This is a genomic window from Parabacteroides sp. HGS0025 (assembly GCF_000969845.1).
Taxonomy (GTDB): domain Bacteria; phylum Bacteroidota; class Bacteroidia; order Bacteroidales; family Tannerellaceae; genus Parabacteroides; species Parabacteroides gordonii.
This window is the reverse complement of sequence record NZ_KQ033902.1, coordinates 2,510,396-2,625,738: the sequence shown is the minus strand read 5'-3', so window position 1 is coordinate 2,625,738 and position 115,343 is coordinate 2,510,396. Positions and strand designations below refer to the sequence as shown.

The window sequence follows — 115,343 nt, the reverse complement described above, 5'->3', positions numbered from 1 at the left end:
GGGCGATATAAGGATCTTTTACGATTTCCGTCAGTTCAGCTGCCAGCTTATCCTGATCGAACAAAGGACGTTTTGATTTAGCTGAAGGATTAACTACATACCAGACATTTCCGTTACCGGTCTTGTATTCATACCAGAAGCAGTTGCCGGCCTTAAACCAATGCGGATCCACCGAAGTAGAGAACAGCATAGTCGGTAATTTGTCCCCGGCAAAGCGTTGAGCTTGTGTATAGCCCGGCAGCGGATCTGACGCTGAATTTGTTTGCGCACTTGCACCAAAACAAAGAAGAAGTCCTGACGCCAATAAGAGTAGATGTTTTTTCATGTTCTATAAATTATGTTATATTGCTTGCTTTCATACAAAAGTATATAAATATTTTGTTTCTCAAATGAAAGAATAAAAAATCCCCTGCTCTATCGGCTGATAAAGCAGGGGATTAAGATATTGTTAACTACTTACTATTATACCGGAAGAGTACCACCGATCAGGATGACAACCAGCAAAGCGAGGATTGCATACAATTCGGGGAATACGGCCATTACCATTGTTGCACCGAAAACGTTATGACCGGCACCAACGCCAGCGATACCATTCGCACAGACTTCTGCCTGGCGGATAGAAGAAAGCAAACCTGCAAATCCTAATACCAGACCGGCACCGAATACGGCTGTTGCATTCAACATCGTGATGTCTGCAACCAGGAATTTCTGCATCATGAAATAACCTACGAATCCGTACAAACCCTGTGAAGAAGGCAACGCACTTAATGCGATGTAAGTACCCAGTGCATCCGGGTTCTTCTTCATTGCTCCTACTACTGCGTTACCGCAGATTGTTACACCATAACTACTGCCGATAAAGGTTAAACCTGTCATCAACGCAATACCTAGATAAGCTAATAAAATTGGTTCCATAATGAAATTTGTTTGTTTAATTATTCTTTTGTTATTATTTTAAATCACGTTTTGTTTATGCTTTCTTAAAAGGTTCGTACGCCTTACCGCCGCCTTCAAACTCTGCATTCTTATAATACTCTACGAAGATCAGACGAAGCGGGTGAACCAGCGAACTGATGGTACACAGACCGATGTTGATCGCATGGCCGACCAAAAGGATCAGCAACATACAAATCACACGCAATACGATGTTCATTCCTTCTGTCATATCCACAGCCAGCGAGTTGAACACGCCACCCAGGATTGCACCGGTCAAACCGATCGCGAACAGACGGATATAAGACAAAGTATCACCCAACAGTCCGGAAGCCATATTGTAAGTATTCCACAGACCTGTACCGAAGTTCAGGAAGATATTCTTGCCCGGCGTATTGTAAAGGAAAGCAACCAGCAATCCAAGCCCGGCGATTACAAGGAATACATTTTTCACCATTTCGGGCAGTTGTACATCCAGCATCGGCAAGCCGAATACAAGACACAACGCCAGGATAATAAATACCCATGCCAACGGTGCAATACCATATTTCTTTCCTTTCTGCGACATGATCTTCAGCGCAGCGATCGTCTTTCCGAAGAGGATCTGCACCAATCCGATTATGATAGAGAACGTCATCAGGTTGTCGCTCGATACAAAGTAGTCTTTTACCGAAGCAAAAGCAGGTATGTCGACCAAAGCGATACCGAAGAACGAACCTGTACACGTACCGACGATCAGCGCCGCCAATCCGAGATACTGGAACAGACTCAGGAACGGCTTGAAGTCCGGATTGACTTTCCGTTTCAGGATCGTACAGGCTATCATTACCAGTAACCCGTATCCGCCGTCACCGAAACAAAGTCCGAAGAACAGCATAAAGAACGGGGCAAAGAATGGTGTCGGGTCGAACTCGCCGTAGTTAGGCAAAGAGAACATCCGGGTGATCGGTTCGTATAGCTTGGCAAACTTTCCGTTCTTCAACAGGATAGGCACCTTGTCGCCTTCTTCTATCTCCTGCGCCTGGTAGAAATAATTATCCTTTTCCAGCGCTTCTTCCATTGCCCGGGCTTTCTCGGTCGGAACCCAGCCTTCCAGCAACATCAGCTTTTCCCCTGCCTGACGGTCTGTCTGCACCAATACATTCGACAGGTTGAACTCATTTTGCAGGTTCTTATCGAACAGGTCGAGGGTATTATAATCAGTTGCCGCCAGTTTTTTCATTTCAGCATCCAACGCTTTCATTTCCTGCAGCAACAGATCGAGACGCGCATTCAGTTTCTGCAAACCTCTGTCCGGCATCTTCGGACGCTCCGCATCTATATCGATATGTGTACCTTCCTTTGTTATTGTAACAAAATAAGTTACCGACTGGAAGTTATTGATCAACACAGCATTATACTCGTCTCCCCATTTCGGTTCATACTTAGCGGTCGGACAAGTCCAGAACGTGATATCATATCCAGCCTTCTTCAAACGATTGAAGTTAGCCCAACTGAAATCACCCCAGATCTCCATATAGGCAATATCCTTTTCAAGAGATGCCTTAACAGACTGGAGCTGCACTTTCTTATCCTGCAATCCTTCTATTTTCTGTACCAGCTTCATTCCGGCTTTCTTGTCCAGTTCACGGGCAGGTGCCAACAGAACATCTTTCGACTGACTATTTAGGTTCTTAAAGAAACGCATTAACAGATTGACACGCTTCCGTATAGCCAGAATATCCTGAAGTTCCGCATTATCGAGAATAGACTTGTTTTCCTTCACGTGCACAACACCCAGTTCGCGCAGTTGTGCCAGAAACGTATCATATTCCCTATGATATACCATAAAGGCATATTTGCTCATCTTTACTATCATACGCCAGCCTCCTCTTTATGTTCTTCTTTCGCTTTACGCTTTTCCTGGTTAGCCCGCATGATCTTCTGTGACGACTTGGAGAGGCTCTCTTCGTCCTCCATAAACCGTTTCACTTTCCGGATCGCATCTTTATAGCCGGGGATCTGTACCTTCTCAAAAAGGTTCACTTTCTGAGTAGTCTTTTTCCTGGCATGCTCCAACAACTCCAGCTTCATTCCCGAAAACTCGGCTTCTATCCCGGTACGTGCCAACTTCTTCAGCAGCTCGACACCATCGGTAAACCAGGCAGGGGAATTAAAGAGACTGTAATGTCCGATCTCGAAGACAATATCATCGAGGACGGGAACGATTACACCGGCAATCTTCTTTGTGGAAAGCGTTACATCCTTCACTGCGATCAGTTCGGGAGAAAACTCGTTCCATAAAGCCACCATGTTCTCGTAGCTTTGTATCTCCTGTTCCAGCTGAAGTTCCAATTTCGTCACTTCATCCTTGGTACGCTTCACTTCGATACGCAACGCACTTTCCTTGCTCTTGATCGTAGGCAGGGAACGCTCGCGCATCTTCAGTTGCTTTTCCAGTTGCTGAAGAGAGGTTTTATTATATTGAAACTTTATTGCCATAATTATTTCTTCCAGTATTTGTCTACCAACTCTTGCTTGATATTCACTTCAGCCGGCTTGAAGTATTCGCCGAACAAGCCCCATGCCACGTCGAGCATTTCGGTCGTGTCGAGGTTTACGTCGATAGCCAGCAGCTTTTCTGAATAATCCTTTGCAAATGAAAGCGTACGGTTGTCGTAGTCTGTCAGGTCGAAACCGTTCTCCATCTTTGTCTTTGCGTTGGCAGCATCGGCATACAGACGGACGGCGGCGTTCATCACCTGCGGGTGATCTTCGCGTGTCTTCTTTCCTGTTACCAGCTGTTTCAAACGTGACAAGCTTCGGAACGGGTCAACGATAACCTTACCGACATCACTATCGCGGCGCAGGTATAACTGACCTTCGGTGATATAACCGGTATTATCAGGCACAGCGTGCGTAATATCGCCACCCGACAGGGTTGTTACCGCAATAATGGTGATAGAACCACCGGCAGGGAACTGTACTGCTTTTTCGTAGATCTTTGCCAAATCGGAATACAACGAACCCGGCATAGAGTCCTTCGAAGGAATCTGATCCATACGGTTCGATACGATTGCCAGAGCATCCGCATAGTTGGTCATGTCGGTCAACAGTACCAATACCTTTTCGTTCTTCTGTACAGCGAAGTATTCAGCCGCACAAAGTGCCATATCCGGAATAAGGATACGTTCCACGGACGGGTCTTCGGTTGTATTGATAAAGCTCACGATACGGTCGAGTGCACCGGCGTTGCTAAATGTATTTTTAAAGAACAGGTAGTCATCGTTGGTCATACCCATACCACCGAGGATGATCTTATCCGATTGGGCACGCAGGGCTACCATTGCCATTACCTGATTGAAAGGCTGGTCAGGGTCGGCGAAGAACGGGATCTTCTGACCGGTTACCAACGTGTTGTTCAGGTCAATACCAGCGATACCCGTAGCGATCAGTTCAGACGGCTGTTTACGACGTACCGGGTTTACCGACGGACCGCCGATCTCCACTTCCGTTCCTTCAGGGATAGGGCCACCGTCGATCGGATCACCATACGCATTGAAGAAACGTCCGGCCAACTGGTCACCTACTTTCAGCGTAGGCGCCTTGCCCATGAATACTACTTCGGCATTCGTACGGATACCTTCCGTACCGGAGAACACCTGCAACGTAACTTCGTCGCCGATGATCTTCACCACCTGTGCCAGCTTGCCGTCTACGGAAGCCAGCTCGTCATACCCAACTCCCGTTGCTTTCAGCGAACAGGTAGCTTTCGTGATCTGGGTAATCTTCGTATATATTTTTTGAAATGCTTTTGTTGCCATACGTTCTGTTATTTTTCCATGCGCTCTGCGAGCAGGGCGTCAAGTTGATCGTTGAACTTCTTAAACTGGTCGCTTTCGTATTCGGAATAGTTCATCTGCTTGAAGACGTTGATCATCTGTTTGAAATATTCCATTACTTCAAGGAAGGTGTCGAAACGGAATTCCGCATGACAGATCTTCACCACCTTATCCAGCATAAACTCCTGACGAGCCAGCGGTGTCACGGCATCGATCGCGTCGAAAGCGTCCTGTTGCAGGATCACGAAGTCGATCAATTCTGACTTCCAGAAAGTAACATGGTATTCCACCGGTACACCGTCATCACCCAGGATGTTGATCTGTTCGGCGATTTCCTTACCACGCAACATACGGGTCTTGATCTCGTTTACCTTGTCGATCCATTCCGGAGAGATATGTTTGGCGATATATTCCTGGAATTCGGGATATTCCAGATATTTCGAATAACTGTCGATCGGGTTCACAGCCGGATAACGTTTACGGTCGGCACGTTCCTGCTCCAATGCGTAGAAACAGCGGGCTACCTTCTTCGTATTTTCTGTTACCGGTTCCTTCAGGTTACCACCGGCCGGGGATACCGTACCGATAAAGGTTACCGAACCTGTCTTTCCATTGTTCAATTCAACGAAACCTGCACGGGCATAGAAGTTTGCCACGATAGCAGACAAGTCCATCGGGAACGCATCCGGTCCGGGAAGTTCTTCCAGACGGTTGGACATCTCACGCAACGCCTGTGCCCAACGGGAAGTGGAGTCGGCCATCAGCAACACTTTCAATCCCATGCTACGATAATATTCAGCCAGTGTCATGGCGGTATATACAGATGCTTCACGGGCAGCCACAGGCATGTTTGAAGTATTAGCGATAATGATGGTACGTTCCATCAGCTTACGTCCTGTATGCGGGTCGATCAGTTCGGGGAACTCGGTGAAGATTTCCACAACCTCATTCGCACGTTCACCGCAGGCAGCGATAATAACGATATCGGCTTCGGCCTGTTTGGAGATAGCGTGCTGAAGCACGGTCTTACCCGTACCGAACGGACCGGGGATAAATCCCGTACCGCCTTCTACGATCGGGTTTACCGTATCGATCGTACGAACACCTGTTTCCAACAGTTTGTAAGGACGCGGTTTTTCTTTGTAACAGGTAACAGCCCTTTTCACAGGCCAACGCTGTATCATATTCACATCAATATCCTTACCTTCTTCGTCAGTCAGAACGGCGATCGTCTGATTGATGGTATATTGTCCGGCTTCCGCCAGGCTCTTTACGGTATAAGTTCCTTTAAACGTGAAAGGCACCATGATCTTGTGCGGCTGGAAGTTTTCATCCACTTCGCCCAACCAGTCACCTGCGGCCACCTGATCACCCACTTTTGCCAGCGGTTTGTAGTCCCACAGTTTATCGTTATCCAGTGCAAATGTATATTCACCACGTTTCAGGAACACGCCGTCCATTTTATCCAGGTCATTCTGCAAACCGTCGTAGTTACGCGACAGCATACCCGGCCCCAATGTTACTTCAAGCATGTGCCCTTCAAACTCGGCTTCGTCACCTACACGCATCCCACGTGTACTTTCAAATACCTGAACAAAGGCATCCTTACCTATTACTTTAATAACCTCCGCCATCAGCTTCACGCCTCCTACGGAAATGTAACAGATTTCATTTTGAGAAACCGGCCCATCCACCTCTACGGTTACCAGGTTGGATACGATTCCTTTTACAATTCCTTTCGTAGCCATAATTATTTATTATTGTTTCTTTTAAATTCTTCCAACGCATTCTCACTACCGTGCTTCATTGCTCCTACTATTTCGCGGAAGGTCTTTTCGCCCGTCACCTTATCCAGTGTAACCCAGCGTTCGATCATTTCCAGCTTCAGCAAGTAGGCGAACACACTTTCTATATCGAAAGTCTTGAAGAACGTATTATCGTCCAGCCATTTCCATTTCAGCAAATCCACTTTCTTTTCACGAGCCATCAGATCCGGCTCTTCGGCAATGCGTTGCAGGTCGGGCAGATAGTCCACCGTATCTCCCAAGCCAAAATCACGGGCATTGGAAGTACGGATAGCTTCGGCTACCTCGTTGTTTCCCACTATATATTCTGATTTATCAAATCCATACTTACGGCAGGTAATAGCGGTCAGCATGTTATTGATATTGAGGTTCAGTTCAAACCAGCTGCGGATAAAACCGTTGCTGCATTTCATCGCATAGTCGTAATAAAGGGCTGCCAGACGGTCTTCCCAGGAGATCGTTTGCTTTTCCTCTTTTTGCTGACTATCCAGGTATAGTTTAAAGAACTCGATGAAGTAAGGGGGTATCTGTTTATTCTTAGGCGGTTTCTCACCATCTTTCAGAGCATCAAACAGACTTTTGTACTCGTCGTATGTAATACATCCCTTCTCGTCCGGGTCATAGTCCGGATATTTGGAGAAAGCCAGCAGGTTCTTATTGTCAAATTTGAGGAAAAACAAGTCTACCAGCTTCTTATCACGGGACGTAAGAATGCCGTCCAGTTCCTTCCTGAATTCAGAAACGGAATAGGTCAGCTTGCTATCATCCAATGATATATTTGGGAGTCCGGCTATCAGACAGTAGTATTTACTCATATCAGAACAACATTTCTACCAGTCCGGGACGCAGGAATTCTTTGAAGAATGCAACAAATTCGTCTTCCCCGAAGCTTACTTTATAGGAACCGTCGGCAGGAACAATAGTAAAGCCGGCATTCTTTCCGCTTACTTTCTCGATCTTCACGCCGCCGTCCAGCAATGATTTGGCATTTGCCTCGAAATATTTGGTTAATGCGTCCGCATCGGCAGTCTGGATCGTGATCGCTTCTTTCTTAGCCCATTCTTTAGCCATTTCCAGAATAACTTTCTGCATGAAAGCGGTGTCAGAAACGATCGCTTTTACATTCGAGGAAGTAATCTTTCCGGTTATGAGGTTCACAACTTCGCTCTTCAGCGCTTCTACGGCCTGGGTTGCGAACAGCTTCAATTCGGCTTCTGTATTCTTTTTCAGCTCGGCAGCTTGTTTCTGTGCCGCTGCAACAATACGTTTTGCTTCTGCTTCCGCTTCGCTAACAATCGCTTGTTTCTGAGCATTTGCATCGGCAATGATCCGTCCGGCTTCTTCGTTCCCTTTCTCTACACCTTCTTTGTAGATCTTGTCGGTCAGTTCCTGAATCTTTGTATCCATTTCTATATAATTTATTAAATTGTATTTTCCCAGATATTAAACGCCCACAAAGTTATTCTTTTTCGTGAATAATCATTGAAATAAATGTAAAATCAATCTAAAAAATGAAACACTATAAATTAATTTTTAATTTTGTTGGTCTAAAAATCGCATTATATGTTCTCAATTAGAAAAGCTACTACAGATGATTGTCTGTTAATCAGAAACTTGGCTTCCAAAATATGGGAGCCGACCTATGGTTCTATCCTCTCCCGTGAGCAACTCGACTATATGTTTGAGATGATGTATGCCCCGGAAAGTATTCTTAATCAAATGGATAAACTTCATCATGAGTTCTTTATCATTTACAAGGACGGAGAACCTTCCGGATACCTGTCTATCGAAACAGTTGAGAAAGATTTGTATGAGTTCCAAAAAATCTATTCGCTTCCTTCTTTACATGGTTCTGGCATCGGACGTTTTATCATCGAACAGGGAGTTGCTTACCTGAAGACGATCCACCCGGGACCGTTTACCGTCGAACTGAATGTGAACCGCGAGAACCCGGCTGTCGGTTTCTATAAACACATGGGATTCCATGAACATGCGACACGCGATTTTCACATTGGGAACGGTTATTATATGAATGATTATATTATGCGGATGGAAGTGACAAACTAAAGAAGAACCTACTTAATAAGTAGCCTCCAACCTACTCGATAAGTAGACCCTAGGGTTACTTACTAAGTAGACAGAGGCTTACTCGATAAGTAGATCGGAACTTACTTAGTGAGTAAACTTTCATATGCTTTACGAATAATCATCTTATTGCTTTAAAGTCTGATGTAATTTTTCAACCCATTGGTACAGTTCCATACGGATACTCTCTATTTTATCAGGATATTTTTTACTGTCCGCTATCAATTGATATAATTTAAACAATGCCTGCACCGTCATCGCACAGTACGAATATTCCTGATAAGTATAGTTGAGTTCCAATTCCTTAAATTTATCTTGTAAAAATCTGATCAGCACCCGGGTATCTATTTCCTTTAACTCCATTACGGCTTCCACACCTTTCCGGCAAGCCAATATAGTATGAACGATACGCAGCTCATCTCCCAGATGTTTAATCCGTTCAGGTTCACCAATATGATCATCATATACCTTCTGACATAAAGCCAAAGTATTTTCAATATCCTTCGTCTCATTCGTTTTCAATGTTCTATGAAGTTCATCGATCAGTCTGTTAGCCCTACTGATAACTAAATCATCGTCTTCAACATCAAATATTCCCAAATGAACATTCACCTTCATGTCGTATCTTACATACCGTTCTATAATATTGATCTGCCTATTGGTAGGTTTTCCTTTATTCTTGAATGTTTCAATCAGATTTTTCACACAACGAAGCAACCTGCCACACGCCTCATAATCACCTTCTTTCATCACTTTTTTTACTTCGTCAAGTATATCTTCCACATTCTGTTCTGTAGTGGGCAAAATTAGTTTCACAGCACTACAGTTCTTATAATTTTCAATAACTGTATCGATATCTTCTATTCTCGATTCGTCAAAGTTCTGGTGATGCGTCACATGCCATCCTGCACAAAACGGGCAATAATAACTCCGGCATGGGGCATAACGATTGTTTTCTTCAATTTCAGATTTGTTAAACTCAATAAAGTTGTCAGCCTTCTTCTGGCTCTCAAACAACATTTTGGGGCGTTTACATTGTGGGCAGAATATACGGTTCCTGGTAGGTTTCATGGAATTATCTTTTTGTATACTAGTGAATAGAATGCGACCGATGCGCATGCGTTAATGATTAACAGACAAAAGTAGGTAAAAAAAGATAAATTTTCATCCTTATCTGTTATGTTTTTACACTTCAAAAGCATTGGAAAATGAAAAAATAACTTCCTGAAAAAAAGCATAGGACTTTACAAATGTTAAGACAGGACCTTTAACTTTAAAATAAGGGACTTTTAAAATCAAAAGTCCTATCTTTTTTCAAGGGGAATAATTGTGTGTTAAATTCAAAATAGTTATCTTTGGAATATGCTAAATTATAATTAGTTACAAATCATATTTACATTACAATTTAATACTTGAATTCCATGAAACACTTCATCACGATCGCATGCCTTTTGATTTGTATAACAACTAACGGCATTTTTGCACAAACAAATGTAAACAGGCTGGACAGTATCCTTCCTGTCAGAGGATTGGCAATAGCAGCCCCGTCTGTGCAAAAAATGGATGTTTTCCTGAAGTTTATCGAAGAAGAACTCGCTCCCGGACATTTCAACCTGCTCATTCTCCGGGTTGACTGGAATTATGCTTACGAGTCTCATCCGGAACTGCGTGATCCTAATCCGCTTACCCTTCAGGATGTAAAACGAATCGTTGCCACCTGCCGGAAACATAACATACGGATAGCACCGCAGATAAACCTGCTCGGTCATCAGTCATGGGCAGAAACAACTTATGCCCTGCTCCGCGAATATCCGGAATTTGATGAAACACCGCATGTAGATACGAAAAACTATACCGGATGGCCTAACCCGGACGGTTTATACTGCAAAAGTTACTGCCCTCTTCACCCCGATGTGCATAAAGTTGTATTCGCTTTGGTCGACGAACTGACGGACGCATTTGAAACCGATCTGTTTCATGCCGGTATGGATGAAGTATTCTATATCGGAGATGATAAATGTCCTCGTTGCAGCGGACGCGATAAAGCAGAATTATATGCCGGAGAGGTAACCAAAATACAAAATCACTTAGCTCAACAGGGAAAACGGTTAATGATATGGGGCGATCGCCTGATAGATGGCAAAACAACCGGTATCGGAGCCTGGGAAGCTAGTATGAACAATACGTATCGTGCCATCGACCTTATCCCGAAAGAAGTTTTCATTTGCGACTGGCATTACGAACGTCCGGAACAAACGGCTGTCTATTTTGCAATGAAAGGATTTGACGTCGCCACTTGTCCCTGGCGAAAACCGGAAGTTGCCCTCAAACAATTGGATGATATGAAACGTTTCCGCCAGCAATCCGGATCTCAAATGAGCAACCGTTTCCAGGGTATTATCGAGACTGTATGGTCAGGCGCCGACGGTTTTCTGGAAAACTATTACAAACCGGAAAGTGAGCAGCAGGAGGTATCGGATGTGGTCACTATCAAAAAACTGATTGGCGCCTATAAGTCGATGAGCAAATAAAAGAAATCCTCATAGAAAATAAATATCCGTGTACTGAGCATTCTCACATACACGGATATTCTTTATTTTATAATACTCTTATAACAGATCCGAAGCCAACTCAGACAACTGGCTACGTTCACCCTTGATCAGGTTGATATGGGCAAACAACTCCTGCCCTTTCATCTTGTCGACCATATAGGCCAGACCATTACTCTGGGCATCCAGATACGGCGAGTCGATCTGCTGTATATCACCTGTAAATACCATCTTTGTTCCTTCTCCGGCACGGGTGATGATCGTCTTGATCTCATGCGGAGTCAGATTCTGGGCTTCATCAATGATACAGAAAGTTTCCGACAAACTACGTCCGCGAATAAAGGCCAACGCCTCGATGACCAACTGATTATTCTTTTGTAAATCATCTATTTTACGGACATCCTGGCTTCCGGGAGCGAACTGGTTCTTTATCACATTCAGATTATCGAACAGAGGCTGCATATAAGGAGCGACTTTCTGTTTTTCGTCTCCCGGCAGGAATCCGATATCCTTATTTGCCAACGCCACAATCGGACGTGCCAGCAGGATTTGCTTATAAAGTCCGGCTTGTTTAAGTGCGGCAGCCAGTGCCAGCAAGGTCTTACCTGTCCCGGCTTTACCCGTCAGTCCAACCAGTTTCACGTCCGGATCATTCAAAATTTCAAAAGCAAAACTTTGTTCCGCATTACGGGGTTGAATACCATAATTAGAACTCTTTTCCACCTTCTTTATCTTTCCTGTAAACGGATTATAACGAGCTAAAACAGAAGCCCGTATACTCTTCAATATAAAGCATTCGTTCGGTTCGAGTTTAGATTTGAATTCAAACAAATCCGCATCCAGTCCGTCAGGGGTTGAATAGATCTTATCGATCAGATCAGGATCTATATTTTCATAGGTATCCTGAGCACGTTCAAAGATATCGACATTGATTACCTTATCCGTGATGTAGTCTTCCACCTGAATACCCAATGCACGGGCTTTCATACGCAGGTTGACATCCTTCGTAACCAGGATAGTCTGCATCTTAGGCGTCTTTTCCGCAACGGAAAGCGTGCAGGATAAGATACGGTGGTCAGGCGTCCTATCCGGGAAAGACAAAGCTATCTTTTCCTGGTATTTGTCACCTGTTACGACATGTAATGTTCCCAAACCCGGTCCCAACGAGGCACCTTTCAAAAAGAGATCGTTACTGGTCATCAGATCCAGCTCGCGCACAAATTCACGGGCATTATAATTAATCTGGTCGCTCCCCTTTTTAAATTTATCCAACTCTTCCAACACGACGATAGGAAGATAGATATCATTCTCCTGAAAATTTTCGATACACTTGTAGTCATGCAAAATAACGTTGGTATCCAATACAAAATTCTTCTTTGCTCCCATGATCTTTCGATTTAAAGATTATCGCTTCTAAGTTAAAAACATTTTTGGAACTTGTTTGGTTTAAAACGGAAAATAAATGCGCCGGACCAATTTATTCTAGTTTTGTGCGAATTTCATAATCGGTTAAAAATCAGGAGTTAAACAAAATGCCTGAAGGCTGTCACGTCTTACACACTCATATTCAACACCTTACACCACATCCTGCCTGAAGGCTGTCAATTCCCTACATTATATATAAGAATAAATAAAAAGGATTTTATTTTTTTGCAACCTTCCGGCTCTGAAAAAACAATTGTATTCAAACACAAAAACAATTGTATTTGCATTCAAAAACAGTTGTATTTGTAACTGAAAACAATTGTTTTTTTGAATAAAAGAAAAAAGTGCCTGTATGTGCCCATTGAGTCCCGTTGGGAGCCATTGAGTTCTTTTATAAAATAAGCTTGCCTATCTTTGCATCGTATTCATTGGTAACGAAAAGTTCATAAGATGCCGGGATAATTAATCTCGTTATGTATCTTTGTACCGAAGATCTGATTTTTTAATAACAAAATAACCTAAGATGTATGATTTTTAATACTAAGAAACTCAAAATTACGTCATTACTGCTATTAGCGGCGACACTTTCTTTCGGACAGAGCAATACTTCGGCTTTATTGCCTCTGCCTAATCGAATCGAACAGATGACAGGTAAAAAGAATTTCGTCCTTACTCCCCGGACAACCGTTAAAACCAATCTGCCCAAACAAGCATTTTGTTTATTTGAACTACAGCGTATTCTGGGCGAACGAACCGGACAGGTTGCCGATATCGGTGCTCCTTCCACATCCGGTAATTCTGTTATCGAGATAGAGCTCGACCCTTCAATAAAAGGGAAAGAACACTACATGCTGGATATTTCAGAAAAGAAACTATCGATCAAAGGAAGCAGCCACGCCGCCCTCTTCTACGGACTGAAAACACTGGATCAGATATTGCTGGGAGATGTATGTAACACAGCGAACAATCAAATCGCTCCTATCCGTATCGACGACGAACCCCGCTATGGTTACCGGGCATTGATGCTTGACCCTGCCCGCCACTTTCTTCCTGTAGAAGATGTAAAATTCTATATCAACCAGATGGCAAAATACAAATACAATGTTTTGCAGTTACATCTGACTGACGATCAGGGATGGCGTGTTGAAATCAAAAAACACCCCAAACTAACAGAGATCGGGGCATTCCGCAATCCGAAAACCGGCTCCAACGGGCCCGACAATGGTTTCTATACACAAGAACAACTGAAAGACCTCATCAAATACGCAGCCGACAGAAACGTTGAAATCATTCCCGAACTGGATATCCCCGGTCACACGGTGGCAGTTTTGGCTACTTATCCGGAACTGGGATGTACACACACCGATACGATTCAGAAAATAATGGGGCAAACAGTCGATCTGATGCTTTGTGCCAATAATGACAAAGTGTATACCGTTTATGACGATATCATCAAAGAAATAGCCGATATATTCCCTTCCTCCAAAATCCATTTAGGAGGAGACGAAGCTGTTATCGAAAAGAACTGGACCAAATGCACTCACTGCCAGGATTTAATGAAACAACTGGGTTACACCAAAGAATCGCAGTTAATGAATTATTTCTTCGATAAAATACTGGCCTCTGTCCGCAAATACGGAAAAGAACCGATGTTATGGTGCGAGCTGGATAATGTCCGTATGCCGGCCAATGAATACCTGTTCGATTATCCTAAAGACGCCACACTGATCACCTGGCGTGCCGGATTAACTCCCAGATGTATCGAACTAACTGCAAAACATGGTAATCCGTTAATCATGGCTCCGGGTGAATATACTTATCTGGACTATCCGCAACTAAAAGGCGACCTTCCAGAGTTTAAGAACTGGGGAATGCCTGTCACCACGCTGGAAACCAGTTACCGCTTCGACCCCGGATACGGACTTCCTACCGCACAACAGGCGCATATTTCAGGCATCACCGGCACATTATGGGGAGAAGCGATGCAGGATATTAACCGTGTGACTTATATGACCTATCCACGTGGCCTTGCTTTGGCTGAAGCCGGATGGACACAGATGGAACACCGGAGCTGGGATTCCTTTAAGGAACGAATGTATCCGAATCTGATGAATTTGATGAAACATGGTGTATTTGTCAGGGTTCCGTTCGAGATCGTTCCGAGATAGAACAAAAAGCGTAGGCCGGTTATTGATTTCGGCCTATGCTTTTTATTTTTCAAATCTGTATTTCCTTAAATATCATTTTCCACCTCTTTATAAATCACTTCCAGAACAGTTTGACCAACAGCTTTCAAGGTCGTCTGGTCTATGTTATCCAGATTATCATCATGTGTATGCCAGTAAGTACCAAAGCGGTGTGAACTTTCCGGGTCATAGTTTATAATATCGATACAGGGTATATTTCGTCCTCTGATAACAAAGGTATGGTCGTCAAGCACACCGCCTCCCGGTTCATTAAAGAAGAACTTGCCATAGCCGAGATTGCGCGCAGCCTCCCAAACCTTCTCCACAACCTGAGAAGCATATTCCATGGAAGTAGCTTCCTTGAAGAAGATTGCATTACGACTCCCCACCATATCAAGTAATATCCCATAATCCGCCCGATAATTAGTCACATGGGGATTGGCAGACCAATACTGTGAACCAAGACACCAACTCTCTTCCGGACTGTTTTCAGTTATAAAACGGGGAGTACCATAATCTTCTGCATCGAAAAATATAACATCGATACCGATATTCGGATTCTGACCGCCTAACTGACGACATATTTCCAGCAGGACACCTACTCCACTGGCCCCATCATCCGCACCGTCAATGGGAACACGCCATTTGTCAGGATTTGGGTCATGGTCGGCATAGGGACGCGTATCCCAATGCGCAAAAAGCAGAATTCGCCGGGGATTATCCGGATTATATGACCCGATAATATTACGTGCATTCAAACGATCACCGTTATAAGCTGTAAGTATTGCTTCCTGTACCTGCACCGCTGCCCCAAAACGTTTCAGACCTGCAATCAGATAATCACTGCAATGACGATGTGCCTCCGTATTCGGTACACGTGGTCCGAAAGCAATTTGTTCGACAATATAGGAATAAGCACTATCTGCATTGAAATCGGGAACAGAGACCGCCAATCCGGACTTTTCCTCTCCCTCTGAAACATTTCCAGTATTCTTATTTTTACATGAGAACCCACCGATAATAATGAGCAGAAAGAGAGAGGCCACTAAGCTGTTTATTCGCATAATTTTAAAGGATTAAGCTTGTTTGACCACAAAGCTATAAATTATATCCCAAAATCAAAATCATAACTTACAAAACAACGATATCAATAGCGGAACGCTAATCTCCAGGATGATTCCATGAATAATAGCAATGGGGACAATCCCTTTTCCCGAATACCTGCTGATAACGGGCAGACAGACATCCATCGAGTTGATGCCGGCAACAGATACCGGAGCAAACTTCCCGAATAAAGAGGCATAAACCGGCGCACCGAATAAAGCCATCATCTCCCGGATAATATTAGCCAGTAAAGCAATAGTTCCCAACTGTGTGGCAATCTCTATTCCGGCAGAAGCCTCCTTGAACTGTACAATCAGCAACGACGATAAAGAATAGTAAGCAAATCCACTTCCAACCGCCATACAATCATATACATTCCAGGTCTTCAGCAGCACACTTGCTATCGCTGAGAAAAGCAATGTGCCTAATATCGTAAACAATGGCAGTAAAAGACTGGACAACCGTACGCTCCGCAGCATGGCTCCCATCTCTCCGTTAGAACCTATATTCAATCCGACCTGGATAATAAGCGCATACAATAACCATGTCGGTAATTTTGTACAATAGGCAGCCAGTTCCTCCCCCCCGAACATTCCACAAAGTATCCCTGCAAAAAAGCAACATATAACAATCAGATTACTTTTCATCACCGTCTCCTTTCTCTGATAAAAATTTATATGCAATATAAGAGGCCAACAGGCTTCCCAGTACACCGCAACCAGCCAGCAACGCCGCCTGCAAACCAAAATCACCAATATTATCCACTAAGGTTTTGTTTGCCCCGATAGTAATGCCGAAAACAAATAACATGGCGAATATGGTATAAGAGATTGTATTTTCCAATTTCCTTAAACTATGAGCACGACGGAACAGATAGCCCGCACCTGTCCCTATGCATAACAGGCATAAAACTATAAACATATGTATAATCAATTTAACACGGACGAATAAGGATTCTCCCGCGATACGTTATTAATAAAAATGAATGGTTATAAAAACTCCGGAAAGCTGATGCCGGAGAAGAAAGGAAATATTATTTAGATAAAACCACTGAACCAATGGACATGCACAACAGGAATACCACACGTCACGAGGGCATTCTGTTTCTTTATATCATTTATTGTATAAATTTTATTCATATTCAAATGCTTTGTCCAATTCGGGCGCAAAGATAAAAACAAAATTTCAATATACCAAATTGATACCCACAGCAGGTCTATAAAGCAGATTCTCATGTATCCGGCTATCAAAATGACAGGCCGGACACATGAGATTTTAGAATGAACAGGACTACCGATATTATTTTCCAAACCGGGAAGTATCCACCTTATCATGCTCTTTGCTCTTATACCCCCCGAATTTCCAGATGAAGGAAACAGTCAGGCAACGAGTATCGTCAATCTTAGTCAGGCGGCTGTATTGGTTTGCCTGATTAATTTCGATTTTATTAGGAAGATTGCTCCGGAAAATATTGTCACATTTCAGAAGAACCGTTGCCTTGTCATTGGCAAACTGCCATTTCAAACCGGCTGAAACATTATAGACAGAACCCAAATCGTAGATTCCCTGCACGGCTCCGGTGATATAATAACCGTTCAAATCCAGTTTCAGATTCGGACGTGACTTTGACAAAGTAAATGTATTATTCAGGAAGAACTGCCCTAGGTATTTACTATTATCAAAAGAAATATCATTAAAATGGTCCAGCTTCTGTTGCATCCGGATGCCCTGTGCCGTAAACTGGCTGTTCATGAATTCACCGATGCGGAACGGGATAACAGATCCTACTCCTGCAACCAGGTTATAATCCATATTCTCGTAACGGAACACATTCTTCAGTTCCGTTGAACTCTGATAAGGCAACTGGGCAAAATAATCCGGTTCATACTGGGCAAAAACCATGAAAGTATATTTTTGCTTCAGGATATAAAGCAACTGCCCCTGATAGGAACGGTAAGGCTTCAAAGCCGGATTACCCATTACTACGGAATAAGAGTTTAGAGGGGTAGCCTGCGGTGTAATCTCCCAATAAGACGGATATGTCTTATTGCTGTTCACGTTCAGCTGCAAAATATGCTGCGGTGTAAACAGATAACTCAACGAGGCATTCGGGAAGAAGGTCCAATCATTCCAAAGTGTCGATTTCTTGCCATTGGAAGTATAGTCCGATTTAAAATATTCTCCTTTCAAAGAAGCTGTTGCCGAGAAATGTTCTCCGAAATTTTTGGATACTTCGGCAAAGACATTGGCTGTATATTCTTTCTGCAAATTGTTTTCCAGTAAATCCGGGTCCGGTTCGTAACCATTCCCTTTATTATACAAATAATCGATATAGGTCTTTGAGGAAGTGTAACCACCGTGGACACCGTAATTCAGTGTCCACCCGGTGGCAAAAGTGTGTGTATGGTTGGCAAATAACGCCCATTGTGAAATATCCTGTTTGGAATTGTTCTGCATATCAGTCAGCGTTTCCTCTCCACGATTTTCCAGGAAATTCTGGAAAGAAGGCGAATGGTAGTTGGTAAAATCCATTCCGGCTGTAACACCGCTATGACCGTCATATTGTAAGCGGATATTGTGCAGAGTAATCTCATCTTCTCCGGTAGTCCGACTGAAACGCTCTTCTTCCGGGACAGAGTTTTCAGGTATAGAAAAGGAGGTATTGGCTGTCCGGTTCTTTTTCACCCTATTGCCTCCTAAGGAATAGGCTGCCGACAACTTATCTTCATTTTTGAATTTATAGTCCAGCCCCAATCGGATATCTCCGCTGTTTATATAACCGTTTCCTCGTCCGAATTGATGGATTTCCGTCACTCCTGTTTCCAAGGTATGCCTTGCCATAATATCTTCCCCCTCAAAATAACGTCCTTTATTACCATTCACCAGAAAGTCTATGGTCAGGTCAGGAGTCGAATACAACAAATTGGCATGTGCCTTGCCCGAAGCATAATGCTTTTGGAGATAATCGACACCAACTTCTCCCTGTAAGGCTGTGCCGTCAGTTGCCCCCTTGTCCAGAATCACATTGATTACTGCGCCTCTGATATTATATTTAGCGGGAGCGTTGTACATCACTTCTACATTTTTCACCCGTGAAGAAGGGATACTTTTCAGCATGGTTATCAGCTGGTCTACCGACATAGTTGTCAACTGCCCGTTCAGAATGATTTGCGGGGAACCGACTCCCAGTAACTGTATCTCATCCGAGCCGCCGATAATACCCGGCAATTGTTTTACAACTTCAAAAGCATTACTGACCGATTTATCTTTCATCAATTGGGGAACATCATATTTCAAAGCCCCGTTCTCTACTTTCACCTGCGGACGCTCCGCCTTAACAACCACGCCATCCAGCTCATAGTTTTTAGAAGTCAGCCGGACAGTTCCGGCATCTTCCCCGGATATCTCCAACTGAAATGGTTCATATAATAGATGTTGAAATAAAAGCCGGCATGTCTGTTCCCCCGCATGGTCCAGGTTAAAACTACCCAGACTGTCCGTTACCACCGCATCCACATAAACCGAATCCAATGTCTGGAGAACAACGGCTACGCCGTCAACCGGATTATTCTCCATATCCGTCACTCTCCCATGAATCAAACCATTCTGAGCCATCATCATCCCGTTACCACCAATCAGGATAAGTATCACATAGTAAAGTATTCTTTTCATATCCGTTTGCTTTATCAGTTCCTATACTGCAAAGAAAAGAGGTTATGTCAAGAAACTATGTTATCGTTGGCTTATGAAGTGTTATTTAGTCTTATCGCCCACTATCCCAACAAAGAAAAATCAGATAATAACACAGGTAACAGACTAATCTATAATTATTAAGGTATTCCCTGTTTTCTTTTAAAAGAAGGCTATTTATGGTAACCTTTAGTACAATCTATTGGTTAACTTTGTACCTGAATAATAAGATATTTATGAAAATCAATGCTGAAACAAAATATTGCCAGACGTGTGGAATACCTTTAGATATAGATTATACAAATCTTGAGGCAAACCAAAATGTGGAATATTGCGACTATTGTTTGCATAACGGGGTTAAACTCTATGATTTCTCAATGGATTATCTCATTTATCTTTGGGGGCTTTTCCCCGAAGAATATTATAAAGAGACAGGAGTTAATCTCACGTCGGAAGAGTTGAGAGCGGAAATGTCAAAACGACTTCCAAATATCAAAAGGTGGAAACAAAAGATCAATACGGCTCATGTGCAATATGATTTGATTATAAGAGTTCAGGAGTATATCAACCGCCATTTGTTTGATGACCTTGATTCCGACAAACTATCTCATGTTGCAGGTATCTCCAAATATTATTTTCGCAGGCTTTTCAAGGCAGTTTGTGGCGAAAATATTGGAATGTACATTCAACGACTGAGATTAGAGTACATTGCATTTAAGCTAATAACAACTGACGTAAGTGTCCCGGAACTTCTCGGTCAAATCAATTATCAGAACAAACATACATTTTCGAGGGCATTCAAGAGTTATTTTAATTGTTCCATTCCGGAATTTCGTAAAAAGCATTCAAAGGTCAATCCCGAAAGGAAGAATCCTATACGAATTGAGCCAAGTATTGAAAAAGTACCAGGTATTCGAATCGCATACTTAAAATTGGAAAGAACAAATAATGTCATCCATAGTTTCTCTGTTTTGTGGAAGCAGTTGCTACAATTTTCCGAAAAATATGAATTATCTTCAAAAGGATGTAAATACGTGAGTTTGACTCTCGATTATCCGTATATCACGCCAGAAGAACAAAACCGTTTTATGATTGGGGTAACATTGCCGCAATCATTTGAAGCTCCGAAAGGCTTTGGCGTTTATGAAATTCATACGGGAGAATATGCAATCTTTCGTTTCAAAGGGTTTTATCATGAATTAAATAAGGTATACCGCCATATTTACCTTGACTGGTTGCCGACAAGCGATTATACCCTGCGGGAACAATTCACCTTTGAGACTTACATCAACACTCCCGAAAAAACTCCGGCTTCGGAGCTTATAACAGATATTTATATCCCTATTACAAAAAAAGAGACATGCAATACTTAAACCAAGAGATAGAAAACAAATTAAAAAATCAAGGAGCAACACTGATACGCTTTGTCAATATATCGCATTTAGACGAAAAGCAAAACAGGCAACTCCCGACCGCCATTGTTTTTGCGCTCCCGCTAACCGCAGAATATGCTAAAATGGTATTTAATATTCCCGACTACGTACAAGCACGAATAGCGGATAATTACAATTTCGACGATGATGAATATTCGCAAACCGAACATAAAGCCGGAGAAATAGCAGACGAATTGGCCAAGTTCATCACCGGGAAGGGCTATAAAGCCATTTCGCAATCCGATACGGGATTATTAGCCGACGGCGTATTCGATTATGAAACAAAAGAATCAGTATTGCCCCATAAAACCGTTGCACTACTTGGCGGATTAGGATGGATTGGGAAAAACAATCTGCTAATTACTCCTGAATATGGCGCTGCACAATGTCTCGGTACCGTTTTAACTGATGCTCCACTGGAAACAGAATTGCATGAACCTCTATCTCCCAAATGCGGTAATTGCATTACCTGCGTCAATATCTGCGAGAGAAAAGTTCTTAAAGGTAAAGTTTGGAGTAGATCGGTTTCAAGAGATGAAATCGTTAACATACATGGATGTAGTACCTGTTTGAAATGCCTTGTGCATTGTCCCAGAACACAAACATATATAAAGAGGAATATTGTCTGAATCTCCACAAGCAACAAACGAGAGCTCACAAAAATAAAAACGGAAGAGAAATCAATCCCTTCCGTTTTTATTCTTATATTTTTCCATAACCAATAATCGGAAAATCTAAATCTTCCGAATTACTCTGGCGGGATTACCTGCCACAATCGTGTTCGGTTCTACATCGCTGGTCACAACACTACCCGCTCCTACAACACTATTCTCACCGATTATAACTCCCGGAAGGATCGTAGCCCCTGCTCCTATCCATGCCCTTCTACAAATATGTATCGGCTTACAAGTAATAATCGAGCGATTGTCAAGATCATGATTATTCGATATCAGTTGTACGTTGGCGGCTATCTGAGCATCATCATCAATCGTAATACCACCGGCAGACATCATCAGGCAACCATTCATTATAACGACATGGCGGCCAATCTTCACCTCATGGGGACGAACGACAGTAAGCGGAGTATTCACACGACTGCCTTCCCCCATATTCGGGAAAAGACGATGAAGCAGCTCATCATATTCGTCCGTCATCGGCATAGTATGGTTCAGGCGGAATACCAATTGTGCCTGTTCTTTTGCCAAAGCAAGTTCCGCCTCACTCTGGTGTGCGCAGTCTATTCTTATTTCTTTCATATATAATGCTACTCCTTATTTCAATCTCTTACCATCCGAAAAGGCATTGCCAACCTTTTTACCCACTTCCAGGTAATCGTTATTGAACGGGTCGAATATAATAGGAGACACTTTGGATACATCTACTTTTCCGTTTTCGTCGAGAACACGTTCGTCTACACTTACGTTTATTATCTCACCACGCAAAATACAGGTTTCAGGATTATAATCCTTCAATTTACATTCCAGCACAACGGATAATTCGTCGATCAACGGTGCATCCACAAACTCCGAACGAGTCGCATGGAAACCTGCACGAGCAAATTTATCCGAAACCTTATTACCGGAAACAATACCCACATAATCACAGGCTATCACCTGTCCGACCTCTGCCATACTCACGGTAAAAGCCTTACGCTTCAGTATATTGGCTGTCGTTTTATGTCCCTCACTAATACAAATACTAATTTCATGCATCTCGCTGATACCACCCCAAGCCGCATTCATAGCGTTGGGAGTACCGTTTTCATCATAAGCAGCGATAATAAACACCGGCTGCGAATAAGTAAAGGGCTTTGCCCCAAAATTCTTTCTCATAATAATTTATTTTTTAGTCCATTTCTTAATATCTTCCTTCGTCGCACCATTCAAAAGGCGGCCCTTTTGCCATTTCATATCAGGATAGGTTTCCTGCAACTCTTTTTCCGCATTAGAAATACTGCTGCTCCCCGATGTTGCAAACGGAATAATCACTTTGCCTGCAAAATCACCGCTTTCAATAAAAGTATTGATGATTCTCGGAGTTGAATTCCACCAAATAGGGAAACCTATATAAATGGTATCGTAATCTGCAAGATTTTCCGGTTTAGATTTTAATGCAGGACGTGATTTAGCATCTGACATCTCCACACTGCTACGTGAAGATTTATCATGCCAATCCAAATCAGCAGTGACGTATTCTTTTTCAGGTTGTATCTCGTAGAGCGTTCCACCTGTAACTTCTACAATCAACTTTGCTGCTTTCTCCGTTGTTCCTGTTGCCGAAAAATAAGCGACCAATGTCTTATCACTTTGCGTCTGTGCATTTATGGGGATACATAACATCATGATCACTACCATAATCATACCTTTAACCTTCATTACTGTCATATGTAATTCTTATTTTTATTGTTATGACACAAAATTACAGAATAGTATCCAATATAAAAGTATATAAATCACTGATTATCTAACCCAAATTACAGATCGTAAGCCGCCAGCATATACGATTGTATTATTATTTATTTTTCAATAGCTCTTCACCCTCCGCAAAAGTCAACTATAGTCATCTTCCCAGCCAACACCAGCACCTCTTCATAGGCAATCTCTCCTTTGCCGATATGCCCGGCCAGCGTACCGATCTTTCCGCAAATCTGAAAACAGATCAGAACAGACATTGCAATATGATTTATAGAGGTTTGCGCAGTCCGTTCAACGACTTCTGTCAAATGCAGCATACGGATAAACAAGACAGGAAAACGAAGGGGACAACGCAGACAGGCCATGACTGTTCTTTGTTGCATAAAGTCAACATAGGATTGACGATCATGGACGATGATCTCTTCAATAAATTCCTGATGTTTTTTAGGTAGAGTAGACCATACGGTAAATGCTAATTTGTAAATCTTTTCACGTAAACGGTTACGGCCTTCCTTCGACATTTTGTCAAGGCTACGGTTAAAATCCTTCGCATCAGGCACTTTCCCGTTGGGGAATAAAGCCTCTAATTTATTTTGTCTCTTCATGATATATCCAATAGGCGTTAATAATAATTGAGGGGAATTGAAAAAACAGAAGCAAGTGGAGACACATAATAGCTAAAAACATCTGTGTCTCCACCTGCTTTCTATTTGGATGAATTCAAATCCCTAAGTAAAAACTTTCCGGGTTTGAACTTGACACTCGTACGTGCCGGTATTGCACAAGAGATACCAGTATGGGGATTACGGCCGATACGCTCTTTTTGAGACCACGGAGTAAAAGTTCCGAAACCTTGAAGCATAACAGGATTATCCTGTTTCATTGCTTCTGTTAACACTACCTGAAAGGCTTTCATAAATTCACGTGACTGCTGCTGCGAAATATTCATCTCCACAGCCAGTTTGCTGATAAAATCTGCTTTGTTCATAATTACATCTATTTTTATGGATTAACTTAAAGTCTTCTATTTTTCACGAACGCAACGAACAGGATATAGATTTTTATCTCCAGTTGTACCACTGGTATTAAATTTACCTGTTTGAAAATAGATTACCGAACGTACACTAAAATAAGGCTTTCCAACCGAACTACTCCAATAAGGAACCACCACATTTTGTGCATTTCTAACTCCCATTCCATCCCCAAATGTATATGTCGCTGCTTCATCGTCAGTTGCATCAAAGTTACTTCCCCTGCATATATCCCATATTGCATATAACTCAATCATTGTCGGAATACGCCAACCCTCTCCCTTATCTGTACAAACTTTTATTGCAGCAGCAGTGTACATATTAAGACTTTTACTCTGTGTTGCTTCAACCTCTATAGTATAAGAAGCATCTACCTGATAAGTATCAGAATTACCTTTGTAGTCCCCTCCATAGGAACCATTCACATCATAATTACCTCCATCATAATAAAAAGGAGGTGCTCTCACACCTGCATTATAATTATCGTAATATTTTTTATATGAATCTGCAACCGCCTGATCTATCGTTATCGTATTCAACCCACTGGCTTGTTTAACCGTCACCGTATCTGAATGATTCCCCCCTGTTACAGCAATGATAAAATCCGCTGAACGTTCTCCGCCTTCGTTTGCCAGGGCACTAAATGTTACGGTGTGGGAAGTACTTGTTAATTCTCCGCTAGTTGCCACAGTAGTTATAGCTTCATCTCCCGTTTTTGCTCTCGTTAATTCCCATGATAAGCCTAATGTTCCTATGATTGTCGCTTCAGCGGAAGAGGCAGTATTTGGTAATTCAATCGTTCGCGGTTCCACCTTAAACGTCGAAGCATTCTGTAATACCGACGTCTTCTTTGCCATGTTTCCGGCTACTACTGATATCTGCCCCTCTCGTATTTCCTTATTTTTATTCACGCTATTAGTTTTATATTCAAAGGTTTGTTTTGTTCCAGTTACCGAACCAGCTGTTTCACCGGTAAAAGTCAGCCAATTCGGATAAGTAACAGTGTAGGAAAGGCCTTTCGTTGCCGTAAAAGCGACAGAACCCGAAGCCTCCGCTGTCGGCTCCAAGGATGTGGAAATTTCTTCAACCACTAATGAAGAGGCTTTCTGGTTCACGGTTATATTACCCGTCGGCCCTTTGGATTCATCTCCCACACGGACTGTTATTGTACCCGTACGTTCCTTGGAATTGGGATTGACAGGAACATTAAAAACAACATTTTGAGGATTTGTCGTCGTCTGACCCGTCGTTTGACCAGTCAGACCAAGCCAGTTATCAGCTTCCGACACTGCTATTTTCCACGGTAAATAAGGAGTTGCTGTAAACTGTAAAGATGCATCGGTCGCTCCCTCCGCACTTACCTCTATCGGTTGGGTGGGACAAGTGACCGTGGAAGCAGCCTGGGATACGGATATTTCTTTTTTCAGATCGTTATATGTTGAACTGCCGACCGATTGACCTCCTTCTACCGTTATGCAGCCCGTGCGTACTGCTGCATACGGGTTACTGGAAGATGCTTTGACTATTAAACTTTGGGTTTCCCCTGTGGCTTCAACACCGCTGGTTGCCGGATTGCCTGAAGCCCAACTCAGCCAACCGTCGGATAAAACAGCGCGCCAGTTCAACCCTTTTGTGACAGTAAATGAAGATTGACCTTCCGAACCGGAAGCAGCATCCAACGAAATGGCGTTACCCACCTCCAATGTCGATCCTTCCTGTACGATCTCGATATTTTGTTCCTTACCGGTTACGTCCATCTTAAAAGGAAATGATCGCGGCTCGGCTGTCGGATTGGCTGTTTCTGCCTTGAAAACAATCTTTGCAGGACCCTGATGATCTATCCTGGCTCCATATCCAGCCTGGATTGTGTTATCGATCAGTGCCGACAACCAATCCGGCAGTTTGATGCTCCACTGCTCTCCCGGGCGGGCAGTGATCTGCAACTCGGTCGTGCCGCCTTTACCCGCAGGCATCGGTTGCAAGCCACCGGTATCGATCGGCGGGATTGTCCCCACCGTGATGCGTTGGTCGGTGACGTCTATTCCCTTCAACGTCACACTTATAGTATAATAATGGTTGCGTTTGATATTGTAATCATTCATATCCTTACTGCCCGGAAAGAAACGGAAGGTGACGTTTTCGTAAGTGACACCGCCCTGTACAGCCATTCCCGTCAGTTCTATGCAAGTGGCATTGCTTACTCCCCAGCCTGTTTTCTCCTTTTCCGACGTGGAGGCATTTTCACCGGTTACTTCCCCTGCCCTGTTTTCAGGAAGATACCAGTGCATCGTCGCACCGTTGGCATCAGCTTCTCCGGTATATTCCCCATACATTACATCGGTTAATTGAGTTGTCATTTCTTCCATGCGCATTTTATCCGGCACTGATTTCAACTTTACTGAGGAAGGCTTGAAACTAAAACCGTCTCCACCGATCAAATAGCTAAACGAAATCTTTGCCACCGTCCGGATCATATCGACACCTATGCTCTCCACACCGTTATCCCGGATCACACCCGACCACATTCCCGTCATACCGCACAAACGATTCTCTGGTAATCCTTCTGCGGTCGAAGCATACGTAAATACATGCTCTTTCAATGCCGTTTCCGTAGCGATCTCACCCAAATCGTCGCAATTGGCAACAAACCAGACATGGTGCGTGGCTCCTCCACTCTCTTTCAGTTTCAGGTTCACCGTCATTCCGACCATAGGCGAAATGTAATGGCTGAATACCCGATTACCTGATGCATCATACTGCCCGACCCATAGTTGGGAGATCATACTCTCATCCCCTTCTGTCAAGGCGGTTGGCGATTTGGTTGCGACCGAATCCGTCATACCGGGCGCAACCGAGTCGATTTCGAACGTTCCTTCCGGGGTAAAAGTGATGCTGCGTGTTTGCAGGGAGCGGTTAGCCAGCACGTTCAGGTTAAAAACGGCTTCCACCTCTTTCGCCGGATGAGGCGGCAAATCTTTTTCCTCCACCTCCGTCCGCGTACAACTCACCGCCAGCAGCAACCACACCCACAATCCGGTTTTACTGATTCGTTTCATTACTTTTCGTTTTAATTGTTTCAATTATTATCCTCCTCCGACATCCGCATCGCTCCACTCTATTTTTGTCCATTTCGCCACCGTGATCGTCGTTCCGATCCCCTCCTGGATATCCGGGTCGGGATAAGAACCGCCGGGGGGAGCACCTACCTCGCCGTCGGAAAAGGAAATGGCATTCCAGGCTATTATTTTCAGATTCAGACAGCTCTCGTCATTCTTTACTTCCAGGGTGAATACATACCGCTTACCCGCATCGAAAGTGATCGATTTATCTATGGTCGCTTTCAGGGAGGCTGTTTCATGATTCCTTTGTACATTGATTTCCACTCCGAAAGGACGCTCGTTTTTGGGTAGGACGATGCCCGTCGTTTTATTCAAGCCCATACCATCCGGATCGGAACCCGCTTCCACTGCGAAAAATTCCCAGCTTTCAAACACTACGGTCGCCTCCGCTTTATTCTCTCCACCCGTCGGAAAGATTCCCGTATCCTCCCCCGCTATCAAACTCGCACCGGATACGGAGATATGACTCAGTTCCAGCCTGGTTCCGTATAGCTCATCGAATGGAAGCGCATTCTTCGGTGAAGGGGCGACATTGAACACCAAAAGGGCGCATTGCCTGCGGAAAGTTTCCAGCGTGACCACACGCGAAGAACGCGAAACGGTCACCCCACGGGCAAAAGAGGTCATCACATCCTCCTTATGCGGGATTGCCGTCACCACATACCTCCCTTCCGCATCTTTTACCAGCCGACGCGCCGGTGAGACGACATAGAAATCGTAAACGCCTCCACGCACCACCGGATCGGCGGCATCTCCCGGCTGACGCACTCCCGCATCATCCACCAGACAAGGCGACAAAGAACCGTCCTTTTCCACCACATAGATCGCTTCAAACGATGGTTGCGCAGTAGAGAAAGAAACCTCGGCTGTTGCCGTCCCCTCCTCACCGCGCAGGTAACCGTAGATGCGTACCGTAGCCCCTTCGGGCAGCGGGGTTGCAGATGCCGCAGGAACGGCAGCCTCCTCCCCCGCACGGCTCAGAAGGATCGGGGTTCCCAGGTCCGGTTTACTGAAACGAAGTTCCACCAGACGGCTCTCTTCCCGCACGACATCTTCCACAGTCCCTGCCGTGCATCCGGCCAGCAAACCACCGACCAGCAGAACAATCAGATATAACTGTATTCGATCCCGTTTCATTTCGATTTCCTTTGTGTTCTAATTCTTTGTTTCAATAAGTGACAAGACTCACTCCATCGGTACGTCATACGCCCCGCCGTCGTTCCAGGCCGCCACTTTCACTTCTGCCAACTCTATGCCCTGCGGCTGCATGCGGAGGTTGTAGGTATAGTTGTATCCCTTTTTCCAGTCGGCTGTAAAGGTGCCGGGGCCTTCACCCGTTCCGGACGGTTTCATCGTAAAAGTACGGCCGTCGTCGAACGTCAGTTCCAATGTCACATTCACGCCACTGACCGGGATCACCAACCCGAAGGCCTGCACCGGGACGTTCGTCGTCGTCTCTCCCGACTCCCCGCCTACTGCACGCGTATCGCCTCCGGCGCTAAAGACCAGTTGGTCGATGGCTGTCAGCGTCCCTTCCACCTCACCCGTTGCCAGGTTCAGCTTGGCGGACGTGCATTTTTTTAACTCCCCATTACTTTTGAGCACCACCTTTTCAACATAGCAACCGGCAAAAGCCGAGCCCTCTTCCAGTACCCGGAAGCTCACCTTCGAGAGCGCATGCTGCATCTCGAGCGATACTTCCGGATGCCAACGGTCTACCTGCGCCACGGCCGTGCAATACAGGTAATCCTCCTGGTCGATTTCCCACTGCACATCGGTGACGGCATTCACAAGAGTACTACCGTCATTGAAGTAGAATTTCTGTTTATCCAACACCTTTACCCCACTCATCAAAGGAGCTTTCGGAGTGCCCGTGAGTGAAACACTCTTTTCGGCAGGCACATAGCCGTAGACCGTTCCTTTTTCCGTATACAGTAGGAGCGATTCCTCCCCTTCCGCAGGTTCCCACAAAGGGATGCCCGCAACCGCATTCCAGACAAATTGCTGGCTACGGATACTGCTGTTGTACAAACTTACCGTACCGCTGCCGCTCTCTTTCGTGACACATACCCCTACAGCAGTCAACGGGTTCGGATTTCTATCCCCCTCTCCCGGACCGCCCGTGACGATGCTTCTCGATTCCACCTCTATCCACATGCCCAGGTTCTTCACACGAAAAGGAACACCCTCTTCCGCTTCGCCACCACCAGGCCCCGGCGAAACGATATCCGCCTCTGTGCAGGCAGCACACAGGAACAAAAACACAGGTACTAAACGGTATAAGAATGGTTTCATGGGATTTGTCTTTTTAATTAATGAATTACAATGAAATATCCGGTTGTTCGTCTTCCACCCAATCTTCCACCGTTACATCCATCACCGTCAGTTTATTACGGCCGGCAGAGAAGGTATAGATGCAGTTAGTGCCTGCAATCCATTCATGAGCCGGCAGGGTGACAGTATATTCAACTGCCGTATTTACACCTTCCTGAAGAGTGATGACCACATCTATTTCGTCTTCTCCGAAACTGGTGACCGGATAAACCATGGTACTGACCTTTTTGGATACCAACTGTCCGTTGACGGTCGATTTATTCTCGATAAAGGCTTTATCACTTTGTTCTCCTTCTTTGATCTGTTTCATCAAGATGTAGTTTGTGATACTACGGGTCAGGGTACCGGTTGTCGTGTTTTCGCTTATTGTTCCGTCTGACAGCAACATCTTGCCATTTCCGGTCTTGATGTAATTATTGGAACTCCCATCATGATTCTTTATCACGAACTTTGTAAATTTCACATCATTACTACTCAGATTACCGCCGTCGTACACGCGGAAGGAAACCATCGCCATCGCATGCTTCATATCCAGGTTGATCAGATAACCGGGATTATTGGCATCGGTATTTTTCGGACCTTGCTCCGGATCAAAAGGTGTCTGATTTTTGGCACGACCGTTATTGACATAACGGCCGCCTCCTTCAGCCGCAAAATACAGGTAATCTTTTTCGCCCACATCAGACAGGTTTATCGCCTTGTTTGCCGCGCTATTCGTACCCCATGAGTTATTACTACTACTCCAGATTTTATTCGCATTATTTGTCGCAGCATCTATACTACCGCTAGCCAATACGCTTACCGGGATTTTAAGACTGCCTTCACCCGAAATATTTAATAGGCTACTTAGTGCATTTTCATCAAACGGATAATAGGCATACACCTTTCCTACCATTTCCGTCAGATAGTAAGGTTTTTCATTTTTGGGGTCATAACCGCTACCTTTGCTTTCGATCGAAATCCAGTTAGCCCCTTTAGCATCTCCTATATACCATACATGATGACCCGTATAGCCCGAGCTCGATGCATCGGGAGAATACCAGCCGGTTGCATCCGAGTTGGTCACCACTACTCCCAGACCGGGAGCCGTGTTATAATCCGTATAGGTAATCGTACTGCCGCTCACCACCGATTTCGTTGTCGATTTCATTCCGGCATCCACCTTCAGATTGGGGTTGATACCCAGTGCCACCTGGCCGTCACCGCCACCCGGTTCTGGCTCTATTCCTGTCTCTGTTTCCGAACAGCTCACCGCTGTCACAAGGGCTATCAACATGGCCCACTTTGTCGTGATCGTTTTCATTTTCATTCGTTTTAAAAGTTTTATTTCCTGTTTATTTATTCGTATTTTATCATATCGGCATCTCCCCTTGTTCATCCTCCATCCACGCTTCCACACTGACATGCGTGGTTTGTATGTTGCTTGCTCCGATAAAAAAGAGTGAGACGATATGGCTTTTGCCGATTTCAAAACCGCCCTCTATACGGACAAAGACGTTCGAGAGGGTTTCTTTCAGGTTGCCATTGCCGTCTTTCGTTGTCGTGATCCGAAGATGAAGCGGATGATCCGCCGTCCCGTCCTCCGGGAATGCCGGAAGAAGGAGATAGCCTTGTGCCTCGGGAGGCGATCCGTCGGACGCTACCTGCGGGATTAGCAGACCGGCAATATCCTGCACCGGGAGATTCTTTATATCTTCCGCCACAGATATATCCGCCAGACGGGGCGGTTCCGCTGACAAATCCAGTTCCTGACGGGTATGTACATCTGCTGCTTCGATCGTTTGTATCGTTCCCCATGCATCGGCTCGGTCACTGTAACAGACCAAGCGGACCTGAGTCAGCAAATGACGGAACGTACAGGTCGTCACCGGAACATAGCCGTTTCCCTCGAGGATTCCCGTTGCCATGATATCCGTCGTTCCGTCTATGCGGAAGATTACTTTGTCCGTTCCTGCATCGGTTGTCGGCTCCCCCTCCGCCGGATAATAACCGTGCAGGCGGATATGACGGCCATCCGCCGGGTACGACTGCGACTGGGCAAATACAATCGGACGGTTCCCCCTTCCACCCTGACGCACAGCCTCGTGTACAGCCCACCCACTGTATGCACCCATTGAAACCGCCGATTCATCCTGACGGGCAAAGCTAACCTTCAGATCCTGTTCATAGCCCGAGCCGATTATCCCGCGCGTCGACGCTCCGATCGAACCTTCCAGGCAAACCGCCGTTTCGGGGAGCAACTCCGGAACAGGATCGCTGTCTGAACAGGCGGCGAGGCCCGGAAGGATAGCGACTGATGCTAATACTATGACTTTAAGGTTATTCATCTCTGAAAATTACTCTCCGGGGGTTACTATTGTACTGCCGCCATTACCCGGCTGCCACGGGGCGATACCGGATTCTACCGCTATTTTACCGTCCTCCGTAAAGGTGAGTGTGATCAGATGCGAATAGCCTGCTTTCACTCCTTCACCGATATTCGAGACTGTGACATTCAGGGTTTTCGCATTCCCATCATATGTTCCTTTCACTTCCAGAGAGACAGGCAGACTCTCCGTTCCCATATTGGCCGTCGGGTAAAGCAGCAGATAACCGGTTGGCGGAGTTTCGGCATCTAAAGCAGAGATCATAGAAGGACAGTTCTTAACTGTCAGTGTCTGGTCGGCCGTACCCGTGGCCGTTAGTTTAGCTCCGCTTGTTTTATCCAGCGACAGTTTCAATCCCGTGGCTACATTTTTTACTTTAATGGAAGCGACCGCCGTCCATTTGCTGATCGCACCGGCTGAACCCACGCACTTGAACTGCAACTGGGTTAGCAGGTGGCTGAAAGTAAAAGCCTCGAACTTATCGACCAACGAACCGGTCTGCACACCTGTCGCCATGATGTCCTCGTCGCCCGTTATAGTGTAAGTGACGCTGGCGGGGTTGACGGTTCCGCTCGGTTCCTTGCGGGGATAATAACCAATCAGGACAGACTCTCCCTCTTCCGCCAGATAGGTTTGTTCCGGCTCAAAAGTCAGCGCCGTATTACCCGTACCACCTGTACGGACTGCGTCGATAGAGGTCCACGCAGCACCCGTTGCACCGGGGTTATCCAAACGGGCAAACGATACTTCCAGGTCATTCGTATAACCACCGCCGATCACCGCACGGGTAGCCTCAGCTATTCCGGCATTCACCTCTATTGCTTCAGCCGCTCCATCCGTCACCGGCTCTTCCATGTCGGTGCAACCTCCTACCAGAATAGCCACCGACAGACTCATAATAAATAATTTCCATCTTTCCATATTATACCAGTGTTTTATCATTACTATTGTTTTCATTTCGTTTCAGGGAGTAACCACACCCGAACCGCCGCTGCCCGGTTTCCACTCCTTCAGCATGATCGTCAAACCGGACATTTCATCATAGCGGACAACCAGGTCTAGTATCACATGTGTCGTAACTCCGACGGTGAATGCCTCTTTCACCTCCTCGGTGATATCCGTGGATGAAGTGATTTCCTTTCCGTCTGCCAGTGTCATCGTTAGGATCAGGTCGACCATTTCACCGCTTTCCTCACCCGAAGACAATCCAAACAGGTTCAAGGTAGATGTATAAATGCCAGGTCCGGTCTCTTCCGGCTCGAACGTCATAAAGGCCCGCGTATCGAACAGCGGCTTGCCCGAAGGTATATGAACCCGTGACGAAACACCGGTCAACCTTCCCGACAAGACCGCCGGAACGACATCTCCCTTTTCCCCTCCTGTGACTTTTATATTCATTTCTAATGTACGGACAAGTTTTACCGCAAACAATTCCTTTGCCACAACTTCTCTGCCGCCCACCTCGATCAGGTCTAAACCTGCCCCGTACAGATTACCCGGACAGGCTATCTGCACCGATGAAGATTTTAAGGAAGAAAGCCGCTGCGCTCTTCCGCAGGCTTCCTTATAACCCTTCTCCATTTCAAGCGTGACACCCGTACACCCCCTGTTACAGACAGCTACCCGGTAACAACCCGAAGGCAATGTACCTTCATACCCCGAAACGTCCCCCGTACGGATAATCGGACTATCCGAACCTTCCGGATAGAAATACCACGTCATATTCTCCGGGCAACCACTGTCAGGGCGACGAAGCAGTAAACGTACTTTTCCGTTCTTCTCCCAATCCTCGTCCGTCATACGGTATGCGCAAGACAAGACCGCCACAATCCATACGGCATATATCATCCAACCCACCAGTTGCTTTATACGATATTTCTTATTTCTTTTATTCCTTTCCATCTTCCTATCTGATTTGAAAACAGTACGACAAACTGATCCGAAGTCCCAACATAAATCCCGTCGAGGCAAAACGGGTTTCCAAATAATTCCGGTCATCCGGCGCGTCATAACGGTATTTCTTCCCGTCGAAGACCGAACGGTAACCGGCACGTACACTCAGCCCCATCCCCAAACCTCCGGCCAGGGAGAAACGATACCCCATCGACAGGCCTGCCGACCAGAAACAGCCCGTCCGGCCGTAAAGTATATCCTCAGACCTATCGATCGCGTTGCCACGTACATCGAAGTCACCATACTCGGCAAACACCCCGGTATGCAGGCCGGTAAACCTTCCCGAAGGGGACAGCCAGACTCTTGATTCAAGGGATATTTCAGAGACAGACCAGCTATCGCGCGTCTTGTCTTTATAGGCAAAGTCGGAATACATGCCCGACAAAACCAGTGACCAACGACCGGCAAAGCTGCACTCCACTTCCAGATTAGGCATGAATGCGCCTGTTTCTATTTTCGTCTCACCCGTTCCCAGACGGATTGAAGGAACTACGCTAAACCAGGGAAGAAGATTTGTTTCAATGGCCAGATATACAGGGCTGTGCTCGACCGGAATTGTTTTCCCCGGATCAACAATCTTCCCGGCTCTCTCTTCATGCTTTGTAACTACCCGTACCGTTTCCTTTGTTGTAACGGTCGTTGCCAGATTGACAGCCGGAAGTTCCGGTTCACCTCTCCTCTTTCTCAAAGTATCTACCACCGATGCCAGCCGGTAATCTTCCAGTTCCGTCCGGTCGAAAAGCGGATCGTCTATACGGTACACTTCACGATCGTAGCCGCCTGTCTCTCCACGACGGTACAGGTCGACATAAGGTACGGCACCATATCGGTCGATCGCCGCTTTTATCGCAACCGGATAACGACTCTCACTGTAATGGATCGAGGTATTGGCAAACCACGGAAGCGGTTTATACACCTCATACACATGCACCCGGTCACGATAACTACCGCTACGGTCAATATAAAAAGCAACACATTCATGAGGGATATCGAAACGGGTTTTCAGGTAGGAACGGATACGGTTCGCACGAAGGGAAGCTTCGTTGATCACCTGCTCTTCTTCACCACTATAGGCATCCACATGCGAAATGATTAAAAGGTGGGAGTTACCTTTCTGCAGACGGTTACGGGAGGCATCCAGGAGTCGTCCCATCCGCTCCAGCTGGTAGGCATTATCGCCATAATCTGCCAAGAACATATCGCTGTTCTCTTTAAAAGAAAATAAAAAGGACTCCGCCTTATGATAAGTCGTTGTCTGCGCAGTCACACCTGTTTTTAGCAAACAGTAAACCAGCAACAAAAAAATTCCTTTCAATGGGAAGTGGCAATATGGTATTTTTATCCTATACATATTATATCAATACTAGCTTCTGATTATCAGATCAACCTATAAAAAACACCTTATTTATATAATAAGGGGAAAGGATAAAAAGCACCTCGGTTTTAAGGGGGATTTAATGAGTTTTGCCCCTGGGATATTTTGGATTGATGTCTTATTTCAATATTTTGTGGAGTAAAAACATGTAAAAATGATAACAGTTTTTTTCAAACGGATATTAATAAGACAGCAGTCTTCACCCGCCTTATGTCTTATTCTTTGAAAATTATGATTTAAAGGTCACAAGCAGGAAACTAGGTTAATTAATACAAATTCTATATGTTTTTTTTAGGATTTTACCCAAAAGCTTTGTTTTTCCATAAGATTCTTCCTATGTTTGCAGAGCATTCAAACTCTTTTGCGAAATCCACAAGTTGTAAAGGCTTGGATATGAAACAAAAAGAGAGGAAATTACCTTATTATATAAATAAGGATAATTTATGCAGCCATCAGTTCCTTCACACCTTCAGAAACCCTTTTATTTGCTTCTCCTACCTTACCTGCATCAAATGCAGACAAGTAAATGCGAGTCATTTTTTCGGAAGAATGCCCCAGGGCTTGGCTGATGATAGCAATCGGTATCCCCAGATGATAAGCCGCAGATGCCCAGCTATGGCGGAAAACATAGGTCGTCAACTTTGCAGATAAACCCAATAGGACCTGCACATCTGCCAGATATTGATTTTCCAGTGCCAGACATTGTTTATACTGTTCATGCGTAGCTCCCTCCTGTAACACAGGAAAAAGATATTTGGAATCCGGCCGCCTGTAACGATTAATCAGTAACTGCATAGGCTCCGAAACTTCCATCTCGATCAGTGCACCTGTTTTTTGCCGGCGATACGACAACACTTTTCCTTCTTCAACCAAGTTCTCCCCACTCAGACGAACGATATCCGCAAAAGGCATACCGCAGGCAAAAAAAGAAAACAAGGCCATATCCACTGCCAGCTTTTTCTCCGGCTCCTCTTTCAGATCGAGTGCAGCCATCTGCTTGATCACTTCCACCGGGACTGCCCGTTTAACAGTCTCCTCCCGTTGCAACTGCATCCCCTCGAACGGCCGTTCCTCAGGCCGTCCTTTCCACCCCCGGCAGGCACGGTTGTACATCGCCCGCAAGTTACTAATATAACTATTCACCGAATTCACGCGCAGTTTCTTTCCTTTCAGATACCGAATAAACTCCTGCACAACATCCTGCGTCACATCTCCCAGCAATCTGCTCTTTCCTCTCTCACGAACGAATGCGGCAAAATGATTACGGCTGGCACGATACAGGTCGGCCGTACTTTCATCCCCGTTACTGCGCTTCTGCTTTTCCTGCTCAAGCATCAGTATGCAAAAATCTTTATTTCTCATAACTTTTTCCTTCTTTATCGTTATTAATCAAAAAGATAAAGATAAACATTCCCGGCTTGCAGATTGTTCGGTTTTCGCTATTTTCGCTAACGGCACTGTCTCTAAAAAAGTATGTTTCAGAAAGAAAAGTTCCATTTTCACCCTCATTTTCGACCTTCATTACGCCCCTTATCCAAATTCATCACAATGATTCTTCCCTATCATTGTAATGCTCCGACCAAGTCATCACAATGACTTCATGCACTCATCACAATGAACCGGACCAGTCATTACAATGATTTTTTTAACATTACAGAATATCAGGAAATATTCTTCGAGATTACCTCATAAAAAGGGGATAATAGACCTTTCATAAGGCTGGAAGCTCTTTCCGCACAGATCGTTTTCAGATGACAGATTGTAACAGGTTTTGTCTTATTTCTGCCACTAGCTCTAAAATCATTGCGATGATTTTATTATTACCTACTTAAATGTACATTTTATCTTCTACAAATATCTTTACGTCAAACCTTAACTCCTGCAGAAACACAAAAAAATATCCCCTACATTCCCGTTTCCAAATAGAGCCGGGAATGTAAGGGATAATTATCAAAATGACAATTTTCTATTTTGCGAATAACGATAATCGAAACTCTCTAAAAAATTATCGTCATTTCGTTAATTATTGCTAGCAATCCGAATAAAATCAGAACCTATAAAGAATTAGTAATGTTTAATTTATACACCCAGTCGAATCTATTTGGCAATTGATTTTTTTTATTCAACCTGTATTAATATTAAATGTATATATGTATGGAAACATTCACAAAACAGTCGTCCGTGAAACTATTGGATTCAGAAACCTGTATAGATAACAAGGTAGTTATATATAAATCCAGAAGTAAGGCCATTCTATTTATTTTAGTTAGTTTGCTACTGGCAATTGCCGGTAAACTTTTCCTTCACCATCCCGATTATTATGTGGTGGGATGGAGTTTTATTATCTTGTCCGTTCTATGTCTGATTTTCGGTATCGGCACTTACTTCGACAGAAAACCTTACATTATTCTGACAGAAAACGGTATCACGGAAATGTCCGATATACGTGAAGAAATCGAATGGGACGCAATCCTCAGAGCAGATGAATTCTATTACAGGGGACAATATTTTATACGTCTTCTGATAGACAGGGATTATAAACCGGCCACCGTCCGTCCCACGTGGTTTTGGCGCTTTGACAAACTGTATGAGAAAAACGGAATCAAAGCTATATTTATACGCATAGGCTTTTATGAAGTCAGTGCTATAAAACTAACCGGATTTATAAAGAAGATGATCAGAGCCAATGCAGAAAAAAGAGAGGAATTGTTGAACGAAAAACATTTATAACAGTTAATATTCAGACCTTAAACAGAACTTTCCACTTATCTGTTCTGTTTTATAAAAACTAGTATTAATTAAATACCAATTAAACAAATGAGAAAGTTAGTTTTAGCAGCAATAGCAGGCACAGTCGTCCTGCTATTAGCGTCCTGCGGTAACAAGACAACCCAGGATAAAGTAAATCACAAAGTAGAAAATGCCAAAGAATCGGTCGACCATGCGATGGACAAAGCAGCGGACAAGATCGACAAAGGGGCTGACAAAGTGAAAGATGCTTGGAACGACACCAAAGAAGATGTCAAAGAAAATGCACAAGAGGCGAAAAAGAATATCAAGGAGGGTTACGACAAAACCAAAAAGGATATAAAAGAAAAACTCGACTGATCTCGTCGGATTACCAAAGTAAAGGGGGAAGAAAACTTAATTTCTTCCCCCTTTTTGTGTGATCCCCATAACAGATCAAATTCAAGTGAGTACCCCTAAAAAAGTGCTTAATTTGCAAGAGGTCTCTGATTAATCGAGGTACTCCCTTTTTCAGAGTAGGTTACGGTTTAGAGATATACGATTATTCAACATACAGCCTTCTTTTTCCTGAGCATAAGAAATCTGCATGACGCCTAAAAGCGCCATAGATATAATTATTTTATTCATAACTTTTTCTATTTGTTTAAAACGATAGTTGTCTTCTTACTAGAAACGGTATCCCCAACCAAATGCGATAACGGAGTTGTTATCTTTGCCGAATACATATTTATACTCGACATTCAGAAAGTTGCGTTTATCTAAATTATAGGTAAGGCCGGCACCCAGGTTAAACCCGAAATTGGTAGAACTATGTGAATCGAGCGTAGTTTCTTTACCATCATCCCCCTTGATGGTTTGTTTGCCCTGGAAATTATTCTGTAGATTAAAACCGGCTAACGGATAAAGCGACAAGTTATCTTCATGCAAGTTGAAGACATAATGAGCGTTCACATCGATATCGAACCCTGTCACCTTATTCTTCGGAAAGAAAAACATCAGGTCGGGGGCCAGACGTACATGGTTCGTCAGGTTATAGCGCCCCTGGGCTCCGATCATAACACGTTTGAAATCGGTTTGATAACCGAAATTTCCCAATAATGAGAAATCTCCCTTTTGCGCAAATGAACTTAATGAGATTGTCAATAAGACAACTAAACCTATAAACTTTTTCATGATCATTCAATTTAATTAAAAAACTTATTCCTATAAAAGATCACCCTGGTACATACCGCCAGCTACCTTATGACAACCGATAGATGAAATCCAGGGTAATCGGATTCTAAACATGTTCAGACTTCCTAGTTGGAATGTTTATTCGTTTTAGAATTCTTCTTCATGTTTCCGTCAGGCTGATAATGGCTCCACTGCATATCCTTTGCCGGAGTTTTGGAAAGAATCATTTTCTTCCGTTCCTTGGCAAGTTTCTCATCCTTCTCTTTTACCATCTCTTCAGTCCGGTCGGTTCCTTTAGGAGTTACATTAGTCAACCCGTCGGTGGAAGTAACATATTCCTGGGGCTTATCGATATATTGCCACTCCTCTTTCAACTGGGTACTACTTCCTTCATTCCACGGTCCGCGTGCTTCTTCCTCCTTCGACATATCGAAATACAGATTGCTATATTTCGGGTTAGTCTGAAAAATACCCGGCGGGAAATTGGGTTTAATAGAATCCAAAGCTGCTTCGAATTGCTGATAATGGGCAACTTCACGGGTCATCAGGAAATCGAGAGTTTCCTTCACATACGGATCATCCGTAAACGGAATAAGATATTCATACATGATCTTTGCACGAGACTCAGCTGCCAGATTCGACCGTAAATCGACCGTCGGTTCGGCATTGGCTGTGACGTAAGTGGCACTCCAGGGATTCCCGTTACTGTCGGTCAGCGCCGGGCTACCGGGGGCCAAAACCAGGAAATGAGGATTTGTATAAGCCTGGTGAATAAAATCTTCTTTTGCTGCTCTACCATTCATCATCTTATTAATTTCCATATTCTCGACCACATCTTTCATCTCACCGTTGACCGGTCCCAGCAACATCTGGATGGTTGCACCTACAATCTCCAAATGACCCAACTCTTCAGTCGCAATATCCATCAGCATATCGTACTTTTCCGGGAAAGGATTACGGCAACTGAATGCCTGTACAAAATACTGCATAGCGGCTTTCAACTCACCATTCGACCCGCCGAACTGCTCTAATAACAAACGTGCAAAACGTGGATCGGGGGCAGATACTCTGGCGTTATATTGCAAATCTTTTACATGATAAAACATAACTCAATATTTTAAATTACACATTATCATTTCTTCGCATTATCTGCAAAAGCATGTACTTTATTCTTCACCTCATCGGCTTTTTCCGCAAGATTAAAAGTACCGTCGGCTACCTTATCCGCTACTTTTGTTCCGGTTTGCAATGCTTTGTCTTTTGCTTCATCCACTAATTCTTCGGCGTTATCACCGGCCTTATGAAAGGCATGACGTACTTTTTCTTTCAGTTGTTTGCCTCTTGAAGAGCAAGAGAAATGATAGACAACTGCACCGATAATCGAGCCCAAACCCAGGCCCATCCAAAATTTTGAATGATTAGTTTCCATAAATCTGATAAGTTTAAAACGATTAATACTAGAACGATAAATTAAATATCTGCTTTGTGAGGTTTCCTGAAGAAAGAAACGATCCACAGCAGTAAGACAGCCCCTATAACAGAAGTAATAAGACTGCCCAGAATACCGGCAGTTGCAATACCTAACAGGCCGAATACCCAACCTCCTAATACGCCACCGATGATTCCCACCAACAAATTAATGAGGAGCCCGAAACCTCCACCATTCATGATCTTTCCGGCAAGAAATCCGGAAACGATCCCAATAATAATATACCAAATAAAATTCATAATATAAAATTTAGGATGTAAATAAAATAATTAAATAAATCACCGAGTAGAAGCGTCAGGCCTGACAAAAACTCTACTTATCACCATACACGAGAAAAAACAGGATCTGTAAAAATATGGTTCGGAAAGAGCCATGTTAATTAACGACTTTTTCGAAAGTAGAAACATATATACCTTTATTAGTCTAAAATTGTATATAGCTGTCAATACATCTGCAACAAACCCGATAATCAGATGCTTCAAGATTATCGTTATTTGACTGAACATAATATAGTACTAGTAAAAAGCAGACTGTAAGGTATAATTCGGGACTAAGCCCAACTAAAATTACCTTAATAAATCTTTTTATTTTCATAAATACTCCTTTTCGAACCGGACATTTTAATCTTTCAATTGTTTTTAAAAAGTCGAGGGAATAAGTAGATTCTATTCAGCTAAAACAGTATAGTTTAGGCAGTATTAATATTAAATTTATATATATGGAGACTTTAACAGATCATCCGTCTACGGAACGATTGGATTCGTATGACAAGTATCCGTCTTATTATGGGAGTGACCTGGAACTGGTTTATACACCCGAACAATCTGTTTTCACTTTATGGGCACCGTCTGCAGACCGTGTCCGGCTGAACCTGTATGCGTCCGGTGAGGGAGGCGGCCCGGAAGAACAGGTAGAAATGGAAAAAGCTGGCTATGGAACCTGGCGAATCCATATCGACCGTGACCTGAAAGGTTCTTTCTACACCTTTCAGATAGAGAAAAACGGAAAATGGTTGAACGAAACACCCGGTATCTGGGCAAAAGCCGTCGGTATCAATGGGAACCGGGCCGCTGTGATCGATTGGAATGAAACGAATCCGGAAGGTTGGGAATCGGACCGGTCACCAGAACTGAAAATGTATTCCGACATTATTCTTTACGAGTTGCATCACCGGGATTTCAGTATTGCGCCTGATTCAGGAATAGAGAATAAAGGGAAGTTTCTGGCTCTGACGGAGACAGGGACAAAGACTCCCGAAGGAGAAGCTACCGGTTTGGATCATTTGAAAGAGCTCGGTGTAACTCATATCCATATCCTGCCTTCGTTCGATTTTGCCACTGTAGATGAAACAAGACTGGACGAGAATCATTACAACTGGGGATATGACCCTAAGAATTACAATGTTCCCGACGGAAGTTATTCTACAGATCCGGCTAATCCGGTCGTCCGTATCCGCGAATTTAAAGAGATGGTGAAAAGCCTACATCAAAACGGTTTCCGCATTGTACTCGATGTGGTCTATAACCACACGGCATCGACCGACCATTCGAATTTCGACCTGACTGTCCCTGGATATTTTTACCGGCAAAACGCCGACGGTTCTTATTCCAACGCTTCCGGTTGCGGAAACGAGACGGCCTCGGAACGCGAAATGGTGAGGCATTATATCATCGAATCGGTCAAATTCTGGGCCAGGGAATATCATATCGACGGCTTCCGTTTCGACCTGATGGGCATACATGATATCGAGACGATGAACCGCTTGAGAAGTGAACTCCTGGAGATCGATCCGACCATCTTCGTATACGGCGAAGGCTGGGTAGCAGCCGACTCGCCCCTCCCCTTCGAACAACGGGCAGTAAAAGAAAATGTCGGGCAGATGGAAGGTATCGGCGTATTCAACGATGAATTTCGTGACGGGTTGAAAGGCAGTACCTTCGACGAACAGGAGCCCGGTTATGCTTCCGGAAATATCAACGGTCATTTCGAACCGGTCAAGTATGGTATCGTCGGTGGAACCGATCATCCGCAAATCGACTATGACGGATTGCTCTATTGCAATGCTCCTTATGCAGGTGCTCCTTCGCAAATGATCAATTTCGTCTCCTGCCACGACGGTTATACGCTGGTCGACAAGCTGAAATTATCCGTTCAAGGCGACCATGCGGCGGATGAACTCATCCCGATCGACAAACTAGTGCATACCGTGTTGCTGACAGCACAGGGAATCCCTTTCATCCGCAGCGGTGAAGAGATCATGCAGGATAAACAAGGGGAACCGAACAGTTATAAATCACCCGATTCCATCAACCGGATCGACTGGTCGTTAAAAGCTAAAAACCGGGAGGTATTCGACTTTATCAGAGGGTTGATCACACTCCGTAAGGCACACCCGGCTTTCCGCATTCCCACAGTCGAAGGTCTGCAACAATGGCTTCGTTTTATGGACACCGGTGATTCGGGAGTAATAGCCTATACGCTGGGCGAATATGCCAATAACGATGAATGGAAAGAAATCCTTGTCGCTTACAATGGCAATCGCCATGAAGCAGAGATCGGCATTCCCGAAGGCGAATGGAATGTTGTTTGCCGCAACGGACAGATCGACCCGGAGGGCAAGGATCGTTTACCGGGAGGAAGTGTAAAGATCGCAGCTTCATCGGCTCTTATACTCTATCGGCAATAAACGATTCATAGAATTTTATCAAATCAATTAAATTACAAAACAAATAAAAAAAGTAAGATTATGGAAAATGGTGTAATGATGCAGTATTTTGAATGGAATCTCCCCAATGACGGGAAACTGTGGAAACAATTAAAGGAAGAGGCTTCGCACTTGCATGATATTGGTGTGACAGCTGTATGGATTCCACCGGCATACAAAGCAGACGAACAACAGGATGAAGGCTATGCTACCTATGACTTATACGATTTGGGGGAATTTGAACAGAAAGGGACCGTACGAACAAAATACGGCACGAAAGACGAACTGAAAGAAATGATCGACGAACTGCATAAAAATCATATTTCAGTCTACCTCGATGTGGTATTGAACCATAAAGCAGGCGGCGACTTCACCGAAAAGTTCATGGTTGTGGAAGTCGACCCAAACCAAAGGAACAAAGCATTGGGCGAACCGTTCGAGATACAGGGGTGGACCGGTTACAGTTTTCATGGTCGTAAAGATAAATATTCCGATTTCAAATGGCATTGGTATCATTTCTCCGGTACAGGCTTCGACGATGCACAGAAGCGTAGCGGCATCTTCCAGATTCAGGGTGAAGGGAAAGCATGGAGCGACGGAGTAGACGGCGAGAATGGTAATTACGATTTCCTGCTGTGCAACGACCTCGACCTCGACCATCCGGAAGTGATCGCCGAATTGAACCGATGGGGAAAATGGGTCTCCAACGAACTGAACCTCGACGGTATGCGTCTGGATGCTATCAAACATATGAAAGATCAATTTATCGCCCAGTTCCTCGATGCCGTACGAGGCGAGAAAGGCAATGACTTCTACGCTGTCGGCGAATACTGGAACGGGGATATGGAAACGCTGGACAACTATGTGGAAGCTGTCGGTCATAAAGTCAACTTGTTCGATGTGCCCCTACATTATAATATGTTTCAGGCATCACAGGAAGGAAAAGATTACGACCTGCAGAATATTCTCAAAAATACTTTGGTCGAACATCATTGTGAATTAGCCGTCACTTTCGTAGATAACCATGATTCGCAACACGGAAGTTCTCTGGAATCACAGATCGAGGATTGGTTCAAACCGTTAGCTTACGGACTGATCTTCCTGATGAAAGACGGCTATCCATGCCTGTTCTACGGTGACTACTACGGTATTAAAGGCGAGAAATCCCCTCATACCCGAATCATCGACATCCTGTTGGATGCAAGACGTAAATACGCCTACGGCGATCAGATCGACTATTTCGACCATCCGTCGACCGTTGGTTTTATCCGCACAGGCGATGAAGAACATCCCGGCTCCGGCCTGGTATTCCTAATGTCGAACGATGAAGCCGGTAGTAAAACAATGAACCTAGGGAAAGAGCATCAGGGTGAAGTATGGCATGAAATAACCGGAAGCATCCCGGAAGAAGTTACGCTGGATGAAGAAGGTAACGGAGAGTTTTCTGTTGCTGCCCGCAATATTGCGGTCTGGATAAAGAAATAAATAAGAGATGGTTAAGATGTTAAACTAAAAACAAAACAAGAATATGTTAGAATATGAATTATGGGGGAATACGCTGGAAAGCTGGGGTATCTCCATCCTTATTATTGTAGGAGCTGTTGTAGTTGTCAAGCTGATCTCGTTGTTCAGCAGGAAAGTGCTTAAGCCTTTCATCACCCGTACGCCAAACCATCTGGATAATGTTATTTATTACTCCCTCGAATCACCCATAAAGTTTGCCGTTATGCTGTTGGGAATCTGGATCGCGATCCACCGGCTGGTTTATCCGGACAATTTCGTGAAGGCGATCGACAATGCTTACCGGATCCTGATCGTTCTGGATATCACCTGGGTCTTTGCCCGCCTGATTGGTGGCCTGCTTGAGATCTATCTGGGAAAAGAATCGACCGGACAGACCCACAAAATGATGCCGATCATCAAACGAACAGCACTTGTTCTCGTCTGGATCATCGGTATTGTGATGGCATTGAGTAATATCGGGGTGAATATCAGTGCTCTGTTAGGTACGTTGGGTATCGGTGGTATTGCATTCGCCCTGGCAGCACAGGATACGGTGAAAAATATTTTCGGCGCTTTCACTATTTTTACAGACAAGCCGTTCAACATAGGTGATACGATCCGTGTAGACAATTTCGAAGGGACTGTGATCGATGTGGGTGCCCGAAGTACGAAGATTATGGACTATGACAAACGTATCATCACTTTTCCGAATTATAAGATCACCGATGCCAACATCATCAATATATCTTCCGAACCGATGCGCCGCGTAGTTTTAAATCTCGGACTGACATACGACACGACACCTGAAAAAATGAAAGAGGCATTGGATATATTGAAAGCCATTCCCGGAAGAGTCGAAAACGTATCTTCCAACCCTTCGGATACAACTGCTGTTTTCACAAATTATGCGGATTCGGCATTGGTTATTATGTATATTTATTTTATTGAAAAGCAGGGAGACATATTAGGTGTAACTTCCAATATGAACATGGAAATACTGTCTTCCTTCAATAAAGCCGGCCTCGAATTTGCCTTCCCGACCCAAACGGTTTATATACAGAAAGATGAAATTGAATGAACTCAAAGTGGGTGCAAGATACTCTTAAATATCTTGCACCTAAAAATATATCTGTTCAGGATAAATTATGAATAGCAAGACTTCCTGAAACAAATTATCTGCATTCTGTTTGTCTATATGAATTATTGTGTATATGTTTGCTACTAAATACATAATACTTATACGTCATGAAAAAGCTCATCTTTGCGGCAATTCTCTGTTTTTGCTTTTCACTCCAGCAGCAACAAGCTTGTACCTCTGTTATTATCTCAGGGAAAGCGACACCCGACGGACGTCCTTTGATGTGGAAACATCGGGACACCGAAGCTCCTTACAACCATATCGCCTATATCGATGAAGGCGGTTACCGTTTCCTGGGACTGGTAAACAGTGACGATCCGAACGGAGCCGTCTGGACAGGCAGCAACGAAGCCGGCTTCTCCATTATGAATACAGCTTCGTTCAATCTAAAGGATGATGATGTAAAAGAGATGGATCACGAAGGACTGTTGATGCGGCAGGCACTGAAAACATGTAAGACCCTACAGGACTTCGAACATCTGCTTGATACTTTACAGCGTCCTTTACGGGTGGAAGCCAACTTCGGAGTGATCGATGCGTATGGTGGTGCGGCATATTACGAAACGAACAACGAACGTTACTATAAAAAAGATGTCAACGATACCGGTTTAGCTCCTGACGGTTACCTCGTCTATACGAACTTTTCTTTCGAAGGCCGTAGAGATGAAGGTTTGGGGTATATCCGTTACGATAGTGCACGGAAAATATTCAAACAAATGGAAAAGAAAGGATTTACACCGGAACGCATCTTTCAGGAAGCCTCACGCTCATTCTATAATAGTTTACTGGATATAGACCTGAAAAATCCGGATGAAAGCCCGAACAAACATTCCGGTTGGTTCGTAGAACAGGATTTCATTCCCCGTTCAGAAAGTACGGCTTCTATCGTAATACAGGGAGTAAAACCGGGCATGTCGCCGGAACATACGGTTATGTGGACTATGCTAGGATATCCGCCGACCTCTATCGCTTTGCCGTTATGGGTAAAAATGGGGAAAGACCAGCCTTCCTTCATACAGTACGATGCCGCTTTACAGACTGCCCCGCTCTGCTATTATGCCTCCCGCCTGAAAGACAAGGTTTACTCCATACACCGCGGTAACGGACAGAAATATCTCCATTGGCAACTTCTATGGAATGATGAAAACACCGGCTATATCCAACAATTGCAGGATGCGGAAACTCAGATCTTCCGGTTATTTGAAACAATATCTTCTACTAACGACAAACAGTTTCCGGATACGGAAAAAATAAAAGCATCCTACAAACAGGCTGAATCCATTATCACGACTACCTACCGGCAACTGGATGCTTTGTAAGAAGCTATCCGCAAAGGATCAGTTAGAAAGTAATTGAAAACAGCATTTCCGCCTGGAACTTGCCATAATCGATCGGTTGTATCAAACGCACTCCGGTGGTAAGCGGGAACGTCATACGAAGAACATTCCAGTCAAAGATCAGGTCTGTTCCACATGAACTTTGTGTTGTCCACCCACCCTGTTCACGAGCTTGGTTGCGGGTCAGATCGTAAAAAAGATTGGCTCTCAGGCGACGGATATAAGCGAACTGACCGATGCTGAGATCCGGGGAAATGATTGAAAAAGCATAATCGGCCTTGAACGCCCACTGCTGATGGGTCTGATACAAATAATCATACCCTCTTGTTTCATCCAGCAGACGCTTGGGAAGATATAGTGCTTTTCCATTCAGATTCTGATACTGATAACCGGCACGAAGCATCAAACTATGGTTACGGATAATTCCCGGCCAGTAGGTTGTCAGGCGAGCCGCATACAAATCCCCGTAGTTTTCGCCATTGAACGGTGAGTTCAGATATTGCAGGCGAACCTGATACCCCCAGCGTGGCAAAATATCACGTTGGGCAAGCTGCCTGTAATTATAAAATCGTACTTCCGGTAAAATATACTGGAAATTGCGATACTTCCTGCTATCGTACTGCTGATACTTATCATTCGTAAAATAATAAGTCAGAGACGGCTGAATACCCCGTACATAATGATTCCTCGTCAGGTTGAAAGGCAAATAAACACGTACATCCGCTTTCAACAAGTTTCGGTCGGTATAGCGTAACTGGGAAATTTCTTTTCCTTCCTCATTCTTCTCCCAACTCATATCGAACGCTTTCTCCCCATAATCCACAGCCAGGTCAATCACCGGGAACCATCCCTTATAAGTAAAGGCCATCCTACCATGATGATATCCTTTTTTGTAATACCAGCCGGCTTGCATAATAGCCGTGTTCAGCGAATTCTGCGATAAGACCATGACACCCGGTTTGACAATCGTAGCTAAATCATCGGCTCCACTGCTCATCGCTTCCGCCACATCGTAATAGAAAGGAGCCCAGCTATGTATTTTAAAGGTATGCAATCCTTTCCGGTATGGAACAGGATTGAATGCAACCGAGTCCAACGGGGCAACATCCAGATTAAACTGCTCCTGGGCCGCCAATGTTTCAGCTAACGGGAAACGATATGGTTCTCCCAGATCCGTAACCTGTTCCAACAAACTATCTGTCGGCAGGGAAGCCACCCGGTATCCTTTAGCCTGATAATCGGAAAAATAAAGTCTGTCTCCTTGTGAAGAAAAGGCCGGGTCGAAAGCACCGAACCGGGAAGAGGTCAGCCGGTAAGCAACAGTATCCGGTAAATTTAGCGTATAGATATTATTGGTACCCGAAGCGCCGGATTCAAAGAATAAACGTCCCTTGTACCAGATCGGTGAAGTTATATTGGCCGTCGTATTTAATATCTCATTCCAATTACCGGTCAGTAAATCCAACTGCAAAAGACTTATTCCGCCATCATTAACGGCTACGGCAACCACCGCATCATTCCCGGCAAATGTCAATTCCTTAATAAAAGCGTTCTCCGGAACATCAAACCCGATCTGTTCTTTCCCGGTTTCCAGGTCGACCAGCACCAACTGATTTTTACCATCGATGGCAAAACGGGAAACAGCCGCCCTCTTTTCCTGCTCATCGATTGCAGGAGCCAGATAACGTTGGCGGGGAGTAAGTGTTGTAATGCGTTTTTCCTCCGGATCATACCGCTTCAGCACCGAATAGTTTTCATGTGTCCAACGAATTCCCGGAACGATCTCCGTCCAGTACACATGCCCGTTACGGATATGCAAACGGCTATTGATCCGGCCGATATAAGTCAAACGTTTTTCCTTCCCGTCCGTCAGCAGGACAAGATTATTCAAATCGTCCAGACTCGATTTGACGGCTATGATCGTAGAGTCGTTCAGTAGCTGGGGATATCGGTATGATGTATATTTTTTTACTTTAGGAGAAGAATAAGAAGGAACAACTACACCTGTGTCCTGCTTCTCCCATTCATTTTTAAGATAATCGAACGTCTCTTTGTAATGTTCATTTATACTGACATCCGCATGGTGTTTGAAAGCGGCAGAGAAAAGAAACGGGACGGAAATGTAGCGGCTTGTCGTTTTATCCCATATATCGCTGCCATAACGATACCTGGCATAAGAAGTCATGTCATACCCCAGCGCATAATAATCCCCTGTATAATCTTTATAGGAACCCAATAATAATTTATCGAGCGAAAATAATTCTCCATCCCCGAGCATTTGTGCCCGATACGTCATATTGAATTCCGGCAATCGTCCGCGGCCGGCATTCGACATGGCGGTTTCCGTACTTACTGCATCCCCTTCCAGAAACCAGGATGGCATAAAGAAAGCAGCCACTCCCGCAGCTTGTTCACCTATTATATAGTATAAAGGCCTGAAAATACCATGCATCAGTTTTCCCATCTGAATTACATGGCGCGACTCATGCAGTACCAGGTGTTTATCCCAGCTCTGCGCATCCAGTTTCGACGAGGGTGTCGTAATCAGTTCCATTCGTCGCGGTGCCCACGATACCAATCCGTTGGACGACATGCTGGCCGGATGAAGAATGACCGGAAACTTTTTCTTCATCGGTTCCCCTATCGTCTTTTTGACATGCGGGTAAACATTCTCCAGATACAAAGCATATCGATAAGCCATCGAATCATTTCCCTGAGGATAGATCAGATTGTAGTGCGGCAGTTTCGCCACATTCCATTTGAAACGGGCAGGATCTGTTCCATAATCCAGAAACTGGGCATGTAAATCAGAAGTGATCAGCGAACAGGCTGATAATATGAAAAGGTATCTTAATATCGACATCTGGCTATCTTATAGGAAATAAGGCGCAAAGCTATAAAATAAAATGGACTTTTTATAGCAAAACATATATGCTTTGACAACAAAAGATATATGCTTTGATGACAGAACATATATCTTTTGCTATCCGGGAAGTGTACCTGCTATATCTAAATTCATCGTTTCAACAAGAATCAACCCATTTCGGTTGTTTTCCTCAAATCAACCCAAACAGGTTGTTTTTATTAAATCAACCCAAACAGGTTGTTCTTTTAATAAATATCAGTATATTTGCTTCCGGATAAAAACCTTTCCATAAATATATGAAAATAAAAGGAGTAATTACAGGAGATATCATTCAGTCTACTCACATAAATCCAGCAGACAGAAATCTATTGTTGGATACTATTCAGGGTATTGTACAATACACCCGAAAATGGGGAGAGATCCGTCTGGATATCTATCGCGGCGACAGCTTTCAAATACTAGTGGACAACCCCATACAAGCATTAAGGATTACTCTGTTGATACGAGCCGGATTGCAGGCTAAGTCACCCACCGCTTTCCGCTGGGATGCGCGGGTTGCATTAGGTCTGGGAACAATCGACTTTGAAAAAGAACAAAGTGTAATCGAATCCGATGGAGAAGCTTTCCGTAACTCCGGTTGGGAATTTGATAAATTAGGCCGTTCAAAAAAGATGGCAATCAGAACTCCCTGGGAAAACTTCAATGAAGAATTTATAGTCAGTACCGCTTTGGTCGACGATATTGTTTCGAATTGGACGATCACACAGGCTCAGGCAATATTTTTGTTTCTATCAACCGGCAAAACGCAAAAAGAGATTGCCGATGATTTACGAAAATCATCACAAGCAATCAGCAAACTATTAATTGGGGGAAAAGTAAACTTAATAGAACTTTACCTGAATCGCTATGAACAATTGACAACAACCTTAATACAATAATAATTATGGAATTAACAGACCTGAATCTTTTACTAAAACTATTATTCTCCCATTTGATTGTAGATTTCATTTTACAAACAAATAAAATTGTTAGAAAAAAACGGGAAGGTAAATACCAATATCATATCATCCACAGCCTGACACAAGCCTTGGTTACTTATATTGTTGCAGGACTATGGAATTGTTGGTTCATCATTCCTGTTATTTTCATAACACATTTCGCCATCGACTTATGGAAAATCACTCAGAAAGAGAAACTATATTCATTTATCATAGATCAGGTCTTACACATCCTGGTACTTTGTACGTTATGGGTGGTAATAACCAAACAATATGCAGCTGTCGGAGATATACTTCAAAACATTATGAAATGTGACAAATGTTGGATATATCTGATCGGTTATCTGCTTATACTAAAACCTGCATCTATATTCCTCGGACTGTTCACCAAGCGATGGAGAGAGAAAGGTAACGTATCTGAAAGTCTTCAAAATGCAGGTCAATGGATTGGCTATCTCGAACGAATATTGATTATAACTTTTATATTGATTGGAAAAATTGAAGCAATAGGATTTCTTTTAGCTGCCAAATCTATTTTTCGATTTGGAGAATTGAATAAAAGTAAAGAAATCAAAACCACTGAGTATGTTCTGATCGGGACACTTGCCAGTTTCACCATTGCCATAATTATAGGGCTTATTATGAATTGGCTTTCTACTCATCCGGGAAGTGTTATTTAGTCTTATCATAACCCCGAAACTCCCGAACATATCCATTACTTTTGTCTGAAAGAAGAGGTTTTAGACATGAAAACAAAATTAAGCTTCAAGATTATAGCCGCATTGATCAGTATATCACTGGCGGCACTATTGTTCTCGCAGGGATACTGGCTGAAAGGATTGTATGACTCGACCTGGATGCAAATCAATGGCAACATAGAGGAAGCTATGCGTATGGCTGATTATAAGGAAATATTTATCCGCATCGACGAATTGACCCAAGGAGAAACCCATGGAGAGATAAGTCAAAGTTTTACCTTTTCAAAAGAAGAGGATGAAGAAACTGAAAAAGCAGGAATGATGGATACTTTTGCCGTCCATACGGATAAGAATCCATTCAAAAATAAGGATATATCTAAATCGCTGAATGAATATCTTAGTTTGCTTACCGACCTGGAAGGGCAAATACAACAAGCCCTCCACATGAAAATAGATTCACTCATGCCAGTCAACTATAATAAATACGACAGCCTCCTTTCCATAGAACTCAAACAGCATGATATTTTTGTACCTCACAAGCTGGAAGTCGTACAATTGGTTGACAGCTTGCCGGAGGTAGTAATGAGCATCCAGTCCACCGACTCTGTTATTGCGACAGAGAACTGGGATAAAGCCTCCCTATTCAACTATCCGATCTCTACACAATCGGAGCAATATTACCGATTAACATTAAAGACGCCTTCCCAGTTAGTATTCAAGCAGATATCCGGAATACTCATCTCCTCCCTCCTGCTCGTGATCCTGATCCTGATAGCTTTCATCTATCTGATCCATACTATTCTCCGGCAAAAGACCGTAGAAGAATTGAAAACGGACTTCACCAACAATATGACACACGAACTGAAAACGCCGATATCCGTTGCTTACGCGGCCAACGACGTATTACTCAATTACGACAACAACGCCAACGAGAAACAAAAGAAATACCTCGGAATTATCCGTGAACAACTGACCCAGCTAAGCGGCCTGGTCGAACAGATCCTTACGCTTTCGGTAGAGAATCGTAATACATTCCGTCTGAAACAGGAATCGATTCCTATCACGGATATCATTCCTCCGCTCATTGAACAACACAAGTTGAAGGCCGGTAAGCCTGTCAACTTCACCGTAAATATCCCGGACAACATTGCAGTATTTGCAGACCGTACGCATTTCTATAATATGTTGGGAAACCTGATCGATAATGCCGTGAAATATTCGGGAGATAAACCTTGTGATATCTCCATACAGGCAGAGACACAGGCAAACGGGATCCGTATCTCCGTTACCGACAACGGAATCGGTATCAGTGAAGCCAGCCTGCCACATATATTCGATAAGTTCTACCGGGTACCCAGCGGTAACCTGCATAATGTAAAAGGATTCGGCCTGGGACTTTATTACGTAAAGGACATGATGGCCAAACACGGAGGATCGGTATCCGTAAAAAGCCAACCGGGCAAAGGAACCACATTTACCCTCCATTTTAAAAACTGAAAAAGAGAAGAATATGGCAAAGATAAAAGTATTACTGGTAGAAGACGAACCGACCCTTGCAATGATCATCAAAGATACATTGGATGGTGAAGAGTTCGACATCGTGTTGGCTGCCGACGGCGAAGAAGGCCTGGCTCTTTACAAAGAAGTAAAACCGGATATCATTGTAACAGATATCATGATGCCGAAGATAGACGGTTTCACCCTGATACGTCATATCCGCAAGACCGACAGCCAGATCCCTGTCCTTTTCCTTTCGGCCCGTTCAGCAGCGAATGATGTGGTCGAAGGCTTCGAACTGGGCGGCAACGATTACCTCAAAAAGCCCTTCGGCATGGCCGAGCTGATCATCCGTATCAAAGCCCTGCTGAATAAGATCACCGTCCGTAAAGAAGAAAAGTCGACCTTCAACCTCGGACAATACACATTCGACTCCATCACGCAAACCCTGCAATACTGTGGAGAAAAGCAACTGTTAAGCAACCGCGAGTCGGAAATACTCAAACGTCTTTGCGAAAACAAGGATCATGTATTGCCGATGAAAGATGTCCTGCTCGACCTTTGGGGCGACGACTCTTTCTTTAATGCCCGCAGCCTTCATGTTTTCATTACAAAGCTGCGCCATAAACTATCGGACGATCCCAGTATAAAGATACTGAATGTACGGGGAATCGGTTACAAACTTATTATTGACTGAAAGTGCCATAGGCAATGCACAATTGTGCCAAGGCAGTGGCATAAGTAAGGAATAACTATAAATGAACCATAGAATACGCTAATGAATATGAAAATACTGATAAGCTTGTTACTTCTCTGCTGTACCTCATGGCTAACAGCAAACGACCGGTATGTAATACAAGCACACATAACAGGCGTAAAAGAAGGCTCTGTCTTTTTTCTCAAACAATACGAGAACCAACGGATCATTAACTCGATGCGTATCGAGAAAGGAGAATTCACCATGAAAGGAACCCTGCCCGATATTCCTCAACATTTATGGTTATGCACTACGATAGACGACGAATTCTATTATTGCGACCTGCTTATCGACCGGGACACCTTGTTCATCAAAGGCGACTTATCCGACTTCCCGAACGGATTACATTTCAAAGGAGCCGCCACCCACATGGGATATGCCGTCTATCTGGAAAACACCCACGACCTGAATATAAAAATAGACAGCCTCAGCACCGTCTCCATGTTTTTGCACGACTTGGGTGCCACCGGCAAGAAAAAGGATGACGACAAAAAGAAAAAGACACTCAAGCTATCCTTCGGCGGTGGAAGCCCCAGGCCGGTACGGGGAAGCCAGGAGCTGGAAGTCGATATCGAATTACATGCCGCCCAACAGGAACGCGATTCCATCCGCATTGACTTCATTGAAAGCAATATGGATAAATATGCCGGACAATTCCTCTTGACCCGCATTATGAAGAAACTGTCGCCCGATTCGCTCCGCCAGTTCTACCGCTTGATCCCGGTGGAAATGAAAAAGACGAAGTTTGCCCGTATGATCAGTAACCAGATCAACCCTTATGCGGACAACTGTATAAGACAGGCGGACGATCTGCTCTCGCTGACAGGCGGCCCGATCGAAACAAACAAGTACACCGAAGAAGCATACAAATTATACGAGCAGGGAGTGCGGCTCGACCCGGAACGCACCGACGGCTATATCGCACTGGCCACCATGTACGAACGTCTCCTCCCGATAAAAGGGGCTGAAGCCTACGACATATCCATCTCTTACCTCAATAAATTCATCGAAAGCGACGTCAGGGAAGAAGACCGCGAAGAAGCCCGCAAACGGATCAGGGATATCGAATTCCGGAAATGGTTGTCGACCAATATCAATCCGGAAATGATCGCAGTAAAAGGCAGTACCTTCAAAATGGGATCGACCTATAAGGAAGATAATAACCCGCCTCACGAAGTAACGGTGAAAAGCTTCTCTATCAGCAAATACGAGATCACCAACTTCCAGTTCGCCGCATTCCTCGATACCTACAAAAGTGCTGTGATAAAAGAAGGGCCTGATGCCGGACAACCTTTATATTATGAATGCAACTGGGGAATACGGCAGGGCAAACCCGTACCGGGTTACGAAGCCTATCCGGCCATTTACATCACCTGGTACGGAGCCAATGCATACTGTAAATGGGCGGGCGGACGCCTGCCTACCGAAGAGGAATGGGAATATGCAGCCCGTGGCGGCTTGTACGGCAAACGCGACCATCTGTACAGCGGAGGAATGGAACTCGACAGCCTGGGATGGTATGCCGGCAACTCCGAAGGCAAACCCCATCCGGTCGGAACGAAAAAGCCGAACGAACTGGGAATTCACGATATGAGCGGCAACGTCTGGGAATGGTGTTCCGACAGGTTTACCAAAGAAGACAGGGAGTATGCCGTCGTACGCGGCGGCACCTGGTTCAACGAACGGGCTTCCTGCCGTCCTACCTGCCACTACTACATTTATCCGGGAAGCAAACACTTCAACAATGGATTCAGACTGGTCAAAGACACTTTATAATTTCTTCAATGCCTGGGCCAGCTGATCCGGGCAGGATGTTCCCCGTTCGCGGCAGTCGATACCTTCGAGCCGTTGGATAGCGTCTTGTATTTCCATACCGACCAATAACCTGGACAATCCCTGTGTATTGCCCTGGCAACCGCCTACGATTTGCACATTCGATATAACGTTATCTTCAGCTTCCACAATTATCATTTTAGAACATACCCCACCGATCGGAGTATAAGCTACACGTTGTTTATTCATCTTTTTATACTCTATATTTTATACAAACGGGCACAAAGGTATAAATAAAATTAACTACTTTTGCCAATTATAAAAACGAAGAACATGACTTACGAAGAAACGCTCCATTATTTATATACAAGCACTCCGGTATTTCAGCACAGCGGCGCATCCGCTTACAAACCCGGACTTGGTACCAGTATCGCACTTGATAATTATCTGGGTAATCCGCATAAAGCTTATCGGACGATCCATGTAGCAGGGACTAACGGGAAAGGTTCCGTCTGCCATTTACTGGCAGCTATCCTCCGGCAGGCAGGATATAAAGTCGGGCTTTTTACTTCTCCTCACTTGATCGACTTCCGCGAACGCATCCGTGTCAACGGCAAAATGATTTCCAAAGAATATGTAATAGATTTCGTAGAGCGCCACCGTACCACATTCGAACCACTCCGCCCCTCCTTCTTTGAACTGACTTCCACTATGGCATTCGATTACTTCCGTTCCGAAAAGGTCGACTTTGCCATTATCGAAACAGGTATGGGCGGACGGTTAGACAGTACGAACATCATCACTCCTATCCTGAGTATCATTACAAATATCAGTCTCGACCATACCCAGTTCCTGGGAGACACGGTAGAGAAGATCGCCTTTGAAAAGGCGGGAATCATCAAACCGGGAATACCGGCGTTGATAGGTGAGATCGACAACCAGGGCGTTCTCGATGTATTTGCAGAAGCAGCCGAACGAAATCAGACAATGATCTATCTGGCATCCGAAGAAGAATTGATCAATCATGAGAAATCATATCTGATGGATACGGGAGAATGGTATCTGGACACTGCCGAATACGGACAATTGTTCGGCCAGCTAGGTGGTGCGGTTCAGTTCAGAAACGCTCAGACTGTACTGGGAGCTCTTAGCCTGCTCGATGAACTGGGAGTGGACATTCCCAGGGAAGCCGTACGCGAAGGGTTCGAACATGTAGTGGAGCTGACCGGATTGATGGGACGCTGGCAAGTATTACAGGATAAACCGAAAGTGGTTTGCGATACCGGACATAACCCCGGTGGTTGGCAATACCTGCAATTCAACCTGGAAAACCTGAGACGGACGACACTCCGCATGATAATGATCGTCGGCATGGTAAATGATAAGGATGTGAACGGAGTAGTAAGCCTGATGCCCAAAGAAGGTGCATTTTATATATTCACACAAGCTTCCGTCGAACGGGCTATGCCGGCAGCCGAACTGGCCGCGATCGGGAAAGCACACGGACTGACAGGTATTGTCCGCGACAACGTACCCTCGGCCGTTAAATGGGCTCTGGAAATGCTTAATGAAGACGATGCGATCTTTATCGGTGGAAGTACTTTCGTCGTAGCCGATGCCCTTCCGCTATTCATGAAAGAAGACAAATAATATAACTTAATTAAAACAAATATCATGATTGAACAAATTCATCAAAAACTGAGCGACTCGAAGGTCGCCCGATGGAGCGTACTCGCGCTCGTCGCATTTACTATGCTTTGCGGATATTTCCTCACCGACGTGATGGCACCGCTCAAACCGATGCTGGAAGAACAGCTTTCCTGGAACAGTACCGAATACGGTTTCTTCACCAGTGCCTACGGTTGGTTCAACGTATTCCTTTTCATGCTGATCATTGGCGGTATCATACTCGATAAGATGGGTGTCCGCTTTACCGGGGTCGGTGCTTGTATATTGATGATTATCGGTTGTTCTCTTAAATATTATGCTATCTCCGACTTTTTCACGATGGATGGCGAAATCTTCGGATGGAAAGCACAGGTGATGGTTGCAGCCATTGGATATGCCATCTTCGGTGTGGGTGTGGAAACAGCCGGTATCACCGTTTCCAAGATCATTGTAAGATGGTTCAAGGGAAAAGAAATGGCATTGGCGATGGGTCTGGAAATGGCTACAGCCCGTCTGGGTACGGCTCTGGCCTTATCTATCACCGTTCCGGCCGCTAAATTCTTCGGAAGCATCTCCGCTCCCATCCTGTTGTGTCTTTGTATGCTTTGTATCGGTCTGATCGCCTTTCTGGTGTTCTGTGTGATGGATCGCAAGCTCGATACGTCGATGAGTGCCATCGAACAGGCAGAAGAGGAAGAGCCATTCCGCCTGAAAGATATCGGATTGATCGTTACAAACAAGGGGTTCTGGTTGATTGCCTTGTTGTGCGTATTGTTTTATTCAGCCGTATTCCCTTTCCTGAAATATGCAACCGACCTGATGGTCAACAAATATGGTGTAGATCCTGACTTGGCCGGAAATATCCCTGCTATTCTCCCCTTCGGTACGATCCTGTTGACACCATTCTTCGGTAATCTGTACGACCGTAAAGGAAAAGGGGCAACTATCATGATCTATGGAGCATTGATGCTGATCGGTGTCCACCTGTTGTTTACGCTGCCTATCCTCAACGAATGGTGGTTTGCTACTATCGTAATGGTTGTGCTGGGTATCGCTTTCTCATTGGTTCCGTCCGCCATGTGGCCATCTGTTCCGAAAGTAATCCCTGAAAAGCAACTAGGTACAGCCTACGCCCTGATCTTCTGGGTACAGAACATCGGCTTAAGCATGGTTCCCCTGTTGATTGGCTGGGTATTGGATAACTATTGTAAGATCGACAACGGCACAGGCAAGCCGGCTTACGACTATACGCTTCCGATGGCTATCTTTACCTGCTTCGGTGTGCTGGCACTGGTCATCGCTTTACTGCTGAAACGTGAAGATGGCATCAAGCATTACGGTCTGGAACAACCCAATATCCAGGGCGATGCCGACAAGGCACGTATCCTTGCAGAAGAAACGATTGCAGAACCTTAATGGATCGAGGTTAACATATAAAGAGCCCCGGCATTTTCTCCAAGTAGAATGCCGGGGCTTTTTTATACTAAAACACTTACATTATTTTAATCTCCGATGATCCATTTACTACCGGGTAGAAACGATAGAATCTTTGTCGTTACATAACAACTGACAAAGGTACTCACAGCAATGCTGGGTATGGCGGCAACAGTTGGCAATGCCAAAGTTTGCTTGAACACTGTTACCCATAATCCGAGCCAGAATATATGCATAAGGTACATACCATAGCTAAGTTTCGACATTTCTGTTATCAGCTTCGGAGCCTTCGGACGGTCTATACATGTGAACATAAGGAATGTGCCCGCGGTAAGAAGCACACAGTTGATCGTACAGAAAGCCCATCCTATTTCTATTACGGGAGTAGTATGAAGTTCTCCGGGTATAGCCTGGATATAGAACGAATAGATGGTCAGTGCAGCTCCTACGACCATCAGGACGAATCCTATGGCAAGACGTTTGGAGCGATCCCAGGTAAGATGAACACGTATGTAATGTGCCATCACAAGATATCCCAGATAACCGGAGAAGTACCACAACATATGATATTCATTCCAGAAACATTGCCCCCACACTTCACCACACCAGCGGTTGAGATACGGCATACAGGTCGTTAACAGGAACAACCCGATAAAGAAGCGTTCTTCTTTTGCCGTGGCTTTACTCAGCCAGGGTGATATAATAGGTATAAAGAGGTAAAGACTGATCAGAGGATACATAAACCATAAGTGCCCGGCCAACGTAGGGAAATTCAGCAATATTCGCGATAAGTCCTTTATTGAAGTTTCTCCATCTATCTGCCCCCACAACATGGGCAGTGTGCTGTAAAGGATCATGAAGATAAAAAATGGCGGCAGGATACGGATACAACGCTGCCGGTAAAACTGCCACATAGTCTGTCCCTCCTTCATCGGTGCCAGAAGAAAGGCGGAGACAATCATAAACAGGGGAACTGCCATACGTGAAAAACCGTCATACACAGACACCCATAGCCGATCTGCCTCATTGGCTAAGAAGGATTGCGGCCCCGCCATATCTGTAGACCCGGGAGCACCATAAAAATTTTCACTGGCGTGAACCACCATAACGAGGAAGCAGGCAAACACGCGTACATAGTCTAAAAAAACGATACGTTTCATTTTCTTTTTAGTTTTCCAATTGGTATTAATAATTTGAGAATTCCGGAGGCGAAGATAATCAATATTCCCGTAAATCAGCTTTTTTAGTAATAAGAGTAGCCTTAAAAATACGAATTTGCCGTATTACAGACAAAAGAACATCTTGTTGAAAAATCTGACAGGCCTACTTGTAAATAATGAACTTATACAAGTCCAAAACTTGTATATTCTGTTCAACACAAAGCTCTTTTAGCCTATAAATATCAATTAACAACGCCAAGTATTAATATTCCAAAAATGATTAGTTTCATTCATTTAAATTACATATTTTTGTAATGTACTTTATGAAGATATAAAGCACTTAACCGATCATTAAACATTCAAAAAGTTAGCAACATGAATGGGATACAATTTCAACAAAAATTATTGGGCTTGCAAGAAAATATGATGAATTTTGCACTTATGCTCACAGCAAACCGGGACGATGCCCAGGATTTGTTACAGGATACTACACTTAAAGTTTTAGATAATCAGGATAAATTCGTCGACAATGTTAATTTCAAGGGATGGGTTTTGACTGTCATGCGTAATATTTTCATTAACAACTATCACAAGATTGTACGTGTACAGACAGTCGTCGACTCAAGTGCAGACTTATACAATCTGGATATTGTCAATGATTCAGGATTTGATTCACCGGATAAGGCATATCAGATCCAGGAAATCACAAAAGCGATCAACGGATTGAACGACGATCTGAAAGTTCCTTTCTCCATGTTTTTAAGCGGTTATAAATATAATGAGATCGCTGATAAACTGAATGTCCCCCTGGGAACTGTAAAGAGCCGTATTTTCTTTGCCCGTCAGGAGCTACAGAAACAACTAAAGGATTTCCAAAATTCGTAATCCATTTTCCAACTCCACATAAAAGGCGACTACCACTCTTTGGGTAGTCGCTTTTTTTTATTATCATATATGTTAAAGAAAAACAGGGACAAATAACAATTTGTTTATAAGGATTATTTTATATACGTTTGTCTACAATATATAAAATTTAAAGGATCCATATATGATTTGTTTTCCTAATGCCAAAATAAACCTGGGACTCAACGTCGTTAATAAACGACCGGATGGTTATCATAATATAGAAACCGTATTTTATCCTATACCGGTGAAAGATGCACTCGAAATTGTGAGTGCAGAAGAATTATCTTTCACCCAGACAGGGATTCAGGTAGATGCTCCGATGGAAAAAAACCTCGTGATAAAAGCATTGAACCTGCTAAAAACACAATATAAAATACCTCCGCTCGAGATCCATTTGCTTAAAGCAATCCCTTTCGGTGCCGGATTGGGTGGCGGATCGGCCGATGCAGCTTTTATGCTGAAATTACTGAATGATTTCTGCCAGCTGAATATCCATGCGGATGAGCTGGAGAGAATAGCCGCATCCATCGGAGCAGACTGTCCTTTCTTTATCCGTAACACACCAGTATTTGCCAGCGGAACAGGTAACCAGTTCGAACCTGTCGACCTCTCACTGAAAGGGTATCATTTCTGCCTGATAAAGCCGGATGTAGCCGTTTCCACCCCTGAAGCCTATTCGTTGGTTTCACCGAAAGCTCCGGAAATTTCTTTAAAAGAGATCATCCGCAAACCGGTTACTAAATGGAGAAACTTAATGATAAACGATTTTGAGAAGAGCGTCTTTACCAAACATCCGGTTATCGGTCAGATAAAAGAGTCTCTTTACCAGGCAGGAGCGGTTTATGCTTCCATGTCAGGATCCGGTTCTTCCGTATTCGGACTGTTTGAAAACCCGACTCACCTGAAGGAACAATTTTCCGATTGCTTTGTCTGGGAGGGACAATTACCATGAATGTCATAGCCGACTTCTTTGATGCATTGGCTGATCGCTGGGATGAACTATGCTATCATGCGCCGGAAAAGATCAACCATATTCTTGAACAGACGACTTTACACAAGGGACTGCGTATATTGGATGTCGGATGCGGAACAGGAGTATTGGAAAAATATCTCCTGACCTACTCTCCCGCCCATATTACCGGAATAGATATTTCTCCCCGGATGATTGAAATGGCTCATAACAAATATGCAACACCCATTGTCGATTTCCGTTGCCTGGATGTAATGGATCTGAAAAATGAACAGTTCGACTTTATCATAGCCTATAGTGTATTCCCCCATTTCGAGCAACCGGATAAACTGATCGCCCATTTGGCGAGCTTGCTTATTCCCGGTGGCGAACTCGTGATCTGCCACAGTGAAGGACGGGAATCGATCAACGGCCATCATAACAAACAAGCCAACCGGATTTCATTCGGCCTTCCCCCGGCGCGGGAAGTTGCCGCCCTGATGGAACCGTTTTTTCATATACAGGAAATAGAAGATACCGACGAACTTTATATAGTCAGCGGTATACGCAATCAATAAAGATAAAACGAAAGAAAGGGAGTGCCGATAACCGGTCACTCCCTTCTTCGTATATAACATATAAGAAACTTCTTATTTCATGTGCGGGTTGATTGTGTGCCACAAATGGATTTCCGGGATAATACCCATGCTGATCACTTCGTCACGCAGTTTTGACAGGTGTACGTAGCTTTCTTCCAGTTCGGCATTTTCTTTGGCTGTACCTTCCACTTCTTTATAGAAGATACCGTCTTTTGTAATTTCTGTTTCCATAGCCATCATGATATGGTCGAATTTACCTGTATGTACGTATGTTCCGGCAGGCCAGCGGAAAGCTTCGCCACCCATAGCGGCACGGATCATTTCAATAGACAGATAAGACGGACTCTGGAAAGAAGAACGGCCACGCAATTCGATAATACGTTTTCCACCCTGTATCACTTTAACTTTCAGGTCAGCCCATTGTTCGTCGGTCAGTTCCGGTGTACCGATCAGATCCAGCAACGGTTTACCATCTACAGTTGCAGTAGAAGCGAAAACAGCCATCTGTTCACCGTGACCACCATAAGTACGGCAACCTTTCACCAGGTTCTGGCGGATACCGAAATGTTGAGCTAAAGCAGTTTGCAAACGAGTGCTATCCAAGGCAGCCAGTGTACTTACCTGAGAAGGTTTCAATCCGGAGTACAGCAACGTAATCAATCCTGTAATATCAGCCGGGTTAAAAATTACTACCACATGCTTAACATCCGGGCAATAAGTACGAAGATCTTTACCGAACTGAGCTGCGATCTCTGCATTGCCTTTCAGCAAATCTTCACGAGTCATGCCGGCTTTACGAGCTGCACCACCGGATGAAACCACATATTTTGCACCTCTTAATGCTTCGCTGATATCAGAAGTAAAGGTGATATTTGCATATTCAAATCCTGATTGGAACATCTCTTCGGCAACTCCTTCCAAGGCCGGAGCAAAAGGATCGTAAAGACAAATATTAGAAGTCAGACCCATCATTAATGCTGTTTGTGCCATGTTAGAACCGATCATACCTGCTGCGCCTACGATGGTGAGCTTTTCGTCTGTTAATGCTTTCATACTGTATTGTTTTTAAAATAATTATGTTTTCTGAAAGAACACTTATCTAGCTGATAATGTTTGCAATGCAATGCTGTTTTTTTCGATTGCAAAGATAAGGGATTGATTCTTCATGTGCCAATCATTAAATACTATCCGCTATAAACAAAAGTTATACCTTTATCCATATCTTTGCATCACAGTTCAATGAAAGAAGCAATAACAAAAATGAAATTTATATGATAAACGGATATTATTATATAAGGATTACTATTGTATCAATGTTAATGGTATTCACCGCTCTTTGCTCTTGTAACCGATATCAAAATAAGAATACTCAGATATTTCAACAAGCAGAACAGTCGTTGGCCGAATATCCTGATTCTGCATTATCGTTCATACAGTCCATAGAGCATCCGGAAAAGTTATCTAAAAATGAATATGCAAAATATTGGCTGTTAAAAATTCAGGCACATGAGAAAACAGGAGCCAATATAAAAGACGACAGCCTGATCCATATCTCCGCCACTTATTATTCGCAAGCCAGAGACTCCCTGAATGCAGCTAAAGCCAATCTATATACAGCACGTGTACATTTTGCCCGAAACGATAACGAAAAGGCAATGAAATATCTACTGATCGCCAAAGATTTCGCAGAAGGAACTAAAAACAATGATCTGTTGGGATCCATTTATTATAACATCGGCAATGCCTATAACAGAAACCGTAACTATAACAAGGCATTGGAAAGCTTTAAAATATCACAGGATTATTATTCAAAAAGCAAAAACAAAGTAAAGGAAATACTTACGCTCGAATATATCGGTGCAATGTTTGCCGAAGAAGCAGAACAAGACAGCGCGTTATATTATTACCAGCAAGTCTTGGATTACACGAATAACACCGGAGACGATGGTCTTATGGCCCGGATAAACCGAAGGATGGCTTGCATGTTCCTTGATTTGGAGCAGTATGCCAAAGCCAGGGAACAGGCAGAGATATCGATGGAAAAAGATAAAACAGATGAACAGGCATTATGGAATAATTGGGTTCTATCCAACTGCTTATTACAAGAAGGAGATATTGAAGGGGCGGCTAAATACGCAAAAGGAATGCCTGACAGGAAATACTGGGATCAGCCTGAATCAAAACTACTCTATCATACTCTGATGTCAAAGATTTATGAGGCAAAAGATGATCCCGAATCCTCTTTACAGGAAACAAAGATGATCAACCAGCTTCAGGATCAAATTTATAAAACTGCTATGAATAACTCCATTCCGTATATCCGGGAGTTGCACGAAAAAGAGCAGATGGAAAAGATATATAACCGGATTACGGAACACCGGCTTAAACTGATCATCCTTGTTATTTTTATTCTATTACTGGCGGTACGCACCGGATGGTTTGTAACAAACTATATCAAACGAAAAAAAGACGAGTTGCAGGAAGCCGGACAGACACTTACTACTTTCCGGGAAATGTTGTCCAAACAGGCAATACAATTGCAAGAGTACAACCAGGTCTTATCTGAACGGGATGAAAAAAATGAGCAGTTACGGAATTTTCTGATGGATAAACTGGATATTGCCCGAAAAGTTGCACAAATGAATGTTGTCAGCTCGAACAATACCAAAGAATTTATGATCCAGTTTCAAAAAGTATTTGGAAAGAATATGATGGACTGGGAAAATATTTATCCGGTCATCAATGACCTGTATGATGGATTTGTAGATAAAATAAAAAGAATATACCCCGATCTGTCAAACAAAGATTTACAACTATGCTGTTTTGTACGAGCAGGATTCCGCAGTGATGAACAGGCGGTTTTACTGGGATATACCCAAAATTCCATCCGGGTAAAACGTACTCAACTGGTTAAGAAAATGAAGTTCGACAATGCCGAAGCTTTTCATTCTTATCTGATGAAAGTCTGAAAACTATCCGGAATATCCCGGTTTCGTACCGTTCTCAAATACTAACCTTGTTAATAGGCCACAAGATAAGAAGCTATATACAAGCTTATTACCGCCACACCATCAGGCATTCCCGTTAATGGCCTGTCAGGAAAAGATATGTCTTTATATTTTTGCCGGAAATAAAATTATAATAAAAATAAGATTATGACTGCACAAATACAAAGCACAGTTAGACAATGGGGCAAACATATAGCATCAGTGACTTTGTTCGCCGTTCTGGTTATCGTATTCTTTTCACCTTCCGTACTGGACGGGAAAACCTTGCGGCAAATGGATAATGAGAAAGCAACGGGTATGGGGAACAGTCAGATGGCTCCTTACGAAGAAACAGCCGCAAAGGGTGAATTTAGTGTATGGTCTGATGCCATGTTCAGCGGGATGCCCTATATTAGCGGATATGGAGATGCCGCACCTAAGCTACCCGGTTTTACCTGGCTGGAAAGACCTCTTAAATCGATCGATTATGGTACGGCCAGCATGGTATTTACCGGACTGATCTGCTTCTATATTCTAATGTATGCAATGGGAATGAGCTGGTGGCTGGCCATTGCCGGCTCGATCGCATTTGCATTCGCTTCATACAATATTATTATTATCGAAGCCGGGCATATCACCAAAGCCTATGTGATCGCCTATATGCCTCTGACATTGGCCGGCATGGCATTACTGTTCAAACGCAATTATTTATGGGGTGCCGTACTGTTTCTGTTAGGGATCGCCTTTTCAATCAATAACGGACATATTCAGATCACCTATTACCTGTTCCTGCTCTGCCTTTTCATCTATGGCGGATACGTCGTGCAGATTATAAAAAACAAACAATACCGGGACTGTGGAAAAACGACTGCCATCATGGCTATATGCGTAATCCTTGCGATCCTACCCAACACAAAGAAGTTATATGCAGACTGGGATTTAGGACAACATTCAACCCGTGGCGGAAGCGAACTAACTACGCCAAAGACTACCGGAGAAAAGAAATCCGATGGCCTGGACAGAGATTATGCATTCCAATGGAGTTATGGCAAAAAAGAGCTGTTGACCTTATTAATACCGAATGCTTACGGTGGCCCGTCAATAGGGAGATTAGACAATGACTCTCAAGTAATACATGAATATCGCCGCATGACGGGAAAACCCATCGATGAATTGCAGGCATGGGTCTATTGGGGAGACAAACCTTCTACTTCCGGCCCGGTCTATTTTGGAGCCGTCATTTGCTTCCTGTTCATATTCGGGATGTTTGCCGTAAAAAGCTCCTACAAATGGTGGCTGTTTGCCGGAGCCATGTTTATCACATTATTGGCTCTTGGACGTAATTTGGCCTGGTTCAATGATTTTATTTTTCATTATCTACCTTTATATAATAAATTCCGGGCAGTAGAAATGGCACTCGTCATCCCCGAATTGGTTTGTCCTATAATCGCCGTATGGGGACTTAAAATGCTATTTGAACAACGAGTAGACAAGAATACTTTCAAAAAAGGCTTTATTACTGCCCTGTCAGTAACAGGAGGTATATGCATATTTATCTGGTTAACGCCATCAGCTATCCTCGAATTCAGTTCGGAGATCGATTACAACCAGAACCTACCTGATTGGTTTATCAACGCATTACGTATCGACAGGGCTTCAATGGCTTCGACGGATGCACTTCGTTCCCTGATCTTTATTTTACTGGGAGCCGCTCTCATTTTCTGGTATTGGAAAGCAAAAAATAAAAAGAGAACAGCCCTGTATGCAGCTATAGGAATAACTGTCCTAACCGGTATTGATCTGTGGAATGTAGACAGGAGATATATAAATGAATCCAAATTTATCCGGGAAAAACCACACGAAACGTATAAGATCTCCATAGCAGATAAATCGATACTGGAAGATACAACCTCTTTTCGTGTCTTAAACCCGAACAACGATCCTTTCAAGGAAACCAATACATCCTATTTTCATCATTCGATCGGAGGATATCATGCAGCAAAACTCGGAAGATATCAGGAACTGATTGACCATCGGTTATGGAAAGAAATCTATTTACTCGGTACCTCATTCAAACAGGCACAGAGCATGGAAGATATTCACGAAGCCTTTCTCCATATACCTTCACTCAATATGCTGAACACAAAATATATAATATACAATCCCGATCAGCCACCGTTACTAAATCCTTATGCTTATGGGAATGCCTGGTTTGTACCTTCTTACAAAATATCAGCGAATGCGGATGAAGAAATGAGCATCCTGCAAACTCTGGAGCCGAAACAAGAAGCCGTGGTAGACAAACGTTTTGAAACAGAACTTCAGGGATTTACCCCTCGATATGATCCTACTGCGACTATTAAACTGACTTCATACCGCCCCAACCGGTTGATTTATCATTCTTCAACTTCCAGTGAGCAGTTAGCTGTTTTCTCTGAAATCTATTATCAACCGGGATGGAAAGCTTATATTGATGGTGTCTCCGCCCCTCATTTCCGTGTAAACTGGATTTTACGTGCTATGCGAATCCCAGCCGGACAACATGAGATCGTTTTCGAATTTTATCCGGACATGTATGTAAAAGCAGCTTATATTGAATCCTACAGTTCACTGATCATCCTGTTATTGGTATTGGGAGCTATCGGATACAAAATCGGGAAATATATACTACCTTTGCACCATGAAAACATTCAGACCTGAAGCCTGGTTGCCTACAACCAAGAAAGAAGTTGATGCACGGGGATGGGATTATATAGACGTTATTCTTTTTAGCGGGGATGCCTATGTGGATCATCCTTCGTTTGGTGCTGCCGTTATCGGACGTACGCTCGAAGCAATGGGGCTCCGTGTGGCGATCGTTCCGCAACCGGATTGGCGCGGGGATTATCGTGATTTTAAAAAGCTGGGAGTACCCCGTCTCTTCTTCGGAGTCTCTCCGGGTGCGATGGATTCGATGATCAATCATTATACCGCCAACAAACGGTTGCGCAGCGACGATGCATACACACCGGATCGCCGGGCAGGTATGCGGCCGGATTACCCTAGCATTGTCTATACCAAAATACTAAAGGAACTCTATCCCGATGTACCGGTCGTGCTCGGTGGAATCGAGGCTTCTTTACGCAGGCTGACTCATTACGACTACTGGCAGGATAAACTTCGTCCGGGTATTCTGATAGACAGCCCGGCTGATCTGCTGATCTATGGAATGGGCGAATTACCTATCAGAGAACTGGTCACCCGCCTGCAGAAAGGAGAAGCGTTCGATCAGCTGAGAGATATCCGCCAGACAGCTTATCTGACGGATAAAGAAGAGAAAAATCCCGATGACATCGTACTTTTCTCACATGAAGAGTGCTTGCGTGACAAACTGAAACAAGCTAAAAACTTCCGGCATATTGAAGAGGAATCGAATAAGTATAATGCTTCCCGTATTCTTCAACAGGCAGGAAAGCAGACCATTGTGGTCAACCCACCTTTCCCGCCCATGACGGAAGCCGAAGTAGATGCATCGTTCGATCTGCCCTATACCCGTTTGCCGCATCCGAAATATAAAGGAAAAACGATACCGGCATTCGAAATGATCAAGTTCTCCGTCAACATGCACCGGGGATGTTTCGGTGGCTGTGCATTCTGTACGATCTCAGCACATCAGGGAAAGTTCATCGCTTCCCGGAGTAAAGAGTCTATACTGAAAGAGGTAAAAGCAATCACGGAAATGCCCGACTTCAAAGGAAACCTGAGCGACCTGGGAGGCCCCTCAGCCAATATGTACCGGATGAAGGGCAAGGATCAGAGTATCTGTGCCAAATGTAAAAAGCCGTCTTGTATCTCACCGGTGATATGTAAGAACCTGAATGCGGATCATACGCCGTTGCTGGATATTTACAAAGCGGTAGACCGTCTGCCGGGCATCAAACGCTCATTCATCGGCAGCGGTATCCGTTACGACCTTCTTTTGCACCGTTACGACGATGAAATCGTGAATAAGTCAGCACAAAGCTATACGGAAGAACTGATCGCCCGGCATGTATCGGGACGCCTGAAGGTAGCACCCGAGCATACGGAAGACAATGTACTGAAGATGATGCGCAAGCCTTCTTTCGAACAATTCGGACAATTCAAGAAGATATTCGACCGCGTCAATAAACAACAAGGGCTAAACCAGCAGTTAATCCCTTATTTTATTTCCAGTCACCCGGGCTGTACGGAAGAGGATATGGCCAAGCTGGCAATCGAAACAAAGAAACTGCATTTCCAACTGGAACAGGTACAGGACTTCACTCCTACGCCGATGACACTGGCTACCGAAATGTACTATACCGGTTATCATCCTTATACGCTGGAGAAAGTTTATACCGCACGTACCAAAGAGCAGAAACTGGCACAACGACAGTTCTTCTTCTGGTATAAACCGGAATTTCGCCGGCAAATAACCCAGGCATTACAGAAGATGGGAAAGAAAGATTTACTTAACAAATTGTTCGGAAGGTAGTACCCTAAATAAAATAAGGGTCTTTTGAAATGTTAAGACTAGACTTTTAAGAACAAAATAAGGGACTTTTGAATCCAAAAGTCCCTTATTTTTTCAACTATGATTATCAAGCCTTTACAGCAATCACTTCGATCTCTACCAGACCATTCTTCGGTAACGTTTTTACAGCTACAGCCGAACGAGCCGGGAAAGTGCCTTCAAACTGTGAAGCATATACCTCGTTCATGGCTACGAAATCACCCATATCAGCAAGGAATACTGTTGTTTTCACCACATCGTCGATGCTGTATCCGGCTTCTGTCAAGATAGCCTTGACATTCTTAAAAGCCTGAGCGGTCTGTTCCTTCACAGCCCCTTCCACGAAGTTACCTGTAACCGGATCGATACCCAGCTGTCCGGAAGCGAACAGCATATTTCCTACTTGTACTGCCTGGCTGTAAGGGCCTATCGCGGCAGGTGCATTTGTTGTTGCAATAACTTTTTTCATTGTGTTTTATCTATTAGTTGTTTTGTTCTTCATTCATACGCTGGCGTACCACCTCGTAAACCAAAATAGAACTTGCTACCGATACATTCAGCGAACCGATCGTACCGAACTGCGGGATCTTCACCATACTGTCGCAGATACGCAGGTTGTCCATCGAAACACCCGTATCTTCCGCTCCCATCACGATGGCTACCGGGCCTTCATATTTGATAGCTGTATAGTTTTCGTACGCTTTTTCACTTGCAGCATATACTTTCACTCCGCTTGCCTGAAGGAAACGGATTGCATCCGAGATACTTTTCTCCTTACAAACAGGTAATACATGCAATGCACCGGCAGATGTCTTGATGGCATCGGCATTGACGGTAACGCTTCCCTTTGCCGGAATGACAATAGCGTCGACTCCCGCACATTCGCAGGTACGGGCTATCGCTCCGAAATTACGGACATCGGTAATTCCGTCCAAAAGTACGATGAAAGGGTTTTTCCCCTGCTCATAAACGAACGGTATGATATCTTCCAGACGCTGATAGCTTACCGCCGGAATAAATGCAATCACGCCTTGATGGTTCTTCCGGGTCAAGCGATCCAGACGCTCTGCCGGAACCCGTTGAACAGGTATTTCACGCCCTTTCAGTACTTCAAACAGTTCACGGGAAAGGTCGCCCTGCAGCTCACGCTTTACAAGAATTTTATCTATTTCCTTATCGGCCTGGATAGCCTCAATCACGGCACGTATGCCGAATACCATTTCGTTCTCTTTCATCAAATATATATTAACTGTATTCTTTCTTTAAAATGCGGATACAAATATACAAACATTATTTACTGTTTCGACCTTCCTTCACGCTTTGAATAAGAAATAATATACCGGTTATGATGAGAGCGGAAGAAAGACCGGTATAAAAAACGGAAATAAAAGAATCGGGCAATATACGGGAATGACGGATTCCTACGCCTAAAGTGATCATAAAAATCATTACAATCCAACCTTTAGCATCAAAGAAAGAGAAAGGGCAATTCTTTTCTCCCTTTTGGGCAATACGCCGGCTATGTTTCCTGAATAAACGTAGAAATACAAAATTAAGAAACAACACAAATACGATAACTGCTTCTCCTACTTTCAATACTGAATAATGGGCTTCATGCATCCAGGTAAGAATTCCGATACGCAGAATATTAGCTCCGGCTATGATCCAAACACAACCGGCTATAAATAATAATATCTGCTTATTGACTCTGAACATCCGTCTACTTTTACTGCAATGCAAAAGTACGATTTTTAACGATATATCCTAATTCCGGTGGACTATGAAGCGTTCTTTTCACTGTCTAATTCCTTGATCTCCTTATTCAAAAAGACCGACAAGACAGTCCTTAAAACAACAATACCGCCAAGGATAGCCAGTTCATCCAAACTGGGTTCCAGGACGGTCTTAAGGATATCGGAAGCAATCAACAACTCCAATCCCAATAACAAATAAGTACCTAATTCAGCCCGCAGCCTACGGATATTGACCTGCGAATACTGTCCGGTAAACCGCTTCAGTTCATTCGTGATGAAAGCGATAAAAGCAACCAATGCACCGTAAGTAACGATCAGCAGACTTACAACACTGATTACCGTTGCCAAAAGATTCAGAAAATGTGTGAACATGAGTTTATTCTTTATTATTGGAACAAACTCATGTTCATGAAAGTTCAGTTACCGGATTTCAGCTTCTGCGATACACTTCAGAACGTTTACTTTCCTGACGTTTATTTTCTTTCTTGTCTTTTTTATCTTTTTCTTTCCGGTCTTTATTATCCCGGCCTTTGTCACGATCCCTTCTGTTATCAGACTTCTTATCCTTGCTATACCGGTCATTATGCGGACGAGACGGTCTGTCATAATGCTGGTTGTGATCAGGACGGGACGGACGATCATATCTATCAGGGCGGTGGTTCCGATGACCAGGGCTATCGTATTTACCCGGATACCATTTACCGTCATCAAAACGTCCATTCCATCGTCCATTACTGTATACCCATTCATTATACCAGTAATGATCTTCGTAACGCCAGCAAACATGCGACGGGCGGTAATCGGGATAATTAGGATTATTATACCATCCCTGATAATCGTGGATACGCTGCGGACGTTCGCGGACGAAGCGCACATACAGGCGGAACTGTGAAGGAGAAAGAACACGTTGCAACTTACGGTCGCGTTCCATACGCAGATTAAATATCTTCTTGGCCGACTGATCCCAGTAACGGTAATGTTTACGGGCCTCTTTCTCTATCTTCTGGCCATATTTATGAACGATATTATGATAATCGGCAGCTTGTCGGCCATTCAAACGCATTGCCTGTTCCATCCAAAGACAACTCTGGCAATGTGGTTCATTCCAACCAAAACTGATCCAAAACTGAGCTTGTCCCGGCAAACTACACAATAACATCAACATACATAATAGGTAAATCCGTTTCATGACTTTTAGTTTTTAGTTAGTAATTACTACTATGACCGATCCCGGATGAAATGGTTTAACGGTGAAATCAGCGTTTCACCTTCAACAACTCTTTCGCATTGGCGATAGAGGCTCCTGTCAAAGAAGCACCGCTCAACATACGGGCTACTTCTTTTATACGCTCTTCCTTGCTCAGTTTCTTGATACGGGTAATCGTACGTTCTGTTGTATCTTCCTTATAGACAAAGAAATGATCTTTGCCCTTTGCGGCAATCTGTGGCAGGTGTGTAATGGTGATCACCTGCATCTTTGCACCCAGATCCTGCATAATATCCCCCATTTTATCGGCAATATCTCCGGAAACACCTGTGTCTACTTCATCAAAAATAATTGCAGGAAGAGCAGTAAATCCGGCAATCATTGCTTTTATGCATAACATCAGGCGGGATATTTCACCACCGGATGCCGTTTGTGCCACCGGTTGCAACTCTCCGCTCTTATTGGCGGAGAAAAGAAAACGGATATCGTCCATTCCATCGCTTTCCGGTTCGGGACGGGCAACAAAATCGACAGCAAAACGAACATTGGGCATTCCCAGCGGAATAACCATTTCCACCAGTTGGAAAGCGATCGCACGGGAAGCGATCTTACGTTGCTCACTCAATACGGCAGCCTGCTGAAGCAGTTCCTGATGGGATATCTCCAACTGAGCCTTTATGGCATCGATCTGTTCATCGAACGAGTCGATATCACGAAGCTGCTCCGTATATTTATCCTGTATGGCGATCAACTCTTCAACAGTCGAAACACGATGTTTCTGCTCCAAGGTATAAAGGGTGTTCAAACGTTCGTTCACCCAATCCAGGCGTTCGGGGCTGAACTCCACATCTTCTTTCAACACATCGGTTTCGGAAGCCAGATCATTCAGGTCGATATAGGCGGAACGCAGACGTTCTGCAATTTCCTTTGCCCTGGGGTAATAGCGTTCCAGCGAGTCGGCCGTAGAAAGCGCTTCCTTGATAAGGCGGACACTGCCCTGCTCTTCACCGTTCAGCAACTCGGTTATCTTATATAACGAACCTTTGATATCTTCGGCATGCGACAATGTTTCCAATTCCTGCTCCAATTCTTCCTGCTCTCCGACGACCAAACGGCCTTCGGTCAGTTGTTCGAGTTGGAAACGGATATAATCTTCTTCCTGGCGGTTCTGGTCGGCCTTTTCCGTTATAACCCGGAGTTCTCTCTTCAGCGACTGGTAGCGCTGGTATTCTTTACGGTACAGGATCAGCAGGATTTCATTTTCCGCCATTACATCGATCACTTTCAACTGGAAGCGGTTATCGCCCAGTAACAGGTTCTGATGCTGTGAATGGATATCGATCAGACGGCCTCCGAGCTCTTTCATGACATTCAGGGATACAGGCGAATCATTTACAAAAGCACGCGATTTACCCGAGGCGAATAATTCCCGGCGAAGGATACAGATCTCGGGGTCATACTCCAGGTCATTCGTATGGAAAAATTCTTCCAGCTGATATTTGGAGACATCGAAGGTCGCTTCGATCACACATTTATCGGAGCCATTCTTTATACTCTTTCCATCCGCACGCTGACCGAGCACCAAAGATAATGCCCCTAAAATAATAGACTTTCCGGCTCCCGTTTCACCGGTGATCACCGAAAAGCCGTTATCAAACTGAATATCCAGACTATCTATTAAGACAAAGTTCTGTATAAATAAAGACTTCAGCATAGTTCAATTTTATTTTTTAAGTGCCTCCAAACGGGTAGTCATCGCCGGATAGAGGTTGGAAAGCATCTTATACCCTTCCTGTTTCTCCGTTGTTGTCGCTTTGGAATAGATGGAGACTACTTCGTCCAACTTGGCATCGGCAAACATCTGCAACAGGACAGAGTTCGGCCGGGTTTTCTTTATCTCTTCCATGACCGGCAACAAAGATATGATTGTCGTACGAGCGCGATCGGAATTAGCCGCCATTTCATCGAGACCTTTGCGGTGATAGTTGTACCACATATCACGAAAAGTATCGGAAGTATTATCCGTCAGGGCTGTAGCCAGTGCATGACGGTTACGGTCGCTATCGAAAGCCTTCCAGCCATTCCATGATACCTGTGCCTGCGCCAGGGTTACGATCTGCTGCGCCTGCTGAAAGAAAGGATTTCCTCCTTTAGGTGCAAAGCTATCGAAGTCGAGCCCCAGAATAGTATAAATATAGAAGACGAGTGTAGCCGTCAGGTTACTTGTCAGGGAGTTTTCCGTATATTCAAACGGGTCATACTCCGTATAATCGAAATCGAGCTGAGTATCACGAAAGTTCAGCAGTGTAGTCGTATAACTTGAATTATAGACCGGACGACGTGCCTGAACCTGTATTTCAGCCTTAAAACTATTGTCGGAAGGCTTTTCGTTGATAATGATATTAAAAGTACAGTCAATCCGTTCGTTTACAGCGAAGGTAGCATCCGTCCATTTACGGTTGTTGATGAACTCGGTCAAGGCTTTTTCCAGTGTTTCAAACACCGTCATGGTACCCTGGATCTTATCTCTGTTGATTTTGACCTGGGCATTCAACTCTTGCGCTTTACCGGTAAAAGGTATAGTCCCCAGCAGGAACAGGAATAACAGTCTTTTAATCATTTTCATTTCAATAATGTTGCCAACTTGTTTACGATATCAGTCGCCACCCCCTGTTTACTTTTCAGCGGATAGCTGGTCGATTCTCCCTTATTGTCGATGATGGATATCTTATTGGTATCGCAACGGAAACCGGCACCTGCATCACGAAGTGAATTCAGAACGATGAAATCGAGGTTTTTCCGCTTCAGCTTACTCTCGGCATTCGTGGCTTCATTGTTCGTCTCCAATGCAAAACCCACTAAAACCTGTCCCTCCCGTTTGATTGCTCCTAAAGAGGCGGCAATATCCTTGTTCGGAACCAGATGAAGCGTGATATCTCCTTTACTTTCCCGTTTGATCTTTTCGTCAGCCTGTACCTCCGGACGGTAATCGGCCACCGCAGCACATAAGATACCGGCATCGGCCTGCGGATAGGCAGCCATAGCCGCTTCATACATCTCGTCAGCCGACTCCACATCGATCCGGCGTATATTCGGATGAACGGTTGCCAACGATACCGGACCAGCTATCAACGTGACCTCCGCTCCCTGTGCTGCACAAGCTTCTGCCAATGCAAATCCCATCTTCCCGGAAGAATAGTTACCTATAAAACGTACGGGATCAATCTTTTCGTACGTCGGGCCGGCTGTTATTACAATCTTTTTTTTTTCAAGGACGGTTTGAGAAGCGAAAAACTCCTCCAAGACAGTGATAATCTTGTCCGGTTCCTCCATCCTTCCCTTACCAACCAGATGACTGGCCAGTTCGCCTTCGGCCGGTTCGATGATATGGTTTCCGAACGAACGGAGACGATCCAGGTTCTGCTGTGTGGAAGGATGAGCGAACATATCCAAATCCATAGCCGGAGCTACGAATACCGGAGCTTTACATGACAGATAGGTCGTGATCAACATATTATCTGCAATACCGTTTGCCATCTTGCCGATCGTCGAAGCCGTAGCCGGAGCCACCAACATGGCATCCGCCCATAATCCCAGATCGACATGACTGTTCCATGAACCGTCGCGGTTAGAGAAAAACTCACTGATAACTGGCTTACTACTTAAAGCAGAAAGTGTTATCGGCGTGATAAATTCTTTCCCGGCAGGAGTAATAACAACCTGCACTTCGGCTCCTTTCTTCACCAGGGAACGGATAATATAAGCAGCCTTGTAAGCAGCTATACTTCCTGTAATTCCTAATATGATATGTTTACCTTTCAGCATCTTTTCTTTTATAAACGCAGCATCAGGATGTCGCGTGTCACCTTGCTGTCAATATTATGGTGTTCACCCAAATGCCAGCCCTGCTTATCTACCGGGGCGGCAAGTGCATCCAGATCACTTTCTTTAATACCACATTCGCTCAAACGGGTTTTCAGTCCCATCCGGCGGAAAAACTCTTCACAGGCCACAATCGTTTTACGGGCACGTTCTTCTTCCGTTCCTTCGGTGATATTGAAAACAACTTCACCCATACGAGCCAGCTTCACCTGTTTTTCCTTGAACATATAAGTCATAACTCCCGGCAACAGGATAGCCAGCGTCTGTGCATGATCGAGACCGAACTGAGCAGTCAAAGCATATCCCATCCGGTGGGACGACCAATCCTGCGGTACACCCTGCCCGATCCATACGTTCAGCGCATTGGTAGCAGCCCACATCAGGTTGGCACGGATATCGTAATCATTCGGATGATCCAGTACTTTGATACCCTCTTCATAGATCACTTTCATCAGACCTTCAGAGAAAGCATCCTGTACCTTTGCATTGACCGGATAAGTCAGATATTGCTCAACGACATGGATAAATGAGTCTACAACGCCGTTTGCCACCTGCCGGGCAGGTAATGAATAAGTTACTTCCGGATCAAGGATAGCGAACTGAGGAAAGACTAACGGACTGGCAAAATTCAGTTTCTCGCGAGTCTCGACACGTGAGATAACAGAACGTTCGTTCATTTCGGAACCGGTAGCCGATAAAGTCAAGACAGCACCCAATGGCAATGCCTGTTTTATCACTCCACCTTTTGAAAGAATATCCCAGGGTTCTCCTTCGTAATAATAAGCGGCTGCAATAAACTTGGTGGCATCAATCACCGAACCACCGCCCACAGCCAGCAGAAAGTCAATATTTTTCTCTTTGACGATCTCTACCGCTTTCATACAAGTTTCATAATGCGGGTTAGCTTCGATACCCGGAAATTCCGTGACCTCAAAGCCTTTCAACGCATCCGTCACCTGACCATAGATACCGTTCTTTTTAATGCTTCCGCCTCCGTACACCATCAGCACCTTGCTTCCGGCGGGGATCAAAGCGGATAAACGTGCAATCGTACCTTTCCCAAAAACAACTTTCACGGGATTAGCAAACTCAAAGTTATTCATTGCTGTTATTTCGAATTAAAACCTCTCAATTTGATTTCTGTAAGGATCTTTTTGGTGTTCAGCGGGAAATCACCGTTCATGATCCAGGAATAATAGCCGGGATCTGTTTTCAATACTTCTTCCACCAGCTTTCCTTTGTATTTACCGAAATTGATCACCTCTTTTCCATCCTCATTATAAACCATACGGCCTGCAAAGTCCACATTGCTCGTGAAGCTGGAATATTTGGAAAGGAAGTCGATATCGTTCTGCAAATCAGAATAACGATCCAACTGTGCCTTCAGGATCTCATAAGTCGCCATTGTATCGGCCTCTGCCGTGTGGGCATTTTCCAGGCTTTTATCACAGTAGAACTTATAGGCAGCCGACAATGTACGCTGCTCCATCTTGTGGAAGATAGTCTGTACATCCACGAACTTACGTTTATTCAGGTCGATATCCACACCTGCCCGAAGAAATTCTTCAGCCAGCAAAGGAATATCGAAACGGTTGGAGTTGTATCCGGCCAGGTCGCAACCTTCGATCTGTGCGGCCAGCGATTTGGCTATTTCTTTAAAAGTAGGGCAATCTTTTACATCTTCGTCCGTAATGCCGTGAATAGCGGTAGACTCCGGTGGAATGGGCATTTCCGGATTGATCCTTCTCGTTTTCGTCTCTTCTTTGCCGTTAGGGTGAACCTTTACAAAAGAAATTTCAACGATACGGTCTTTTACTATATTTATACCCGTAGTCTCCAGGTCGAAGAAGACTATCGGGTTTTTTAAGTTTAATTGCATTTTTTATTTGTTAGTCATTCAACATCATCGGCATAAGCAGCATCAGCAAGTCTTCGTTCTCTTCGTTTTCAGCAGGAACGATCAGGCCGGCACGTGAGGGGTCTGCTAATTCCAGAATTACTTCTTCCGAATTAATGTTACTCAATATTTCAATCAGGTAAGTAGCCTTGAAACCGATATTCAGCTCTGTTCCGTCGAACTGGCATACGATCTTTTCTTCCGCAGAGGTAGAGAAGTCGATGTCCTGAGCGGAAACAACCATTTCGCTTTCCTTCAACTGTAATTTAACCAGGCTGCTTGCCGGGTTAGAGAATACGGATACACGTTTCAGGGCATTCAGGAACGATACACGGTCGATCGTTACCTTGAACGGGTTTTCCTGCGGAATTACACTGTTATAGTTCGGGTAACGTCCTTCGATCAGACGGCAAACCATTTCGAAGTTCGTGCAATTCACATAAGCGTTATTGTCATCGAACTTGATACTTACCATTTCCGAACCCTTAGCCAAGACATTCTTCAACAGGTTAGCCGGTTTCTTCGGTAGGATAAAAGAAGCTCTTTCGGGCGATTTCACCGACAGGTTACGCAAACGAACCAGTTTATGCCCGTCTGAAGCAACAAAAGTCAGGTCGTCTGTATGGATGTCGAAATAAACACCGTTCATGACCGGACGAAGTTCGTCGTCGGCTGTCGCAAACAAAGAGCGGCTGATGCCATTCAACAACATCTGCGACTCAACGACAATAGCGATTGCATTATCATTCAGCGGCTTCTGCTGCGGATAAGTATCCCCTTTCTGTCCGATGAAGTTATATTTACCGTTCTGGAAATGGATAAAAATCTCCAGGTTCTCGTCGTTGATGTCGAAAGTAAGCGGTTGCTCCGGCAATTCTTTCAAAGGATCGAGCAGTATCTTAGCAGAAACAGCGAAAAGTCCGGCACCTTTTGAATTCATCACCTCAACAGAAGTAACCAGACGTGTTTCAGCATCCGAAGCTGTTATAGTCAGTTTATTACCATCCAGGTCGAATAGAAAGCTGTCGAGGATCGGTAAAGAGTTCTTAGACGCAATAACTTTGCTGATAGACTGCAAACGGGATAACAGCGCAGTGCTGGATACATCAAATCTCATGGTTCTTAATTGTTTATATTATTAATTTTATTATTGTACATATTATTTGCGATGCGTCGTAAACGCCCATACAAAAGTAAAAAAATATTTGATTTGGAGCATTATTATATGTGTTCTTTTATCCTTAAAGAAAAGAACAAAAAAAGAGGCTCTCCACTGCGGGAGAACCTCTTTTCGTATTTTATGTAGTTAAAAATTATTTCGCGAAATAATCTTTTACCATTTCGTTAGGAACCATTTCTTCCTGGAAGATGTAAGCACCAGTTTTCGGAGACTTAACCATCTTAATTACTTTTGAGTAAGTACGACCGTCACCTTTCTTAAATGTTGCAACTGCTTTTTTTGCCATCGTTTAAAATCTCCTATTACTTAATTTCTTTGTGTAAAGTCATCTTCTTCAGGATCGGATTGTATTTCATCAGTTCCAATCTCTGAGTTGTATTTTTTCTATTCTTTGTAGTGATGTATCTGGATGTACCCGGCATACCACTTTCTTTGTGTTCAGTACATTCCATGATTACCTGAACTCTGTTACCTTTTGCTTTCTTTGCCATTTCTTTCTTTCCTCCAAATTAAGCGTTTAAATAACCTTTTTCAGCTGCCTTTTTAATTGCTGCATCTAAGCCCAGCTTATTGATAGTACGCAAGCCTGCGGCTGAAATATTCAGGCTAACCCAACAATCCTGTTCTACCCAGTAGAACTTTTTAGTAAACAGGTTAACATCAAACTTACGTTTCGTTCTTCTCTTAGAGTGAGAAACGTTGTTGCCAACCATTGCTTTCTTTCCGGTAATTTGACAAATTTTAGACATTGCTATCTTCTTTTTTTATTAACGCAATAAATTAATTACAACTCCTGCTATCTGTCTTCCCTTTCCGAACTAGCATCATGATCAGAACGAAGATTCTAATAGAGTTTCTCTCTTTACAGGGCGCAAAGGTAAAAAATATTTTTTATTATACCATATTTTTCTCCAATAAATTTCACCTATACTTATATATATACATCCGTGCAACAAAAGTATTACATTATTGGTTTTACTAATGATAATAAACATAAATACTTACAGAAATTATGGCTAAAAATTTTAAAGAAGCAGTTAAGCACAGGAGAACCTATTATAACATCACTAACAGCTCTCCTATTTCGGACAATGAAATTAAAGAGATTATCGACTTTGCCGTGACGAACGTTCCTTCTGCATTCAATTCACAATCGACAAGGGTCGTTCTCCTTTTGGGCGAAAATCACAAGAAGTTCTGGGATATAACAAAAGAAGCCCTGCGTGTGATCGTCCCGGCTGATGCGTTCGAGAAAACTCTTTCCAAGATAAATACCAGTTTCGATTGCGGGTATGGCACAATCCTGTTCTATGAAGATATGGAAGTGGTGGAGAATTTGCAGAAAGCATTTCCCAGCTATAAAGATAACTTCCCCATTTGGTCGCAACAAACATCCGGAATGCATCAGTTTACTATATGGACGATGCTGGAAGATGCCGGTTTCGGAGCTTCCCTGCAACATTACAATCCATTAATCGATGAAAGGGTACAAGCAGAATGGAACATCAACCCGAACTGGAAATTAATTGCACAAATGCCGTTCGGTACACCGACCAAAGAACCGGGCGAGAAAGAGTTCAGACCACTCAAAGAGCGCGTTTTGATTTTCAAATAATTAAAGTTCATCCATTATGAAATACGATATAGCCATTATCGGTGGAGGGCCGGCGGGTTACACTGCCGGTGAACGGGCGGCCGAAAATGGGTTAAAAACCATTCTCTTTGAGAAAAATGCCATTGGAGGAGTCTGCCTGAATGAGGGGTGTATCCCCACCAAGACGTTATTATATTCAGCCAAAATACTGGATAGCATAAAAAGTGCGTCCAAATACGGAATACAGGCGGATGCTGCTCCGGGCTTCGATCTGGGTAAAATCATTACACGAAAAAATAAGACTGTAAAGAAACTGACACTCGGTGTCAAGGCCAAACTCAACGGTAACGGTGTGACAATCGTGCAGGGAGAAGCTTTGATCCGGGGAGAAGAAGACGGATATATCCTGATCCAGTGTGGCGAGGAAGTGTTTGCTGTTAAAAATATCCTGCTGTGTACCGGTTCGGAAACGGTTATCCCGCCTATTAAAGGATTATCGGAGGTAGATTACTGGACTTCCAAAGAGGCACTGGATATGAAAGAGCTTCCCCGGTCGATCGCTATTATCGGCGGTGGAGTTATCGGTATCGAATTTGCTTCTTTCTTTAATAGTATGGGCGTCAAAGTGAAGGTGATCGAAATGATGCCGGAGATACTCGGGGCTATGGATAAGGAAGCTTCAGCCATGCTACGGGCAGAATATTCCAAGAGAGGTGTTGAGTTCTTCCTTGAAACAAAAGTGATCGAGGTTACACAGGACAGTGTGATCGTGGAAAAAGACGGTAAGACAGAAAAGATTGAAGCAGATAAAATACTGGTCAGTGTAGGCCGTAAAGCCAACATCCGTAACCTGGGATTTGAAACGCTGTCGGTCGAACTTCTCCGCAACGGTGTGAAAGTGAACGAATACATGCAAACCTCACATCCGAATGTATATGCCTGTGGCGATATCACCGGTTTCTCCATGCTGGCCCATACAGCTTACAGGGAAGCGGAAGTGGCTATTAACCATTTGTTGGGACGTGAAGACCGGATGAGCTATAAAGCTATCCCTGCCGTCGTTTATACCAACCCGGAAGTAGCTGGTGTAGGAAAAACAGAAGAAGAATTGAAAGCAGAAGGCATCACGTATAATGTAGTGAAAATCCCAATGACTTATTCAGGTCGCTTTATGGCCGAGAACGAAACCGGTACGGGATTATGCAAACTGATTACCGATACAGACGATCGCATCATCGGTTGCCACCTGCTTGGAAATCCGGCATCCGAAATCATTATTGCCGCCGGTATAGCTGTGGAAAACGGTTATACGACCGAACAATTCAAAAAGAATATCTTCCCCCACCCGACAGTCGGAGAAGTTATACATGAAAGTTTATACATGTAATGCTTTGCATTTACAACATCCATACAGACGCCTGGTTCAATCTTGCTGCGGAAGAATATCTTTTAAAAAACTTTTCAGAAGATATTTTTATGCTGTGGCAGAATGAACCGGCTGTCGTTATTGGGAAACATCAAAATATATGGGTGGAAACGGATCTTGAATATATAAAGAAAAAACAGATCAGAGTCGCCCGCCGTTTCTCCGGAGGAGGTGCGGTATACCACGATATGGGAAACCTGAACCTTACCTTCATTGAGAACAGCAGCCAGATCGACTCCATCCGGTTCACTGAAAATATAATCCGTTTTCTCGAAACTGTCGGAGTCCATGTACGGGCAGATGAACGACAAGGCTTAACCATTGACGGATTGAAAATATCCGGCAGTGCCCAGGCCATCCACAAACGCAGGATGATGCATCATGCCACCCTGTTATTTTCGACAGACCTGGATGTACTAAACCGATCCCTCCAACCGTCAGGCATCCCTTCTTCCGACAAGGCTATTCCACATCCTTATTTCGTCAAATCGGTTAAAAGCCCGGTCACTAACCTGTCCGGTTTACTTCCGCAGCCAACCACTATCGATGCATTTAAAAGCTTGCTGATGGATTATTTCTTCAACAACAACGAGAATAATCGTTATTACGAATTCAACCAGGATGATCTGGAGAATATCCGGTTGTTAAGGAATAACAAATATGCCGACAAAAACTGGATTTACAACACTTACCCTCTGTAAAATAGAACTTTCCTTGTCTGACCTTTGTTCTAATTTAACGATAGAGTAAAACAAAACGCATAGAGGTCGACAGACCTTATCCGGCGAAAGAACAAAAGCAAAAAGATTAATTAACTATGGCTACATTTGAAATAAAAATGCCCAAGTTGGGCGAAAGCGTTACAGAAGGAACCATTATCTCCTGGTCTGTTAAAATTGGTGATCAGGTAAATGAGGATGATGTGCTTTTCGAAGTAAGCACGGCAAAAGTAAGCGCGGAGATCCCTTCTCCCGTTGCCGGCAAAGTATTTAAGATATTATTTAATGAAGGCGATACGGTTACTGTAGGTACGACTGTCGCCATCATCCAACTGGAAGGATCTGAAGAAGAGATCCCGGACAATAGTACTACACTCCAGGAAGAAGCAAACAGTACAACAAGCGCAAGTACCGTATCCTCTTCTACGGTTATCCCCAAAGCACAGGCCGCTAAAGAAGAGGAAAGATGGTATTCGCCTGTCGTTCTCCAAATGGCACAGGAAGCTAATCTGAGCAAGGAGGAAATGGATCATATCCCGGGAACCGGTTATATGGGACGCCTGAGCAAGAAAGATATGAAAGATTATCTTTCCGGAAAGAAAGGCACTATGACAAAACAGCAAGCCCAACCGGCCGTACAGGCCAAAGCAACCCCGGCAGCTGCTCCTTCTGTCGCTTCCACCCCGTCATCAGCAACCGGCGAAGACAAGATCATCGAAATGGATCGTGTACGTCGTATTATCGCAGACCACATGGTGTTATCCAAAAAGGTTTCCCCACATGTTACTACAGTAGTGGAAGTAGATGTCACCAAACTGGTACAATGGCGTACCCGTAATAAAGAGGCTTTCCAAAAACGCGAGGGCATCAGCCTAACTTATATGCCGGCCATTACGGAAGCGACAGCCAAAGCTTTGGCCGATTTTCCACAGGTAAACGCGTCGGTAGAAGGTTACCAGATGATCCTGAAAAAACATATTAACGTAGGTATTGCCGTTTCATTAAATGATGGGAATCTGATCGTCCCGGTTGTTCATGATGCCGACAAGCTAAACCTGAACGGCCTGGCTGTTGCCATAGATACACTGGCAAATAAAGCTCGTGATAACAAACTGGCTCCGGACGATATACAGGGAGGTACCTTTACAATCACTAATTTCGGCACGTTCAAAAACCTGTTCGGTACACCGATTATCAACCAGCCCCAGGTTGCTATCCTGGGAGTCGGCTACATTGAGAAAAAACCAGCCGTGATCGAAACACCGGAAGGCGACACGATCGGTATCCGCCATAAGATGTACCTCTCGTTGTCATACGACCATCGGATCATCAACGGAACATTGGGCGGAACATTCCTGCGCCGTATCGCCGATTATCTGGAAAACTGGAATCAATAATTAATATGCTCAAAAATGAAAAAGTACGATATAAAGAATACAGACAAGGAAACCCTGAAAAAATGGTTTTATCTGATGACATTAGGACGGGCTCTCGATGAAAAGGCCCCTTCTTACCTGTTACAATCGCTGGGCTGGTCGTTTTATGCTCCTTATGCAGGACATGACGGCATTCAGCTGGCGATCGGACAGGTATTCAAAAAAGGAGAAGATTTCCTGTTCCCCTACTACCGGGATATGCTGACGGTATTATCAGCCGGCATGACTCCCGAAGAGCTTATACTGAACGGAATCTCAAAAGCAACCGACCTGACAAGTGCCGGACGCCATATGTCGAACCATTTCTCAAAAATGGAATGGAATATCGAAAACATATCTTCCGCCACAGGAACCCACGACCTGCATGCCGCCGGTGTAGGCAGGGCAATGGTTTATTACAAGCACAAAGGAGTAGCCATTACCTCCCACGGTGAGTCGGCCACATCCGAAGGGTTCGTATACGAAGCGATTAACGGAGCTAGTACGGAAAGGCTACCGGTCATATTCGTCATTCAGGATAACGGATACGGAATATCCGTACCGAAAGAAGACCAAACGGCCAATCGCAAAGTAGCCGATAACTTCTCCGGTTTTAAGAACTTGAAGATTATTCATTGCAACGGTAAAGACGTGTTCGACTCGATGAATGCCATGACGGAAGCTAAAGAGTATGCGCTCAACCGGATTCCGGTGATCGTACAGGCGAACTGTGTCCGTATCGGCTCCCACTCCAACTCGGATAAACATACCTTGTACAGAGATGAGAACGAATTAAACTATGTAAAGGCCGCCGATCCTTTGCAGAAGTTCCGCCGTATGCTTCTCCGTTATAAACGTTTCACCGAAGAAGAACTGAAGGAGATCGAAGAAAAGGCTAAAAAAGACCTGAGTGCAGCCAACCGGAAAGCACTGGCCGCCCCTGATCCGGATCCTGCCACCGTCACCGATTTCGTATTACCGGAACCTTATATTCCAAAGAAATATATAGACGGAGTACAAAACGAAGCCGGTGAAAAGGAAACATTGGCTACCGCCATCAATAAAACCCTGAAAGCCGAATTCCGGCACAACCCGGACACTTTCATCTGGGGGCAGGATATTGCCAACAAAGACAAAGGCGGTGTATTCAATATATCGAAAGGCATGCAACAGGAATTTGGAGACGCACGCGTGTTCAATGCTCCGATTGCAGAAGATTATATCGTCGGATCAGCGAATGGGATGTGCCGGTTTGACCCGAAAATACATGTCGTAATTGAAGGAGCGGAATTTGCCGATTACTTCTGGCCTGCCGTCGAACAATATGTGGAATGTACGCATGAATACTGGAGAAGTTACGGACAGTTTACTCCGAATATCACCCTGCGACTAGCCTCCGGTGGCTACATCGGCGGAGGTTTGTATCATTCCCAAACTATAGAAGGTGCGTTGACCACCTTGCCGGGAGCACGTATCGTCTATCCTTCGTTTGCCGATGATGCAGCCGGCTTGCTTCGCACCAGTATGCGTTCCAAAGGTTTCACATTATTCCTGGAACCCAAAGCTCTTTATAATGCCACAGAAGCGGCTACTGTTGTACCCGATGACTTCGAGGTCCCTTTCGGTAAAGCACGCATCCGTCGGCCGGGAGAAGACATGAGTATCATCACCTATGGTAACACGACACATCTCTGTCTGAATGTTGCGGAACGTCTACAGAAAGAACACGACCGGAATGTGGAAGTGATCGACATCCGTTCGTTGATCCCGCTGGATAAGGATACGATATTCGAATCTGTAAAAAAGACAAGTAAGGTTCTGATTGTACATGAAGACAAAGTGTTCTCCGGCTTCGGAGCAGAAATAGCCAGTATAATCGGATCGGAGTTATTCCGGTATCTGGATGCCCCTATACAGCGGGTCGGTTCGATATTTACGCCGGTAGGCTTCCATCCGGTACTTGAAAAGGCGATCCTTCCGGATGAAAAGAAAATTTATAAGGCAGCCAAAGAATTGTTGGATTATTAATTATAACGAGATATGAAAAAGATAGGATTATTTTATGGTTCGTCTACAGCAAAGACAGCAGCAGTCGCCCAAAAACTAAAAGAAGCATTCCATGATGTCCAGGTCGATATTATCCCGGTTGAGAATTCAGGAGAAGCAGATTTCGAGGCATACGACCACATCATTGCCGGTTCGTCAACCTGGTTTGACGGTGAATTACCGACTTATTGGGATGAAATAATGCCGGTAATAACATCAGCCGACCTGAAAGGAAAGAAAGTGGCCGTTTTCGGATTAGGAGATCAGGTGAAATATCCGGATAATTTCGTCGATGCGATCGGTTATCTGGCAGAAGCATTTGTTAAGCGGGGAGCAATCCTGATAGGGTATACATCTGCTGAAGGATATAACTTCAACCAATCTCAGGCATTGAAAAAAGGAATGTTCATGGGATTGGCACTGGATATCGAAAACCAACCCGATAAGACAGATGAACGAATCAGGAAGTGGGTCGACCAACTAAAGAGTGAATTTGAGAAAGATATATCATCTGCCGATAATTCATTCAATTGTTAAATAAAATAAGGTCTTGCAGAGAAATATCTGTAAGACCTTATTCTTGTGAAAGAGATTATTCCGTCATTGCTTCTTCGCCGGATGCCTTATAAAAACCTATTTCTGATATCTGGGGGACATCCCTCGATTCACTGACAACGATACGTGCCTTACTGCAACGCACCGGATCAAACCTGAGAATCCGCTTATATCCTATTGTCGTCCCTTCCGTTACCGGTATCCAACTATCTCCAACCAGGCATTCCAGAACAAACTGTTCTATCCGTTGTCCTTCGGTTATATTTTCTTGCAAAAGAAGCCGATCGAAGACCTGATCCCCGTCAAAGGATATCTCCAGTACGTTCTTACCGGGAGAACCCTGCCAGTAAGTATCCAACCGCCCATCGACCAGCCGGTTGATATTACCGGAAGACACTCCGGCTCCGGCAATCAGATTCTTTTCAAAAGTCTTTCGCAGTATCCGCTGCATGTTCATCAGACTGGATACGTCATTCTCGTGGATCAATCCCCGTTTGTCGGGAGGCAGGTTCAATAGTAATAACGAATTCTTTCCGATCGAGCTATAATAAATATCAATCAGTTTCTGGGGAGACTTAACCAATGTATCTTCGGAAGCATGATAATACCAGCCCGGACGGATAGAGACATCCACTTCAGACGGATACCAGATCACACCTTTGGCATCAGCCAGCAACTTACGGCTACCCAGATCATCCTCCATCATATTTCCTACCGGCAGGAATGTACCGCTTCCCGCTTCCTGCTGGGACGACTCGGCTATATCCGACAGACTGGTAGCCGTAGCAGGTAACGTACTCCATTCCGTATCGCGACCGTAACCACTCTCTGTTCCCACCCATCTGACATCTGGCCCCATAACAGCAATAACAGCCTGAGGTTGCAGACGACGGATCACATCATAGTAACGTTTAAAATCATATACCTGCTTTTTACCGTTCGGCCCCTCGCCACAGGCACCATCAAACCAGACTTCAGCCACAGGGCCATACTGCGTTAGAAGTTCCGTCAGCTGATCAACAAAGAAATCATTATACCGCTCAGTTCCGTAGTCCGGATGATTCTGATCCCACGGAGACAGATAAACAGCAAACTTCACTCCCTGCTCCTTACAAGCTTCCGCAACGTCACGCACCAAATCACCTTTACCCTCTTTCCAAGGAGTCGCGGCAACTGAAAAATCCGTATAGGCCGATGGCCACAGGCAAAATCCGTCATGGTGTTTACAGGTAAGCAAGATCATTTTCATACCGGCCTCTTTGGCTGTACGTACCCATTGCCCGGCATCCAGTTCTGTCGGGTTAAATATTGCCGGATCTTCTTTTCCGGTACCCCATTCCACGTCGGTAAAAGTATTTACACCATAACAAATAAAGCCGGTAAACTCCATTTGCTGCCATTCCAGCTGCCGGGCAGAGGGAACAACACGAGCCGATAAGCGGATCTTCTCTTCTACACTTGCCCCTTCCAGGAAGGCACAAGAGTTGACATATATCTCTTTTTGCTTGTTGCTGCAAGCTATCAGGAAACAAAAGGCAACTCCCAGTAACAAGTTATCCAGTTTTTTCATATAGATCATGAATTTTCTATTTATTCTCTTTTATCATGCGCCCCACTTCCCGGAGCACTTTACAGTCTATCTCACGAATATTCCCGTTATAATCCGGGCCGATATTCAATGAAAAGATATTTCCATATTCAACAGCCTCCTTATAATCCTTATAGATTTTTTCTGCCGGAAAAACCAACGAGTCATGTTGCGGCAGAGAATAGAACCAGTCTGCACCACCTTCGTGGGGTGGCAGCAACGGATAAGTAAATTCAGCCACGAGATAACCGTCATAAGCCTTTTCATTCTTTCCGGCATCTTCCACCCAGGTTAAGTTGTCGCCACCAAGAGGTCCTGCACATCCCCGTTCACGCAGGCTCAAACGACCGGATGGTGCCCCATGATTATAACCGGCAAAACAATCGGGCTGAAACTGATGTACCCATGCCGTTGTTTCTTCATGCGAAAGCCCCCCATCGCCTACGGCATGATCGAACCAGATAAATTCCACCGGGCCGTATTGGGTCAGTAATTCTTTCAGCTGGGCTTTTTTCATGTCCGGATTACTTCCGCCTTTCTGGCTTTGTCCGCGTTCGGCACCTTCCCAATTCCAATCCCCTTCCGAAAAGTACAGAGCCAGCTTTATACCATATTTATCGCATGAAGCACGCAACTGTTTCAAAACATCGATCTTAAGCGGGGCATTAGTCACTTTCAGGTCGGTTGTTTGGGTATCCCACAGGCAAAAACCGTCATGGTGCTTTGTCAGGAACAAGATATAATTCATTCTCGCTTCTTTAGCCGTTCTGGCCCATTGATCGGTGTTACAGGAAGTAGCCCGGAAGAAGGAGACATCGTGCGGTTCACCCGTCCATTCCTTACCGGAGAATGTGCTGTACGACCAGCAGATAAACATTCCGAAACGAAGATCAGCCACTTCCTTCGCCCTGACCGGATCAGGAGTAGCCTTTTTCTGACCGCAACCGGAAAATACACATAATATAATCGCACACCAAACGAACAAATTTCCTGCTATTGTTTTCATGATATCACATTTAGAATTTAGTATCAGCAAAAATAAATATTCCTTTTCACATACGGATTGTATAATTTTTGGCTATTATTGTACAATCTTATTCCAGACAACAGCAATATGATTCATTTAAGCCATACGATCGACATTCTTACGGGAGGAACTTACACAGGCAACAATTCCTGGAATAAGAAACACTCGGATATAGACAACTGCTTCAAGATATACCAGATCACGGAAGGAAAGCTCTTTCTCTCCGATGAAAACGAGGAATATTTACTGGAAAGCGGAAACCTGTATTTTATTAACGGAAGCAAGCTGGTAGCCCAGCAATGCCGACACTCTTTTTCTACCAACTGGCTTCATTTCATCCCGAAAGACCTGGTCATACATCACAGCCTGTTATCGATGCCGTTAGTCGTCAATTTTACCGGGATAATGGATCTCGTTAGTAACTCGCTGGCGAATATAGAAGTATTGGTCTCCGGCGAGCCGGCTTCCTACAAAGACTATTTCCTCGAGTCATTGCGTATGCAGGCGGGTATCCAGTCCATGATCGTTTCCCTGTTGGAAAAATATCCCTGGACATCGCCACAGGAAATTTACTCGATCCGCATGATCGAACCGGCAATTCTATATATCAAGGAACATTTTACCGAACCTGTCCGGCTGAAGGAGCTGGCTGATTGCTGTAACATTTCACCGAACTATTTCCACCGGATATTCACCAAAGCATTAAAGACCACCCCGGCCAATTACATTTCATTGCTGCGGATGAATACAGCACTTCCCCTTCTCCTGAATAATGAATACAGTATAAAGGAAATAGCCTATCAATTGGGATTCTATGACGATGCCTATTTCTCGCGTGTCTTCAAAAACCATTACGGCATTACCCCCGGTGAATACAGGAAAAAAAGAAAAGAACTATTATTTTGAGGGGTCACTTCTTCTTGGTAGGAAAAGAAAGGATATGCCAGGTTACCCCGGCACTGATAAGTATCAACAATATCTTTACCCAGAGATATTCAATCAAATAAAGAGAGGTCAGGATGGCAGAGAGCCACATGATCGAAACAGAAATGATCTTCGAGCGTAAAGGAATGGCCTTATCTACCAGAAAGTTTCTGATGTAAGTACCGAAATAACGGTTGCTCATCGCCCGGTTGTACAACTTTTCCGAACTGCGAAGATAAAACCAGCAGGTCAACAGCCAGAAAGGAGTAGTCGGAAGCAATGGGACAAATATGCCCACTGCCCCCAATATCAGGAAGAAAGACCCCAGTATGATATAAATGATACGTCTGGTCTCTCCCATTCTTATTCTACAGTGAAATCCCCGATTTGTTTGTTACCGTTCAGGAAATCTTTTACGCCCATCCGTTTCTTTCCCGCCAACTGAAGGGATAAAAGGCGGATATATCCATCTTTGACGGCTACATCGATATAGCTCTTCGCATCTGTCAGGATAGTGCCCGTTGCATGGTTATGAGAAGCCGGATGCTTCTCTGTTTCATAAACCTTCAGTGCCAGGCGGCTTCCATCGGGAGCTACCAGATCCGTCCAGGCAGCAGGATACGGAGATAAACCACGAATAAAATCGTAGATTTTCTTTAAAGGCTGCTCCCAGTTGATACGGCAAGTATCTTTAAATATCTTCGGAGCCGGACGAAGCTCGGCGGCATCCTTGAAGAATTCTTCCTGCGGAATGGCATCTACTTTACCTGCCAGCAAAAGATCGACTGTTTCGGTAACAAGTCCTGCACCTATCGTCATCAAAGCATCATGCACCACTCCTACATTATCCGTATCCGCGATCGAAAGATGTTTCTGGCGGATGATTTTTCCGGTATCGATCTCATGCGTAAGGAAAAACGTTGTAACTCCGGTTTCAGTATCACCGTTGATAACCGCCCAATTGATCGGGGCTGCACCACGATATTGCGGCAACAACGAAGCATGCAGGTTGAACGTTCCGAAGCGCGGCATATCCCACACAACTTCCGGCAACATACGGAAAGCAACCACAATCTGCAGGTCGGCATTCAAGGCACGTAATTCCGTAATAAACGCTTCATCCTTCAGCTTCTCCGGCTGCAATACCGGGAGATTCTGCGACAAAGCATATTCCTTTACAGGACTCGGTTGCAAAACGCTGCCATGACGTCCTACCGGTTTATCCGGTATCGTGATCACTCCTACTACATTATATCCCCCTTCGACCAGGGCACGCAGGCTCTCCACGGCAAAGTCGGGAGTGCCCATATATACAATACGTAATTCTTTTTTATCCATCTTTTAATCTCCTGAAAAGTTTTCTACCAATACTTCGCGGTATGAATTAAATATCTTCGATTTCGACATAAATCCGACATAACGTCCTTCTTCATCCACTACGGGAAGATTCCAGGCCTTCGTATCGTCAAATATCCCCATGATCTGTTCCATCGGGGTTCCGATCTGTATCTTGGCCGGAGCCGACACCATGAATTTGGATACATGGAATCTGTTATATAACTCCGGACGGAACATAATGTTGCGGATATTGTCCAATTGCACAATTCCCAGCAATATCCCCTTTTCATCGATAACCGGGAATGCATTTCGTCCGCTCTTTGCGATCACCTTTACCATATCACCCAATGACATTTCCGGTGAAACGGTCTGGAAATCTTTCTCGATCACACTATCCGTATTCAGCAAAGTCAGAACGGCACGGTCTTTATGGTGGGTAAGCAGCTCCCCTTTCTGTGCCAAACGCATAGAATAGATACTATGAGGTTCAAACATCAGAATGGTCAGGTACGAACTGATGGAAACGATCATCAACGGAAGAAAAAGGTCGTATCCACCGGTCAGTTCCGCGATCAGGAACACGCCTGTAAGCGGCGCATGCATCACCCCCGACATAATACCCGCCATACCCAACAGAGCAAAGTTCTTCTCCGAAATATACATCGTGAACGGGAAATAGTTGGAAGTATGGGCAAAGAGGAACCCGGATATACAACCCAGATACAAGCTCGGTGCAAAGATACCACCACAACCACCACCCGCATTGGTCGCACTCGATGCAAACACCTTTGTCAGCAGGATCAGGAACAGGAATACAACAATTCCCCAGTAATTATCGTTCAGGTCATAGAACAAACTTTTATCCATAATATGCGAGAACTGCCCGTTCAGCAAGGAGCCGATCGTGTCGTAACCTTCGCCATACAGCGGGGGGAAAAGGAAGATCAGGATACTCAGCATCACACCTCCCAACAGGAACTTCTTCCAATAGACACCCAACTTGCGGTACATCCCTTCCACCCTGTTCATCACCCGGGTAAAATACAGTGAAACCAAACCGCAGAAAACACCCAGCAACAGTACATACGGAATACGTTCGATCTCAAAGACCTCGGTCTGCGAGAATTTAAACATAGCTTCCGTTCCCGTAAAAATATAGGAAACAGTCGCCGCCGTCACCGATGAAATCAGCAAAGGCAACACCGAAGTCATCGTCAGGTCGAGCAATAACACCTCGATCACAAAGACCAACCCCGCAATAGGAGCCTTGAAGATACCGGCAATTGCACCTGCCGCTCCGCAGCCCACCAGCAGCATCAGGGTTTTCTGCTCCATGCGGAACAAGCGTCCCAGATTGGAGCCGATAGCCGCTCCCGTCAATACAATCGGAGCCTCGGCTCCTACCGATCCACCGAACCCGATAGTCACCGAACTGGCAACAATGGAAGTCCATGTGTTATGAGGTTTGATACGGCTCTTACGCTGCGAAATAGCATAAAGGATCTTTGTCACCCCGTGACTGATATCGTCGCGAACAATATATTTAACGAATAATCCCGCCAGCAAGATACCGATCACCGGATAAAGCAGATACAGGTAGTTCACCCCGCTGGCATCAAAATTTCCGGTAAGGAGATGCTGGATAAAATGAATCAGTTGCTTCAGAATAATAGCGGAAGCCGCCGTACAAATACCGACCAGAAAGCTGATCACCAAAATAAAATGTTTCTCTTTTATATGCTTATCCCGCCACAACAGAAACCGATAGAATAGTCCTTCTTTTGCCATTTTAAATTCCTTTTCCTGTAAACACTGTCCTTACTGTGTAAATCAATATTGTTATATCCAGCAGCAACGACATATTTTCGTAATATAAAATATCATATTTCATACGTTCGATCATCTTATCCACATCACCGGCATACCCGTATTTCACCATTCCCAGGGAAGTGATACCGGGTCGCACATTATGCAGCAAGTAATAGTAAGGTGCCACCTTCACTATCTGATCAATAAAAAACTTCCGTTCCGGTCGCGGCCCAACCACCGACATATCTCCTTTCAGTACATTCCAGAACTGGGGAAACTCATCCAGCCGGTATTTCCGCATAACATGCCCGAACGGAGTAATACGTTCGTCATTCTCCGACGATAGTAACGGCCCGTTATCCTCTGCCCCTACATACATCGTACGGAACTTATAGATCATAAACGGTTTTCCCATATATCCGATCCGTTCCTGACGGAAAAAGACCGGCCCGGGAGAATCTCTCTTCACCCGCCAGGCAATATACAGATACATCGGCGATAAAAGTACAAGCACCAGGATAGATATAACTCTATCCATAAACAGTTTGATATTCTTTTCTACCGCAGAAAAGTTATTATCCGTTACATTTACCAGCGGAATACCGCGGATCGTCTTTATCTTTACCTGCGACAACATACTCAACTTATCAGCCAGCACCTTGATCGGCAGCTTATAATGATAAAGCGAATAAAGTATGTTCAACAGCTTTTTGTTATCACTCGTTTCTGCAGCAAGCACCAATTCATCGATCCGTCTTTCGGTTACAATTGCCGGCAAGTTCTCCAAAACACCTGCCAGTTCTTTTTTATCCACTTCTACCGGTGTCGTGTCGTCTTCCGGCACAAATCCGGAAATATTATATCCCATCCGGTAAAGATCCTTCGCGATATGGCACGCTTTCTTTCCTGCCCCGATTATCAGGATATTCATAGCCCATTCCCTGCTCTTTATCTTCCGCAGTCCCGCCTGTGTGATCGACAGTCGCGGAATATAAGTCAAAAAGAACTGTAAACCGAATAAGACAAAAAAGAACTCATAATAAATATGGAACGAACGGGGCAGGTCATTCAGTACCACGATAAAAAAGATTAGGACAACCCCGATCAAGGAGGTCACGAAAGTAGAAAACAGCTCGGTAAGTCTCGACTTGCCGAACGGTTTATTATAGTAACCCGAAAAATAGTACAGAATCAACCAGAAGAAAGGAATCAACAACTGCCCTTTCAACACCTGCAGATAAGCCAGATAATTACTGAAAGAGCTAGCCCCCTCATAAATAGCCACCTCCTTATAGCGCAGCAGGTTAAACAAGAACCATGCTACGGCTGCAGATATAAAGTCTGATAATATGTATTTTCCTGCCTGTCTGCTTTTCTTCATTCTTATCTGATAACCTGAATAAGACCTCCGGCACCAAGCTTAATAATATTTGATGGTTGTGCCTTGCTCATATCATCCTGGCGATAGCCAACAATATAATCTACTCCATTCTTGATTACATCCGATACTTCCGTGAAGTTTGCCGGTGATAATTCACCGCTCACGTTGGCGGAAGTCGATACCAACGGCTTACGGAAACGTTCACACAACTTACGTGAAAACTCTTCATTCGTAATACGGATACCCACGCTTCCATCGTCGGCCAGCAGGTTCTTAGCCAGACTTTTTGCATTGGAATAAATAATCGTAAGCGGTTTATCGGCCACCTCGATCAGATCCCAGGCGATATCGGGTATATCCGATACATACATCTGCAATTTAGCAGTGCTATCCATCAGAACCAGCATCGCCTTATTGTCTGCCCTTCTCTTCAATTCATATACGCGTTGCACCGCTTCCTCATTCGTTGCATCGCAGCCTATGCCCCAGATTGTATCTGTGGGATAGAGTATTATACCACCCTCCTGCATTACTTCGCAGGCCTTTTTAATATCTTCCGTCATTGTTTTTTATAATATTGTGACAAATGTACAAATCATTCGTGTACTTATAAAAAAATAATAACAAAAAAACTATTTTACCCGGGCTATTGCTATTATCCATTTTAAATTCCTAATTTTACAGGTTGAATAGGAAACGGGGGCATGTTCAGGGAGAACATGAACAAAACAGCAAGATTTATTTCAGTTTCATAGTAGTGAAACAACTGTTTCACTTAGAAGAAACAAGTGTTTCATCATAGTGAAACAAACGAAACCTCGTAGGACTATACAAAAGACAAAAAAGAAAAAACAATATATAATGATTAACAAATGGAATTTTCAAACCCCGACAGAAGAAGAATTACGTAAGAGAGATGCGTTGGCGGCTGAAATCGGTTTCAGTCCCATTATCTGTCTCCTGCTTGTTCAGAGAGGGATTACCACGGCAGAAGAGGCTAGAAAGTTCTTTAAACCCAATCTGGGCGACCTGCATGATCCATTCCTGATGCCGGACATGGATAAAGCGGTAAAACGGTTGAACAAAGCGCTTGGGAATAAAGAAAAGATTCTGGTGTACGGTGATTACGATGTGGACGGAACGACAGCCGTCTCACTTGTGTTCAAGTATCTGAGGCCTTATTCTTCAACCCTCGATTATTACATACCGGATCGGTATGACGAAGGGTACGGTATTTCTTATAAGGGGATTAACTATGCGCATGAAAACGGCGTAACGTTAATAATTTCACTCGACTGCGGTATCAAAGCGATCGAAAAGATCGAGTACGCAAAAGAGAAAGGTATCGACTTTATTATTTGCGACCACCACATGCCGGACGATACGCTTCCGGATGCTGTGGCTGTACTGGATGCTAAACGGGTGGACTCGATCTATCCGTACGAACATCTGTCGGGTTGCGGTGTCGGTTTCAAATTCATGCAGGCGTTTGCCAAAAGCAACAATTTTCCTTTCTCCGAACTGGAAAAGTTGCTGGAGCTGACAGCCGTCAGTATCGCTTCCGATATCGTGCCTATCACGGGAGAGAACCGCATCCTGGCCTATTACGGGCTTAAGCAACTGAACAGCAACCCCAGCTTGGGACTGAAAGGGATCATAGACATCTGCGGACTGACCGGGAAAGACATCACCATCAGCGACATCGTATTCAAAATAGGCCCCCGTATCAATGCTTCCGGACGAATGATGAACGGAAAAGAGGCGGTAGACCTGTTGCTGGCCAAAGATGTGGAATCGGCTCGCGAGAAAAGTGAAAATATCAACCAGTACAACGACGAACGCCGTGAACTGGACAAGAAAATAACGGACGAAGCCAACGCGATCATCGATGAATTCGCCAATATGGAAGACCGGAAAGCGATCGTTGTCTTCAACCGGGGTTGGCATAAAGGCGTGATCGGCATCGTTGCTTCGCGTCTGACAGAGAAATATTACCGCCCGGCAGTCGTACTGACCAAGTCGTCCGAACTGATCACAGGTTCTGCCCGCTCGGTTACCGGTTTCGACATCTATAAGGCGATAGAAAGCTGTCGCGACCTGCTGGAAAACTTCGGTGGACATACCTATGCCGCCGGCCTTTCCCTGAAAGAAGAAAACCTGGAAGCCTTCACAGACCGCTTCCTCAAACTGGCAGCCGAAGAGATCATCCCGGAACAGATGACTCCGCAGATCGACATCGATGCCATCCTCGACCTGAAAGATATCAATTCCAAATTCATGAACGAGCTTAAAAGGATGAATCCTTTCGGCCCGGACAACCAAAAGCCGGTATTCTGTTCGCTGAATGTCAAAGACTACGGCACAAGCAAGTTGGTTGGCAAGGAACTGGAACATATCAAATTGGAACTGATAGACGACAAGTCGAACACGCCGATCCACGGTATTGCTTTCGGAATGCACGAACATAGCAAGCATATCAAAGGGATGAGCCCCTTCAATATCTGCTACACCATCGAAGAAAATACGTATAACGGAAACACGACCTTGCAACTCATGGTTAAAGACATAAAGGTCGATGACATATGAAGGAAGCCGGTGGACGTCTACCATAAGATATTAGAGAAGTACTGGGGATACCCTGCTTTTCGTCCTCTGCAAGAGGACATTATTCACTCTGTTTGTGAGGGAAAAGATACACTGGGACTCATGCCGACCGGTGGAGGTAAGTCGATTACCTTCCAGGTGCCGGCATTGGTCATGGAAGGGATATGTATTGTCGTAACCCCACTGATCGCCCTGATGAAAGACCAGGTGGACAATCTCCGCCGTCTGGGTATCAAGGCGACGGCTGTCTATTCGGGAATGACCCGCCAGGAGATCATCGGCCAGCTGGAAAATTGCATCTTCGGTGATTACAAGTTCCTGTATGTCTCCCCCGAACGCTTAGCCACAGATATATTCCTGAGCAAATTGCAGGCCATGAACGTCTGTCTCCTGGTTATCGACGAAAGCCACTGTATCTCGCAATGGGGGTACGACTTCCGTCCCTCCTACATGAAGATAGCCGACGTCAGGGAACAACTTCCCGGTGTGCCTGTGCTGGCGCTTACGGCTACGGCAACTCCCGAAGTGGTCAACGACATACAGGAACGACTGCACTTCAAAGAAAAGAATGTTTTCCGGAAAAGCTTCGCCCGAAAGAACCTGTCCTATATCGTACGCCGCACGGAGGATAAGATAAACTCGCTGGTCTACATTCTGGGGAAAGTCCCCGGAACCGTCATCGTCTATGTGCGCAACAGAAAACGGACTAAAGAGGTGGCAACGATCCTGCGTGAAGCCGGAATATCGGCCGACTTCTTCCATGCCGGGCTCAATCGCGATGAAAAGACCCTTCGCCAGAGCCGCTGGAAGAATAACGAATGCCGCGTGATCGTATCTACCAACGCTTTCGGTATGGGGATCGACAAACCGGACGTACGCCTGGTCGTCCATCTGGATATGCCCGGCTCGCTGGAAGAATATTATCAGGAAGCCGGACGCGCCGGACGTGATGAGCAACGCGCTTATGCCGTCGCCTTATGTTCGAATACGGATACCGCCAAGCTGAAAAAACGGCTGGCCGATGAATACCCGGACAGGGAATTTATCAGCCGGGTATACGATGCATTGGGCAATTATTACCAGATCGCAATGGGCTACGGACTCGATACGGTGCACGATTTCTCCCTGATCGATTTCTGCTCGGCCTACAAGTTCTCGCATCTGCAAGCCCACCATGCCCTGAAGATACTGGAACTGGCAGGCTATATAGAATATACGGAAGAACAGGATAATGCCTCGCGTCTGGTGTTCAGCGCCACCCGCGACGAACTTTACAAGTACCTGCACCAGGACAAAAAGACGGACGAGGTGATCCAGTGCATCCTCCGCTCCTATACCGGGCTGTTTTCCGATTACGTATATATTAATGAAGGACTGATCTCTACCCGTACCGGACTGAGCCAGCAGGAAATATATGACGTATTGATCGGACTGTCGAAATACCGGATCGTCAATTATATCCCGCATAAAAAGACACCGCTCATCATTTACACCCGTACAAGGGAAGAGCTGAAATACCTCTCCATCCCCCGTTCAGCCTATGAAGAGCGGAAGGAACGGTTCGAAAACCGGATGAACCGGGTGATAGAGTACATCAACGAAGACCGGGTATGCCGGAGCCGTATGCTGATCTCTTACTTCGGTGAAAAGGGAATTTCCGATTGCGGTTGCTGCGATATCTGCCTGGCAAAGAACGATTCGGGACTGAACAACCATACGTTCAACGCCATACGGGATACGCTGCTTGAAACGCTGGAAGAAACCGGTTCGCGGGAAGTTAAGAAGCTATCGGAAGAGTTATCGTTCCCGGCCGACAAGGTCATAACAGTTGTCCGGTTCCTGGCTGAACACGACGACCGTTTTTCATTGGAAGACGGAACGTTAAGTCTCACAAAAACGAACACAGTGTCCGATAACGAACAGCAATAACCGGATAGCAAACGTTGTAGCTCAACACATTAGCTTTATGGCACAGACTTTGTTATTATCGGTACCAAACAGTAATAACAAAGTCTTTTATGTATAAAGTCTATTTCAGGCAGGCAATGCAGATGCTGCGGCAAAACAAATTCTTCAGCATCGTTTATATAACCGGTACCGGCCTGGCCATTACAATGGTTATGGTACTGGCTATTCTATATTACTTCCGTACGGGGAATATCGCACCGGAAAGCAACCGCAACCGAATGATGTTTATCCAGCACGGGAAAATATTGAACAAAGTAGAAGGCCAGGGCAACGGCAGCAGCCGTCTATCCTACCCAACCATCAAAGAATGCTTCTATCCGTTGCAAACACCGGAAGCCGTCACTGCAATCCTCCCAGTCGGGGAACAAACCGAATTTATCCAGGTGCAGGGAAGCAATGACGTCTACAACGGGCTTGTTATGGGAACCGATGCCACTTTCTGGAAAGTGTTCCAATTCAGTTTCATCTCGGGTAAATCCTATACGGAAGAAGAGTTCACTTCCGGAATAAACAAAGCGGTGGTATGCGAATCGCTGGCACGCCGGTTGTTCAACACCTCCGATGCCATAGGAAAAACATTTCTACTGAACTTTGAAGAATACCAGGTAGCCGGTGTCGTTAAAGATGTCCCTTCCATAACCCAATACTGCTATGCAGAAATGTGGATACCATTCACTACCCGTCCCTTACAGATACAGGGAAGCAAATGGTGCGATTTCCTCTTAGGCCGTATGCTTCTCTGTATCCTGGCTAAGGATCCGGGCGACTTCGATGCGATCCGGGAGGAAGCCGAAGAAAACTGCCGACGTTACAGTGCCGGGAATCCGCAATATAACTTTGTATTAAGCGGACAACCCGATACGGCCCTACGTGCCTGGCTTCGGGATGATTCCTTTAACAGCCCTGATTACACGAAGATATACCTGCAGATCACATTGGTCATAACATTATTATTATTGGTTCCGTCCATAAACCTGACAGGGATGACTGCCTCACGCATGAAAAAGCGCATGGAAGAACTGGGTATCCGTAAAGCTTTCGGTGCTCAAAACAAGACGTTACTTATGCAGATATTATATGAGAATCTATTCCTCACCCTATTGGGCGGGCTGATCGGATTAATGATTTCTTACGGAATAATCTATTCCATGAAAAGCTGGTTGCTCGGTAATTACGACTGGGACGGCAGTTCATTGACCGCCTCTATCGATCTTTCGCCCGGGATGATGATTAATCCTGAAATATTCGGATACACCCTGGCCCTTTGCCTGGTGTTGAACCTGATGTCCGCCCTTGTCCCTGCCTGGCGTGCACTCAAACGACCTATTGTAGATGCTATAAACGATAAATAAAAGAGCCATGGTACAACACCTTTTTAAACTTATATGGAAGCAACGCCGGCAGAACGTCTGGATTGCAGCCGAATTATTCCTGGTATTCATCCTCCTGTGGTATATCATGGATTACTTTACAACGATCAGATATGCAGATTCCATCGATAGTGCATACAATATAAAAGATACATATCAGGTACGTCTTGCAACCGTACCGCAGAGTAGCCCTCATTATATTCGCTATGAAAATGTCGAGGAGGCTGGTAGCCAGTATCTTTCCATCATAGAACGCATCCGTAAATATCCTCAGGTTGAAGATGTATGCCTGACACTCGACAGCAGCCCTTATAACCCCAGCTACATGGATAATCAGATGGGAAAAGACAGCATAGAGAAAGTACAGTACCAATACCTGCCGGTAACTCCTTCTTATTTCGATGTATTCAAAGTCGAGCCACTTGGCGGTGGAGATCCGTCATCTCTAAAAAATGCTTTGACAGAGAAAAGCATTATCATTTCACGCAAACTGGCAGAAGCTCTTTTCCCCGGTAAGGATGCCAAAGGAAAGTCAATCTATATCGGCGACAATTCCTCCGTCCATGTAGGCGGTGTTTGCGGAGCATTAAAACGCGATGACTACAGCCGAGAAGAAAGGGCCGCTTATTTTCTGCTACCTACATCCTACTTCATCGAATGGAACGAACGACAGTTGGTAGGAGCCTTAGGGATCAGCATGCGGGTAAAACCGGGACTCAATAAAAAGGAATTTATAGAGAAATTCGAGCATGATATGAGGGAACAGCTCAACATTGGTAATTTTTTACTATCCAGAGTAGTCCCATACACTGATTTACGGAATAAACTATATCTTACGAATGGCGTGACAGACGCCATCCGTTACCGGGTAGCTTTCATGGTATTCCTTATCTTCAACATCTTCCTCGGCATTATCGGTACTTTCTGGTTCCGCAACGAATACCGCAAACCGGAAATCGGCTTACGGCTGGCCGTTGGTGCTACCCGCAAGCAGATATTGATGATGATGATCGGTGAAGGCTGGCTGTTGCTAAGCCTGGTAGCCATCCCCGCTGTTATCATCTGTGTCAACCTGGCAAAAATGGAGTTTATCGGAACAAACATCATGGATATTACATTCTTACGAATCTTCTTCGGCCTACTGCTGACCTATTTATTCATGGCTTTGGTCATCCTGCTCGGCGCCTGGTATCCCGCCTACCTGTCCTCACGGATTGCTCCGGCTGATACATTGAGAAGCGAATAACCCTATAATGAACTATATATAAGTGAAAAGCCCCTCGAAGTTGTTTGACTTCGAGGGGCTTTTCCGTAAAAGAAACAACTTTATATTATTGATTTATTTCTGTTCCTTATAATCTTTCCGGTAAGAGCATTGGCTCTCGGTCGGGAAATCTTTCGGGACTTTCTGGGTGACTTTTCCGGTAGCAGCCCACTCGGCACCACGCAGTAATAAGACCTGAAAACCTGTACATTGCATGGCTGTATTATTCTCGGCTGTTTCACCGGCATGTCCCAGCATCGTGTGGAAAATACGGGCATTACCGTAATCCACTGTAAAGATCAGCGGTTCTTCACGGCCTGAGCCGCCTGTTTCCTTCTCCGAATAAGCGGTATAAAGGAGAGCACCGATATTACCAGGCCCACGCATACGGTCGTACAATTCATCCTTAGTGTGGCGCCATTTCAAAGGTAATCCTTTTACGATCGGGTGTACCTTATCGCGTCCGTTCAGAACATACTCATGCTGATTGCCATGCGAACCTCCGGGGCCGGCAGAACTATCCTTGACCAGTTTGCCATCCTGCCAGTATACATACGGGCCTGCGTTTTCATTACGGTTTTCCCAACCACCCAAAGCACAGATCTTATTAAATTCCGGCCACTGGGAGAAAGCGTTGTCGGCTGCGTGGTAGACCACTACTCCACCGCCACCCTGCACGTAATCGAGGAAACGTTTATTTGTTTCTTCCGGCCAGGAGTCGCCATTATAATCGAGTACCACCAATTCGTAAGGGGTAAAATCGAGCACAAAGCCCGACATATCTTTTCCCTGGGAAGGAGAAACCGCGAAATCGACAGAGAAACGACCGGAGTTTTCGAGTATTTGCTTCAGCACCACATGGCTAACCTGCCAGTTATGGTTATTCTGCCCTGTTATCAATAAAGTCCTGATGGGTTTCCTGGCCGATACCGAACACACACACAACATGGAAACCAACACAACAAATAGTTTTCCTAAAAATAAATGTCTCATGGTATTAATATGGTTTAAAGATTTGTACCGGCAAATGTAATAAAAATTGACAGTTGCCCATTGACAATTGACAATTATTTGGTTGGAGACCAGAACCAAAGCTACGCCGGGCTTGTTTTTATCGAGCTTATGAAGGTAAACTGGAGGATATTAAAGCTGAAACTAGTAGATGCCAGGCTCTATTTCGTGAGTCTCATCGTGGGACTGCTCACCGGTCTGGTGGCAGTACCGTATCATTTCCTGTTGCAGTTATTCTATAATTACCGGAAAGACTTCTTCGAGTCGTCTCCTCCCTGGTATCTCCATGTAGTCGCTTTCTTCACGCTTTGGGCGGTACTTATATTTGTCTCGCGACTGGTAAAACGCTGGCCGTTCATTGGTGGCGGTGGTATCTCGCAAACACGCGGGGCTATCAACGGCAGGATCGTATATAAACACTCACTCCGGCAATTGCTGGCAAAGTTTGTCGGCGGAGTATTGACGCTGAGCAGCGGCCTTTCGATGGGACGGGAAGGGCCATCCGTACAAATGGGTTCCTACATAGGCGACCTGGTCAGCAAATGGGGTCATATCCTGAGCGGCGAACGCAAACAACTGTTGGCAGCGGGTGCCGGTGCAGGACTGGCGGCTGCTTTTGCCGCCCCGCTGGCTGCCACGACACTGGTGATCGAGTCGATCGAACGTTTTGATGCTCCCAAGACGGCTATTACCACGATACTGGCCGGAGTAGTAGCCGGTGCGATTGCCAATATGATCTTTCCGATCAATCCTTACCATGAGATACAGGCGGTAGCTCCTGACCTGACCTTCTCTTTACAGATCAAATTGTTCCTGTTGTTTGCCATTGTCGTCTCCATCTTCGGGAAGTTCTATTCGCTATTGATGCTCTATGTTAAAAGGATCTATCCTGCCATAAAGCAGCCGGAATATATCAAACTACTGGGACTGTTGGTCATGGCCTACATTATTTCACTGACATTGACCGACCTGACCGGTGGCGGAGAACAATTTCTTATGGAGCAGGCGCTGGGAGGCACGCAAAGCATCCTGTGGATTACCGGGATGATGCTCTTACATGTGGTATTCACCGTTTATTCCTTCTCTTCGGGATTACCCGGTGGGAGTTTCATTCCGACACTCGTTACGGGTGGGTTGTTGGGAAAGATATGCGCACTCCTGTTAGTGCAGCATGGGGTCATCGCTCCCGAAAATATCAGTTATGTGATGCTGATCGGGATGGCTGCTTTCCTGGTGGCTGTTGTCCGTACCCCTATCACGGCGATCATCCTGATCACGGAGATTACGGGGCATTTTGAAGTGTTCTACCCTTCGATCGTTGTCGGGGGATTGACTTACTACTTCACCGAACTATTGGAGATAAAGCCATTCAATGTAATGTTTTACGAGGAGATGATAAAAAAGCCGCTCTTCCAGGAGGAGAAACGACTGCAGCTCGATGTCGAAGTGATGGCCGGCTCCTACTTCGACGGCAAAGCGATCGACACCCTGCATCTACCGAACAACTGCCTGATCATCAACATCCACCGCGACCGTAAAAACTTCCCCCCAAGCGGCCAGACGATCCTGCCCGGCGACCAGCTTACGCTCGAAATAGATGCACAGGACATCGAGAAGCTGTATGAGCCGCTGGTGAGTATGGCGAATATTTATTGATAGAGAGATAAATAAGATCAGAAAGCAAGAATGGGACGGACACCATAGGCATAGTTACCCGTCATGTTCCGCACCTTGCCTTCGGAGAAGTCCGTGTACCACATGTAGCCGTTACTGCTATACTCCGTACTCGACCAATAGATGCCGTTGAAAGCTGTCGTAAATGGTGCTCCAAGCTTATTTAATGAACTATTAACCATAATCTCCACATCCTCCTGCTTATTTATCTTACCGGGGTCATTATAATAAATACTATTGATGTCTTGCCAAAGAAGACTTAGTTCTTTGGCAGACGGGAAATACCAACCGCTACTACTGCCAGGGGCAGGCACTTCGGTAGCGTAGGTAGCTATGCACGATATGGGAAGAACTTTATTGAACTCACTGCACTCTGCGTTATATGCCTCGATGGCTTTCGTATTATTATACCCCCGGATTTTGTTGACAGGAGCGGTAGGATCTGCGCTAGATACAATCTTCTCGTAACCGATAGAATTAGTCATCCAATTGCTGACGCTTGCAGGAGTCTCCTGCCATCTCACCCTACCGGCATCCTTCAAGGCAACCACCAAACCATGCGTGCATTCGGGATACTCGCTCTTTAAGGCGGGGTCTCCGAAGGCAGATAATGTTGTACCCCAGCGGTCGTTAGTACCGGTAACAGCAGTAGTATGCTTGTCTTTTGTTGGATCGCCCACCCAAAAAACAATGCCGATACAGGCGGCTTTCTGGTCGGCGGTCAAAGAAACATCCTTACCCACTAAAGAGCCGTCCTTCATGAAAAAGTCACCGGCTTGCAGGGTATAAGGTTTATCTATTATCGTACTGCTTCCTCCATCTACTTTATAGGTTTTATACTTACCACCAGAGACAGAAGGAGTAACCGTCCATGTGACTTCGGCGTTGCTACCATTGATATAACTACCGGAAAGTCCGTCGGATGCAGAAGGCTTTACCAAGTAGCGATAAGTACCGTCGCTCATACGGCAGGGGTTAAATTCAAACCTCATGTCAGGTATATCGGATATCCATGTATAACTTTCATCGTTAGAGAGCTTTAAATTCGCCTTTGGCAATTCTATCACCACCAATGACATCTGATGTGCCATAGAGAAGGTTAGTTTTTTGTTGGAGAGGGAGCCTTGGGCTATCATCAGATCCTGCGCGGTGTAGTTAGTGTAATCGCTTTGATCGTCAGCCGGAGACCAAGCGGTTATGACGTTGGCAAAGAAATCGTCGGCATTACCAGCAGTGGGGACAAGCTCGCCAGTCAAGTTGTCCTGCCAAGGATAGTAAGCATAGTAGGTTGCATCCGGATACATACTTAAACCATCGTCGGACTGCCAAACCAAACTGCCGTTGTCAGTAGAAGCGGTCAGGCAGATATTTTTCACATCTACTTTTATCTCGCCATCTTGTACGGCAAAGACTCCGATCTTATCACCGGCAGTAAAGACGGTTTTAAGATTTTCTTCTGATGCACGCGTTTGCGGAGGTGCAGGGCTGTAACCGCTATCATCGACACAGATGCGGATAGTTTGACCGGCAGAGACCGGATCATTCCCCGGAAATTCTTCCGAACAGGAAGGGAGGAACAGACCAAAAGCCAACAGCAAGAAAAAGGAGGTGTTGAGTAATATGTTTCGTTTCATTTTGTATGATGGTTTGAATAAGTTGTTGTTTGAAATGAATTAAATCAATATAATCTACCTTGTAGGGACAGAGTACCCCTACGAGGATAGTTTTATCATTAGGGGATAGGGGTACTAGTTATATCCTCCGAGCCTCCTCCTCCGTCCCAACTACCACTACTGTCATCTACGGTTACGACATCGATCTTTTCGCTTTTCACCGTTACGTTGTAGGTATAGACCTGGCCGCTTTCGAGCTTGGCTTCGTTGCTGCCAGTAGGAGTATAATAATAAACCTTGCTATCGCTCAACGTTATGACAAAGAATTCCTTGTTCTGCATATTCTGCGGAATAACGAGGGCGGTATAGGTTTTCAGAATATCACTGCCGGAAGCGGTGATTTCCTTCGGGGTGATGGTGCCCATGCCGGAACCATTGGTAGCGGGTGCCCAAGTGCCAACGGTAACGCCTGTACCCACTGGGGCGGTGTATGTACCCGAAAGCGCAAGATTGTCAGTATAACCGATAACAACACTGTTGATCTGATCGGCATTTGTAGCAGCGTCAGCCTTTTTGATGTTTATCACCACACGGGCGGTCTGGTGGTAAAATGCCAGGGACTTGGAAACGTCACTAAACATTATCTCCTGTGCCGGAGCATAGAGAAAATCGCTTTGCTGGTAGCCGTTGTTACTTTGGTCGGACTGTACCGACCAAGTTTCCGGTAGTGAACCGCTATAGCCTGTACCGCAATACCATGCACTGACGGACTTCGTTTCCTCCGAACTTGTCCAATAAAAAGGATCACCGGACACAACGGTAAAGGTTGCGTCATTACCATAACTGTATTCTTTTACTTCGTCTTCTCCTTCTACCCTGACGGCAATTCGATCGTCGGCAGTCCATCCGCCATCAGTTGTATTTGCGCGCGTTTCTACCATTGCTTCTACCGACGAAGTAAAGGTAAGAGGGTATTTCCCATCAGGAAGTGCATTATCCTTTGTGCTTATCTCCGTGCTGCAGGAGGACGAGAGGAGGACGAATAGCACGAAGGCTAAATGAGTTGTTTTGATGTTCATATCATTATGTTTTGTTTGTGTGCTTCTACGATCCCGTGTCGGGCACGGGAACGGGATTGTTTCTCCGAAGCAGCCCTCCCAAGCGACAAAAGGAAGAGCCGGATCAGAGAATAGGGTTTATTCGATAACCGGACGGTCGTCTTCGCCGCCACTACCACCACTGCCACTACCGCCACTCTGCTGGTTGTCGTCTCTGTGCTGGATGGTATACCGGATCTCGTCGACGATGCGTTTGCGGAACGCAGGGTCGGGCGTGAACAGGATACGGGCATTTTTTATCGAACCTACTTTAAAGGTATCTTCCGTGTCGGCACCGTCGCTGGTGAAGGAAAGGCGGAAGGTTCCCAGTCCGTCGAGTTTCACCGTCTGCCCCAGGAGCAGGTAGGTGGGGATTTCATCAAAGAAATTACTTAACACATTCATGATATCACCTATCGTTAGTGATGAACGGCCGGCTATCTGGCGGCCGATGAAATTCGTATTCACGGCACCGTCGTACACCGGCTGGGCAAAAAGTTTGGGAGGGTCGTCGCGCTTCTGCGGGTTTGCCCTCGGTACTAATTTGTACTTCATGGATTATTCATTTAAAGTGTTTATATATCGTTGTCGCTATCTCTGTTGTATGGCTGCATACGTTAGTTGTCGGTTGCTACCTCCGTATGGGAGAGGCTGCTGCCTGCGTATGTGCGAGGGGACTACTCACCGGGCGGACGAGAGTTGCATAGTAAGTAAGCGTCGGCTGCATACGTATGCAGGCATCTGCTACATACGTATGTAACACCCTCCCGCATACGTATGTAGCGCCCCCTTACATACGTATGTATCGACCACCCACATACGCATGGAGTTGTCAGGGAATTTCTGCGTCTCCATCATGTTCGTTACCCACACCACCCCACTCCTTGATTTCTAGGTCTTTCAGAGCAAAGCTCCCCTTATAGGTCAGGGTCACGGTATAGGACATTCCTGCAATAAATGTTTTGTTCAGTACAAGTTCCTGTACTGCTCCCGTCCCTATCTGACAGGTCAGGACAGCATTTCCGTTTGTCGGAAAACAGATAGTTTCTTTTTCGGTAGACAGTTTATATCCAGCTGACAGAGTTGTCCCTGGAGTCGAACCGTCCGGACAAATACCGTTATACATATTTTTTAGGATACAGGCAAAAGTCTGACCTGATGGTAACATAGCTTCATTAACCATCGTCAGAGTTACCAGGCAGGTAGCCGGTACCAACTCAGCAGCATAGACAGAGGCTGCCGGAATCGATATCTCTTCTACTTTGCTGATTTTGCATGATTTTAGAGATTGATCCGTTTTCAAAGTGATGGCACCCGACAAAGAAAGACCGTCGGTCGTTCCGGCCTCCGGCAAATCAAACTGACTGGCTCCGGTGAGAGTGACAAATTTGTAATTACCACCGGCCAGCGATAAGGTTGTTGCCGCCCCGTCGGCCTTAATAATTTGGTTAAGTGCACAGATACCATTACCGGCATTGAATGCCAGCAGGCGATACTCCCCCACTTCGTCCGCACGGGTCTGAATAGTGATTTCACCCCTGACAGTCGGCTCCGATACAAGGCAGCTTTCATTACTGCATCCTCCGGCAAAGAGCCATACTGCCAGGGCGCCTATTTGTATGATTCGGTTATTCATATTTTGTTTGTTTTAGAGGATTACTTTGTAGCCGTTGCCGCCAATACGAAGAAGATAAGTGCCGCGGGGCAGTGTAAAGGTTTGCCCACCCACTGTCAGCGGAAATGTTTTCAGCAATGAACCACCTATATTATATATGTATAGGGAAGAAGTAGAATTACTTTCTATCTGAAGCTGTCCTTGCACAGTGTGGATGCAGATATCGTCGGGTGCGTCGACACGTTCGTTGGCCACCGGCGGAAGGTCGGGACGGATACCGTCGATCGAAACTTTTATGTCGCTGCGTACAGGAAAGATACGATATCTTCCCAGGCTGTTAGGGGTAAGTGTCTCACCCAGGTCGGTGCCGACCACCGGAACGGATTGCGTATAACCTTCTTTCAGCGTCAGGTAGAAACTGAATGACGAAAAGTCTGCCACGAGATACTCTCCGGCGACAGGGTCGGTCACGGCACCTTCCACTTCGGGAAGGGTGACGGTGTGGTAGATGGTCGGTTCGGGATCGGGCTCCGGCGTTGGAGATGGGCCGGGATCAGGGACGGGCTGATCTTCTACTTTAAAGTCGAAATGAAGCGTTATGTCGGTAGCGGGCATTGTAAAAGAAAATGTTTTCGGCAAACTCTCCAACGGGTTGAGAAACCAGTTACCGCTGGTAGAAGTTCCCAACAGGGAGATCAGCGTAACACCTTCCGGCAGAGGATCAGAGAGCGTAACCGTCACGCCTGTACCGGGTTTAATGGTATAGGAAGAAGCACTTCCTGTTATATCATCTCCTGCCACAGTAATCGTTACCTTCTTACCGGATGTCAGGCCGTTGGTTTCTATTATCAGGCTATACTCCGTCAGGGTACTTCCACCTTCTTCCGTAACCCCTCCTTCAAAGTTGCCCGACTGCGCATGCAGAGGCGAAAATACCCCGCTCAATAGCAGGCAAAGTAGCCATAGGCTGCCCGAAAAGTGAGGAAATAGTGTACCAACGGGTAGATTGTCAGTAGAAAACAACCGGGAAAAGATGTGTTTTAAGGAATACGGCAAATTAAAGGCCGGTTTTAGATGTCTGTTTATCAATGCATACTTAGTCATACTAGTGAGTGATTTAGTCCTACTTGAACTCACTCTAAAACAGGCACAAAATAGCATCTAAGCCATATATTTCCAATGATAAACGACATTTACCCCTTATCTTTTTGCTTAAACCAAAATAATGGCTAGCTTTGGGGCTTAATAATAACAGAGTTCAAGTAGAACTATGGTATTTATTATACGTATATAGATTTTATTAAGGTGATTCGTCAGTTCACCTTTTTATATAACTTTCCAATCCGCAATATTACGTGTCTTTGTACTGAAATTCACTCCGATCTTAAAAAGTTTACGGGGATCGGAAGCGAAAGGTAAAGCGTAGTCCTTTTCTTCAATTTGCTGTAAAGCATTATCGGTTGTTCCGTCCAGCTTAAATTCCATGACATAGATAAAACGATCTGTCTGCAGCACCAGGTCGATACGGCCTTCCGATGTATGGTATTCGGCTTTCACATAGAAGCCGATCAGTTTGCAGACAATGAACAGGACATTCTGATAATGAAGCTCCAGATCACGCACCAGCTCGTAAGGAGTATCGGCAAAGAGACTTTGCAGGCGGCGAAAGAAAGCATTGTAATCGCCACTTTCCACTTCCTGAACGAATTTTACAATATGGAACGGCACCTCCACCTTGTCGGTATCGGCATAAAAAGGGAGCAGAAACTTCATAAAACCTTCTTCTACTTCCCGGTTGGGAAAGCCCAGGCGATAGATGCCGAAACGGCGGTCGTACCCTTTGATCGTGAGGTAACCGCTTTGATAGATTACAGGGATCGGGTTGGTAGAAGTGGAATCGATACTGTTCAGCACATCCGAGTCTGTCTCTGTATGTGCCATATTATAAAGGTTGTAATGCGAACGTTTCAGCAGGTCTACCAGATAGGTGGGGGTACCGGTTTCAAACCAATAACTACCAAATTTACGTTTGGAAAAGGTGTTAAGCAGGCTGAAAGGATTATAGATACCGGGACTGTTCTCTACGAAATGATAACCATCGTAACATTCCTTCAACTCGGCACAAGTCTCCTCATAACCCATTTGCCCTGCGGCAGCAAGCACATGGATATCTTCTTCAAAATAGGCATGCAGTTCTTCTTCATTGATACCACAGAGGGAAATATACGGTTCCCACATCGAGATATCGTTCAGGTTATTTAAGTCGCTGAACACGCTGACCTTACCGAACTTAGTAACTCCGGTCAGGAAAGCAAATTTGATATAGCCGTCCATGCTTTTCATCACGCCGTAGAAGGCTTTCAACGTATCACGAAACTCCTTCTGCAGTTCATCATTATCGAGGGCTTGCAACATCGGCTTGTCGTATTCATCAATCAAGATAACGACAGGCCGCCCGGTCTGTTGGAAGGCACGGCGAATTACTCCAGTAAAACGGGCTGAGAAAGTATTCTCCCGAGCGTCTGTCCCCCAAGAGTCTTCCCATAAAAATAAATGACGATCCAGTATTTGTTCGAGTCTTTCCTGCGAATCGAACTTCTCAGCATTGAGATCCATGTGCAACACAGGATATTGTATCCAGTCTTTCTCCAGCTTCTCGATCGCTAAGTCTTCAAACAACTCTTTCTTTCCTTGAAAATAAGCCTCGAGCGTGGAGATAAGCAGGCTTTTTCCGAAACGGCGGGGACGGCTCAGGAAGTAATAACTACCAGTGGTTACCAATCGATAAATCAGCTCTGTTTTATCGACATAGATGAAGCCCTCTTTACGAAGTTTCTCAAAGTTCTGTATGCCGATAGGATATTTTACTTCCATAACTCGTTTTAATTTTAGTGATACGCTAGCAAAGGTAGAGAAATATTCCATATATATACAAAAAAGGTACCCACGATGAGTACCTTTTAATACATATATATACGGATTGTCTTTACGCAAAGAACAAGATCAGCAACTGTGCCGTAAGCACGCGCAGGAACATGGTCAGCGGATAAACGGTTGCGTATCCTACGGAAGGGGCATCGTTACCGGCTGTCGCGTTCGAGTAGGCCAAAGCGGGCGGGTCGGTCGTGCTACCTGCAATAAGCCCCATCAGCGTAAAATAGTTCACTTTACAAAAATAACGACCGATGCAACCGATAATCAGCAACGGAACAGTTGTGATGATAAAACCATAGCCGATCCAGGCAAAGCCACCGTTATTCACGATCGTATCTACAAAACCATCCCCGGCACTGATACCGACACAGGCAAGGAAAAGGGTTATACCGATCTCACGCAACATCAGGTTTGCGCTCTGAGTCGTATAAGTGACCAACTTATATTTATAACCGAAACGGCTGATCAGGATAGCCACGATCAACGGGCCACCGGCCAATCCCAGTTTCACAGGTTGCGGAATACCCGGGAAAGTAATAGGTATGCTACCCAGCACGATACCCAGTGCGATACCGATAAAGATCGTAATCAGGTTCGGTTCGTTCAGGCGCTTCATAGAGTTACCCAGTACCTTTTCTACATTTGTAACGGCCGTTTCAGTACCTACCACATTTACACGGTCGCCCACCTGAAGTGTCAGATGCGGGGTGGCTACCAGATCCACGCCGGCACGGGTGATACGGGTGATATTGATACCGTATAACTGGCGCAGTTTCAACTGTCCGAGACGTTTACCGTTCAGTTCCGGTTTCGTAACCAGGATACGGCGGTTGATGAACTGGCTTTCCATACGGATCCATTGTTTGCGTTCCATATCGATCACCTCTCCGACAAATGTCTTAATCGTTTCAGCATCCTGCTCGGTGGTAATTACAAAAACCTTATCGTTCTCGTGCAATACCACATTGGCAGAGGCTATCTCAATCTGCTTGTCACTGTCGTGCCAGATACGGGATATAACGAAATCGCGGTGTTCCAGTAAACCGGACAACTCCCCTACCGTTTTCCCGAATATAGCCGGGTTCTTTACCACCAGCGAAATAGGTTTCGCTTCGTTGGCATGGGAAGAATCCTCATTATTCAACTGTTCGCTCTCTTTATCGAAGTTTACGCGGAACGCATAACGGATAAACATGATTGAAAGAATAATACCGATCACACCCAACGGATAAGCGACAGCATATCCCAGGGCAATTGTATTATCCGCTGCACCATACATGTCGGAATAAGCCTGCTGCGCTGCACCCAGACCCGGAGTATTCGTTACTGCTCCCGACAAAATCCCCACCATAGTCGGCATTGGGATACCGGTCGTGTAATGCAGGATAATAGCTGTGAGCACTCCCAGGAACACAATCCCGCAAGCCAACAAGTTAAGTGTCACTCCTCCTTTCTTGAATGAGGAGAAGAACCCCGGCCCTACCTGCATACCCACAGAGTACACGAACAGAATAAGACCGAACTCTTTAAAAAAGTGAATCACATTGTGGTTGATCGTAAAACCGAAATGTCCGAGAATGATCCCCACAAACAAAACCAGTGTGATGCCTAACGACACGCCAAACACCTTAATTTTACCCAATTGAATTCCGGCCGCTATCACAAACGACAGCAACAGGATGGAGTGGCCGATGCCTTCTCCCCATAATAAATCATTGATCCAATTCATATTCTAATATTAAAAAACCTTGTCACTATTTAATAAAGTCGCCAAAGGTAACCATTTAGTTTGTGTTTAACAACATAAATGCTATCTTTACCCGACAAATAAAAACTGGAGCATGAATAAGATATATTACCTGATTTTGGTATTGTTAGCCAGCCTGGGAACTGCTCAGGCGCAAAACGCTGGAAAAACAGTCACTATCCAG

The 115,343-nt window shown here is 44.8% G+C and carries 102 protein-coding genes (2 of these 102 running past the window's edge); 37 read left to right on the top strand and 65 right to left on the bottom strand.

From position 1 onward, the window contains the following. From HMPREF1212_RS10270 to HMPREF1212_RS10235, 8 genes are all read right to left on the bottom strand, one after another. Window positions 1-325, bottom strand: the beginning of a protein-coding gene (locus tag HMPREF1212_RS10270) for a S9 family peptidase (RefSeq protein ID WP_046149292.1). 2,117 nt of this gene lie to the left of the window's left edge; the window shows 325 of its 2,442 coding nt (coding positions 1-325); the start codon lies at window positions 323-325; the stop codon falls past the left edge of the window. A gap of 137 nt (window positions 326-462) precedes the next feature. Beyond that, a complete protein-coding gene (locus HMPREF1212_RS10265; RefSeq protein WP_028729164.1) occupies window positions 463-915 on the bottom strand; it encodes an ATPase in 453 nt (150 codons plus the stop codon). 55 nt (window positions 916-970) lie between these two features. Then, window positions 971-2,791, bottom strand: a complete 1,821-nt coding sequence (locus tag HMPREF1212_RS10260) for a V-type ATP synthase subunit I (RefSeq protein WP_046149291.1) — start codon at window positions 2,789-2,791, stop codon at window positions 971-973. Further along, window positions 2,788-3,414, bottom strand: coding sequence for a V-type ATP synthase subunit D (locus HMPREF1212_RS10255; RefSeq protein ID WP_046149290.1), 627 nt, complete (start codon window positions 3,412-3,414; stop codon window positions 2,788-2,790). Before HMPREF1212_RS10255 ends, HMPREF1212_RS10260 begins: the two co-directional genes overlap by 4 nt. A gap of 2 nt (window positions 3,415-3,416) precedes the next feature. After that, window positions 3,417-4,736, bottom strand: a complete 1,320-nt coding sequence (locus HMPREF1212_RS10250; RefSeq protein ID WP_007656318.1) for a V-type ATP synthase subunit B — start codon at window positions 4,734-4,736, stop codon at window positions 3,417-3,419. Between the two features lie 8 nt (window positions 4,737-4,744). Further along, the gene (locus HMPREF1212_RS10245; RefSeq protein ID WP_046149289.1) at window positions 4,745-6,502 is read right to left on the bottom strand and encodes a V-type ATP synthase subunit A; all 1,758 of its coding nucleotides are present in this window, start codon (window positions 6,500-6,502) and stop codon (window positions 4,745-4,747) included. A gap of 2 nt (window positions 6,503-6,504) precedes the next feature. Further along, complete coding sequence (locus HMPREF1212_RS10240) at window positions 6,505-7,374, bottom strand: DUF2764 domain-containing protein (protein ID WP_046149288.1); 870 nt, start codon at window positions 7,372-7,374, stop codon at window positions 6,505-6,507. Between the two features lies 1 nt (window position 7,375). Continuing rightward, window positions 7,376-7,966: a hypothetical protein gene (locus HMPREF1212_RS10235; protein WP_007656315.1), complete on the bottom strand. Its 591-nt coding sequence runs from the start codon at window positions 7,964-7,966 to the stop codon at window positions 7,376-7,378. A 156-nt stretch (window positions 7,967-8,122) separates the two neighbouring features. Here HMPREF1212_RS10235 and HMPREF1212_RS10230 point away from each other — a divergent pair, with 156 nt between their 5' ends. Continuing rightward, window positions 8,123-8,626, top strand: coding sequence for a GNAT family N-acetyltransferase (locus HMPREF1212_RS10230; RefSeq protein ID WP_046149287.1), 504 nt, complete (start codon window positions 8,123-8,125; stop codon window positions 8,624-8,626). Between the two features lie 144 nt (window positions 8,627-8,770). Here the strand turns inward: HMPREF1212_RS10230 and HMPREF1212_RS10225 are convergent, their stop codons facing one another. Further along, entirely contained in the window at window positions 8,771-9,715 is a 945-nt protein-coding gene (locus HMPREF1212_RS10225) for a hypothetical protein (RefSeq protein ID WP_232430073.1), read from the bottom strand. Between the two features lie 350 nt (window positions 9,716-10,065). Between HMPREF1212_RS10225 and HMPREF1212_RS10220 the strand changes: the two genes are divergently transcribed. Next, entirely contained in the window at window positions 10,066-11,175 is a 1,110-nt protein-coding gene (locus tag HMPREF1212_RS10220; protein ID WP_046149286.1) for a family 20 glycosylhydrolase, read from the top strand. 78 nt (window positions 11,176-11,253) lie between these two features. On the opposite strand, the gene HMPREF1212_RS10215 is transcribed toward HMPREF1212_RS10220, so the two are convergent. Next, window positions 11,254-12,579, bottom strand: a complete 1,326-nt coding sequence (locus HMPREF1212_RS10215) for a PhoH family protein (protein WP_007656311.1) — start codon at window positions 12,577-12,579, stop codon at window positions 11,254-11,256. Between the two features lie 566 nt (window positions 12,580-13,145). Here HMPREF1212_RS10215 and HMPREF1212_RS10210 point away from each other — a divergent pair. Then, the gene (locus HMPREF1212_RS10210) at window positions 13,146-14,786 is read left to right on the top strand and encodes a beta-N-acetylhexosaminidase (RefSeq protein WP_046149285.1); all 1,641 of its coding nucleotides are present in this window, start codon (window positions 13,146-13,148) and stop codon (window positions 14,784-14,786) included. A gap of 65 nt (window positions 14,787-14,851) precedes the next feature. Here HMPREF1212_RS10210 and HMPREF1212_RS10205 read toward each other — a convergent pair whose 3' ends face one another. From HMPREF1212_RS10205 to HMPREF1212_RS10185, 4 genes are all read right to left on the bottom strand, one after another. Next, window positions 14,852-15,868 (bottom strand): M28 family peptidase, encoded by a 1,017-nt coding sequence (locus HMPREF1212_RS10205; RefSeq protein WP_052724965.1) that lies wholly within the window; start codon window positions 15,866-15,868, stop codon window positions 14,852-14,854. Window positions 15,869-15,928: 60 nt separating this feature from the next. Then, window positions 15,929-16,555, bottom strand: coding sequence for a LysO family transporter (locus HMPREF1212_RS10200; protein WP_046147028.1), 627 nt, complete (start codon window positions 16,553-16,555; stop codon window positions 15,929-15,931). Next, window positions 16,545-16,829: a LysO family transporter gene (locus HMPREF1212_RS10195; RefSeq protein ID WP_046147027.1), complete on the bottom strand. Its 285-nt coding sequence runs from the start codon at window positions 16,827-16,829 to the stop codon at window positions 16,545-16,547. Before HMPREF1212_RS10195 ends, HMPREF1212_RS10200 begins: the two co-directional genes overlap by 11 nt. 378 nt (window positions 16,830-17,207) lie before the next feature. Beyond that, window positions 17,208-19,580, bottom strand: a complete 2,373-nt coding sequence (locus HMPREF1212_RS10185; protein ID WP_046149283.1) for a TonB-dependent receptor domain-containing protein — start codon at window positions 19,578-19,580, stop codon at window positions 17,208-17,210. A 254-nt stretch (window positions 19,581-19,834) separates the two neighbouring features. On the opposite strand from HMPREF1212_RS10185, the gene HMPREF1212_RS10180 reads away from it, so the two are divergent. Together HMPREF1212_RS10180 and HMPREF1212_RS10175 are read left to right on the top strand one after the other, a co-directional pair. Beyond that, window positions 19,835-20,971, top strand: a complete 1,137-nt coding sequence (locus tag HMPREF1212_RS10180; protein WP_046150331.1) for a GyrI-like domain-containing protein — start codon at window positions 19,835-19,837, stop codon at window positions 20,969-20,971. Beyond that, a complete protein-coding gene (locus HMPREF1212_RS10175) occupies window positions 20,959-21,660 on the top strand; it encodes an epoxyqueuosine reductase (RefSeq protein ID WP_046149282.1) in 702 nt (233 codons plus the stop codon). Before HMPREF1212_RS10180 ends, HMPREF1212_RS10175 begins: the two co-directional genes overlap by 13 nt. A 105-nt stretch (window positions 21,661-21,765) precedes the next feature. On the opposite strand, the gene HMPREF1212_RS10170 is transcribed toward HMPREF1212_RS10175, so the two are convergent. The 14 genes from HMPREF1212_RS10170 to HMPREF1212_RS10105 form a co-directional block, all read right to left on the bottom strand. Then, complete coding sequence (locus HMPREF1212_RS10170; RefSeq protein ID WP_046149281.1) at window positions 21,766-22,287, bottom strand: DapH/DapD/GlmU-related protein; 522 nt, start codon at window positions 22,285-22,287, stop codon at window positions 21,766-21,768. A 15-nt stretch (window positions 22,288-22,302) separates the two neighbouring features. After that, complete coding sequence (locus HMPREF1212_RS10165; RefSeq protein WP_046149280.1) at window positions 22,303-22,863, bottom strand: flavin reductase family protein; 561 nt, start codon at window positions 22,861-22,863, stop codon at window positions 22,303-22,305. 6 nt (window positions 22,864-22,869) lie between these two features. Then, entirely contained in the window at window positions 22,870-23,406 is a 537-nt protein-coding gene (locus HMPREF1212_RS10160) for a flavodoxin (RefSeq protein ID WP_046150330.1), read from the bottom strand. Between the two features lie 158 nt (window positions 23,407-23,564). Further along, complete coding sequence (locus tag HMPREF1212_RS10155) at window positions 23,565-24,050, bottom strand: hypothetical protein (RefSeq protein ID WP_046149279.1); 486 nt, start codon at window positions 24,048-24,050, stop codon at window positions 23,565-23,567. A 101-nt stretch (window positions 24,051-24,151) separates the two neighbouring features. Further along, the gene (locus HMPREF1212_RS10150; RefSeq protein WP_046149278.1) at window positions 24,152-24,433 is read right to left on the bottom strand and encodes an HU family DNA-binding protein; all 282 of its coding nucleotides are present in this window, start codon (window positions 24,431-24,433) and stop codon (window positions 24,152-24,154) included. Between the two features lie 36 nt (window positions 24,434-24,469). Further along, on the bottom strand, window positions 24,470-27,532 hold the full coding sequence (locus HMPREF1212_RS10145; protein WP_046149277.1) for a BACON domain-containing protein: 3,063 nt from the start codon (window positions 27,530-27,532) through the stop codon (window positions 24,470-24,472). A gap of 27 nt (window positions 27,533-27,559) precedes the next feature. After that, the gene (locus HMPREF1212_RS10140) at window positions 27,560-28,732 is read right to left on the bottom strand and encodes a BF2992 family fimbrillin-A clan protein (protein WP_046149276.1); all 1,173 of its coding nucleotides are present in this window, start codon (window positions 28,730-28,732) and stop codon (window positions 27,560-27,562) included. Between the two features lie 48 nt (window positions 28,733-28,780). Further along, window positions 28,781-29,890 carry a fimbrillin family protein gene (locus HMPREF1212_RS10135; protein ID WP_046149275.1) on the bottom strand — a complete coding sequence of 370 codons (1,110 nt, stop codon included), beginning with the start codon at window positions 29,888-29,890 and terminating at the stop codon, window positions 28,781-28,783. 25 nt (window positions 29,891-29,915) lie between these two features. Beyond that, the gene (locus tag HMPREF1212_RS10130; RefSeq protein ID WP_198293261.1) at window positions 29,916-31,238 is read right to left on the bottom strand and encodes a fimbrillin family protein; all 1,323 of its coding nucleotides are present in this window, start codon (window positions 31,236-31,238) and stop codon (window positions 29,916-29,918) included. 43 nt (window positions 31,239-31,281) lie between these two features. Further along, a complete protein-coding gene (locus tag HMPREF1212_RS10125) occupies window positions 31,282-32,256 on the bottom strand; it encodes a fimbrillin family protein (RefSeq protein ID WP_046149274.1) in 975 nt (324 codons plus the stop codon). 9 nt (window positions 32,257-32,265) lie between these two features. Then, complete coding sequence (locus tag HMPREF1212_RS10120) at window positions 32,266-33,216, bottom strand: fimbrillin family protein (RefSeq protein ID WP_046150328.1); 951 nt, start codon at window positions 33,214-33,216, stop codon at window positions 32,266-32,268. A 42-nt stretch (window positions 33,217-33,258) separates the two neighbouring features. Then, the gene (locus HMPREF1212_RS10115) at window positions 33,259-34,197 is read right to left on the bottom strand and encodes a DUF5119 domain-containing protein (RefSeq protein ID WP_046149273.1); all 939 of its coding nucleotides are present in this window, start codon (window positions 34,195-34,197) and stop codon (window positions 33,259-33,261) included. Window positions 34,198-34,201: 4 nt separating this feature from the next. Next, complete coding sequence (locus HMPREF1212_RS10110; protein WP_046149272.1) at window positions 34,202-35,599, bottom strand: DUF3575 domain-containing protein; 1,398 nt, start codon at window positions 35,597-35,599, stop codon at window positions 34,202-34,204. Window positions 35,600-36,064: 465 nt separating this feature from the next. After that, a complete protein-coding gene (locus tag HMPREF1212_RS10105; protein WP_052724964.1) occupies window positions 36,065-36,985 on the bottom strand; it encodes a tyrosine-type recombinase/integrase in 921 nt (306 codons plus the stop codon). A 792-nt stretch (window positions 36,986-37,777) separates the two neighbouring features. Here HMPREF1212_RS10105 and HMPREF1212_RS10100 point away from each other — a divergent pair. After that, window positions 37,778-38,353, top strand: coding sequence for an STM3941 family protein (locus HMPREF1212_RS10100; RefSeq protein WP_046150326.1), 576 nt, complete (start codon window positions 37,778-37,780; stop codon window positions 38,351-38,353). Between the two features lie 87 nt (window positions 38,354-38,440). Further along, window positions 38,441-38,731, top strand: coding sequence for a YtxH domain-containing protein (locus HMPREF1212_RS10095; protein WP_007656279.1), 291 nt, complete (start codon window positions 38,441-38,443; stop codon window positions 38,729-38,731). A gap of 306 nt (window positions 38,732-39,037) precedes the next feature. On the opposite strand, the gene HMPREF1212_RS10090 is transcribed toward HMPREF1212_RS10095, so the two are convergent. The 4 genes from HMPREF1212_RS10090 to HMPREF1212_RS10075 form a co-directional block, all read right to left on the bottom strand. After that, window positions 39,038-39,544, bottom strand: a complete 507-nt coding sequence (locus tag HMPREF1212_RS10090) for an outer membrane protein (RefSeq protein ID WP_010803256.1) — start codon at window positions 39,542-39,544, stop codon at window positions 39,038-39,040. Between the two features lie 125 nt (window positions 39,545-39,669). Beyond that, entirely contained in the window at window positions 39,670-40,650 is a 981-nt protein-coding gene (locus HMPREF1212_RS10085) for a manganese catalase family protein (RefSeq protein ID WP_007656272.1), read from the bottom strand. A 26-nt stretch (window positions 40,651-40,676) separates the two neighbouring features. Continuing rightward, window positions 40,677-40,973 (bottom strand): YtxH domain-containing protein, encoded by a 297-nt coding sequence (locus HMPREF1212_RS10080; protein ID WP_007656271.1) that lies wholly within the window; start codon window positions 40,971-40,973, stop codon window positions 40,677-40,679. Window positions 40,974-41,014: 41 nt separating this feature from the next. Beyond that, window positions 41,015-41,272: a GlsB/YeaQ/YmgE family stress response membrane protein gene (locus HMPREF1212_RS10075; protein ID WP_007656269.1), complete on the bottom strand. Its 258-nt coding sequence runs from the start codon at window positions 41,270-41,272 to the stop codon at window positions 41,015-41,017. Window positions 41,273-41,751: 479 nt separating this feature from the next. Here HMPREF1212_RS10075 and pulA point away from each other — a divergent pair, with 479 nt between their 5' ends. The 4 genes from pulA to HMPREF1212_RS10055 all read left to right on the top strand — a co-directional run bounded on the left by pulA (window position 41,752) and on the right by HMPREF1212_RS10055 (window position 47,697). Further along, on the top strand, window positions 41,752-43,719 hold the full coding sequence (pulA, locus tag HMPREF1212_RS10070; RefSeq protein ID WP_046149271.1) for a type I pullulanase: 1,968 nt from the start codon (window positions 41,752-41,754) through the stop codon (window positions 43,717-43,719). Between the two features lie 60 nt (window positions 43,720-43,779). Beyond that, window positions 43,780-45,222, top strand: a complete 1,443-nt coding sequence (locus HMPREF1212_RS10065) for an alpha-amylase (RefSeq protein WP_046149270.1) — start codon at window positions 43,780-43,782, stop codon at window positions 45,220-45,222. Between the two features lie 43 nt (window positions 45,223-45,265). Further along, window positions 45,266-46,318, top strand: a complete 1,053-nt coding sequence (locus tag HMPREF1212_RS10060) for a mechanosensitive ion channel family protein (protein ID WP_046149269.1) — start codon at window positions 45,266-45,268, stop codon at window positions 46,316-46,318. A gap of 167 nt (window positions 46,319-46,485) precedes the next feature. Further along, window positions 46,486-47,697 (top strand): C45 family peptidase, encoded by a 1,212-nt coding sequence (locus tag HMPREF1212_RS10055; RefSeq protein ID WP_046149268.1) that lies wholly within the window; start codon window positions 46,486-46,488, stop codon window positions 47,695-47,697. Between the two features lie 22 nt (window positions 47,698-47,719). Here HMPREF1212_RS10055 and HMPREF1212_RS10050 read toward each other — a convergent pair whose 3' ends face one another. Continuing rightward, entirely contained in the window at window positions 47,720-50,578 is a 2,859-nt protein-coding gene (locus HMPREF1212_RS10050) for a TolB-like translocation protein (RefSeq protein ID WP_046149267.1), read from the bottom strand. A 299-nt stretch (window positions 50,579-50,877) separates the two neighbouring features. Between HMPREF1212_RS10050 and HMPREF1212_RS10045 the strand changes: the two genes are divergently transcribed. The 5 genes from HMPREF1212_RS10045 to HMPREF1212_RS10025 all read left to right on the top strand — a co-directional run bounded on the left by HMPREF1212_RS10045 (window position 50,878) and on the right by HMPREF1212_RS10025 (window position 56,307). Continuing rightward, window positions 50,878-51,519 carry a hypothetical protein gene (locus HMPREF1212_RS10045; RefSeq protein ID WP_028729146.1) on the top strand — a complete coding sequence of 214 codons (642 nt, stop codon included), beginning with the start codon at window positions 50,878-50,880 and terminating at the stop codon, window positions 51,517-51,519. 5 nt (window positions 51,520-51,524) lie between these two features. Continuing rightward, window positions 51,525-52,259 carry a DUF3307 domain-containing protein gene (locus HMPREF1212_RS10040; protein ID WP_046149266.1) on the top strand — a complete coding sequence of 245 codons (735 nt, stop codon included), beginning with the start codon at window positions 51,525-51,527 and terminating at the stop codon, window positions 52,257-52,259. A gap of 66 nt (window positions 52,260-52,325) precedes the next feature. Beyond that, a complete protein-coding gene (locus tag HMPREF1212_RS10035; RefSeq protein WP_046149265.1) occupies window positions 52,326-53,774 on the top strand; it encodes a sensor histidine kinase in 1,449 nt (482 codons plus the stop codon). A gap of 13 nt (window positions 53,775-53,787) precedes the next feature. After that, window positions 53,788-54,471, top strand: a complete 684-nt coding sequence (locus HMPREF1212_RS10030) for a response regulator transcription factor (protein WP_028729143.1) — start codon at window positions 53,788-53,790, stop codon at window positions 54,469-54,471. Between the two features lie 87 nt (window positions 54,472-54,558). Next, entirely contained in the window at window positions 54,559-56,307 is a 1,749-nt protein-coding gene (locus HMPREF1212_RS10025) for an SUMF1/EgtB/PvdO family nonheme iron enzyme (protein ID WP_044193209.1), read from the top strand. Here the strand turns inward: HMPREF1212_RS10025 and HMPREF1212_RS10020 are convergent. Further along, the gene (locus HMPREF1212_RS10020; RefSeq protein WP_044193104.1) at window positions 56,302-56,553 is read right to left on the bottom strand and encodes a TIGR03905 family TSCPD domain-containing protein; all 252 of its coding nucleotides are present in this window, start codon (window positions 56,551-56,553) and stop codon (window positions 56,302-56,304) included. The genes HMPREF1212_RS10025 and HMPREF1212_RS10020 overlap by 6 nt on opposite strands. Window positions 56,554-56,637: 84 nt before the next feature. On the opposite strand from HMPREF1212_RS10020, the gene HMPREF1212_RS10015 reads away from it, so the two are divergent. Then, window positions 56,638-57,954, top strand: a complete 1,317-nt coding sequence (locus HMPREF1212_RS10015; RefSeq protein WP_046149264.1) for a bifunctional folylpolyglutamate synthase/dihydrofolate synthase — start codon at window positions 56,638-56,640, stop codon at window positions 57,952-57,954. 24 nt (window positions 57,955-57,978) lie between these two features. Beyond that, window positions 57,979-59,388 (top strand): MFS transporter, encoded by a 1,410-nt coding sequence (locus HMPREF1212_RS10010; RefSeq protein ID WP_046149263.1) that lies wholly within the window; start codon window positions 57,979-57,981, stop codon window positions 59,386-59,388. 86 nt (window positions 59,389-59,474) lie between these two features. Here HMPREF1212_RS10010 and HMPREF1212_RS10005 read toward each other — a convergent pair whose 3' ends face one another. After that, window positions 59,475-60,566: an acyltransferase gene (locus HMPREF1212_RS10005; protein WP_028729138.1), complete on the bottom strand. Its 1,092-nt coding sequence runs from the start codon at window positions 60,564-60,566 to the stop codon at window positions 59,475-59,477. 375 nt (window positions 60,567-60,941) lie between these two features. On the opposite strand from HMPREF1212_RS10005, the gene HMPREF1212_RS10000 reads away from it, so the two are divergent. The 3 genes from HMPREF1212_RS10000 to HMPREF1212_RS09990 all read left to right on the top strand — a co-directional run bounded on the left by HMPREF1212_RS10000 (window position 60,942) and on the right by HMPREF1212_RS09990 (window position 62,999). Continuing rightward, window positions 60,942-61,451 (top strand): RNA polymerase sigma factor, encoded by a 510-nt coding sequence (locus HMPREF1212_RS10000; protein WP_028729137.1) that lies wholly within the window; start codon window positions 60,942-60,944, stop codon window positions 61,449-61,451. Between the two features lie 163 nt (window positions 61,452-61,614). Then, window positions 61,615-62,424: a 4-(cytidine 5'-diphospho)-2-C-methyl-D-erythritol kinase gene (ispE, locus tag HMPREF1212_RS09995; RefSeq protein ID WP_046149262.1), complete on the top strand. Its 810-nt coding sequence runs from the start codon at window positions 61,615-61,617 to the stop codon at window positions 62,422-62,424. Beyond that, window positions 62,421-62,999 (top strand): class I SAM-dependent methyltransferase, encoded by a 579-nt coding sequence (locus HMPREF1212_RS09990; RefSeq protein WP_046149261.1) that lies wholly within the window; start codon window positions 62,421-62,423, stop codon window positions 62,997-62,999. The genes ispE and HMPREF1212_RS09990 overlap by 4 nt, the downstream gene beginning before the upstream one ends. Window positions 63,000-63,071: 72 nt before the next feature. Here HMPREF1212_RS09990 and HMPREF1212_RS09985 read toward each other — a convergent pair whose 3' ends face one another. Beyond that, window positions 63,072-64,073, bottom strand: coding sequence for a malate dehydrogenase (locus HMPREF1212_RS09985; RefSeq protein WP_028729134.1), 1,002 nt, complete (start codon window positions 64,071-64,073; stop codon window positions 63,072-63,074). A gap of 218 nt (window positions 64,074-64,291) precedes the next feature. On the opposite strand from HMPREF1212_RS09985, the gene HMPREF1212_RS09980 reads away from it, so the two are divergent. From HMPREF1212_RS09980 to HMPREF1212_RS09970, 3 genes are all read left to right on the top strand, one after another. Further along, complete coding sequence (locus HMPREF1212_RS09980; RefSeq protein ID WP_046149260.1) at window positions 64,292-65,989, top strand: tetratricopeptide repeat protein; 1,698 nt, start codon at window positions 64,292-64,294, stop codon at window positions 65,987-65,989. Window positions 65,990-66,187: 198 nt separating this feature from the next. Next, window positions 66,188-68,707, top strand: coding sequence for a YfhO family protein (locus HMPREF1212_RS09975; protein ID WP_046150325.1), 2,520 nt, complete (start codon window positions 66,188-66,190; stop codon window positions 68,705-68,707). Then, window positions 68,688-70,502 (top strand): YgiQ family radical SAM protein, encoded by a 1,815-nt coding sequence (locus tag HMPREF1212_RS09970; protein ID WP_046149259.1) that lies wholly within the window; start codon window positions 68,688-68,690, stop codon window positions 70,500-70,502. Before HMPREF1212_RS09975 ends, HMPREF1212_RS09970 begins: the two co-directional genes overlap by 20 nt. Before the next feature lie 106 nt (window positions 70,503-70,608). Here HMPREF1212_RS09970 and HMPREF1212_RS09965 read toward each other — a convergent pair whose 3' ends face one another. The 14 genes from HMPREF1212_RS09965 to rpmB form a co-directional block, all read right to left on the bottom strand. Further along, window positions 70,609-70,989 carry a RidA family protein gene (locus HMPREF1212_RS09965; RefSeq protein WP_028729132.1) on the bottom strand — a complete coding sequence of 127 codons (381 nt, stop codon included), beginning with the start codon at window positions 70,987-70,989 and terminating at the stop codon, window positions 70,609-70,611. Window positions 70,990-71,002: 13 nt separating this feature from the next. Next, a complete protein-coding gene (rlmB, locus tag HMPREF1212_RS09960) occupies window positions 71,003-71,755 on the bottom strand; it encodes a 23S rRNA (guanosine(2251)-2'-O)-methyltransferase RlmB (RefSeq protein WP_046149258.1) in 753 nt (250 codons plus the stop codon). A 55-nt stretch (window positions 71,756-71,810) separates the two neighbouring features. Further along, window positions 71,811-72,236 (bottom strand): hypothetical protein, encoded by a 426-nt coding sequence (locus HMPREF1212_RS09955; protein ID WP_028729130.1) that lies wholly within the window; start codon window positions 72,234-72,236, stop codon window positions 71,811-71,813. A gap of 62 nt (window positions 72,237-72,298) precedes the next feature. Next, window positions 72,299-72,646, bottom strand: a complete 348-nt coding sequence (locus tag HMPREF1212_RS09950; RefSeq protein ID WP_046149257.1) for a DUF1622 domain-containing protein — start codon at window positions 72,644-72,646, stop codon at window positions 72,299-72,301. A gap of 58 nt (window positions 72,647-72,704) precedes the next feature. Next, a complete protein-coding gene (locus tag HMPREF1212_RS09945; protein ID WP_046149256.1) occupies window positions 72,705-73,463 on the bottom strand; it encodes a hypothetical protein in 759 nt (252 codons plus the stop codon). Between the two features lie 67 nt (window positions 73,464-73,530). Further along, entirely contained in the window at window positions 73,531-75,195 is a 1,665-nt protein-coding gene (recN, locus tag HMPREF1212_RS09940) for a DNA repair protein RecN (protein ID WP_046149255.1), read from the bottom strand. 9 nt (window positions 75,196-75,204) lie between these two features. Beyond that, a complete protein-coding gene (locus tag HMPREF1212_RS09935) occupies window positions 75,205-76,107 on the bottom strand; it encodes a type IX secretion system protein PorD (protein WP_046149254.1) in 903 nt (300 codons plus the stop codon). Beyond that, window positions 76,104-77,306, bottom strand: a complete 1,203-nt coding sequence (gene coaBC / locus HMPREF1212_RS09930; protein ID WP_046149253.1) for a bifunctional phosphopantothenoylcysteine decarboxylase/phosphopantothenate--cysteine ligase CoaBC — start codon at window positions 77,304-77,306, stop codon at window positions 76,104-76,106. The genes HMPREF1212_RS09935 and coaBC overlap by 4 nt, the downstream gene beginning before the upstream one ends. 8 nt (window positions 77,307-77,314) lie before the next feature. Next, on the bottom strand, window positions 77,315-78,466 hold the full coding sequence (locus HMPREF1212_RS09925; protein ID WP_046149252.1) for an iron-containing alcohol dehydrogenase: 1,152 nt from the start codon (window positions 78,464-78,466) through the stop codon (window positions 77,315-77,317). A 5-nt stretch (window positions 78,467-78,471) separates the two neighbouring features. Next, a complete protein-coding gene (locus tag HMPREF1212_RS09920; RefSeq protein WP_028729124.1) occupies window positions 78,472-79,242 on the bottom strand; it encodes a 3'-5' exonuclease in 771 nt (256 codons plus the stop codon). 10 nt (window positions 79,243-79,252) lie between these two features. Then, complete coding sequence (gene dnaN, locus HMPREF1212_RS09915) at window positions 79,253-80,377, bottom strand: DNA polymerase III subunit beta (protein WP_028729123.1); 1,125 nt, start codon at window positions 80,375-80,377, stop codon at window positions 79,253-79,255. A 196-nt stretch (window positions 80,378-80,573) separates the two neighbouring features. Beyond that, the gene (locus HMPREF1212_RS26655; RefSeq protein ID WP_081693391.1) at window positions 80,574-80,726 is read right to left on the bottom strand and encodes a DUF4295 domain-containing protein; all 153 of its coding nucleotides are present in this window, start codon (window positions 80,724-80,726) and stop codon (window positions 80,574-80,576) included. A gap of 16 nt (window positions 80,727-80,742) precedes the next feature. Then, a complete protein-coding gene (gene rpmG, locus HMPREF1212_RS09910; protein ID WP_007657199.1) occupies window positions 80,743-80,931 on the bottom strand; it encodes a 50S ribosomal protein L33 in 189 nt (62 codons plus the stop codon). 18 nt (window positions 80,932-80,949) lie between these two features. Beyond that, window positions 80,950-81,189: a 50S ribosomal protein L28 gene (gene rpmB, locus HMPREF1212_RS09905; RefSeq protein ID WP_005638129.1), complete on the bottom strand. Its 240-nt coding sequence runs from the start codon at window positions 81,187-81,189 to the stop codon at window positions 80,950-80,952. Between the two features lie 263 nt (window positions 81,190-81,452). Here rpmB and HMPREF1212_RS09900 point away from each other — a divergent pair, with 263 nt between their 5' ends. The 6 genes from HMPREF1212_RS09900 to HMPREF1212_RS09875 all read left to right on the top strand — a co-directional run bounded on the left by HMPREF1212_RS09900 (window position 81,453) and on the right by HMPREF1212_RS09875 (window position 88,177). After that, window positions 81,453-82,055 (top strand): nitroreductase family protein, encoded by a 603-nt coding sequence (locus HMPREF1212_RS09900; protein ID WP_046149251.1) that lies wholly within the window; start codon window positions 81,453-81,455, stop codon window positions 82,053-82,055. Window positions 82,056-82,071: 16 nt separating this feature from the next. Then, the gene (lpdA, locus tag HMPREF1212_RS09895; RefSeq protein WP_046149250.1) at window positions 82,072-83,421 is read left to right on the top strand and encodes a dihydrolipoyl dehydrogenase; all 1,350 of its coding nucleotides are present in this window, start codon (window positions 82,072-82,074) and stop codon (window positions 83,419-83,421) included. Continuing rightward, a complete protein-coding gene (locus HMPREF1212_RS09890; protein WP_046149249.1) occupies window positions 83,421-84,161 on the top strand; it encodes a lipoate--protein ligase family protein in 741 nt (246 codons plus the stop codon). Before lpdA ends, HMPREF1212_RS09890 begins: the two co-directional genes overlap by 1 nt. 116 nt (window positions 84,162-84,277) lie before the next feature. Continuing rightward, window positions 84,278-85,576, top strand: a complete 1,299-nt coding sequence (locus HMPREF1212_RS09885; RefSeq protein ID WP_046149248.1) for a dihydrolipoamide acetyltransferase family protein — start codon at window positions 84,278-84,280, stop codon at window positions 85,574-85,576. A gap of 15 nt (window positions 85,577-85,591) precedes the next feature. Further along, on the top strand, window positions 85,592-87,622 hold the full coding sequence (locus tag HMPREF1212_RS09880) for an alpha-ketoacid dehydrogenase subunit alpha/beta (RefSeq protein ID WP_046149247.1): 2,031 nt from the start codon (window positions 85,592-85,594) through the stop codon (window positions 87,620-87,622). A 12-nt stretch (window positions 87,623-87,634) separates the two neighbouring features. Beyond that, a complete protein-coding gene (locus HMPREF1212_RS09875) occupies window positions 87,635-88,177 on the top strand; it encodes a flavodoxin (RefSeq protein WP_046149246.1) in 543 nt (180 codons plus the stop codon). A gap of 55 nt (window positions 88,178-88,232) precedes the next feature. Here the strand turns inward: HMPREF1212_RS09875 and HMPREF1212_RS09870 are convergent, their stop codons facing one another. Together HMPREF1212_RS09870 and HMPREF1212_RS09865 are read right to left on the bottom strand one after the other, a co-directional pair. Next, window positions 88,233-89,765, bottom strand: a complete 1,533-nt coding sequence (locus HMPREF1212_RS09870) for an alpha-L-fucosidase (protein ID WP_046150324.1) — start codon at window positions 89,763-89,765, stop codon at window positions 88,233-88,235. A gap of 16 nt (window positions 89,766-89,781) precedes the next feature. After that, window positions 89,782-90,789, bottom strand: coding sequence for an alpha-L-fucosidase (locus HMPREF1212_RS09865; protein WP_157316989.1), 1,008 nt, complete (start codon window positions 90,787-90,789; stop codon window positions 89,782-89,784). A gap of 108 nt (window positions 90,790-90,897) precedes the next feature. Between HMPREF1212_RS09865 and HMPREF1212_RS26305 the strand changes: the two genes are divergently transcribed. After that, window positions 90,898-91,716 carry a helix-turn-helix transcriptional regulator gene (locus HMPREF1212_RS26305; protein WP_052724963.1) on the top strand — a complete coding sequence of 273 codons (819 nt, stop codon included), beginning with the start codon at window positions 90,898-90,900 and terminating at the stop codon, window positions 91,714-91,716. 4 nt (window positions 91,717-91,720) lie between these two features. Here HMPREF1212_RS26305 and HMPREF1212_RS09855 read toward each other — a convergent pair whose 3' ends face one another. Genes HMPREF1212_RS09855 through HMPREF1212_RS09835 form a run of 5 tightly spaced genes read right to left on the bottom strand, consistent with a single transcriptional unit; the run spans window position 91,721 to window position 96,825 of the window. Continuing rightward, a complete protein-coding gene (locus HMPREF1212_RS09855) occupies window positions 91,721-92,095 on the bottom strand; it encodes a YbaN family protein (RefSeq protein ID WP_046149244.1) in 375 nt (124 codons plus the stop codon). Window positions 92,096-92,097: 2 nt separating this feature from the next. Beyond that, entirely contained in the window at window positions 92,098-93,072 is a 975-nt protein-coding gene (gene fmt / locus HMPREF1212_RS09850; RefSeq protein WP_046149243.1) for a methionyl-tRNA formyltransferase, read from the bottom strand. Between the two features lie 3 nt (window positions 93,073-93,075). Continuing rightward, the gene (locus HMPREF1212_RS09845; protein WP_028729112.1) at window positions 93,076-94,860 is read right to left on the bottom strand and encodes a chloride channel protein; all 1,785 of its coding nucleotides are present in this window, start codon (window positions 94,858-94,860) and stop codon (window positions 93,076-93,078) included. A 1-nt stretch (window position 94,861) separates the two neighbouring features. Then, window positions 94,862-96,262 carry a sugar transferase gene (locus HMPREF1212_RS09840; protein WP_028729111.1) on the bottom strand — a complete coding sequence of 467 codons (1,401 nt, stop codon included), beginning with the start codon at window positions 96,260-96,262 and terminating at the stop codon, window positions 94,862-94,864. 2 nt (window positions 96,263-96,264) lie between these two features. After that, window positions 96,265-96,825, bottom strand: a complete 561-nt coding sequence (locus tag HMPREF1212_RS09835; RefSeq protein WP_046149242.1) for an L-threonylcarbamoyladenylate synthase — start codon at window positions 96,823-96,825, stop codon at window positions 96,265-96,267. 298 nt (window positions 96,826-97,123) lie between these two features. Here HMPREF1212_RS09835 and recJ point away from each other — a divergent pair, with 298 nt between their 5' ends. The 4 genes from recJ to HMPREF1212_RS09815 all read left to right on the top strand — a co-directional run bounded on the left by recJ (window position 97,124) and on the right by HMPREF1212_RS09815 (window position 103,450). Beyond that, entirely contained in the window at window positions 97,124-98,848 is a 1,725-nt protein-coding gene (recJ, locus tag HMPREF1212_RS09830; protein WP_028729109.1) for a single-stranded-DNA-specific exonuclease RecJ, read from the top strand. Between the two features lie 9 nt (window positions 98,849-98,857). Then, the gene (locus HMPREF1212_RS09825) at window positions 98,858-100,795 is read left to right on the top strand and encodes a RecQ family ATP-dependent DNA helicase (RefSeq protein WP_046149241.1); all 1,938 of its coding nucleotides are present in this window, start codon (window positions 98,858-98,860) and stop codon (window positions 100,793-100,795) included. Between the two features lie 89 nt (window positions 100,796-100,884). Further along, window positions 100,885-102,186, top strand: coding sequence for an ABC transporter permease (locus HMPREF1212_RS09820; RefSeq protein ID WP_046149240.1), 1,302 nt, complete (start codon window positions 100,885-100,887; stop codon window positions 102,184-102,186). Between the two features lie 7 nt (window positions 102,187-102,193). Next, window positions 102,194-103,450 carry an ABC transporter permease gene (locus tag HMPREF1212_RS09815; protein WP_046149239.1) on the top strand — a complete coding sequence of 419 codons (1,257 nt, stop codon included), beginning with the start codon at window positions 102,194-102,196 and terminating at the stop codon, window positions 103,448-103,450. A 93-nt stretch (window positions 103,451-103,543) separates the two neighbouring features. Here the strand turns inward: HMPREF1212_RS09815 and HMPREF1212_RS09810 are convergent, their stop codons facing one another. After that, entirely contained in the window at window positions 103,544-104,461 is a 918-nt protein-coding gene (locus tag HMPREF1212_RS09810) for a ThuA domain-containing protein (protein WP_046149238.1), read from the bottom strand. A gap of 129 nt (window positions 104,462-104,590) precedes the next feature. Between HMPREF1212_RS09810 and HMPREF1212_RS09805 the strand changes: the two genes are divergently transcribed. Then, window positions 104,591-106,135 (top strand): ClC family H(+)/Cl(-) exchange transporter, encoded by a 1,545-nt coding sequence (locus tag HMPREF1212_RS09805; RefSeq protein WP_046150323.1) that lies wholly within the window; start codon window positions 104,591-104,593, stop codon window positions 106,133-106,135. A gap of 17 nt (window positions 106,136-106,152) precedes the next feature. Here the strand turns inward: HMPREF1212_RS09805 and HMPREF1212_RS09800 are convergent, their stop codons facing one another. The 7 genes from HMPREF1212_RS09800 to HMPREF1212_RS09770 form a co-directional block, all read right to left on the bottom strand. Beyond that, window positions 106,153-107,787, bottom strand: coding sequence for a fimbrillin family protein (locus tag HMPREF1212_RS09800; protein ID WP_046149237.1), 1,635 nt, complete (start codon window positions 107,785-107,787; stop codon window positions 106,153-106,155). A gap of 98 nt (window positions 107,788-107,885) precedes the next feature. Further along, window positions 107,886-108,845, bottom strand: coding sequence for a fimbrillin family protein (locus HMPREF1212_RS09795; protein WP_046149236.1), 960 nt, complete (start codon window positions 108,843-108,845; stop codon window positions 107,886-107,888). A gap of 117 nt (window positions 108,846-108,962) precedes the next feature. Further along, on the bottom strand, window positions 108,963-109,418 hold the full coding sequence (locus HMPREF1212_RS09790) for an HU family DNA-binding protein (RefSeq protein ID WP_046149235.1): 456 nt from the start codon (window positions 109,416-109,418) through the stop codon (window positions 108,963-108,965). A gap of 277 nt (window positions 109,419-109,695) precedes the next feature. Continuing rightward, window positions 109,696-110,499: a hypothetical protein gene (locus HMPREF1212_RS09785; protein WP_046149234.1), complete on the bottom strand. Its 804-nt coding sequence runs from the start codon at window positions 110,497-110,499 to the stop codon at window positions 109,696-109,698. A gap of 12 nt (window positions 110,500-110,511) precedes the next feature. Further along, complete coding sequence (locus HMPREF1212_RS09780) at window positions 110,512-111,582, bottom strand: T9SS type A sorting domain-containing protein (RefSeq protein ID WP_157316987.1); 1,071 nt, start codon at window positions 111,580-111,582, stop codon at window positions 110,512-110,514. A 222-nt stretch (window positions 111,583-111,804) separates the two neighbouring features. Then, complete coding sequence (locus HMPREF1212_RS09775; protein ID WP_046149232.1) at window positions 111,805-113,352, bottom strand: ATP-binding protein; 1,548 nt, start codon at window positions 113,350-113,352, stop codon at window positions 111,805-111,807. A 112-nt stretch (window positions 113,353-113,464) separates the two neighbouring features. Beyond that, entirely contained in the window at window positions 113,465-115,141 is a 1,677-nt protein-coding gene (locus HMPREF1212_RS09770) for a putative transporter (RefSeq protein ID WP_046149231.1), read from the bottom strand. A 112-nt stretch (window positions 115,142-115,253) separates the two neighbouring features. Between HMPREF1212_RS09770 and HMPREF1212_RS09765 the strand changes: the two genes are divergently transcribed. Next, window positions 115,254-115,343, top strand: the 5' portion of a protein-coding gene (locus tag HMPREF1212_RS09765) for a peptidylprolyl isomerase (RefSeq protein WP_046149230.1). It continues 720 nt past the right edge of the window; only the first 90 of its 810 coding nucleotides appear in the window; its start codon is at window positions 115,254-115,256; its stop codon lies off the right edge, out of view.

What these genes read in the sequence shown, in the direction of transcription:
- HMPREF1212_RS10265 (WP_028729164.1), bottom strand. Translation starts at nt 915, where the DNA reads ATGGAACCAATTTTATTAGCTTATCTAGGTATTGCGTTGATGACAGGT.
- HMPREF1212_RS10260 (WP_046149291.1), bottom strand. Translation starts at nt 2,791, where the DNA reads ATGATAGTAAAGATGAGCAAATATGCCTTTATGGTATATCATAGGGAA.
- HMPREF1212_RS10255 (WP_046149290.1), bottom strand. Translation starts at nt 3,414, where the DNA reads ATGGCAATAAAGTTTCAATATAATAAAACCTCTCTTCAGCAACTGGAA.
- HMPREF1212_RS10250 (WP_007656318.1), bottom strand. Translation starts at nt 4,736, where the DNA reads ATGGCAACAAAAGCATTTCAAAAAATATATACGAAGATTACCCAGATC.
- HMPREF1212_RS10245 (WP_046149289.1), bottom strand. Translation starts at nt 6,502, where the DNA reads ATGGCTACGAAAGGAATTGTAAAAGGAATCGTATCCAACCTGGTAACC.
- HMPREF1212_RS10240 (WP_046149288.1), bottom strand. Translation starts at nt 7,374, where the DNA reads ATGAGTAAATACTACTGTCTGATAGCCGGACTCCCAAATATATCATTG.
- HMPREF1212_RS10235 (WP_007656315.1), bottom strand. Translation starts at nt 7,966, where the DNA reads ATGGATACAAAGATTCAGGAACTGACCGACAAGATCTACAAAGAAGGT.
- HMPREF1212_RS10230 (WP_046149287.1), top strand. Translation starts at nt 8,123, where the DNA reads ATGTTCTCAATTAGAAAAGCTACTACAGATGATTGTCTGTTAATCAGA.
- HMPREF1212_RS10225 (WP_232430073.1), bottom strand. Translation starts at nt 9,715, where the DNA reads ATGAAACCTACCAGGAACCGTATATTCTGCCCACAATGTAAACGCCCC.
- HMPREF1212_RS10220 (WP_046149286.1), top strand. Translation starts at nt 10,066, where the DNA reads ATGAAACACTTCATCACGATCGCATGCCTTTTGATTTGTATAACAACT.
- HMPREF1212_RS10215 (WP_007656311.1), bottom strand. Translation starts at nt 12,579, where the DNA reads ATGGGAGCAAAGAAGAATTTTGTATTGGATACCAACGTTATTTTGCAT.
- HMPREF1212_RS10210 (WP_046149285.1), top strand. Translation starts at nt 13,146, where the DNA reads ATGATTTTTAATACTAAGAAACTCAAAATTACGTCATTACTGCTATTA.
- HMPREF1212_RS10205 (WP_052724965.1), bottom strand. Translation starts at nt 15,868, where the DNA reads ATGCGAATAAACAGCTTAGTGGCCTCTCTCTTTCTGCTCATTATTATC.
- HMPREF1212_RS10200 (WP_046147028.1), bottom strand. Translation starts at nt 16,555, where the DNA reads ATGAAAAGTAATCTGATTGTTATATGTTGCTTTTTTGCAGGGATACTT.
- HMPREF1212_RS10195 (WP_046147027.1), bottom strand. Translation starts at nt 16,829, where the DNA reads ATGTTTATAGTTTTATGCCTGTTATGCATAGGGACAGGTGCGGGCTAT.
- HMPREF1212_RS10185 (WP_046149283.1), bottom strand. Translation starts at nt 19,580, where the DNA reads ATGAAAAGAATACTTTACTATGTGATACTTATCCTGATTGGTGGTAAC.
- HMPREF1212_RS10180 (WP_046150331.1), top strand. Translation starts at nt 19,835, where the DNA reads ATGAAAATCAATGCTGAAACAAAATATTGCCAGACGTGTGGAATACCT.
- HMPREF1212_RS10175 (WP_046149282.1), top strand. Translation starts at nt 20,959, where the DNA reads ATGCAATACTTAAACCAAGAGATAGAAAACAAATTAAAAAATCAAGGA.
- HMPREF1212_RS10170 (WP_046149281.1), bottom strand. Translation starts at nt 22,287, where the DNA reads ATGAAAGAAATAAGAATAGACTGCGCACACCAGAGTGAGGCGGAACTT.
- HMPREF1212_RS10165 (WP_046149280.1), bottom strand. Translation starts at nt 22,863, where the DNA reads ATGAGAAAGAATTTTGGGGCAAAGCCCTTTACTTATTCGCAGCCGGTG.
- HMPREF1212_RS10160 (WP_046150330.1), bottom strand. Translation starts at nt 23,406, where the DNA reads ATGAAGGTTAAAGGTATGATTATGGTAGTGATCATGATGTTATGTATC.
- HMPREF1212_RS10155 (WP_046149279.1), bottom strand. Translation starts at nt 24,050, where the DNA reads ATGAAGAGACAAAATAAATTAGAGGCTTTATTCCCCAACGGGAAAGTG.
- HMPREF1212_RS10150 (WP_046149278.1), bottom strand. Translation starts at nt 24,433, where the DNA reads ATGAACAAAGCAGATTTTATCAGCAAACTGGCTGTGGAGATGAATATT.
- HMPREF1212_RS10145 (WP_046149277.1), bottom strand. Translation starts at nt 27,532, where the DNA reads ATGAAACGAATCAGTAAAACCGGATTGTGGGTGTGGTTGCTGCTGGCG.
- HMPREF1212_RS10140 (WP_046149276.1), bottom strand. Translation starts at nt 28,732, where the DNA reads ATGAAACGGGATCGAATACAGTTATATCTGATTGTTCTGCTGGTCGGT.
- HMPREF1212_RS10135 (WP_046149275.1), bottom strand. Translation starts at nt 29,890, where the DNA reads ATGAAACCATTCTTATACCGTTTAGTACCTGTGTTTTTGTTCCTGTGT.
- HMPREF1212_RS10130 (WP_198293261.1), bottom strand. Translation starts at nt 31,238, where the DNA reads ATGAAAATGAAAACGATCACGACAAAGTGGGCCATGTTGATAGCCCTT.
- HMPREF1212_RS10125 (WP_046149274.1), bottom strand. Translation starts at nt 32,256, where the DNA reads ATGAATAACCTTAAAGTCATAGTATTAGCATCAGTCGCTATCCTTCCG.
- HMPREF1212_RS10120 (WP_046150328.1), bottom strand. Translation starts at nt 33,216, where the DNA reads ATGGAAAGATGGAAATTATTTATTATGAGTCTGTCGGTGGCTATTCTG.
- HMPREF1212_RS10115 (WP_046149273.1), bottom strand. Translation starts at nt 34,197, where the DNA reads ATGGAAAGGAATAAAAGAAATAAGAAATATCGTATAAAGCAACTGGTG.
- HMPREF1212_RS10110 (WP_046149272.1), bottom strand. Translation starts at nt 35,599, where the DNA reads ATGTATAGGATAAAAATACCATATTGCCACTTCCCATTGAAAGGAATT.
- HMPREF1212_RS10105 (WP_052724964.1), bottom strand. Translation starts at nt 36,985, where the DNA reads ATGAGAAATAAAGATTTTTGCATACTGATGCTTGAGCAGGAAAAGCAG.
- HMPREF1212_RS10100 (WP_046150326.1), top strand. Translation starts at nt 37,778, where the DNA reads ATGGAAACATTCACAAAACAGTCGTCCGTGAAACTATTGGATTCAGAA.
- HMPREF1212_RS10095 (WP_007656279.1), top strand. Translation starts at nt 38,441, where the DNA reads ATGAGAAAGTTAGTTTTAGCAGCAATAGCAGGCACAGTCGTCCTGCTA.
- HMPREF1212_RS10090 (WP_010803256.1), bottom strand. Translation starts at nt 39,544, where the DNA reads ATGAAAAAGTTTATAGGTTTAGTTGTCTTATTGACAATCTCATTAAGT.
- HMPREF1212_RS10085 (WP_007656272.1), bottom strand. Translation starts at nt 40,650, where the DNA reads ATGTTTTATCATGTAAAAGATTTGCAATATAACGCCAGAGTATCTGCC.
- HMPREF1212_RS10080 (WP_007656271.1), bottom strand. Translation starts at nt 40,973, where the DNA reads ATGGAAACTAATCATTCAAAATTTTGGATGGGCCTGGGTTTGGGCTCG.
- HMPREF1212_RS10075 (WP_007656269.1), bottom strand. Translation starts at nt 41,272, where the DNA reads ATGAATTTTATTTGGTATATTATTATTGGGATCGTTTCCGGATTTCTT.
- pulA (WP_046149271.1), top strand. Translation starts at nt 41,752, where the DNA reads ATGGAGACTTTAACAGATCATCCGTCTACGGAACGATTGGATTCGTAT.
- HMPREF1212_RS10065 (WP_046149270.1), top strand. Translation starts at nt 43,780, where the DNA reads ATGGAAAATGGTGTAATGATGCAGTATTTTGAATGGAATCTCCCCAAT.
- HMPREF1212_RS10060 (WP_046149269.1), top strand. Translation starts at nt 45,266, where the DNA reads ATGTTAGAATATGAATTATGGGGGAATACGCTGGAAAGCTGGGGTATC.
- HMPREF1212_RS10055 (WP_046149268.1), top strand. Translation starts at nt 46,486, where the DNA reads ATGAAAAAGCTCATCTTTGCGGCAATTCTCTGTTTTTGCTTTTCACTC.
- HMPREF1212_RS10050 (WP_046149267.1), bottom strand. Translation starts at nt 50,578, where the DNA reads ATGTCGATATTAAGATACCTTTTCATATTATCAGCCTGTTCGCTGATC.
- HMPREF1212_RS10045 (WP_028729146.1), top strand. Translation starts at nt 50,878, where the DNA reads ATGAAAATAAAAGGAGTAATTACAGGAGATATCATTCAGTCTACTCAC.
- HMPREF1212_RS10040 (WP_046149266.1), top strand. Translation starts at nt 51,525, where the DNA reads ATGGAATTAACAGACCTGAATCTTTTACTAAAACTATTATTCTCCCAT.
- HMPREF1212_RS10035 (WP_046149265.1), top strand. Translation starts at nt 52,326, where the DNA reads ATGAAAACAAAATTAAGCTTCAAGATTATAGCCGCATTGATCAGTATA.
- HMPREF1212_RS10030 (WP_028729143.1), top strand. Translation starts at nt 53,788, where the DNA reads ATGGCAAAGATAAAAGTATTACTGGTAGAAGACGAACCGACCCTTGCA.
- HMPREF1212_RS10025 (WP_044193209.1), top strand. Translation starts at nt 54,559, where the DNA reads ATGAAAATACTGATAAGCTTGTTACTTCTCTGCTGTACCTCATGGCTA.
- HMPREF1212_RS10020 (WP_044193104.1), bottom strand. Translation starts at nt 56,553, where the DNA reads ATGAATAAACAACGTGTAGCTTATACTCCGATCGGTGGGGTATGTTCT.
- HMPREF1212_RS10015 (WP_046149264.1), top strand. Translation starts at nt 56,638, where the DNA reads ATGACTTACGAAGAAACGCTCCATTATTTATATACAAGCACTCCGGTA.
- HMPREF1212_RS10010 (WP_046149263.1), top strand. Translation starts at nt 57,979, where the DNA reads ATGATTGAACAAATTCATCAAAAACTGAGCGACTCGAAGGTCGCCCGA.
- HMPREF1212_RS10005 (WP_028729138.1), bottom strand. Translation starts at nt 60,566, where the DNA reads ATGAAACGTATCGTTTTTTTAGACTATGTACGCGTGTTTGCCTGCTTC.
- HMPREF1212_RS10000 (WP_028729137.1), top strand. Translation starts at nt 60,942, where the DNA reads ATGAATGGGATACAATTTCAACAAAAATTATTGGGCTTGCAAGAAAAT.
- ispE (WP_046149262.1), top strand. Translation starts at nt 61,615, where the DNA reads ATGATTTGTTTTCCTAATGCCAAAATAAACCTGGGACTCAACGTCGTT.
- HMPREF1212_RS09990 (WP_046149261.1), top strand. Translation starts at nt 62,421, where the DNA reads ATGAATGTCATAGCCGACTTCTTTGATGCATTGGCTGATCGCTGGGAT.
- HMPREF1212_RS09985 (WP_028729134.1), bottom strand. Translation starts at nt 64,073, where the DNA reads ATGAAAGCATTAACAGACGAAAAGCTCACCATCGTAGGCGCAGCAGGT.
- HMPREF1212_RS09980 (WP_046149260.1), top strand. Translation starts at nt 64,292, where the DNA reads ATGATAAACGGATATTATTATATAAGGATTACTATTGTATCAATGTTA.
- HMPREF1212_RS09970 (WP_046149259.1), top strand. Translation starts at nt 68,688, where the DNA reads ATGAAAACATTCAGACCTGAAGCCTGGTTGCCTACAACCAAGAAAGAA.
- HMPREF1212_RS09965 (WP_028729132.1), bottom strand. Translation starts at nt 70,989, where the DNA reads ATGAAAAAAGTTATTGCAACAACAAATGCACCTGCCGCGATAGGCCCT.
- rlmB (WP_046149258.1), bottom strand. Translation starts at nt 71,755, where the DNA reads ATGAAAGAGAACGAAATGGTATTCGGCATACGTGCCGTGATTGAGGCT.
- HMPREF1212_RS09955 (WP_028729130.1), bottom strand. Translation starts at nt 72,236, where the DNA reads ATGTTCAGAGTCAATAAGCAGATATTATTATTTATAGCCGGTTGTGTT.
- HMPREF1212_RS09950 (WP_046149257.1), bottom strand. Translation starts at nt 72,646, where the DNA reads ATGTTCACACATTTTCTGAATCTTTTGGCAACGGTAATCAGTGTTGTA.
- HMPREF1212_RS09945 (WP_046149256.1), bottom strand. Translation starts at nt 73,463, where the DNA reads ATGAAACGGATTTACCTATTATGTATGTTGATGTTATTGTGTAGTTTG.
- recN (WP_046149255.1), bottom strand. Translation starts at nt 75,195, where the DNA reads ATGCTGAAGTCTTTATTTATACAGAACTTTGTCTTAATAGATAGTCTG.
- HMPREF1212_RS09935 (WP_046149254.1), bottom strand. Translation starts at nt 76,107, where the DNA reads ATGAAAATGATTAAAAGACTGTTATTCCTGTTCCTGCTGGGGACTATA.
- coaBC (WP_046149253.1), bottom strand. Translation starts at nt 77,306, where the DNA reads ATGCTGAAAGGTAAACATATCATATTAGGAATTACAGGAAGTATAGCT.
- HMPREF1212_RS09925 (WP_046149252.1), bottom strand. Translation starts at nt 78,466, where the DNA reads ATGAATAACTTTGAGTTTGCTAATCCCGTGAAAGTTGTTTTTGGGAAA.
- HMPREF1212_RS09920 (WP_028729124.1), bottom strand. Translation starts at nt 79,242, where the DNA reads ATGCAATTAAACTTAAAAAACCCGATAGTCTTCTTCGACCTGGAGACT.
- dnaN (WP_028729123.1), bottom strand. Translation starts at nt 80,377, where the DNA reads ATGAGATTTGATGTATCCAGCACTGCGCTGTTATCCCGTTTGCAGTCT.
- HMPREF1212_RS26655 (WP_081693391.1), bottom strand. Translation starts at nt 80,726, where the DNA reads ATGGCAAAAAAAGCAGTTGCAACATTTAAGAAAGGTGACGGTCGTACT.
- rpmG (WP_007657199.1), bottom strand. Translation starts at nt 80,931, where the DNA reads ATGGCAAAGAAAGCAAAAGGTAACAGAGTTCAGGTAATCATGGAATGT.
- rpmB (WP_005638129.1), bottom strand. Translation starts at nt 81,189, where the DNA reads ATGTCTAAAATTTGTCAAATTACCGGAAAGAAAGCAATGGTTGGCAAC.
- HMPREF1212_RS09900 (WP_046149251.1), top strand. Translation starts at nt 81,453, where the DNA reads ATGGCTAAAAATTTTAAAGAAGCAGTTAAGCACAGGAGAACCTATTAT.
- lpdA (WP_046149250.1), top strand. Translation starts at nt 82,072, where the DNA reads ATGAAATACGATATAGCCATTATCGGTGGAGGGCCGGCGGGTTACACT.
- HMPREF1212_RS09890 (WP_046149249.1), top strand. Translation starts at nt 83,421, where the DNA reads ATGCTTTGCATTTACAACATCCATACAGACGCCTGGTTCAATCTTGCT.
- HMPREF1212_RS09885 (WP_046149248.1), top strand. Translation starts at nt 84,278, where the DNA reads ATGGCTACATTTGAAATAAAAATGCCCAAGTTGGGCGAAAGCGTTACA.
- HMPREF1212_RS09880 (WP_046149247.1), top strand. Translation starts at nt 85,592, where the DNA reads ATGAAAAAGTACGATATAAAGAATACAGACAAGGAAACCCTGAAAAAA.
- HMPREF1212_RS09875 (WP_046149246.1), top strand. Translation starts at nt 87,635, where the DNA reads ATGAAAAAGATAGGATTATTTTATGGTTCGTCTACAGCAAAGACAGCA.
- HMPREF1212_RS09870 (WP_046150324.1), bottom strand. Translation starts at nt 89,765, where the DNA reads ATGAAAAAACTGGATAACTTGTTACTGGGAGTTGCCTTTTGTTTCCTG.
- HMPREF1212_RS09865 (WP_157316989.1), bottom strand. Translation starts at nt 90,789, where the DNA reads ATGAAAACAATAGCAGGAAATTTGTTCGTTTGGTGTGCGATTATATTA.
- HMPREF1212_RS26305 (WP_052724963.1), top strand. Translation starts at nt 90,898, where the DNA reads ATGATTCATTTAAGCCATACGATCGACATTCTTACGGGAGGAACTTAC.
- HMPREF1212_RS09855 (WP_046149244.1), bottom strand. Translation starts at nt 92,095, where the DNA reads ATGGGAGAGACCAGACGTATCATTTATATCATACTGGGGTCTTTCTTC.
- fmt (WP_046149243.1), bottom strand. Translation starts at nt 93,072, where the DNA reads ATGGATAAAAAAGAATTACGTATTGTATATATGGGCACTCCCGACTTT.
- HMPREF1212_RS09845 (WP_028729112.1), bottom strand. Translation starts at nt 94,860, where the DNA reads ATGGCAAAAGAAGGACTATTCTATCGGTTTCTGTTGTGGCGGGATAAG.
- HMPREF1212_RS09840 (WP_028729111.1), bottom strand. Translation starts at nt 96,262, where the DNA reads ATGAAGAAAAGCAGACAGGCAGGAAAATACATATTATCAGACTTTATA.
- HMPREF1212_RS09835 (WP_046149242.1), bottom strand. Translation starts at nt 96,825, where the DNA reads ATGACGGAAGATATTAAAAAGGCCTGCGAAGTAATGCAGGAGGGTGGT.
- recJ (WP_028729109.1), top strand. Translation starts at nt 97,124, where the DNA reads ATGATTAACAAATGGAATTTTCAAACCCCGACAGAAGAAGAATTACGT.
- HMPREF1212_RS09820 (WP_046149240.1), top strand. Translation starts at nt 100,885, where the DNA reads ATGTATAAAGTCTATTTCAGGCAGGCAATGCAGATGCTGCGGCAAAAC.
- HMPREF1212_RS09815 (WP_046149239.1), top strand. Translation starts at nt 102,194, where the DNA reads ATGGTACAACACCTTTTTAAACTTATATGGAAGCAACGCCGGCAGAAC.
- HMPREF1212_RS09810 (WP_046149238.1), bottom strand. Translation starts at nt 104,461, where the DNA reads ATGAGACATTTATTTTTAGGAAAACTATTTGTTGTGTTGGTTTCCATG.
- HMPREF1212_RS09805 (WP_046150323.1), top strand. Translation starts at nt 104,591, where the DNA reads ATGAAGGTAAACTGGAGGATATTAAAGCTGAAACTAGTAGATGCCAGG.
- HMPREF1212_RS09800 (WP_046149237.1), bottom strand. Translation starts at nt 107,787, where the DNA reads ATGAAACGAAACATATTACTCAACACCTCCTTTTTCTTGCTGTTGGCT.
- HMPREF1212_RS09795 (WP_046149236.1), bottom strand. Translation starts at nt 108,845, where the DNA reads ATGAACATCAAAACAACTCATTTAGCCTTCGTGCTATTCGTCCTCCTC.
- HMPREF1212_RS09790 (WP_046149235.1), bottom strand. Translation starts at nt 109,418, where the DNA reads ATGAAGTACAAATTAGTACCGAGGGCAAACCCGCAGAAGCGCGACGAC.
- HMPREF1212_RS09785 (WP_046149234.1), bottom strand. Translation starts at nt 110,499, where the DNA reads ATGAATAACCGAATCATACAAATAGGCGCCCTGGCAGTATGGCTCTTT.
- HMPREF1212_RS09780 (WP_157316987.1), bottom strand. Translation starts at nt 111,582, where the DNA reads ATGACTAAGTATGCATTGATAAACAGACATCTAAAACCGGCCTTTAAT.
- HMPREF1212_RS09775 (WP_046149232.1), bottom strand. Translation starts at nt 113,352, where the DNA reads ATGGAAGTAAAATATCCTATCGGCATACAGAACTTTGAGAAACTTCGT.
- HMPREF1212_RS09770 (WP_046149231.1), bottom strand. Translation starts at nt 115,141, where the DNA reads ATGAATTGGATCAATGATTTATTATGGGGAGAAGGCATCGGCCACTCC.